Consider the following 111,256-nt stretch of genomic DNA (forward strand, 5'->3'; position numbering starts at 1 on the left):
TGGCGGACACTTCGCGGCGGATGGCCTGTCCCACGCTGAGGATGGATTCCTTGGCCATGCTTTCCGGCTCTGCGAGGCGCAGGGCAACCTCGGTCATGCCGCGGGCGACGATGCGCATTTCCTGCGCGCGCCAGATCATCATGGCCATGACGAAGAAGAAGATGACCGGGACGACGATGCCGATGCCGGCCAGAATCAGTGCAGGCGAATTCGCAATGGAGCCGAAGTCGGTGATCGTGGAGAGCTGGTCGCCGAAGGAAGACGCGAACAGGCTGCTGCCGACGCCGATCCACAGCACGCTAAGGGCGAGCGCACCCCAGAATGGTGTCGAGGACGGGCGGCGCTGAAGCGCGAAAATAAGGTTGCCGATATTGCGGCGGTCATCGTTGGCTGCAGGCGGGCGGCTGCCCGCGGCCGCCGCGCCGGCGCGATGCGCGCGCTTCGTCGCGGGAGGTCTTGGCGTCCTGTCCCTCGGGTGTTTCGGGGGCGGAGCGGGCCGCTGCGTCATCGCTTGCCGAAGCGCTGGCTGTTTCTGCCGCCACCTCGTCCGCGAATTCCGGTCCGCCAAAATCGAGCTTTAGGGGCCTCTTCGACAGCAGACAGAGCTGCTTCCGCCGGGTCTTTAACCTTCGGGGGATTTGCCATATTTGGATCGCCTCACGTCCGTACTCAATACACTTCGGTATTCTCGGCTGCCCGAGAGGTCTACCGAACGCTTTGACCCCGGAATCGACAGGAGGAAGCGACAGGCGCTTTCCTCAATCGATGCTTCCGTGGCCTGGCTCGTTGGGGGGCCGCCGCTGACCGCTGAGAGCATATTATGCCGAACAGCCTTTTCCCCACCTTGCCGCATCGCTTTACCTAATGGCACACTCTCTCCTAATGAACAAGAAACAGCAATGCTGTTAATGACCTAGGAACGGCTGACAATGTCGATTAAGAGCACTGAAGAAGGTCCTGGAAAAGCTGAAAAAGGGGCTGCGAAAGGACGGTCGAAAACGGTTGTGCCGACATCCGCGCAAAAACGCTGGTTGTCCAAAGGGCTGAATCAGCCGGGTGGAAAGCTGCCCCCTTTTCGATGACGCAGGACGCGAAGTTCCAGCCCGCACAATTCGCGCCTGTATTGCCGCAGGCTGGGCAGAGCCTTGGTTTTCCAACCCAATCAAGCCTGACTGGCTCGTCTGCAAGCTGACGACAAGTGGTGCAGCGGCGCTCGGAGCAACCGGAAAATCGAAAAAGAGTTAACGCCATTTCCTGCTCGCGCATGCCGATCGGGAAGGCAAAAGCCGCGCCGGCAAAGGAGTTTTGACCGGGGCTCCCCAAAAGCCGCCTAAATATGCGTTAACCAATTTTTCAGTTTTTTGGGGATGTTGCCGCCCGGCGACCCGTTCGCCACGGTCTTAACGAGTTGTTCGGCCATCGAGGGCCATGATGATTTTGTCATAACCGGCAAGTCCAGGGAGGAGGGCTGCTGGAACGAACGCTTTAAGCGAGGGCAACTCAATGGCCATGACTTCCACATCCCGGCAGCAGAGCCGGCTTCACTTCCAGGCTCCGATCGATCTCGTCCGGCTTGCCGCCAACACGTTGGGCAACCGGGATCTCGAAATCCAGGTTCTGCGCCTGTTCGTGACCCAAAGTACCGCGGCGATGAAGAGACTTTCGGAAGAAACGGACACCGGTGTTGTGCACGATCTGGTGCACACGCTGAAGGGCTCGGCCCGCGCCGTGGGCGCGAGCGCCGTTGCGGAGCGGTGCGAAGAACTTGAGCAGAGGCTGGATGCGGCCGGGGCGCCTGATTTGTCAGACTTGGTCCAGGCGGTGGACGAGGCGAATGGCTATATCGCCAACCTGCTGACGGACTGAGACGGAAACCGCGCTGCCGGACATAGACCGCATAGGCGTCGTTCCGGGCGCCGTTTCCGATGCCATTTTAGGCATTCGGCGGCTGGTATTTGTGCGGTTTCAATAATCAGAAACCTTGACGTTTGCCTGCGAACGTATATGTCGGGGCTGAGTTATCGTCTAACCCCTCCTGTAATTACCTGATCAGACGCGGATCATGCCGAAAATCACTTATATTGCTGCCGATGGCGCACAGACCGAGGTCGAAGCCGCCGAAGGCTCTACCGTCATGGAAAATGCCATCAAGAACATGGTTCAGGGCATCGAGGCCGAATGCGGCGGTGCCTGTGCCTGCGCGACCTGTCATGTCTATGTGGACGACGCCTGGACGGACAAGGTCGGCAAGCCGGAGCCGATGGAAGAGGACATGCTGGACTTTGCCTATGACGTGAAGCCGAATTCGCGCCTGTCCTGCCAGATCAAGGTGACCGGCGATCTGGATGGCCTGGTCGTCCACGTTCCCGAGCGCCAAGCCTGATCGGACGACATGAACCGGCCGGCGTTCCACCGGCGGCCGGTCGGATCTCATATTATAAAGCTAGCAGATCTTCCCGAGCCCGAATTGATGTCGGGTTACATGTAGATCGGCTTTTGAACCTCATTATGAATCGATAGCTGCATTCCGGGGCAATCACCTGATTGCTTTGCGAAGGCGCGTTGCCAGTCGCCGCGATCCGGCTGACGGCTGCAAATCCTGGCGTGCGTCTCTCGGCTGGACAGGTGCACCAAATCCCGGGTGCATGTTGCCCACCTGGCAGGACCCACATCTTCAGACCATCCGCGGCGTTTTTCGACGGCGCGTTGTGGACACCGGTCTCCCTTCCCGATCGGAGTTGACGGTCACCGTGTTCAATACGGTGATGGTCGCCTGCGCCTCCTCTAGTTCAACAGTCAGTGCTCCGGTCAGGGCGGCCGGTTCCTCCTGCCTTACAGTCAACAAACGTGGCGTTGGTAATCCTTTGTCTTTTGGTGTATTATTTAAAAAGACAACTTTCAGTATAAAATTTTTATTTATTTAGAATCATACATTTAAGCGAGTGGAGGGATAATCATGTACCTTTCCGACGAGACTATCGAAGCCGCACTGCTTTCCGGCTCTCATGAAAGCGAACTGCGCAAAGAGCTTGGGGGACGCGACCTATGAGGAACTGCGCGGTCTCGGTGCCGAGTTAGGTGCCGGCACTCCCGTCCCGGCCGCTCCCGCCGGTGTTTCACCGCAGGAAGTGTTCGGTTTGGGAAAGCCGCGGAAGGCAATTTATATCCTGCCAGGCATCATGGGATCGAAGCTCTCGGTCAAATCCGATCTTCGCGACAATCTCATCTGGTTCGATCCGGCTAGTATCGTCCTCGGTCAGGTCGACAAACTCAAATTCAGGCCCGGCAAGGACAATGTCTTTGCATCGGGCGTGTTCTGGGCGGCCTATGGCTGGCTGCGGCTGAAGTTGAGCGTTGCCGGATACAAGACCCGTTTCCTGCCTTTTGACTGGCGGTACCCCACCGTTGAACTCGGCGACGCCCTCTACAAGCAGATCGTGGCGGATGGCGACAGCGACGTCACGTTGATCGCCCATTCCATGGGGGGGCTCGTGGCCCGGCAGATCGCCAAGCTGGACGCGAGCACCAAAAAGATCAGCCGGGTCATAACGCTCGGCACGCCCAACAACGGTTCCTACTCGCCCGTGCAGGTGTTCCGGAACGTGCATTCGATGGTCACGAAGCTCGACAGGCTCGATCCTATCCACTCCGCTGAGGACATCATTCAGGACGTCCTGCGCGATTTCCCGGGGCTGGTGGAAATGATGGCCGGACCCGAAGCTGCGACCGGCGGAGAATTTTTTCGATCACGCGAACTGGCCCAACTCCGGAACGCGGCCGGTGCAGAAGGTGCGCTGGACGCCGCCCTTGAGGCGCATAACGACTTACCGCTTCCGGACGAACGTTTTCACCAGATCATCGGCATCGGCGAGGAAAACGATCGTCGCGGCTGAAAAGACGGGCAACGAATTGCAGTTCCGCTATTCGCTCGACGGCGATGGAACAGTGCCGCGCGATCTGGCGGAAATGGACGGCCTGCCGAAGACCTTCGTGGAGGAAAGCCATGGGGGACTGGTAAAGAACCGGTCGGTGCTGTCCACCCTGGAAAGGCTTCTGGAAGGCAAACCCCCCCGTACGCTCGCCGAGCGGGACAGGCATGTATCCAGTGTGCTCTTTGAAACCGTCGCCGTGGAGGTGGTGTCGGAGGAAAAACTGCGTGCGCGCCCCATGCCGCAGGTCGACGAAACGGCGGGCGTCCAGGATCTCGCCGAAGAGTTCCTCGGCGCGCCGAGCAGGCCTGCACCTGCAGCGGGTCGGGTCCTTTCAGTGGCTGCTGCCCCCGAAATTCGTATGATCGGCGGTTATCCGGCCAACCTCATCCTGCAAGCGACCGAGAACTGGGAAAAGGCCGCTCCGTTGCGCGAGAAGGGCCAAGCGGCGGTCGAAGACGGCAAAGCCTTCCAGGCGGAGAGCGATGTGCGCCGGCCGATTTACGCCAAGCGCAAGGTCAGTCAGCTGATCCAGATCGCAGCGGAAACAGCCGGGGTGGTTTCGATGCCTGCCTCGCTTGAACGCGTCGTGGCCATGGCGGAGCGCAACCCGGCCGAGGCGATCGACGCGCTGCTCAACGAACGCGTCCTCAACGAAGCCGAGGAATTCCTCTCCGTGCTGTTTGTGAAGCGCGCGGCGATCGTCAACAAGTCGGTCGGGCGTATCGTGGCGCGCGGAACGCGTCAGGGCTTCGGCACGGGTTTTCCTCGTCGCGCCGGGTGTGCTGATCACCAACCATCATGTCCTGGGCACAGCTTCGGATGCGCGGAACGCGGCGGTGCAATTCGACTACGAGCTGAACGCCCGCTACAGGCAGCTGAGTTCGGAGACGTTCGAGTTCCGGCCGGATGATCTCTTCTTCTCCGATCGGTCGCTCGATTTCGCGCTGGTCGCCGTTGCGGAAACCGGCCTGGACCAGGGTTATTCTCTGAACGACTACGGCTATCTGCCGCTCGATGAAAAGGTCGGCAAGATCCGGGCGGAAGCGCCGGTGAACATCATCCAGCATCCGCAGGCCGGCCTGAAGCAGGTGGTGTTCCGCAGCAGCAAGATCTTCCCGCTTCCGTCCGAACTGGATCCCGGCAATTCCTATTCCGGCAAGTCCATCGACATCGCCGCACATTACTCCGGAGACACCAAGCCCGGCTCCTCCGGCAGCCCCGTCTTCAACGACACCTGGGAAGTCGTTGCCCTGCATCACAGCGCCGTCGCCGAGATGGATGCGCAGGGAAAGATGCGTATGAAGGACGGCGACTTGAAGCTGCCTGCGGACATCCTCGACGGCGACGACATCAAATGGGTCGCAAACGAGGGCATTCGCGTTTCGAGGATCATGAGACACTTGCGCGGACTGGAAAAGGACGGCGTGTTCCGGGGACGCGAGCGGGAACTCGTTCAGCGGGTCTTAGCGGTCGGCGACAAGGCCACCTCGAATGGCGCGTTCAACAGGCCGATGCCGCGCCGGATATTCTCCGTCATCGCAGATCTCGACGCGCCCGAAGTTCAAGAGGAAGCGGTGCCGGTCGTCGAACCCGAGCGGGACACCCAGAGTTCTCGAGGTGAGCAAACCCCTGCACCAGGTTTTTCGGTGGTGCAGACGCCGGGCGGTGTCGCGATCACCGTGCCACTCACTGTCCAGTTGTCGCTTGGTCAGGCCGGTTTGCCGACGCTCTCAGCTGGGACCGGGGGAACGCCATCGCCTTCTTTATTCCTCGGTGGTCAGGGTGCCGTCAGTCCTGCAACTGAAGGCGAATTCGCCGAGGAACGGCGCTATGCCGTCTCCGATCTGGCCGACCGGACAGGATATGACGCGGATTTCCTAGGTGTCACGGTTCCTTTCCCCAGCCTTCGCGATACCGCCCCGGGACATCCGGCGCAGAGGCTCGACAATGGCAAGACCCTGCTTGACTACGATCACTACAGCGTCGTGATGAACGCTGACCGGCGCATGGCCTATGTCTCCGCCGGGAACCACGATCCCGCCGCGCCTTTCAAGCCCGCGCGCGGCAAGGAGCCCTGGAGCTTCGATCCAAGGCTTTCAGAAAGCGAGCAAGCGGGAGGTGAACTCTACAAGAACAACGATCTGGACCGGGGGCATTTGCTGCGCAGGGTCGACGGGTCCTGGGGGTTCGACAAACAGGCGGCCGTTCGCGCCGATCACGACACCTATTTCTGGACCAATATCACGCCACAGCACAAGGCCTTCAATCAGTCGAAACTCAAAGGGGTTTGGGGCGAGTTGGAAAACTCGGTCATGCGGCAGGCAACCGCAACGCAGACCCGGTTTTCCGTCTTCAACGGTCCGATTTTCGGCAAAAACGACAGATCTCATCGCGGAGTAAAGATCCCGGCCGGCTTCTGGAAACTCATCGCCTTCACGATAGACGGCCAGCTCCATGCGTTGGCGTTCCGTCTGGGGCAGGAAGAACTGCTCGTGGACATTCCGCTGGAAAGGATCCTGCCGGAGGAATTCGGCGTCTTCCAGATCCCGATCTCGGAGCTGGGCGTTCTCGTTCATATGGATTTCGGTCCGCTGGAGGCCGCGGACACGCTCTTGAAACGCCAGACCTCGCTGGAAAGCCTTGCGCCGGGACACCGTCAGATAGAGATCCGCCAACCCGGCAACATCGTCGTCTGAAGCCATCCGGGGTCGAGACTCTCGTCTCCCTCCGGAACGCTATTCCGCGGCCTGGGGCGCGGGCTGGCGGAACCAGAAGGCGACTTCATTGCCCGCGGATGGATTGTTCGGGATGATGCTGGCCAGGAACAGGCTGGCGCCGGCCATGGCCGCACCCGCCAGGAACACGGCGGCAGGCGAGTAAAGCCAGATGAAGCCGAAGACGACGGGAATGAAGACCGCGGCGATGTGGTTGATCGTGAAGGCGACGCCCGAGGTCGGTGCAATGTCGCCCGGATCGGCGATTTTCTGGAAGTAGGTCTTGATCGCGATCGCAATGGCAAAGAAGGCGTGGTCGACCACATAGAGCCCGGCCGCGACATTCTCATTGGTAACGAAGGCATAGCTCAGGAACACCACGATCAGGCCGACATATTCCAGCATCAAGGCCTTGCGCTCGCCGAAACGGACGATCAACTGGCCGATCTTGGGTGCCAGCGCCATGTTGAACAGGCCGTTCAGCAGGAATAGCCCTGCGACTTCGTGAACGTCATAGCCGAAGCGCTCGACCATGAGAAAGCCGGCGAACACCGTGAAGATCTGCCGGCGGGCGCCGGCCATGAAGGTCAGCGCATAAAACAGCCAGTAGCGCTTGCGCAGGATCAGTTTCTTGCGCTGGGGGAAGCCTTCCTTGAATTTCGGAAAGGCGACCAGCAGAAAAACCAGGACGACAAGTGTCAGGCTGCCGGAGACCAGGAAGACGCTGGTGAAGGACAGATCGAACATTTTCCAGCCGATGAAGATCAGGCCATAGGCGACAAGCTGGGCAAAGGCGCCAACGGCGATGATCTTGCCCATGCTGGCCGCCGCCGTGGCCTTGGGAAGCCATTGCAGGGACAGGGACTGGGCCATGGTCTCGTAGTAGTGGAACCCGAGCGACATGATCAGCGTGGTCGCATAGAACCCGATCTCGGTCGGAAAATAACCGGTGGCCGCAACGCCGAGGCCCAGGAACGCCAGCGAGATGTAGGCGACCGTCTGCTCGCGCATGATCAACAATAGGAAGATCGCGGCGAAGCTCAGGAAGCCGGGAATTTCCCGGATCGATTGCTGGATGCCGATTTCACGGCCGGTAAAGGCGAGTTCCTGAACGGCGAAATTGTTCATCAGGTTCCACCAGCCGGCAAAGGACAGCTGCATGGCACCTGCCATGATCATCAGGAGAACGGCCGGGGAGCGCCACCCGGTGAGGGCGGTGGGAGCGGCGCTGCGGGTGAAATAACTCATCTTCGCGGACCCAAATATATTACGTCAGGTTTGTTGACGTTTTAGGGTGTTCCGCTCTTGCGTGTTAGCGCTGTTTTGTCATCATATATCTTCAATTCGCCAAATAACGGTTTTCGGAGAGCCTCGTGCCGATACATCCTGAGCTTTCGCATTTCCCGAAGGAAAGGATCGCCGCAAAGATTATCGGGTTTGCCTCCTCGCAGCCGCGCGGTTCGGTGACCGAGTGGCATTCGCACGAAACGGCTCAGCTGTTTCATGTAGTCAAGGGATCGCTTGCGATCCGTACGGAACGCGGCACCTTTTTCGCACCACCGGAACGGGCGGTCTGGCTGCCGTCCCGGTTGCCCCATGAGACCCGGTACCTGTCCGACACCGAGATCCGCTATCTCTACATACAAAACGACGTGGCGATGGATCTGCCGCAGGAGCCTCAGGTGCTGCAGGTCACAAGGCTGCTGCGGGAGCTGATCCTGGAATTCATGTCCTATCCGCGTCGGGAAACGGCAGACGGGCCGGCGGCGCGGATCGGCGAGGTGATCCTGGATCAACTCAAGATGCTTCCGGTTTCGCCCCTGCAGCTGCCGATGCCGCAGGATGCGAAACTGCGGGCGCTGTGCGAGGGAATCGTGCGCTGCCCGGCCGATGTTCCAGCCCTTGCTGCCGCCGCAGCGGCTTGCGCCATGTCGGTGCGTTCGTTCGAACGGCGGATCCGGGACGAAACCAACATGAACTACCGGACCTGGTGCCGGCAGGTGAAGCTGTTCCGCGCGCTTGAGCTGCTGTCGGCCGGCCGGCCGGTTTCGGATGTGTCCCACAAGCTGGGCTATGAAGGGCCGAGTGCCTTTGTTTCGACGTTCAGGAAAGCTTTCGGGGTAACACCGGGCCGTTATTTTTCCGACAAGCTTCAAGATTGATCTGGCTCATGGCGCGCCGATAGGCAAAAATCCGAATATCAACGCATTCAAAACCTTGGGGTGGAATATGTTCAAGAAAATACTCCTGCCGATCGATCCGGCCGAAACCAGCTTTGCCGATGATGCATTGGCCAAAGCGGCACAGTTTGCCAAGGATTACGGCGCAAAGGTCCATTTGCTTGCCGTCTGTCCGGAAGTGCAGAGCTTCGTGGCAAGCCAGCTGCCGGAGGACTTTCAGGCGAAGGAAGTCGCTGAAACCCAGGCGATCCTCGATGGTGTCGTCGGCAAACTGGGACTGCCGAAAGAGGACGTCACTTCGGAAATCCGAGTCGGCACGGTCTATCACGAGGTGATCGAAGCGGCGAACGACAGCGGCTCCGACCTCGTCCTGCTGCACTCGCACAAGCCCGGTTTCGCGACCTATTTCATCGGCTCCAACGCTGCGCATATCGTGCGTCATGCGCCGTGTTCGGTGATGGTATTGCGGGACTGACAGCAAGCCGTGCTGCGTATAACGTGACTGCTATCCGTTTCGGGACATGAGGGCGGCGATCGCCACATAGCGGAACGGATAGTGCTCCGGTTTCTCCCGGAGCCTTTCTTTCGCACGGGTGTAGATCTGCGCAACAAGCCTGTCCAGATCCGGATGCTCGCTGAGAGCCATGCGAAGCACGGCCTCCGTAAAGGCGCGAAAAAAGTCGACATAGGACTGTGCGTACCGGTCCAGGTCGCCGTCCCGCTTGTAGGCTTCGACAAAGGCGACCGGCACTTCGTAGCTTTCCGCCCTGTTCAGCGTGAAGAGGTCCGAAATAGGCCCGGGCCGCCGCAGGGGCGCGACAAGTTCGTCGAGGTTGCGGAAATAGACCGGTTGATAATACCGGACATAGGTTTCCTGGTCGATGTCGCCGCTATCGACATGATCGAGTACCGCGTCGTTAAGCAGGTCGTAAATCCCGTCACAGGTGCGGGCCTCGTCGTTGCCGCCGAAAACCTGCAGCAAAACCTTGCCACCGGGGCGGAGTTCGGCGGCCCGGGCTTCCAGAAACGAGGCGACATCTGCCTCGGCGAGGGCAGAGAAGGTGCTCCGGTCCGCCGTGCTGACTGATCCTCGCGACCGGACGGGCCCCGGTCCGTTCGGCAGAATATAGTCCGGCAGGTTTTCAAGCGGTCGCTTAGACAGGAAACCGATTGCATTAAATGTGGTGGCAAGATCGAGCGACCCCGGCAGTAGAAGCTGATCGAACATGGACCCGGGCACGACCGAGGAATAGGCGGACGGATCGGCGTAGATCGACTGTCCGCCGGCGCGCAGGGTTCTCAAGAGGGTTGAAAAGTCGTTGGTCGGAAGGTCGCTGTGCACAGTTTGGACTGCGCAGTCGGTAACCTTGCGGAGGGAACTGATGGCGTGCCGCATCACCTGGATGGAATTGCCGCCTTCCGAACAGCCGAAATCCGCAAAAGCGACATTGGATGCATCCAGCAGTCCGGGGATCGTCGTTACTGCTTCGTCTAGCCAGGGAAGGATTGCGGCAATCGCCGCCATCTGGGGTTCGGAATTGGCGTTGTAGAAGCCGCCGCCGATCATTCCGGTGGTTGAACTGTGCGCAGCCATATTGCTGTCAGGTTTGCCGCCGCCGTCAATCATCGTGTCAGGTCCTCCGGTATTCGTCGCTTTTCGCCAGGTCGGAATACAGGGCGTGCCGGCTTATCTGGCGAGCTCCTTCATGGCCTCCGTGAGGCCTTCCACGGTCAGCGGATACATCCGGCTTTCCATCAGCTCATGCAGCATCTTGATGGAATGGGTATAGCCCCAATGCTCCTCGCGCACGGGATTGAGCCAGACGGCGCTCTTGTAAAGGTCGGTGACCCGCTTGATCCAGTCGCAGCCCGGTTCCTCGTTCCAGTGTTCCACCGAACCGCCGGCATAGGCGATCTCGTAGGGGCTCATGGACGCGTCGCCGACGAAGATTACCTTGTAGTCCGACGGGTATTTGTGGAGCACGTCCATGGTGTCGATGCGCTCGGCATGGCGGCGCTTGTTTTCCTTCCACACGTATTCGTAAAGGCAGTTGTGGAAGTAGAAATGCTCCATGACCTTGAATTCGGACCGTGCGGCGGAGAACAGCTCCTCGCAGACGCGGATATGATCGTCCATGGACCCGCCGATGTCGAAAAACAGGAGCACCTTGACCGCGTTGCGCCGTTCCGGGCGCATCCTCACGTCCAGAAGACCTTTATGGGCGGTTGAGCGGATGGTGTTGTCGAGATCCAGTTCTTCGGCTGCCCCGGTGCGGGCGAAATTGCGCAGGCGCTTGAGGGCGACCTGAATGTTGCGGGTGCCAAGCGCCAGGGTGTCGTCCAGGTCCTTGAACTCGCGCTTGTCCCAGACCTTGACCGCCCGCCGATGCCGGCTTTCCTTCTGGCCGATGCGCACGCCTTCGGGGTTGTAGCCATAGGCGCCGAAGGGAGAGGTGCCGGCGGTGCCGATCCATTTGCTGCCACCCTGGTGGCGCTTTTCCTGTTCCTTTAGCCGCTCGCGCAGGGTTTCCATCAGCTTCTCGAAGCCGCCGAGCGCTTCGATCTGCGCCTTCTCTTCTTCGGTAAGGTGCTTTTCGGCGAGCTTCTTCAGCCACTCTTCAGGGATTTCCCCGGCAGGGGCCTCGCTCAAGAGGTCGAGCCCCTTGAAGACATGACCGAAGACCCGATCGAAGCGATCCAGATTGCTTTCGTCCTTCACCAGGGCCGTGCGGGCGAGATAGTAGAAATCCTCGACCTTGCGTTCGGCAAGATCCAGTTCAAGGGCTTCCATCAGCGACAGATATTCGCGCAAGGAAACCGGAACGCCGGCGGATTTCAGCTCTGTGAAAAAGGTAATGAACATGAGGAGACGTTAGCGGGAAAGGGCGAAGCGGGGAAGAGGCCGGTTCGCCCTGCCGAGTCATTTTCCTTCGGATTTGAAAATCCCGACGATGACTCGAAACGGTGCGGTCAGACGCCAAGACATGGAAGACCGCATGGACTTCAACTCCAAAATCCTGGCTTCGAGTTGCCGTGCCTGGGCCTTTTTCTTGTCGTTCGTCTCCTGCAGTTTCGCTTCCAGCCTTCGGGCATTCTTTTTCAACGCACGAATGTCTTCGCATCTGAGAGCGTATTTTTTCTGCTGCCTTGAGAGTTCCTTGGCCAGCTTTTCCGCATCTTTTTCCCTGCGGCTAAGATCGTTCCGGTACTCACTCAAAGCCCTGTCGCGCTCGGTATCGAGGATCTGATTGAAGCACCTTGTCTGGAAATCCTGTCGTGCCTGGGGAGAAGCATACTTCTCCACCAGGCTTCTCGTCTCTTCAAGTCTCTCCTCAAGCGTCATCTTCCGGCGGATGGAATCGGGAAGCTTGATGCATTGGACCGAATACCGCGTATCGGCGGTGAGCCCTTCACGGCTGAGAAACTTCCGCCACATGTGAAGATCCGTCCAGATATCTTCCGGCGCCGGGCTCCAGCCCACGGGGAGCGCCCGATAGGCATCGAGCCTGTAGCCGGCGGAGGAGGGGCCGAAGAAATTCCACTTTTCCTTGAGCATCCTGTCCCGGATCGCCGGATCGCCAAGGGATCCGACATGGACCTTGACCCGACCGTCCGGACGAACATCCGCATGCAGGAGATTGCCGAAATCGCAGGTCTTCAAGAGCAGTTCGAGCTCTGACAGATGATTGGGCAGCCAGATGTCGTCATCTGCCAGATGTGCGACATAGGTCGACCGGGCGTCCTTCAGAGCCGTGTCCCTGTGGGCTTCCCCGTGCCGTTGTCCCTTCGGAAAAGGGTAGACCCGTATCCGGTCATCCCCGGCGGAATAGGTTTCCGCAAGCTTGACGGTTTCTTCCGGTGCACCGTCGCAGACGATGAACAGTTCGAAGTTCTGAACGGTTTGCCTCAAGGCGCTGTCAATGGCGAAGGGCAGCAGCAGGGGTGGACGGTTAACCGCCAGAATGATTGTGAACAGCGGCGCGGTCATGCCCAGCCGGCCATGGCGCGGGCTTCGGCGACGCGTTGGACCGTGACGGCGCCTTCCCGTGCCGATGATTTGGGGGGAGGACCGCCCTTTACGTGAGCGATGAATGCCTCCAGTTCAGCAAGGAGGGGCATCCTGGTGTCGACCTTGATTTCCTGCGGACCCGCGTCATCGCCGATTTTCGCAACAAGAACCCGGTCGTCATAGGAATCGGCAAGCTGTGCGACCGCGGTGCTGCCGATGACGACCACCGAGCGTTTGTTGCCCGGATGCAGGGCCGAAATTTCGCAGGTCACGGAGACGCCGGTCGTTTTGTCTTTCAAACGGACCGTCAGGTCCTCGCCTTCCAGATCCTTGTGCTGGACGAGAACCGTATCCAGTTCGGGAAGATAGCCCAGGATGTCCTGGGCGATTGAAAAATCGTGAGGAAGCAGGATCCAGGCGGCATCCACATCCTTGTGGGGATTGCCCCAACCGAGCCGGTAGGACCGCACAGCCCGGATATCGCCAAGAGCGCCCGATCCGGCCAGCTCCGACAGTTTCAAAATGCCCGGATGATACCGCCATTTGTCCATGACGAAGATCCGGTCCGGGATCTCCTCCGCAATCATCTGGGCCGAAACCGGATCGCAGGTGAGAGGCTTTTCGACAAAAATGGGTTTCCCGCGTCCCGTCAGGGGGGTGATGCATTGCGCATGGAGAATGGTCGGGGCAGCGACGACATAGCCGTCAATATCGGGCAAGCCGGACGCCTGCGTGCAGACACTTGCGGCACCTGCCTCCATGGCCGCCGCCCGGCTCTGTTCGCTCGGCACTGCGACGTGAACACGGGCGCCCAAGGCGCGAAGATCGCGAAAGATGAGCTTGCCCCAGCGTCCGAAGCCGACCAGACCTATTTCGAGCATATCATTCCCTATATCTGACAAATCATTCGCTCAGAACAAGTGCGTAAGGCTGGTTCGCGGGTCTTGTGTCAGCCGACGCTCTTGTGTCCTGAGAGGAATTTCTCGCACATCGTCGTGTAATTATCGGCGGTTTGATCTCGTTGGGAAAGCAGGGGAGACGTTGCCGGCCAGTCGAGATTGAGTTCCGGGCAGTCGAAACGACAACCGAGTTCGTCCGCAGGATTGAAATACTGAGAGACCGCGTAAAGGTGGATGGACGGCTGAAGATAATAAAAGCCGTGGCAGACGCCCGGAGGGATCAAGATTGCCCGCGACGGCTCGGTGCTCAGTTCAATCGTGCTCGACCTGCCATAGGTCGGGCTCTCGGGTCGGATATCATGAAGACCCAGAAGCATTACGCCGGAGAGCACGGTCAGATAGTCGTGATGGTCGACGTGCACATGGACGCCCCGAAGCGTATTCGCGCTGCTGTGGACGACATTCCATTGAATGGGCTGTGTTTCGTCTATCCATTCGTTGCGGTAAACTTCAACAAATATACCGCGATCATCTTTATGTTGGGTAAAATCTATTGATTTTACACCATCTATTACTATTTCTGGATGACACATAGCCGTTCTTTAGAATTATTCTGAATAATAAATTTCTCGAAAGCTTATTCCGAAGCTATAACAGGTATTTTTGAATTCACAACGCCTATCTTGAGACTTTTTACATTGGAATACTGTTTTATATATTCGGATTTCTTAAAGTAATAAATTGTTGAATCACTTGCAGGCAGACCCGAGAAATTGCCGGGAAGTCCGCTATTTTGAAAGTGAACTCATCAAGAATGGCGCGCCGAACACTGCCCGTTATATCTGGGCAGATCGGAAGCGCCTTTGGACCTGTGCCGCGCAGGGCGGTGCGTCACGTGTCGAAACACCGCCCCGGGGCAAAATGCTGTGTCGGCCTAAGCTTGGCCATCTCCATTGCGTCCGCCCTTGATGTCCGGATGGAGCGTCTTTCCCAGAATATGCGCATCCCGGTCGATTACGTGCTGGCTGGAGCCGACGATCAGGGGGTCGGCAACATTGACCACCCGACGGTCCTTGTCCGGATAGGGCAGGCAGCTCAGGAAATGCTCCATGCAGTTAAGGCGTGCGCGCTTCTTGTCATCCGACTTCACGATGGTCCAGGGGGCATCGGCCGTATCGGTGTAAAAGAACATGGCTTCCTTGGCTTCTGTGTAGTCGTCCCATTTGTCGAGGGAGGCCACGTCGATCGGCGACAGCTTCCACTGTTTCAGGGGGTCGGTCTTGCGTTGCTTGAAACGGCGCTTCTGCTCCTCGCGGGTAACCGAAAACCAGTATTTGAACATCAGGACGCCATCGCGGACCAGCATGCGCTCGAAATCCGGGCACTGGCGCATGAATTCCAGGTAGTCGTTCGGCTTGCAAAAGCCCATCACGCGTTCGACACCGGCCCGATTGTACCAGGAACGGTCGAACAGCACCATTTCTCCGGCAGACGGCAGATGTTCGATGTAGCGCTGGAAATACCATTGGTAGCGTTCGCGCTCGGTCGGTTTCTGCAATGCGACGACGCTCGCACCACGCGGGTTGAGATGCTCCATGAACCGCTTGATGGTTCCGCCCTTGCCGGCGGCATCCCGGCCCTCGAACAGGATGACGACCCGCTGCCCGGTTTCCTGGATCCACTTCTGGGCCTTCAAGAGTTCCGCCTGCAGCTTCGCCTTTTGCTTTTCATAGGCGGCGCGGCGCATCTTCGTCGAATAGGGATATTCTCCGGTTTCGAAGACATGGCGAATGGCTGCGGGATCATGGCGCATTTCCGCCAGATGGTGTCGAACCAAACCCGCGGTCGTAGAGGCTTCCGCATTTACATCTGTTTCGGCAGCCGCTTCGGTAGCCGGGACAGCTTTCACTGTCTTGCGTCTGGCCCTGGCCGGGGAAGCCTTGGCTTCTGTTGCGGTTTCCTTTGCGGTATTTGCGTCAAGTTGCTCAGATGCCATGTATCATGCTCCCCAATATGTCCGGAGAAGCCTTTAGCAAAAGAACGAAACCAAATCATTTACATGGATCAATGTTTGCTCCGATTTGGCGAAATATTTCACGTGTGAATAAGCCTACCGGTCTTCTTTCTCGGTAGTTTTGACTATTTCGCTCAGAAATTCCGTTACTGTCGGCCCGTTGGTATCGATGAACGGGGCTGGACGGCAGACGGCTATGGCGGCAATGCCGATGCGGGATGTCAAAAGGCCGTTGATGACACCTTCGCCCAGCCGCGCCGACAGGCGGGCAGCAAGACCGTGGCCGAGAACCTGCGAGGCAAGGCTGTCACCTGCCGCCATGCCGCCGGTGAGCGCCAGATGGGTGGCGATGTGCCGGGCCAGCCGCAGGAAGCCGAGCGTGCCGGGGCGGCCGCCGTAAAGGGCCGCGACCCGGCGGATGGTGCGCATGTTCTCGATCAGGACGGCAAGCAGGTCGATAACGGCGCGCGGGCTGACGGCTGTGACCAGAGAGACCCGCTTGGCACTGTTCATGACGATGCGTTTGGCTTCCAGATCGAGCGGACCCAGAAGATCGCGTTCGGCGAGCACGACCAGGTCGCGGCCGTCGATGATTTCGCGCATATGTCCGGTCAGCTCCTTGCGGCCGCGGGCCGTCTCCGGACGGTCCTGATAAAGCGCGATCAGCTCCTTCAGGTGATGACCGGCCGCGCGGGCATCATCCTCCTCCGCGGCCTTTGCGAGCGCGGCGCGCAGGTGGTCGATCTTGCCCAGGCGCAGGAGGCCGAGGAACTCTCGCAGGAGGAAACCGAGGAGGCCGAGGATTGCCAGGGCTGCGAGCCCGACACCCGTCCAGCCGAGCCACTCGGTCTTTGAAAACAGGTCCCGGATCAGCGCATCGACCGCGAGCCCGACAGCCAGGCTGACCAGGCCGCCGAAACCGATAGCGATCCATTTACCGAAGCCGAAAGTCGATTTCGGCGCGCTTGCGGTGGCCGGCAGGCGCGGGGTCTCGGTTTCCTCCTCGAGTGCGGCGATCAGCGCTTCGTCGTTGTCAGGCTGGTCGGCGGGATCTTCTGTCAGCCTGACGTTCCTGTCGTCCAGGCGAAAAGCGGTCGGCTTGCGCCCGGGACGCGGCGAGCCGGAGGATGTCGATGAATTGTCGGTCACGCGAGACGGTCTCCGAGAAGGAACTCAAGGGCCCGGTCGAGGCGGATGTGCGGCAGGGACAAGGTCAGGCCTTCTGCCGTGGTGTCGAGTTTGGGCGGCCGGAAACGCAGATACTGAAGGGTTGAATCAATCCCTTCATGTACTGGTTCAAAGAGAACCTGCCTTTGTGCATCAGGACCTTGAGAGCCTGATTCAGCTTTCGCAAAAACCGAGTCAGGATCTTCCGGCAAGTCCCCGGGAAACATGGCGATTTCCGTGTTGCCGTCGTAGCTTTCGCCGCTCACCGTTTCGCCGGGCAGGGGCGTACCCAGGATGGCGGGCAGTTCCTCGCCCCTGTGTTTGACCGTGGCTTCACGCGTTGCGCGAACCGCGGCCATGGCCAGTACCTCGACCTCCGCACCCTTGAAGCGGGCGTGTTCGATGCCACGCGCCACCAGCCGTTCCAGGATCGCCTCGAGCCGGTCGTGGTCCTCCCGGTGCAAATGATCGGCCTTGGTAGCGGCAAACAGGATCCGGTCGATGCGCCGGCTGAGGATAGACGCCAGCCAGCTTCTGCGGCCCGGCCGGAACGCCTTCAGGACCTCGCCGAGGGCGACTTCCAGATCGTTCATCGCCGACGGGCCGGCATTCAGTGCATGAAGGACATCAACCAGCACGATCTGTCGGTCCAAGCGCGCGAAATGCTCGCGGAAGAAGGGGCGGACGACATGGGATTTATAGGCCTCATACCGCCGCTCCATCATGGCGCGGAAGGTGCCGTTGCGGGCAGGCGGCGAGTCGGCGGGCATGTCGAGCGGCGCAAAGGTCAGCGCAGGCGATCCGTCCAGATCGCCGGGCATGAGAAATCGACCGGGCGGCAGCATGGACAAGGCATGGGCATCGTTCCGGCAGTCGGCAAGATAGCGCTTGAACGCCTCCGACAGCTTCTGCGCATCGGTTTCCCTTTCGGCTCCGTCCGGGTCCGTTTCGCCAAGCATCGAAAGCCATGGCCCGGCGATTTTTGCCCGGCCCGGTGCGCGGGCCAGGCGTAGCGCTTCGGCGGAAAATTCCGCATAGGACTTGGACAGGAGAGGCAGGTCCAGCAGCCATTCGCCGGGGTAGTCGATCAGGTCGAGATGCAGCTTGCCCCGGCCGAACTTGCGCGCGAAAAAAGACGCGCTTTCGAATTCGAGGGTCAGGCGCAATTCGGAAACCTGCCGGGTCGACTGGGGCCAGAGCCGCTGGTTGACGAGGGCTGCGACGTGGCTTTCGTAGTCGAACCTGGGAACCGCATCGTCCGGCTGGGGCTGAAGCGTCGCCCTGGAAAGGCGTCCTCCCGCCGCGGCCCGGAAGACGGGCAGCCGGCCCCCATGAATAAGGTTATGCACCAGCGCGGTGATGAAGACGGTCTTGCCGGAACGGGCGAGGCCCGTCACGCCGAGACGCAGGCTCGGAACGGCCAGGTCCCCCGCGGTGTCGGCGAGATTGGCCAGCGTCAGGCGGGCTTCTTCTGTGAGCGACTGAAGTCGTGTCAATGCAATATCTCCGCCGCAGATGTAGGCGTGCCCATGGCCGTTCGCAATCAGGCGAACGCGCAAATGCCCTTATTCGTCAGGAATTTCGAGGTCGCGGGGTTTGACAAAACGGTCGAGATGCCCGCTTTCCGGGCTCAGCTTCGCCCAGGTTTCGAGTTCGAAATCAAGAATGGCCAGGGCGCCGGTCGGAAATTTCATGCCCATGTCCTCAATCGCATCCTCCGGCCCGGAGCCGGCCAGGGACAGGGCGGTTTCTTCAGTCGCTGGATTGTGACCGATCAGCAAAAGCGTGCGGGCGGTGCCACCTTCCTTCCGCAGGATGGGAACGTAGGTGTTCTCGTTCTGATAATAGAGATCGGCCTGGACCCGGATCTCATACTCGCCGTCCAGAAAAGGCAGGAGATGAGCCAGTGTTTCGCGGGTTCTCTGCGCACTCGAACACAGGATCAGATCCGGCAGGAGGTCCTGGGCGGCGAAATAGGCGGCCATGGTATGGGCCGCTGCGCGACCGCGGGCATTTAACGGCCTGTCGATGTCGTCCTGGGAGGGATCCCCCCAATCCGACTTGGCATGTCTGAGCAGCATGAGGCGAAGCACGTGTGTCCTCCCATTGTCTGAGAGGAGAGTATGGGAAGCGCTTCAAAAGGGCCAGCGGGCCGGATCAAATTCAGTTCTGGCGGTTGAGTGTCTTGGTGAAGGCCGCCACCGCCGGGCCGACGACGGTTTCCTGGCCGGGCAGGGAATAGGTGAGCCACAAGGTGTAGTCGGCTTTCTTGCCCGAAAAGTGCCAGAGAGTTTCGCACTGGGTCGCCTGCGTCCAGTCCCGGGTCACGAACGAGATGCCGCTCTGGGCCACACCGGTCAGGGCAATCTCCCGAAAGCCGGCGGCCTTGTAGTTCTTCATGTATTTCCGTGCCTCGGTGGATCCGGTTCCCAAAAGATGCTGGCGAAGGACGGCCGTCATGCCGTCCTCGCCCGAATAGATGCATCCGGCCATCCGGTCGGAATCGGCTCCCAAGGCCTTGGACCGGAGGAAGCCGCCCACGACGTCGGGGCACCGCATGCCTGAAAAATGCCTCAGGCCCTCGAAGTCGCTGACCCAGCCGTCTTCGTCGTCCTGGGCTTTGACCGGGCCGGAGACGGCCGTCAGGACCATGCAGAGCGTCATTGCGGCGGCGGCAGCTGAAACCCGTGCCCGGAAAAACGGATTTCCCAACATGGCGGCCGCCTCTTCGTCAGGTGCGTTCCCGCCGCGCCATGAAGGCCAGGCGTTCGAACAGATGCACGTCCTGTTCGTTCTTCAATAGAGCGCCGTGAAGCGGGGGAATGAGCTTGCCGGTATCGCCCTGGCGCAGGGTCTCGGGGTCCACATCCTCGTTTAGCAGGAGCTTGATCCAGTCGATCAGTTCCGAGGTCGACGGTTTCTTTTTCAGCCCCGGCACATCGCGCACGTCGTAAAAGAGGGTCAAGGCCTCGCGCAGCAGGCGCTGCTTCAGACCGGGGAAATGCACCTCGACGATTTCCGTCATGGTTTCCCGGTCGGGGAACTTGATGAAGTGGAAGAAGCAACGGCGCAGAAAGGCGTCCGGCAGGTCTTTTTCGTTGTTGGAGGTGATGATCACGATCGGGCGCTGGCTGGCCTTCACGATCTCGCCGGTCTCGTAAACGAAGAACTCCATCCGATCGAGTTCCAAAAGCAGGTCGTTCGGAAACTCGATGTCGGCCTTGTCGATCTCGTCGATCAAAAGGACCGGGCGAACAGGCGCCGTGAAGGCCTCCCAGAGCTTGCCCTTGCGGATGTAATTGTTGATGTCCTTGACGCGCTCGTCGCCGAGTTGGCTGTCGCGCAGGCGGGAGACGGCGTCATATTCATAAAGGCCCTGCTGCGCCTTGGTGGTCGATTTCACATGCCACTCGATCAACGGCGCGCCAAGCGCCTGGGCGACCTGCTGGGCGAGCACGGTCTTTCCCGTTCCCGGCTCGCCCTTCACAAGCAGGGGGCGTTGAAGCGCGACGGCCGCATTCACGGCAACGCGCAGGTCTTCGGTGGCTATGTAGCTGTCGGTACCTTCAAAACGCATCAGCATGTCCATCATTGATTTGGTGTGGGAACAGTATGCGCCGGATGAAACCCGCGCAAGCAGGCCTTTTCAACAGGGGCGGAAGGTTCGTCGCATGGCCGGAATTGCCGCATCTGCCGGGAAGAAATTGCCGATTTTGCCATTTGTGCCGGGCCGGGAGGTTTCCGGGTGTGTCGGCTGCATTTCTGCAAATGTCTGAAAAATAATGTGTATTTCCGTCGGAAGGCATTGTGGCACGCTGTTTGCGGATGATCTGCCGAACAACTGGGCGCATGCCCTATAGCTTGATGAGGAAGTAAAATGGGTATCTACGGGGCTATCAATTCGGCGGTCTCTGGCCTCACGGCACAGGCGCAGGCCTTGGAAAATATTTCCGGTAACGTCTCGAACTCGCAAACGACGGGTTACAAGCGCCTGGACACGAGCTTTTCCGATCTCGTGGCTGGTGGCGGTACCCGGCAGGCGGACCAGGTGTCCGGCACCACCTATGCGACCTCGCGCGCAACCAATACGGTGCAGGGCGATATCTCGGCTTCGGACGTCGATACTTATATGGCCATCAGTGGTGAGGGCTATTTCGTCGTGACCTCCGCGGCCGATGTCGTCGACGGTCAGACGACGTTTCAGGATGCGTCCTATTATACCCGCGCCGGCGACTTCGAGTTGAACGACAGCAACTATATGGTCAACGCCTCGGGTTACTTCCTGAAGGGGTTCGAGCTGGATGCGACGACCGGTAACGTGAAGGGCAATTCTCCGACCGTTATCCAGATCAGCGATCAGCCGCTGGCAGCGCAGGCAACGACCCAGATCGATTACCAGGCGAACCTGCCGCGTGTCCCCGATACGACGGACTATGACGATTCCGACGAAGATACCGCGCTCCTGGGAGCTGCGCTCGCCGGTGCGAACATTTCATCGGCCAACGAAAGCACCTTCCTGGATCAGTCCATCACCGGTGGCTCGACCACGGTCTATAACCAGAACGGTACCGCGATGAACGTGGAAGTCCGCTGGGCCAAGACGCTGAATGCAGATGCGGGTGTGCCGCAGGACGATACGTGGGCTCTGTACATCAGCAGTGGCGGCAACGACCCGGCATGGCTGGAAGTCGGCACGGTCAACTTCACCAGTTCGGGTGTCATGCAGACCCTCACCGCCGGCGCCAACGGCACGGTGAACGGCACCAGCAACGGTTTCGATATCGCCACCCTGACCGTCGGCGACGTGACCGCGACCAACATCGAGTTTTCACTCTCCGGCGGGTCTCTGACCCAGTTCTCCGATCCGACGGGTGTCGCGACCTCCGTCGCCGTGGATCAGGACGGCTATGCAGCCGGTGAACTGGAGGGCATTTCGATCGATGAATCGGGCCGGATCAACGCAAGCTACTCGAACAACCAGACCCGGAGCCTTTACCGGATCCCGCTTGCCACATTCGATGCGGAGCAGAACCTGAAGCGTGTTGACGGTTCCGCCTTCGCGGCCACTCCGGACTCCGGCGAGGCGGACCTGACCGGTGGCGGCACGATCAGCGCGAAGTCGCTTGAGCTGTCCAACGCAGATATCGCTTCGGAGTTTTCCAAGCTCATCGTCACGCAGCAGGCCTATTCGGCGAACTCGCGGGTCGTCACCTCCGCCCAGGGCATGCTCGACGATGCCCTGAACATGATCCGTTAATGCCAACAAGCGCTTCGGCGGAGCCTGAGGGCTCCGCCGGGAAGTTCCCGAGTATCGATTTTTAAAGGGGCGTAGCCATGGGTCTTACATCCGCCTTGAATACGGCGCGGTTCGGTATCGACTACAATCAGAAGCAGATTGAGGTCACCGCCGCGAATATCGCGAATGCGGACCAGGTCGGCTACACGGCCAAGAAGGTCTCCGTCGATGTGTTCTTCGACGGCCAGGGCAACGTTTCCGGCATTCAGTCGACCCAGGTTACCCGGATCATCGATGAGCGGATCCAGGCTGCCTATTTCGGCTCCCTCGCCGAAACCAACTATTCCTACCAGATCGCGGATTACACCGGCCGGCTCGACGAAATCATCGGGACCATCGAAGATGGATCCAGCATGACGTCGCTTGCGACCGAAATGTCGAACACGCTGTCGTCGCTGGTCAACGATCCGAGCAGCTATGCGGCCCAGCAGGAAGTCATCTCGGCTGCGCAGGGTTTTGCCCGGGAACTCAATTCCTCCTATGCCGAAATCAACGAAATGCGTCAGCAGGCCGATGATGCGCTGGCACAACAGGCGGACAAATTGGGCGACCTGCTGCAAAGCATGGAAGACATTGACGAATCGCTCGACGAAGCCCGCGCGGCCGGCCTTTCGACCGCGGATCTGCTCGACGAGCGTGACCGCTATATCGAGCAGCTTTCCGGTTTGCTCGAAATCAAGATCACCGACCAGGGGGAAGGCAATCTCCTGATCCGGACCGCGAACGGCCAGCAGCTTTACGCCAACGGCAAGGCCTCTACCGTAGCCTTTAATTCAACTGCCGCGTTGCAGCCCGGGAAAGCAGGCGGGACGATCGCCGTTACCACCCCCGGCGGAACGACTTTCGACCTTCTGCAGAACATCGAATCCGGCAGCATCGGCGCCTTGGCGGAACTTCGCGACGAAATCCTCGTCGAGGCCCAGACCCAGCTGGACACGATCGCGGCGGAGATGTCGCTTGCGTTTTCAAACGTCACCGTGGACAGCACGGCAACGACAGTGGGGCTGGAGAGCGGATATACGCTCGACCTCTCGGCCCTGCAGGCCGGCAACACGGTTTCCCTGACCTATCAGGACACAGCCGGCGATACCCATGAAGTCACTTTTGTCGCGGTAGAAGACGCGACTTTGCTGCCGCTTGCCAATTCCGCTACCGCCCGTGCGGACGACACCGTCTACGGGATCGATATCTCGAGCGGGAATACCGCCAACTACGTGACCCAGATTATCGCCGCGCTGGGCGGAACCAACCTGAATGTCAGCGATGACGGTTCCGGCAATCTGCAGGTCCTCGGCGACACCGGCACGAACACGATCGTCGACAGTCTGACGGCAGATGTCACAGTGAGCAGTTCGACGGATCAGGGACTCGGACTGGCGCTCTTCGTCGATAAGACCGAAGGGGTCAATGATTTTACGGATGCGTTGGAGGACGGCGGTCAAAGACTGGGTTATGCTTGGGGTATCGCGGTCAATCCGGCTCTGGTGGCGGATAGTTCTCAACTGGTGAACTATCAGACCACGCCATCCGTGAATTCACCCAACGACCCGGCGCGGGCCCAGTATCTGTTGAATGCCCTGACAAATGACACCGTCGCCTTCGATTCCGGTGCCGGGATCGGGAATGCGGCAAGTCCCTACCAGGGCACCGTCATGCAATACATCAACCAGGTGACGGCTTATCAGGGCAACCAGGCAGAAGATGCCGAGACCTATAGCAATGCCCGGGATACGGTCACGACCAATTTCGCGGCACGCTACGAGGAAAGCTATTCGGTCGATGTCGATGCCGAGTTGGCCTTTCTGATCGAGCTGCAAAACGCCTACGCCGCCAGTGCGCGGGTGATGCAGACGGTCAACGAGCTTTATGAAACCCTGCTGAACAGCATATAGGTGCGTTATGCCTGTTGGTTCCCTAGTAACATCGCGGTCTTATCTGTCTAAACAGCTGACGAGCATTCACAAGGCGCTCACCGAAAAGTCGACCCAATTGTCGACCGGCAAGGTGTCAACGACCTATGGTGGGGTCGGGGACAATCGTCTTCTCGATCTGCAGCTGACACAGAAGATCGGCCAGATCGATTCCTACCAGGAAACGATCACCCGGGCGAACCTGCATCTCAAAACCATGAACCTGACCCTCGATCGGATGGAAGGCCTGCGGTTGGATGCTAAATCGGCCTATGATCCCAATGACTTCGAGCTGGAAGCCGACGGCCAGACCCAGACGCAGTCGACTGCCGAACTGCTGCTTCACGAAACTGCCAACCTGCTGAATACCGAGGTTGCCGGATATTATCTTTTCGGCGGCACCGACACGACCAACAATCCGGTGGCGGATATCGACACGATCATGAACGGATCCGGATCGCTGGCCGGGTTCCGCACGATTTCGGATGAATATGTCCAGGCCAACCTCGGCGCGAACAACAATGGCCGGTTGGATATTTCAGCGCTGACAACCAACTATCTGGGCCTCATCCCGACGGATTCCACGTTCACGATCGCCGAAGACGGTGCTCATGATTTCGGGTTCGATATCTCGTCGGTCACCAACGGCCTGAGCAACACGACCATCACAGGTCCTGGCGGCGGTGATCCGGACAGTTTTGACGTGACTCTGACTGGCCAGCCGGTCCAGGGTGAAACCATCTCGATCGAGTTCACCCTGCCGCCGAATCACACCGACACCTATACCCTGGAATTGACAGCCGCCGACAGCCAGGCTGGCGAGAACCAGTTCCTGATCGGGGCGGATCTTGAGGAAACGACCCAGAACCTGCGCGATGCGATCTCGTCGGCCCTGGAGGAAGAGGCGCAGACCAACCTGAAAGCCATCGCCAATCAGTGGGCCGCGGACGAGTTTTTCGACACCTACAACGGCGGGACCACGATGCGCGTCGATGGTCCGCCCTATGACACGGCAACCGGCGTGGTCGACGGCAGCGCGACAACGGTTGCCTGGTACACCGGTGAAAACTCCGTCACCACCAATCCGCGCGAAGACAAAAGAGCTGTCATCGATACCAACCTGACGCTCAACTACGGCGCGCGGGCCAACGAGCAGGGCATCACGGATCTGATGAAGTCGCTGGCCACCTTTGTGGCGGCAGATTTCTCCGGCGGAACCACGACCGACGAGAAGTATTACAATACGCTCTCGCAGAACATGCGGACCGTCGTTTCCCCGGTGGGGGAGAGCCAGTCGGGCATTTCTAACATTGCAACGGATATCGCCATAGCCTACCGGACCCTGGAGATGACGGACGACCGGCATACGCAGATGAAGTCCAGTTACCTGACGACCGTCGGTGAAATCGAGGGGGTAGACAACGACACCCTTGCGATGGAAATCCTGCAGCTTCAGACCAATCTGGAGACGTCCTACAGGGCGTCTTCGATCGTGTTCCAGTTGAGCCTGGTCAACTATATCTAACATCCCCGCAGCGGGATCTGAGCGCTACGCAATAAAAAACCGGGGCATCGGATGCCCCGGTTTTTTTATCGGTCCTGGCGGATGATTTATTCGGGCCGGGCCCGCAGCCCTTCAGCGATGCTGCGGTTGATCGAAATCATCACGTTGAGTTTTTCAGGCTCGGGATTGGCGAGAACATTCATGGTCTGCTTGAAGATGAAAACCGCAAGCGAAGCGAGATTGTTCTTGATGTCCTGGGGAAGTTCGCTTTCCGCACTCGTTGCCGAGGTGACCAGGACGGTCCAGAGCTTGCGATTATAGGCGAGGGCTTCGTCCTTTTCCGCAAACGACGACTCGTCCCATTCGTCCTTAATCAGTTGAAGCCGGGCGGCCGCCTTCATCAGAAGGTTCGCTTCCAGCTCCCTCGGCGACACTGCCACCTGACTCGTCTTCTGGTAAGCCTGCGCTGCCTGTTTGTACATGGCCTATCAGCGTCCTCTCGTACTCAATAAGCTTACGTGCTTCTTTCAGTGCTTTATAGAAGGCGCCGGTTAGGATTGAATTACTGATCCTGGTTATATAGGGGATCGTACTCGGTGCGGCCTTCACAATGTCATTCACGAGCGTGAAGTAATTCTCCTGAATCTTCTCCACTGCATTGGACAGATACATGAGCTGAACCGCCAGATAGACGCGTTTAGCCGGAGTATCTGCGGTGGCCGGCGTGAGAATGTCCTTTTCCCTGAGAATTGGCGCCTGGCCTTCGATAAAAAGACGGGTCCGCTGGTTATCATTGGTAATCACGCTGTCACCAATAATAATGCGTTCGCCCGGTTTCAGCTCGACCTTGAGCGCCATTCCGTGACCTCCAACCAAAAGTATGGCGTTGAAACGTTAACCAAAAGGTAAATTGCTGCCAGCAAAACCTTAACGTTATTAACCTTGTTGATCAGCCGAAGAGGCTAAGAACGCTCTGCTGGGCCTGGTTGGCGAGCGAGAGAGCTGTCGAGGACAGCTGCTGGCGGGTCTGGAGTGCCAGCATGTTCGCGCCTTCCTCGTTCATGTCCGCGATCGTCAGGTTTCCTGCCCCGACCTCAAGCGTGTTGATCAACTCTTCCGTGAAATCGGTTCTGATCTGAACCGTCGACAGGCTCGCTCCGAAGGAGCTTGCCGATGATCGAAGCTCGTCGAGCGCGGCATTGATTGCCTGCAGCGTTCGTTCGATATCCGTGTCGTCCTTGAAGCCGGAGTCCGTCGCGGTCAGATTGACCGTCCCGTCGGTCGTTGCAAAGGCCCCGATATTGAAGTCCGAATTGGTGCTCGTGATCTTGAAGGAGACCTCGCCGATCAGGCTGATGCTGCCGGCAGAAAACGATCCGTCCAGGCCCTTGACCGTGTTGATCAGTTTCATGAGATCGTCGACGGTCGTATTCGCATCGATTTCGATCGATGCGGCCTCGAAGCCGTTTCCGTCCGCGAGGTAAAGAATGTCGCCGGCCTCGAAATTGCCAGAGCTGATGAGGGTCGCGGTCGAGCTCATTGCGGTCGTGGTCAGGGTCGTCGGCGTCGGAGTCGCCGTCACACCGCCGTCGGTTACCGCACCGCCGCCGGTGGCATCCTTCGCAATGCTCAGGGTAACGCCGGTGCCGAGACCGGAAATGACGCTGATCTGGTCGGTGGCCTCGTCGAAGGAGGCTTTCAGCCCGCCCATGTCATCGATCGCGTTGACATAGTCCTGAACCGTCGTGATCGTGACGCCGACCGTGTAGGTCTTGGTCGTCGTGCCGTCGGAGATGGAGATGATGTTGCCGTTGGCCCAGTTGGCCATGTCGGTCAGATTGGAAGAGGCCTGCAGACCTGTCAGGTCGAGGACCGTCGAGCCCGAGGCGACGGCAAAGGAGGACGTTGCTCCGGCCCCTTCCGCAAGGTCCTGAAGGTTCAGCCCGGTTTCCAGGGTGGTATCGGTGAAATCCACGGGTTCGACGGTCAGGTTCGAAGAACTGTTCTCGTTGAAGATGACTTCCAGAGCGTTGCCGATGCCGGCCAGAAGGTTCTTGCCCTTATAGTCAGAGTCCCGTGCGAGGTCTTCGATCTGCTCCAGCACGTTGTTGTACTGCTTGGCGAAGACCTTGCGCTGGTATTCGCTCTGGTTCTGAAGCGCCTGGTTTGCGATCGCCTTTGCGGATTCAACGAGCTTGGTGACACCGTTGATACCGTCTTCCGCGGCCCTAATCGTCTGCACCGCCTGGCCCATGTTGTCCAGGAGATTGCTCAGATCGCTGGCCCGGGAGTTCAGGGAGGCTGCGGTGAAGTAGGAATTCGGGTTGTCGAGCGCCGAATTGACCTTCAGCCCCGTTGCGAGCCGGTTCTGGGTGGTGGACTGCAGCTTGGCAGTGCTTTTCAGCGACAGAAGATTATCCCGAACAGCACTGGAAAGGACAATATCGCTCATGTGGGCTCACCGCGTTCATTCAAGACACTTCTGGAGTTACCTTCACGGGGAAGGTAGTTTGGTCAGAGTGTAAATGGAAAGTTAACGGGCGATGCACCTGTTAATGTTTTGGAAACAGAAGTTACCAAAAGCTTTCTTTTAAGTGATTGAAAAAGCGGACTAATTTTTGAAGGCCGAAAATCGTCCTCAGACCGGAAAACGTAAAAACGGCGGGATTTCTCCCGCCGTTCCTGATTGTCAGCTTGTGAGTCGTGCGTCTGACTGATTCTACGCCGCTTAGAAGAGCGACAGCACTGTCTGGTCCGCCTGCGACGCGAAGGACAGTGATGTGGAGGCGAGCTGCTGGCGGGTCTGAAGGGCCAGAAGGTTCGCGCCTTCCTCGTTGGTATCAGCCAGGGTCAGCTTGCCGGCGCCTTCCTGGAGCGTGTTGATCAGGGACTTTGTATAGTCCTGCCTGATTTCGACGGTGGACAGGTTGGTACCGAATTCGGAGGCCTGGGATCTGAGGTTCGACAAGGCGTTGTTGAGCCTGTCGACAACCTTGTTGATCGCATTATCCGTCGCGAAGCCGGAGTCCGACAAGGCGGCGATCGTGACCCCGTCGGAATCGGCCGTGAAGTCTACCGCGTTGAAGTCGGTGTTGGTACTGGTCAACCCGAGGTCGGTTTCACTTGTGAGTGCGAGCTTGCCGGTGGTGGTGTTGAAGCTTGCCGTCACGCCGTTGAAATCGTTCAGGAAGTCCTTGAGATCTTCAATGGTGGTGTCATCTTCGATTTCCAGCGAACCGAGTTCGTAGTTGTTGCCGTCTGTCAGGGTGATGACGTCGCCCACGGCGTAGGAGCCGGAGCCGGACAGGGTGGTCGTGAGCGTTGTGAAGGCGGTTGCATTGACCGCCGTCAGCTGGCCGGTCGTTGAAGCACTGCTGGAAATATACAGATCGTCATTCGAGATGACCGTAAGCTCGCCTGTTGCTTCATCGAATTCGGCCCGTACCCCTGCGATGCCGTCGATATGATCAATCAGATCCTGAACGGTAGCGCCAGCCGTAACTGCAAAGTCATACGCGCCAATCTGGGATGTCGTGGAATAGCCGGCCGTATCGAAGAAGGTAATGGTGTTCGTTGTCGACAGGCCCATGTTATCGGCCAAGAGCGAACTGGAGTTCAGGGTCGGGCCGTTGGTCGACTCCTTGAGCACGAACGAGTTTTTCCCGCCTTCGAGCTGGAAGGAAGTGGCGCCGCCCTGGCCTTCGGCAAGGTCCGAAAGGTTGAGGCCGGTGGAAAGCGCTGCGTCGGTGTAGTCGACCGCAGAAATCTTCAGCTTGGACGTGGCGTCTTCGTTGAAGATCGTGGTCAGGTCGTTACCGTCGCCGCCGAGCAGGTTCTTGCCCTTGTAGGAGGAGTCCTTGGCGACGTCCTCGATCTGCTTCAGCAGGTTGTTGTACTGAGCCGTGTAGGTCTTGCGTTCGTACTGGCTCTGGGTCTGCAGCGCCTGGTTGGCTTTCGCCTTGGCGGTTTCGACCAGATCCGTAATCGTCTGAATGCCTTCGTCGGCCGCTTTCAGGGTCTGGAGCGACTGACCCATGTCATCGAGCAGGGTCGAAAGGTCGTTCGCACGGCTGCTGAGGCCGGAAGCGGTAAAGAAGGAATTCGGATTATCGAGGGCCGAATTCACCTTCAGCCCGGTCGCCAGCTTGTTCTGGACGCCTGACATCAGGTCAGCTGTTGTTTGGAGCGTAAGGAGATTCTGCCTGACGGCAGCCGACAGGGTAATGTTGTCAGCCATCTGTGTGTCCCTTTCCTGGGTCCCATGTTCTGCTGCTCTTCCTGAGCAGGTTGCTTAGGATCATGGTTTGTTAACCCTAATCAATGGTTAACTCGTCGCAATTTACGGTTAACGGACGGTTAACGCGTTGAATCTCAAGCAGGTTCTGAAAAGGGGGCAAGATGGGGGCGCGAAGGCGGATGCCGCGGAAATTGGCGGAAAAAAGCGGATAAAAGCGGACAAAAAAACGGCGGGCAAAAGCCCGCCGTTTCTGTTTTTCGTCGACTGTCTTAAGTGGCTTAGAAGAGCCGCAGGACGTTCTGGTCGGCCTGGGCTGCCAGGGACAGCGAGGTCGAGGCGAGGGACTGCTGGGTCTGCAGAGCCAGCAGGTTCGCGCCTTCCTCGTTGGTGTCGGCCAGGGTCAGCTTGCCCGCACCTTCTTCCAGAGTGTTGATCATCTGGGTGGTGAAGTCCTGGCGGTTCTGCACGATCGACAGGTTGGTACCGAAGGTCGATGCCTGAGACCGCAGCGTGTCCTGAGCCTTTTTCAGCTTGGTCAGGGCCGCGTCGATGTTGGCGTCGGTGGCAAAGCCGGAGTCGGTGCCGTTGGTGGTGAAATCGGCCGGCGTGGAGTTGCTGGACGATGTGGTCAGCTTGAACTCGGACGTCACCGTCAGCGTGTTGGTGGCGAAGGCGGCACTTGCACCGTCGACGTCATCGTACAATGCTTCCAGATCGGCAATGGTCGTGGTCGCATCGATGGTGAGCGAACCGACTTCCGAACCGTTGGCATCGGTCAGGGTGATGACATCACCGCTGCTGAAGTTGGCCGTAGAGTCCAGCGTGGTTCCTGCCGAGCCGGTAACGGCAAGCGTTGCCGTGCCGGTCGTGGCGGTTGCCAGGTCGGACAGGTTCAGACCGGTGGTGCTGGTGGTGTCGGTAAAGTCGACTGCGGTGATTGCCAGCGAAGACGTGCCGTCTTCGTTGAAGGTCACCGAGAGGTCGTTACCGGTGCCGCCGAGCAGGTTCTTGCCCTTGTATCCGGAATCCTTGGCGAGATCCTCGATCTGCGTCAGGAGCTCGTTATACTCCTTGGCATATTGAGACCGTTCGGCCTGGCTGGACGTCTGGGAAGCCTGATTGGCCTTCGCCTTGGCGGCGTCGACCAGATCGGAAATCGCGGTGATCCCCTTGTCGGCTGCTTTCAGGGTCTGGACCGACTGGCCCATGTCGTCGAGCAGGGTGGAAAGGTCGCTTGCGCGGTTTTCCAGGCCCTTTGCCGTGAAGAAGGAGTTCGGATTGTCCAGAGCGGAGTTGACCTTCTTGCCGGTCGACAGCTTTTCCTGGACAGAGCTCATCAGAGTGGAGGTGGCCTGCAGTGCGTTCAGGTTGGAACGAACGGCACTGGAAATCGTAATGTCACCCATTTTTACTTCCTTTCTAGGAGTACGCAAAACTAAAGACCCGTCCTGGGTCTCAGGTGAGATCAAAGCTTTATTCAGGAAAACAACTTGTAAAAATATATGGTTAGCGGTGGTTAACCTTAACGAAGTGTTGCAAATAAAAAAGTGGCGGAACTGGGTCCGCCACTTCTTGTCTTGTCGGTCTGACGGTGTCTTAGAAGAGCCGCAGGACGTTCTGGTCGGCCTGGGCTGCCAGGGACAGCGAGGTGGAGGCGAGGGACTGCTGGGTCTGCAGAGCCAGCAGGTTCGCGCCTTCCTCGTTGGTGTCGGCCAGGGTCAGCTTGCCAGCACCTTCTTCCAGCGTGTTGATCATGCTGTTGGTGAAGTCCTGACGGTTCTGAACGATCGACAGGTTGGTACCGAAGGTCGATGCCTGAGACCGCAGTGTGTCCTGAGCCTTCTTCAGCTTGGTCAGGGCGGCGTCGATGTTGGCGTCTGTGGCGAAGCCGGAATCGGTGCCGTTGGTGGTGAAGTCGGCCGGCGTGGAGTTGCTGGACGACGTGGTCAGCTTGAACTCGGACGTCACCGTCAGCGTGTTGGTGGCGAAGGCGGCACTCGCGCCGTCGACGCCATCGTACAATGCTTCCAGATCAGCGATCGTCGTGGAGGCGTCGATGGTGAGTGAACCGACTTCCGAGCCGTTGGCATCGGTCAGGGTGATGACATCACCGCTGCTGAAGTTGGCCGTAGAGTCCAGCGTGGTTCCTGCCGAGCCGGTAACGGCAAGCGTTGCCGTGCCGGTCGAGGCGGTTGCCAGGTCAGACAGGTTCAGGCCGGTCGAGCTGGTGGTGTCGGTAAAGTCGACTGCAGAGATTGCCAGCGAAGACGTGCCGTCTTCGTTGAAGGTCACCGAGAGGTCGTTACCGGTACCGCCGAGCAGGTTCTTGCCCTTGTAGCCGGAATCCTTGGCGAGATCCTCGATCTGCGTCAGGAGCTCATTATACTCCTCAGCATACTGGGCCCGTTCGGTCTGGCTGGACGTCTGGGAAGCCTGGTTGGCCTTCGCCTTGGCGGCGTCGACCAGATCGGAAATCGCGGTGATCCCCTTGTCGGCTGCTTTCAGAGTCTGGACCGACTGGCCCATGTCGTCGAGCAGGGTGGAAAGATCGCTTGCGCGGTTTTCCAGGCCCTTTGCCGTGAAGAAGGAGTTCGGATTGTCCAGAGCCGAGTTGACCTTCTTGCCGGTTGCAAGTTTTTCCTGCACCGAGGTCATGAGCTTGGAGGTGGACTGAAGAGCATTCAGGTTCGAACGCACAGCGCTCGAAATCGTGACGTTAGTCGCCATGGTGCTTCCTTTCTAGGAGTACGCAATACAGACCCTTCCTGGGTCGGACGAAGCGAAGACTGCACGGCGAAAAGTAAACAAACGTAAAGAAATATGATTACGAAGTTTATAACCTTAAGGCAAATTGAAAGTGAATATATAAATGGCGGGGTATTCCCCGCCATCTACTTGATTTTATTGGCGGTGACTTAGAAGAGCCGCAGGACGTTCTGATCGGCCTGAGCTGCCAGAGACAGCGAGGTCGAGGCGAGGGTCTGCTGGGTCTGCAGGGCCAGCAGGTTCGCGCCTTCCTCGTTGGTGTCGGCCAGGGTCAGCTTGCCGGCGCCTTCTTCCAGGGTGTTGATCATCGCCTTGGTGAAGTCCTGACGACCTTCGACGATCGACAGGTTGGTACCGAAGGTCGATGCCTGAGACCGCAGCGTGTCCTGAGCGCTTTTCAGCTTGGTCAGGGCCGCGTCGATGTTGGCGTCGGTGGCAAAGCCGGAATCGGTGCCGTTGGTGGTGAAATCGGCCGGCGTGGAGTTGCTGGACGACGTGGTCAGCTTGAACTCGGACGTCACCGTCAGCGTATTGGTGGCAAAAGCGGCACTCGCGCCGTCGACGCCATCGTACAATGCTTCCAGATCGGCAATGGTCGTCGAGGAGTCGATGGTGAGCGACCCGACTTCCGAGCCGTTGGCATCGGTCAGGGTGATGACATCACCGCTGCTGAAGTTGGCCGTGGAGTCCAGCGTGGTTCCTGCCGAGCCGGTAACGGCAAGCGTTGCCGTGCCGGTCGAAGCGGTTGCCAGGTCGGACAGGTTCAGACCGGTCGAGCTGGTGGTGTCGGTAAAGTCGACAGAGGAGATCGACAGAGAAGACGTGCCGTCTTCGTTGAAGGTCACCGAGAGGTCGTTACCGGTACCGCCGAGCAGGTTCTTGCCCTTGTATCCGGAATCCTTGGCGAGATCTTCGATCTGCGTCAGGAGTTCATTGTACTCCTTGGCGTACTGACTACGCTCGGACTGGCTGGAGGTCTGCAGGGCCTGGTTGGCCTTTGCCTTGGCGGAGTCGACCAGATCGGAAATCGCGGTGATCCCCTTGTCGGCTGCTTTCAGGGTCTGGACCGACTGGCCCATGTCATCGAGCAGGGTGGAAAGGTCGCTTGCGCGGTTTTCCAGGCCCTTTGCCGTGAAGAAGGAGTTCGGATTGTCCAGAGCGGAGTTGACCTTCTTGCCGGTCGACAGCTTTTCCTGGACAGAGCTCATCAGGGACGACGTTGCCTGAAGAGAGTTGAGGTTCGTGCGCACCGCACTTGAAATAGTAATGCTACCCATAACAGAGTTCCTTCTGATTTATTCGCCATTCTTCCTGAGTGGCAAGCAAACCCTGTCAGTAAAATTTGTATCGAATCCTAATTAACTTGGTTATCGGATTTTAAGTTTAAAGCTCTTTGAATAATTATGCTTAATAGTATTGGTTAATTGTTTTGTATCTCGATATAATATTTGTTAATCAAGAAATTTTGCTTTTTGTTAGTCATGGGAAAATGCTTGGGGGAAGCAATAAAAAACCCGCTTCAACGGATTGAAGCGGGTCATATGGGTCGATGATCCAGGCTGCGGGCAAAGGCGCGCGCAGGGGGGGTTAGACGGTGCGTTCCACGCCTTGGTTCGCCGTCTCGTTCGATTGGTCCGAGACCGTTTTGGCATAGGCGCGCAGTTTGAGCAGTGTCTCGCTTGGAACCTGCCGAACGACCTCGCCGGAGTTGCTGTCGGTCGCGACATAAATAAGGCTGTCGCTTTCCGGGTCGACGATATTCTTGCGCTCGATCTGCGGCCGGACCGCGTCAAGGCGGGTCTCGCCACGCCTCTCATTCTCGGCTGTGGGGCGGCCCTGATCGCCTTCCGTGGAAGGCGTGACCGTGTTCGACGCCGGCAAATCCGTCTTGGTGGCCGGTTCTGTTCGCTCCGGAGCGCGTGTTGCCGGCGTTATCGCCGTATATGACGGCAATGGCGGCCGTACTAATGCCGTTTCCATCGTCCTATCCTTCCGGGTTGCTCGCTACTAATACCCGTTAGCATTGGCACCTTAACGTAAGGGAATGAATCTTGCGTTAACGGAAAGGTTAGATTTGGACAGATCGCCAGATCCGCTGATTCTGATGGTGATTCGATTAGGTGCCGGGCGGATGGCTCTTCGCAAATTCTAAAATTACGAATATACGAAACTATACTTACCAAGCTTCTTGTGGAGCCTATTATCTCCTTAATACTGGCAAGAATGAAGGGCTTTTTGCCGAAAAGACAGGATGTCCTTAAAGGCCTGTAAAGGAAGTATATCTATCCAATTACGTTAAATATTCAGACATAATAAATTGGGCATGCATCCATGAAATCGATCAGAGCGCAGTTGAGTCTTGTGATTGTCGGTCTCGCCCTGTTGGGATCGGTTCTCGCAGTCGTCATTTCCGAATGGGTATCCTCCGACCTCATCGGTGTTGCCTTGAACCGGGAAGTCGCCGCCGCCAAGGAACAGCTCAGGGCCAGGATCGCAAGCGACAGCGGACAGGCTCTGGTTCTTGCGAACCTGGTTGCCGGGCAGACCGGGGTTCAGGAAAAATTTGCCGCGAAGGACCGCGAGGGTCTTGCCCAAGAGTTCGTTCCCGAGTTTGCCGCCCTGAAATCCGGTTTCGGCATTCGCCAGTTCCAGTTCCATCTGCCGCCTGCGGAGAGCTTCCTGCGCGTCCACAAGCCGGAGAAATTCGGCGATGATCTCTCAGGCTTCCGCAAGACCGTGGTGGATACCAACACCGGCAAGAACTCGATCTCCGGTTTGGAGAAAGGCGTCGCCGGTATCGGCAACCGCGGCGTGGTCCCGGTCTTCCACAAGGGAGAACATGTCGGGTCCGTGGAATTCGGTCTCGGCTTTCATGAGCTCTTTGTCGCGGATTTCACGAAACAGACCGGCTATCCGCTGGCCATTCTTCGTGAGGGTGCAAAGGGGCCTGAGGTGATCGGCAATCAGCTGCCAGACGGTATGGATCCGGTTGCCCTGCAGTCTGAAACCGCTGGCGGAGGCATCACGGATGGATCCGGCACCTATTATCTGGAACAGGTCGCGGTAAATGATTTCTCCGGCGATCCGATCGCTACGGCAATCATTGCCGTCGACCAGCGCGCCTATCAGTCGATCGCCACGTTCGCGCGGATGGTAGGTATGGGCGCCGGGGTGCTGATGCTGCTCATAGCCGGAGGCATTCTTTATTATGCCAAATGCTGCATCTTCGTGCCGCTGAACGGGGTCACCTCCCAGATCATGGAACTGGCTGAGGGCAACCCTGACCAGTTGATCAAGGGCGTCGGCCGCAAGGATGAATTAGGCGATATTGCGCGCGCCGTTGCCGTGTGCTGCGACAACCGGAAGGACCAGATGCGACTGGAGCAGGAGCAGGGCGAGGAGCAGATTGCCCGTCATCAGCGCGCGGAACGCGTTTCTTCCCTGATCGACGGGTTCCGGGCCATGTCCGCGGAACTCCTGACTAAAATGACGGATGCAAACCGGAGCCTGCTCGATACGGCCGGAGTCCTGGAAAATGTAGCGTCCACAAGCGCGGAACAGGCCAGCGGTGCGGCGTCTTCCTCGCGGGCGGCATCGGACAATGCGCAATCGGTTGCGAGCGCGACCGAGGAACTGACGTCATCGACCCACGAGATCTCCGAACAGGTCAACCGGACCTCGACCATCGTTGCTGAAGCTACGGAAGGCGTTCAGGCCACGAATGCGAAGGTGGCCGGTCTGGCCTCCGCTGCCTCGAAAATCGGTGAGGTGATCACGCTTATTCAGGCGATTGCCGAACAGACCAACCTGTTAGCGCTCAATGCGACCATCGAGGCCGCCCGGGCCGGTGAAGCCGGCAAGGGGTTCGCGGTCGTGGCGGCCGAGGTCAAGGAACTCGCCACCCAAACCTCCAAGGCGACGGAAGAGATTTCCAGCCAGATCGCGGAAATCCAGGCATCGACGGATGAGGCGGTCACGGCGATCGGGAAGATCGCCGGGACGATGGAGCAAGTGAATGAGTATACCGGTGCGATTGCAACCGCCGTCGTCCAGCAGGGGGCTGCGACATCGGAGATAAGCGCCAATATTCAAAGCACGGCAAGCCGAACCAGATCGGTTGTCGAAAACATCAGCCAGCTCGACGCTGCCGTTGTGGAAACGAAGCACTCCGCGGAGGAACTGTTCAGCAAAACCACCGAAGCATCCGAGACCGCGGGCCGGTTCCAGGAAGAGATCCGGAAATTCCTGGAAGATGTTGCCGCGGCCTGATCGGGCGGATCGATTTCCACCTCAAATGACGAAAAGGCGCCTCGGGCGCCTTCTCTGTTTACCGAAGAATTCTGCCGGCATTGCACAACCGGTATCGGACCGCGTCAGAGCGAGCGGTTGATTGCGATGCCATGGGCCGTTTGCGGTCCGGTCGGAGAGTTGCCGGTCGGACCATATGTGGTCGTCCGATTCGGCTGTTGGGCGCCAACGGCCTTTGCCACCGTCGAAACGATATCGCTTGCCACTTCGCGCGCCGTGGACAGGACGGCCAGGTTGATGCGCAGCACCGGCTGGAATTCGGCATGCTTGCGGCGCAGGGTCTGTGTGGCCGCAGGAGCCAGATTGCCGAGCGCAACCGCATGATCCTTGGCCGACATCATTCCGCGTGTGTATTCGTGGATGAGACGCGCCTTTTCCGGCTGAAGGGTGCTGGCATCCCTCAGTTTGCCGCCTCTGACCAGCTCCGTCTCGGTTTCGATCAGATTCAGGAGTTCGTCCATGGCGCGGGTGAGGGCATTGCAGAACTGCTCCGCCTCGACCGGGCTGGTGGGGCGTTCTACCGAAAAGGGCAGTTTTGCCGGTTCAGTCTGGGCATTCATTGGCTGACCTCCTGAAGTGCCAAAAGTTCGCGTTCCACGGCGTCGGCAATCCCAATGCCTCCGCTTTTGGAAATCGACTGCGCGTATTCGTTGATCAGCATGCCGCGCCAGGCTTCGGCGCCATCGCCGCTGCCCCAGGTGCCGCCTTCTTCCATGCCGGTGAACATGGACTGCAGCATGTTGTTGAGAAACGTCGCCTCGAAGCCTTCTGCGGTGTCGCGGATCCTGGACTTGTCCGAGGTATCCACACCGGACAGGACAGACAGCGGATTGACGGGGGTCGTCAGGCTCTTTGCCGGATCAAGCATCATCACAGCACCTCGATTTCTGCCTGGAGCGCGCCGGACGCCTTGATCGCCTGAAGGATGGAGATCATGTCCCGCGGACCGATACCCAGAGCGTTCAGTCCGTCGACCAGCTGCTTAAGCGTGACCGTTTCGGAGACGATCGCGAGCTTGGCATCGGCGTCGGTGTTGACCTCGACCTGGGAGCGCGGCACCACCACGGTCGCGCCGTCGGAGAAGGGTTGGGGTTGCGAGACCTGCGGCGTTTCGGAAATCGTGACCGTCAGATTGCCCTGGGCCACGGCCACGGTCGAAACCTTGACGTCCTGCCCCATGACAATGATGCCTGAGTTTTCGTCGATCACGACACGTGCGGCGAGGTCGGGCTCGACGAGCAACTGCTCTATGTCGGTCAGGAGATCGACGATATTGCCGTCGTAATCCCTGGGCAAGTCGACGCGAACCGTACCTGGGTCGAGCGGCTCGGCTGTCGGCAGGCCAATCAATTCGTTTATGGAAAGAGCCACGCGCCGGGCCGTGGTCAGGTCCGGATTGCGCAGCGCAAGCCGCAGGGTGGTCAGGGAGGCCAGCTTGAATTCGAGCTCGCGCTCAACGAGACCGCCGTTGGCAATCCGTCCGGACGTCGGCACGCCGCGCACAACGGATGCGGCATCCGCCTGCGCGGAGAAGCCACCGATCGCTACCGATCCTTGCGCGATCGCATAGACTTCTCCGTCTGCGCCGACCAGCGGGGTGACAAGGAGGGTTCCGCCCTGAAGGGATTCAGAGTTGCCCAGCGCGCTGACACTGACGTCGATGCGCGTACCCTGGGTGGAGAACGGGGGCAGGTTTGCGGTGACCATGACGGCGGCAACCGTATTGGTATTGAGGTCCACATCGCGGGTGTTGACGCCGAGGCGCTCGAGCATGGCCTGCAGACTTTGCCGGGTGAACGGTGCATTGCGAAGCGAATCCCCGGTGCCGTTGAGACCGACGACAAGACCGTACCCGATCAGCTGGTTCTCGCGGATGCCTTCGAAATCGGCGATGTCCTTGATACGCGATGCAGCCATAGCCTGAGCGGAAAAGACCGCAAGGCCAAAGAGCAGAAAGCAGAGTCTCGTAAACAGTTTCATCGTTTGTCGTTCGCTCATTCGCATCGCTGGACGGCGTCTTTTTGCTTCCGTCCGTCTGACCTTTCGGCTGTCTCCGGATGATTTTCCGCAGGGCCGTTGGCTGATTTCAAAACTGTTATTGCGAATGCCGTGCCAGTTTTCGGTGGCAGGCGAAATCGATTTGATCTGCGGTCAGAGTGGGCGGATTCCCTTAAGTTTTGGTGGCGGAGAGCAAGCGAATTGTATTTGTGCTAAAATGAATGGTGTGAAGTTGCGGGCAAATATTGCCGAGTGCGCCCGGACTCAATTACCCTGTGTCGGCAAATTCCCACGAACCCTTTGGTAACGGGGGGACGCAGTCGGCTGAGAGCTGAGTTGGAAAGATGCGCATAACAGGAAGCAAGCCATTATCCGGAGTACAGGGGCGCGGCGCCAAAAAGGGAACGTCGTCGAACAGCAGCGCCTTTACGCCTGAGCTTGGCGACGAGGCTCCGCAGACGAGCGCACTGTCGGGCGGTTCAACGATCCAGGGAATGGATGCCTTGCTGGCGTTGCAGGAGGTGGGCGAGAAGCCTGACCGCAAATCCAGGGCGACGCGGCGCGGGCATGCGCTCCTGGACGGGCTTGAACTGATCAGGGCGGATCTGCTTGCCGGGCATGTTTCCGAAGAGCGCCTGGAAGGGCTCGCGAAAGAGGTTTCAGAGCGCGAGACGAGCGGCGATCCGGAGGTCGATTCGGTCCTCGATGAGATCGAACTCAGGGTCAAAGTCGAGCTTGCGAAGCTCGGCCGATTCCCCGACTGAGTGCAGGCAGCGGTGACGCTGGGTTAGCCTGCAAAAAGCTCCAATTTTCCTAAATATTTGACCGAACAATGTTTTTTGCGTTGTTATTTTTGAAAAATGCACCGTTGTCGGTTTACAAGCTCGAGGATATATTGCCCGCGACCTAACGGTAATCCGGAGCTATCGATGACGGTTGAACTAGAGTCTGAATATCGACCCTCGGAAAACGAGCCGTTCATGAATGACAGGCAGCGGGAATATTTCAAGAACAAGCTGCTTGCATGGAAAGACGACATCCTGAAAGAGAGCAAGGAAACGCTCACCAATCTTCAGGAGGAAAGCCAGAACCATCCCGATTTTGCCGACCGTGCCTCTTCCGAGACCGATCGTTCGATCGAGCTGCGGGCCCGGGATCGCCAGCGCAAGCTGATTTCTAAAATCGACGCAGCGCTGGAACGAATTGCGGACGGGAGCTACGGCTATTGCGAAGAGACGGGGGAGCCGATCAGCTTGCGGCGCCTGGAAGCCCGGCCGATCGCAACCCTGTCGATTGAAGCGCAGGAAGCCCATGAGCGGCGCGAGAAAGTTTACCGGGACGACTGAGCGACCTCGGTAACTGGCCCGTCGGCTAGTCGAAACAAATGAAGGCTCTCCCGGATCCGGGGGAGCCTTTCTTGTTTCTGGGGTGTCGGGTCCGGCCCGCCGGCGGCTGAAAAGAAAACGGGCACGGTGCTCGGGGAGCGAGGCACCGTGCCCGTTGTCGGCGGTCAGGTCAGGCTTCTAGAACACCTGTCCCGACCGCCGGGGGAGCTTGTTTCCGTGTTAGGCGGATGATGTCCGGAGGGATCAGAACGGCAGCAGCACATCCATGACCTGGCTGCCGTAGCGGGGCTGCTGGACATCGGTGATCTGGCCGCGGCCACCGTAGCCGATCCGTGCTTCGGCGATTTTCTCGCTGACGATCGTATTTTCCGAAGAGATGTCCTCCGGGCGTACGATACCGGCCACGACGAGTTCGCGAACCTCGAAATTCACACGAACCTCCTGGCGTCCCTCGATCACGAGATTGCCGTTGGGCAGGACCTGGAGAACCACGGCGGCGACGGCTGTTTCCAGCGTTTCCTCGCGGTCGACCTTGCCTTTTCCGGTGAAGTCGGAGGAGCTGTCGACGCTTGCCAGGTCGGACGCGGAGTCGCCTGCGGGCAGGAAGATCGTATCGATTGCGTTGCCGAGTGCGCCGCCGGCTCCGGTGGAGCTGGAGTCCTCGCGCGAGCGCTCGGTGGTGTTGTCGAACTGGGCCTTGTCCTTGATCGTCACAACGACGGTCAGAATGTCGCCAACCTGTTTCGCCCGCTGATCCTCGAAGAAGGCCCGGTTCCCGGATCGCCACAGCGAGTTCGGATTGTAGTGGGCCTGCTGGGGTTCCGGCATCGGCATCTGCACCGGACGATAGCCGGCCGTTGTCGTCGGATCCTGGATGGCGTTCAGTGCGGGTGGCTGGCCGACCTGGGACAGCCTGTCAGCTGCTCCGCAGCCGCCGACCGCGGCCGCGAGCGCACAGCTGGCGAGAAGCGCGAACCTCGATTTCGAAATCATTGCTGCGCCCTTTCATTGAGGCTGGCGACCGGGACGGACGGCTCGACCCGTACCTGCCCGCGGGAGATCACCGTGGCGGAGATTTTCCGCCGGGATTGAAGGTTCATGATGTCGATCACGTCTCCGGCGGCACCATCTTCCAGAGCCTGCCCGCGGGTCGTGAGTTTCATGCCCGGGAGCTGGTAGGTGATGGTCACCTTTTCGCCGCGGGGGATGATCGTCGGACGTTCGAAATCGTTCCGCGTCAGCGGGGAATTGGCGCGCAGGTTCGAACGGGCGGCCAATCCCAGGATTTCATCCGCGTCGATGAGAGCCCGTGCCGGAACACTGCCACGGGCCAGCCGGACGGTCGTGAGATCTTCCGGCTTTACGATAGCGCCGCGGCTGAGCGGCTGGATCAGGGCCGACACTTCCACCATTTCGCGGGCCACGCCGGTCAGGTTCAGCGGGTGGACGCCGCCGAGACCCGAGATGTTCAAACGCAGGCTGAATTGTCCGCCGGTCCGGGACCATAGAACCTGATCCACTGTGACGGGATTTTCCACACTCGGATCGGCATGGACCGCTGAGGGTGCCTGAAACAGGGTGATGTCGAGATCTTCGACGGACAGCGAGGCGTCCCGTTCGACCAGAGCCTTTGCCACGATGGTTTTCAGTTCCCTCTGGCCGAGGGTTTCCGCCCGGCGGTAAACGACGACCTTGGTCAGCCCGTTGGTGCCGGCCGCGATCAGTCCGGCAGCCTGAGCCCGCTTGGCAACTTGTTCGGCCGGCACGTCGCCAGAGGTTCCCATATCCGGTGAGCGAAACAGGGGGATCCCGGCATAGTCTCCGGCATTGCGGTAGAAATCGCCGATCGTGACGATGTCCGAAAGTGTGTGGACCTCCGGCTGCAGGATCGGCGCGTCGGCGGCAAAGGCCTGCTGGGACCAGAACAGGCTTCCGATTGCGAGCCCGGCGAGGGCGAGAGAGCGGATCATTGTCGTTACTCCCTACCGGAGGTTCGAGGTGGTGGAGTACATCTCGTCGGCCGCCTGGATAATGCGCGAGTTCATTTCGTAGGCGCGCTGGGCAGCGATCAGGTCGGCGATTTCGGTCACCGCGTCCACGTTGGCCATTTCCAGGAAGTTCTGCTGCAGGTCGCCAAACCCGTCGTTGCCGGGTGTGTCGGTCTGCGGCTGTCCACTGGCTTCGGTTTCGAGGAACAGGTTGTCGCCGATGGCTTCAAGCCCCGACTTGTTCACGAAGCGGGCAAGTTCGATCTGGCCCAGGTTGACGGTGGCGCCGGCGCCGTCGATCACCTGGACATTACCATCCGCGGAAATGGTGATGTCCCGGGAATCGTCGGGAATGGTGATCCCAGGCTGGACGCTGTAGCCGTCGACGGTCACCAGCGTTCCATCCGCATCGCGCTCAAACGAGCCGTCGCGGGTATAGGCGGTGGTCCCGTCCGGCAGCAGGATCTGGAAAAATCCCTCGCCGCGGATCGCGACGTCCAGCTCCTTGTTGGTCTCCTCCAGGGAGCCTTGCGACATGATCCGGGCGGTCGCCGCTGTTTTCACACCGGAACCGACCTGAACGCCGGTCGGGACGATCGTGCCGGCGTCCGACGTTTCCGCACCCATGCGGCGCAGGTTCTGGTAAAGCAGATCCTGGAAATCCGCACGCTGGCGCTTGTAGCCGGTCGTGCGCATGTTGGCCACGTTGTTCGATATGACTTCGACATTCAGCTCCTGAGCCTTCATGCCGGTGGCCGCGATATGCAGTGCCTTCATCTGGTAGGTCCTCCGGCGTTATCAGGCTTCAAGTCGGCCCAGGGTGGAGATTGCGTTCTGACGCAGATCGTCCGTGTCTTTCATCAGCTTGGTAATGGTCTCATAGGCGCGCGTGATCTCGATCACCCGGCTGATTTCCTCGACGCCCTGTACGTTCGATTGCTCTATGGCACCCTGGACGACTTTTCCGTTGGTCATCTGCAGTGGGGCTTCGCCTGTGAACAGCGAATCTCCGACCTGGACGAGTTCCTGCGGATTTTCGAAATTGACCAGGCGGATGGCACCCCCGGTTCCCCTGTTCGGTGGAAATCGTGCCGTCCCCGGCAATTTCGATCTTGCCGTCCTGCTGAGTGAAGGTGACAGGCCCCCCTTCGGTCAGAACCGGGCGGCCTTCGGACGTGACGAGACGCCCGGTGTTGTCCAGATGGAATGCGCCGTTGCGCGTGTAGGCTTCGGTCCCGTCGGCCAATTGAACGACGAAAAAGCCTTCCCCCTTGATGGCCACGTCAAGGTCGTTGCCGGTTACCTTGATGCTGCCGTCTTCAAAGTTGGTCAGCGTGCCATAGTCGTGAACGTAAGAAAGATCGCGGTCCGGGCGCTGAAACTCCGTCGCCTCGGCGACGGGCATAATAAACTCCTCGAACAGCATTCTTTGCGACTTGAAGCCCGTCGTATTGATGTTCGCCATGTTGTTGGCGACCACGTCGAGCTGATTCCGCAAGGCGGACTGGCGCGACAGGGCAATAAGCTGCGCATTCTCCATATTAACAGTTCCCTTTGCTCCCCGGTGGGCGTTCGAACTCCCCAGAACGTCGGCCCGCCTAACTGATTGCAGGGAACGTGCCAAAATCTAAGACTTTGAAAAACCTGGGTAATTGCAGGAACTGACAAGTGCGGTCGGTAAAGGTTTCCGGCAGAAATTAACCAATTGGCAATTTTTGCCGGGTTGCGGTCGTTAACCATTTGGTAACCACTCGTTAACCATTAACACTTTAGAAACTTATTACGCGCGTGAGCGTGTGGAGGACTCGGGGAGCTGAATGGCAGACGAAAATGCCCAGGTCGACGATGACGAGGGAGCCGAAGAGGGATCCGGTGGCGGCAAGAAAAAGCTGATCCTGTTCGGTGGTATCGGTCTCGTCGTGCTTCTGGCTGCAGGGGCAGGCGGATACTTCTTCTTCATGTCGGGTGGCAGTGCGCCCGCGCCGGATGCGTCCGGCCGGCCGCAAGGCGAACAGGAAGCTCAGAAGCCGGTGGTGTTTTACGACCTGCCGGAGATGACCGTGAACCTGGCGACCGAGGGGCGGACCACGTATCTGAAGGTGCGTATCGCCCTGGAGGTGGAAAACCGGGCGATGATCGATCAGATCTCACCCTATCTCCCTCGTATTCTCGATGCTTTCCAGATTTATCTGCGAGAGCTCCGTCCCGCGGATCTAGAAGGATCCGCCGGTTTGTTCCGTCTGAAGGAAGAATTGCTCAGGCGCATCAATCTGTCCGTATATCCGGCTCATGTCGACGGGGTCCTGTTCAAGGAAATCCTCGTCCAGTGATGGTGCGAAATGGCTGACGAAGACGATGATCTGTCCGAAGAGGACATGGCTGATGCCTGGGGGGCGGCACTTGCCGAACAGGGCGCAGGCAGCGATGACGATGACGACCTAGCTGCCGCCTGGGGGGCGGCGCTCGAGGAGCAGGGGGCGGGAAGCTCCGACGACATGGCTGCGCAATGGGCGGCCATGATCGACGACAGCGAGCCTGACCTGGAAAATGCCACGCGCGGCGCCGACCGTGTCCTCAACCAGGAAGAAATCGACAACCTCCTCGGCTTCAATATCGAGGATACGATTGCCGGCGATCAGAGCGGTATTCGCGCCCTGATCAACTCGGCGATGGTCTCCTACGAACGTCTGCCGATGCTCGAAATCGTGTTCGACAGGCTCGTTCGCCTGACGACCACTTCGTTGAGAAACTTCACGTCCGACAACGTCGAAGTGTCGCTGGATTCCATCAGCTCAGTGCGTTTCGGCGATTACCTGAATTCCATCCCGCTTCCCGCCATTCTCGGTGTCTTCAAGGCCGAGGAATGGGACGGTTTCGGGATGGTCACGGTGGAATCGAGCCTCATCTACTCGATTATCGACGTGCTTCTTGGCGGGGGACGGGGCACGAGTGCCGTGCGCGTCGAGGGCCGGCCTTATACGACAATCGAAACCAATCTCGTGCAGCAGATGGTGGCGCTGATCCTGCAGGATGCGGAGCAGGCGTTCGCGCCGCTGTCGCCGGTTCACTTCAACCTCGAGCGGCTGGAAACCAACCCGAGGTTCGCGGCGATTTCGCGTCCGGCGAACGCCGCCATCCTGGTCGAACTTCGCATCGACATGGAAGATCGCGGCGGCACCGTCGAGATCATGATGCCCTATGCAACGCTGGAGCCGATTCGCGATCTGCTGCTCCAGATGTTCATGGGCGAGAAGTTCGGCCGCGATCCGATCTGGGAAGGACACCTGGCAACGGAGATTCACTCAGCGGAAGTTGAGGTGGATGCGGTGCTTTACGAGACATATCTGCCTCTCGGGCGCGTTCTCAGCCTGGATGTTGGGCAAACATTGGTTTTCGACATCGACCCGACGGATCCGGTCACGATAAAATGCGGCAACGTTCCCCTGACCGAGGGAACGCTCGGAAAAGTCGACGATTCGATCGCGATTCGCGTCGGCAAGAACCTGCGCAGACCCAAAATGACCCTGGCCGCCTTCGAGCGGGCCATGCAAAACGAAATGGAGACATCATGAGCACCCCGCCGGTCGGAATGATAATAGAAGGCCTGGTTGCGATTCTGCTTTTGGTAACCATTGCGTATTGCTGGATCTTGAACTCGCGGCTGCAGAGATTACGTGCCGATGAAGAAACCTTGAGGGCGACAATCTCCGAGTTGATGACGGCAACCGAAATTGCCGAGCGTGCCATCCTCGGACTGAAGGCGACGGCGAGCGAAGCCGACAAGTCCCTCGGGAACCGTTTGAGCCAGGCTGAGAAAATGTCAAACGCACTTGCGGCTCAGGTCGTGAAGGGTGAGGAAGTCTTTACCCGTATCAGTCAGATCGCCGAGGCGGCCAGCAGGTCGTCCGTGCAGCGGGAGACCTATGCGCCTGCACCGCAGCCGGCGCCCATGCCTGCACATATGCCGCAGATGGCCGCTCCGCCCATGCACGAGCCCGCTCATCGGGTCCGCGCGCCGCGTGCGGACGATATCCGCAGCGCTGCAGCGGAGGCAACGGCCCGGCTTGAGCAGTTTCGCAGGCGGTCCGGGGGTTCTGCCGCATGAACATCCGCCTGCTCCCTTTGGTTGGAATCTCTGCTAGCGCCCTGCTGGCGCTGAAGGTGCTTGGCCTGGTGATTGGCCCGGTCGCCAATGTGATTCCGATCGAGGGGGCGGTCGCTCAGGAAACGACGCCCGGCCAGGCAGCCGCACCGGAAACGCCACAGGAAACGCCGCCTGGCGGTGAAGCCACGGTGGCCATGCCGGCCGGTGGTGCAGGTGACAAGGACGGGGAAATGAAGTCGGATGGCGATGCGCCGGCCGAAGACCCGCCGGTGTTGCCTGAATCGCTCGAAATCGGCGGATCGGCCGCGGAGCGCGCCGTCCTGGAAAGTCTCGGAAAACGCCGGCAGGACCTGGAAACGCAACGGGGACAGCTCGATCTCAGGGAAAAGCTCCTGCAAGCGACGGAGGAGCGGATCCAGAAGCGTGTGGAAGAGCTGAAAAAGCTTGAAAAGCAGATCGAGGGCGCTGTCGAGGAGAAGCGCAAGCAGGACGAAAGCGAGATCGCGGGTCTCGTGACCATGTATGAGAGCATGAAGCCCAAGGACGCCGCGCGTATCTTCGACCGCTTGAGCATGCCGGTGTTGCTGAAGGTGGTGCGTCAGATGAAGCCGCGCAAAATGGCGGATATTCTGGGCAAGATGTCCGCAGAAGCGGCGGAGCGCCTGACCGTCGCTATCGCGAGTAGTACGGATGACCCGGTCTCGGAACCGAAGCAGATGCAGGCCGAATTGCCTAAAATCCGCTCGAACTAGTCGAATCCGGCGCTTTTCGGCAGTCCGCGTAAGGCCGCGTTAATCCGGTCAAAATAACGTTAAGAACAGGTGGCATCCGAAGGAAAGGCTCCGTGCTGAAGCACATATGGAAACGCGGTAAGACGCGGGGGAAACCCCAGCGCCCGAGACGTCTGGCAATCTGCCTGATGTCCGCGTTGCTGTGTGCATTTTCGATGCCGGTTCAGCTCGCCGTTTCCCCGGTCGCCCGGGCGCAGTCCCTGGAGCCGGTGGATCTCCAGGTCCAGCCCAAGGAAGGCTACGGCCGGATGGTCCTGACCTTCAAGGACCGAACCCTTTTGCCGGTCTACGATGCCGTCATCACGGGCGGTGTGTTGAGGATTTCCTTTGAAGACCCGATCGACATCAATGTCGACGACGTGCCGCTCGACCTCAGCGATTACATAACGATCGCCCGCCGGGACCCGGATGGCAGCGCGATCCGCTTTGCTCTGAAGGGCCAGTTCCAGATCAATACGCTGGAAGCAGGTGAGAAGCTGTTCGTCGACATTCTGCCATCCAACTGGCAGGGCCTTCCGCCGGGACTTCCCGATGACGTGGTGCGTGAACTCGCCAAGCGCGCGGAAGAGGCCATGCGCAAGGTCCGCGCGCTGGAGCAGGCGCGGCTGAAAGTGAAGGAGGGGCCTCAAGTCACTCTTCACATCGGTGAGCATCCGACCTTCACCCGACTGGTGTTCGACTGGACGGTGCGTTTTGATACCGCCTTCGTGCGCGAGGACGATATCGTCAAGGTTACGTTCAATCATCCTGCCCAGCTTGATGTGTCGGACCTGCGCGCGCATCTGCCTCAAGGGGTCGTGGATGCCACGTCTTTCCTGGACAAGGGCAAGCTGAAGTTCCTGATGCGGATCGATCCGTCGGTGGATATCCGCGCCTTCCGGGAAGATCAGACCTATGTCATCGACGTTACGCCGGAACGGATGGAGCCGCGCGATCCGGCCAATGAGCAGATCAATGCGGAATTGAACTCGGGCACCGGCGGTACGGGACAGCAAATGATTACTGCGCCCGGCGTCCGCAATAGGAACGCAGATTCCGGGCCGGAAACGTCCGCGGAAGTCACGGCGCCACCGGACGCACAGACCGACGCGCAGACTGACACGCAGACTGGGCCGGTGCAGGATGAAACCGCGCTGGCGATGGTCCCTTTCAATGCTGAGCCGGGAGAGCCCGGCGCCGGGCCAGCCGCACCGTCTCCGCCGGTGGAGAATGTTCCATCGACGCCGGTCCCGCCGAAAAGCGAGACGACCGGCAACGTTCCGGCGGACCCCGCTCCGGTTCAAGCTGCGCAGGACGCGGCCGGACCGAAGACCGATGAAGCCGCGGTAAAACCTGCGTCGGAAGCGGCTGCGGAGCCTGCCCCTGCGACGCCGAAGCCGAAGCCTGCCAGGGCCGAGGACACGGCAATGGCGGAGACCACTCCGCCAAACGCGGCGGTTGACGCCCCGCAAACAGAACCGGCCGCTCCACAGGCCGAGGTTATGCCGACTTCGCAATCTGCCGACAACGCACCGACCGATACCCCGGCCGGGAGAACGGACGAGCCGGCGCCCGCCGTTGCGGACGCAAACCCGGTCCCGCCTGCGGCCGCCGAGCCGGAAGCTGCTCCCCAGCCTGCACCGGGCGCTGAAACCGCGCGCCGGCCGGAGGGGGCGGAGCAACTGGAAATGGCTGCGCCGCAACCGGTCGAGGTCGTCCCTGCGGAGCCCAATGCAAATGCAGATGGGGCCGTTCCGCCTGCCGTGGTGCTCAACGACAGGCCGGGCAGCGCAAGTGTCTGGCGGGCGAACGGCGGCGCGGAGATTCCCAACTCCCCCGAAACCCCGCCCGATGATTTCGCAGAAGAAGTGCGCAATTTCGTTTCCGCCGAAGCGCGGCGCATCGGCAAGACGGTTCGGGTCGTGTTCCCGTTCGTGGAGCCGGTGTCCAGCGCTGTCTTCCGGCGCAACAACAGCATCTGGATGATTTTCGATACGGACGCGACCATCGATATCCGGGGCATGGTCTCGGCCTTGTCCGACACGGCCTCCAACATCGATGTGGAGCAGCGCGAGGGCTATCAGATCCTGCGCATGGACATGAACGATCCCGTGCTGGCTACGGTCGGACTGGATGGCAATGCCTGGAGCCTGGTCATCGGAGACATGATCCTGGAGCCGTCCATTCCGCTGAAGATGGAGCGCAACGTCCGCGGCGATGGCGGGTCGGTCCTGCGGGTTCTTTACAAGGATCCGCAGAATATCCGAGAGATCGAGGATCCGTTCGTCGGCGACAAGATCTCCATCGTGACCGGCTTCGGGCCGCCGCGGGGCCTGCTCAAGCCGCAGAAATTTGTCGATCTGAACGTTTTGAGCTCGGCGCAGGGCGTTGCCATCGTGTCGCATTCCGACGGTGTCAGCATGAAACTGCTCGGCGATGACGTGATCATCGAGAAGACGGGCGGTCTCTCCCTGTCCAATCGCCATCTGCGCGGCGGCACGGGGGCGTTCAACTCCATCGTCGATCCGAACGAACCGGGGTATGTGGAATTCGTGTCGCTGACGACGGAAGGTCCGGCGACCTATGCGGAACGTCTCTATACCCTTCAGGACAATTTGAGCAAGACGCCGAAAGGGCAGCGGCGGAAGGCGCTGATGGATCTTGCCCGGTTCTATCTGGCGCACCAGTTCGCCCAGGAGGCGCTTGGCCTCATGCGTCTGGCGATCGAAGAGGATCCGGCGCTGGCCCAGGACAGCTCCTACAACCTCATGATGGGCGCGGCCCAAACCATGGCGCATCACTTCAAGGATGCCTATGAACATCTGAACCGGCCGGACCTGAAAAACAGTCCGGACGCCGCCGTGTGGCAGACCATTGTCGCGGTCGCACTGAACGAATGGACCGAAGCGCGGATTGCCATGCCGCGCGGGCGGGCCGTTGTCGGCAACTATCCCAAGACCATCCAGGCGGAATTCAATCTCTCGGCGGCGCAAGCCATGGTCGAGGCGAATGACTTCGGTGTCGCGAACTCGGTGCTGGCGGAAATCGAGCCCAGCGAGGTGACCAGTTCGCAGGCCGCGCGGTACGATATTCTGCGCGGCCGTGTCGCGGATGCCTCAGGCCGGTCCCAGGAAGCGCTCTCGGCCTTCGATTTCGTCGCGAAATCGGAAGACCGGCCGCGGGCGGCTGAGGCCGAATACCGGGCCCTGCGGATCCGCTACCGGGACGGGGAGATCGATATCGACCAGGCGATCGATCAGCTCGCCAGCCTTGCGACCTCCTGGCGCGGGGATGAAATCGAACTCAAGACCCTCCGTTTCCTGTCGCAGCTTTATGCGGAAAAAGGGCACTACCGGGAGGCCTTCGAGGCCATGAAGTCCGCAGTCCAGGCAAATCCGGATTCCGATACGACCCGGCTGCTGCAGGAAGAAATGAACGGGTTGTTCGCATCGCTGTTCCTGGACGGAAAGGCGGACGAGATGGAACCGGTCAGGGCGCTGGCGCTGTTCTATGATTTCCGCGAAATGACCCCGATCGGGCGCCAGGGAGACGAAATGGTCCGCCTGCTGGCCAAGCGGCTGGTCGAGGTGGATCTCCTGGATCAGGCCATCGGCCTTCTGCGTCATCAGGTGGACAATCGCCTGAAAGGCGCGGCACGCGCGCAAATCGCAGCGGACCTTTCTGCGCTTTACCTGGCCGATCGCAAGCCGGACGAAGCGCTGCGGGTTCTTAACGTGACGCGACAGGCCAGTCTGCCATCTACGCTGGAGCGCCAGAGGAACATCGTCGAGGCGCGGGCGCTTACGGCCAGCGGACGCCCGGATCTGGCTCTGGAGCTGGTGCGCAACATGCGCGGCAGCGATGTTGACCGTTTGCGGGCCGACACTTTCTGGGCGGCGCAGAGCTGGCGCGAAGCCGGTGAACAGCTGGAAGCCATGCACGGGTCACGCTGGTCCGACACGATCCCACTCGACGGGACCGAGCGGCGCGACATCCTGCGGGCAGGCATTGCCTACTCCCTGGCCAGTGACCAGCTCAGCCTCAACCGCCTGCAGACCAAATATATTGCCAAGATGGCCGACAGCCCGGAGGCGGCGGCCTTCGAAGTGGTGACCCGTCCGATCGACGCACAGGGTGTCGAATTCCTGGAAGTCGCCAACAAGCTGGCCGATACCGACACGCTTGAAACCTTCCTGGAGGAATACCGGCGCCAGTACATGACGCCGCAGAAGAGCACCGGCGACAAGGTCGCCGCGACAGCGCCGACCGGCTAGTCCGTGAGGGAGGGAAACGCGGGGTTTTCGTCTATCCCGCGCCGAAACTCTTGACGAGAGATCCGGCCACCAGGTTCCAGCCGTCCACCAGTACGAAGAAGATCAGCTTGAACGGTAGCGAGATCACTACCGGCGGCAGCATCATCATGCCCATGGACATGAGGACCGACGCGATCACCAGATCGATGATCAGGAACGGCAGATAGAGCAGGAAACCAATTTCGAAGGCCCGACGCAATTCGCTGATCATGAAGGCCGGTATGAGCGTGCTCATGGCCAGGTCGTCCGGCGTCTGCGGGGCGGGTTGGCCGGAGAGCTCCTGGAACAGGCTCAGGTCCTGTTCGCGCACCTGGGACAGCATGAACGTCCTGAAAGGGGCCGAGCCGCGTTCGAAGGCCTGGTTGAATTCGATGTCGCCATTGACGAGCGGCTCAACGCCTTCGTTGTAGGCCGTTTGCAGGGTCGGAGCCATGATGAAGGCGCTGAGAAACAGCGCGAGGCTGACCATGACCATGTTCGGCGGCGCCGTCTGCAGGCCTATCGCGGAACGCAAAAGCGAGAGGACGACCACGATCCGGGTAAAACTCGTCACCATGACGAGGATCGACGGCGCGAGCGAAAGAACGGTCAGCAGGGCGACAAGCTGGACGGCTCGCTCCGTCAGGCTGGAATCGGCGCCGAACCCAACCGTAATGTCCTGCGCCACCGCCGGACCGGCGAGCAGCGCGAGAACCGGCAACCCCAGAAGGAGCAATAAAAGCGTCAGCCGTCGGGACGGACGGCCGATACGGGGGATCATGCTTTCTGATTTCCGTGGATTTCATCCAGAAGCTTTGCCATTTCATCCTCGATCGGATTGGCCTCGGCGTCCGGACCTGGTTGCCCATTTTCCGGTTTCTTGTCTTCCGATTTGGTGTCCTGATCAGCGGCCTTTGTCTCGGTCTCAGCCGCTTGGGCCTTAGCAGTTTGGGCCTCAACCGACTGGGCTTCTGCCGGGGGGGGCTGGGCGCCGTCTTCCGTGGCCTTGCCGTCGTCAGCGGCCGTGCCGGTGTCCGAAGCAGGCTCTCCGCCCGCCCCGTCTTCCGATTTGGTTTCCGATGACACGGTTTTTTCCGCAGTAGAGCCTTGTTCGGAGGGCGGGGCCTCTGCGGCAGCCGTCGCTTCGGTCTTCGTCTGCTCGGCTGCGGCTGTCTCCGTTGCGGCGTCTTCCGGCGTGTTCACGGCCGGAGCCGGCTTCGGCGTGTCTGTCTTCTCCGGAGCCGCCGGCTGTTCCATCGCCGGCGTTTCCGCAGATACTTCATCGGTTGAGGCCGGAGATGACGCAGGTTCTGCTTTTGCCTCTGCCGGTTGAGTCGGAGCGGCCGGTGTTTCGACCACAGGCGTTTCGACCACAGGTGCTTCGACCGCTGGTGCTTCCGCCTTTACGGTCGGGTCGGCGGGCTTTGTATCCGCACTCGGCGGCGGAGAGGCCTTGGCCTCGGAAACGTTTTCTACGGCGGGTGCCGGTTCGGCTTCCATCACCGGTTCCTTACGTTCCTCCAAAGGACCTTTCGGAAAGGCGGTCAAGGCCTTGGCGGCGGGACCGGAGGAGGGGGGGGAAACCGTTCTGGTTGGCCCGACGGGCCTCGGCGCAGCCGGTCGGCTCTGCAGCGGTTTGGCCAGGGTGCGGGCAAAAGCGGCCGTCTGGGGTTCACCCGAGGAGGCCGGTGCCGTCGGCCGATCCGCGGCGCGGGGCGGTTGAGGGGTCTGGGGAGCGGGGGGCGTTTTCGCCGCGGAGGCCTGGGGAACCTGAGGTTCCCGGCGCTCCGGTTGTGCGGGCGTGTCTCCCTCTTCCTTCTTTCCTGCTTCCTGCGGCTTGATGGCGGCCAGGGTCCTGGAGAATGCGGAGACCGCGGCGCCAGTTCTTGACGGTTGTTCTCTTGAGGGCGGCGTTTGGGGCTTTTCGGCTGAGGGGCTCGCGGATCTGGTCAGGTCGCCGAGCCTTGAGCGCAGGGAGGAAACGGTGGCGCTGCCACTGCTTGCTGCCGCTCTCGCCGCCGATACCTGGGGTGCTGCTTCCGCAGCGTGCGATGCCGGAGCCTGTGAAGGTGCAGGCTGAGGTGGCGTTAGGACGGGTGCGCTGGGGGGCGGGGCACTGGAGGCCCGGGCACTGGGAATCGAGGCACTGGGGATCGGGGTGCTGCGCTGCGGACCTTCGACAGGACCGGCTGCGGCGGCTGGTGGGGACACGGGGGCTGCCGGTTCCGGATAAGGTGCGCTGGTCGGCGCTGCGACGGGTGCGGGAACGGAGGCTGCCATACCGTCCATGTTGTTCGACATCTGGGGATTGCCGTTGGTCAGGGTCGGCTGCTGGCGGGGATGCCCGGCTGCAAGCGGCGTTCCCCGGATAATTCCCTGTTCCACGACCACATCGCTCGGCCCGCCGATCAGGATCAGGTGCTCGATATTGTCGCGGCGGACCAGGACGAGGCGGCGCCTGGTATCGACACTGGCACTGTCCATGATGGCCAGTCGTGGCTGTCTGCTTCTGACCGAAGGATTGCGTGCCCCGGCCAGCCACTTGATGATGAAGACAAAGAGGGCAAACAGGGCCAGGACGACCGCGAGTGCCATCGCGAAGACCAGACCACGCGCCAACCCGTCGCTGAGGCCAAAAGTAGTTTCAATCCAAGTGTACATACTTCCCTCGAATTAAGGCTCGCCAAGCGGGCCTTTGACACCGGCCGCACTTCCCTATGCAGTCTTGTTATTGCCGACCGTCGCGTTGATCCACCGCGTTTCCGCCCTCCGCGGCAGCGCTCGCTATCGAATCCTTCATGTTTTTAAAGTTAACAGAAGTGGGCAAATTCTGCCCGTCATCAGGGACTTAAATCTTGCAAATTGCAAAGGTCGGCGCTGATCTTCCACGGTTTTCTGCTGTTGCGGGGTGGGGTGCGGGTGATGCGTTAACTTTTCGTTAACCTTCTGATCGGCAATGTTTGCCTAATTCGTTAACAATGGTGACTCGCATGGCCATAACCGACCTGCCCCTGTTTCAGGCTTTGAAATCGAAAATGCAATGGCACCAGGTCCGTCAGTCGGTGCTGGCAGAGAACGTCGCGAACGCGGATACTCCGGAATATCAGGCCAAGGAACTTAGGGATTACGAGTTCGCCGATCATCTCGGTCGGGAGAATTTCGGTCTGCAAACCGTCAGGACCAAGGCGGGGCATCTGTCCGGTGGGATGAGTTCTCCTGCTTCCGGCAAGGTCGAGGAGAAGGACATGTTCGAGGTCACTCCCAGTGGCAACAACGTCGTCCTTGAAGAGCAGATGATGAAGGTTGCGGAGAACCAGATGGATTTCCAGGCGGCCTCCGCCATTTACACGCGCAGCCTCGGGCTGCTCCGCACCGCGCTTTCCAAGAATGCATGACCCGAGTGAACGTATAGGAGCACCCAAATGGATCTGATCAAATCACTGTTCATTTCGGCGTCGGGCCTCAAGGCGCAGAACAACCGGATGCAGGTCATCGCCGAAAACATCGCGAACGCCGATTCGACCGGGCGGACGCCCGACGAGGAGCCATACCGGCGCAAGATCCCGACCTTCAAGAGTCATTTCGACAAGGAGATCGGCGCCGAGATGGTCGAAATGGGCCGGATCGCGGAGGACCAGACGGATTTCGTCGAGCGTTACGAACCGGGCCATCCGGCGGCCAATGAGCAAGGTTTCGTGCGCCGGCCGAACGTGAGTACGCTCGTGGAGACGGTGGACATGCGTCAGGCGCAACGGTCCTACGAGGCGAATCTCAACGTCATCCAGGCGACCCGCCGGATGGTGCAGAGGACGATCGATATTCTGCGCGCGTAGGCCCGGGGGAACCTCCGTGCCATCAGCGACTCAACAAAAGGATTGAAACGCAATGTCCACACCAACCATTGCAAGTAATGCCTATCAGATGGCTGCGCGGCTGGCGCAGGCCACGGCGGGGACGGAAGATCTCAACCCGAACCGCGACAGCCCGAATTTCGGGCAAATGGTTCAAAACGTGGTGGAAACCGTCGTCGACAAGGGGCGGGACGCGGATCAGAAGTCCATCGGACTTGTGGAAGGCAAGACCGACGTTGTTGACGTGGTCACGGCAATCTCGGAAACCGAATTAGCTCTTGAAACGATGGTGACGGTCCGGGACCGGGTGATTTCGGCCTATGAGGAAATCATGCGGATGCCGATCTGACCGGTCCATTGACCTTTGACGAAGGGGGAATGGCCACATGACCGGCGGAGAGGTGCTCGATATCGCCCGCGAAGGCGTCTGGACCATGATCCTGGTGGCCGGCCCGGTGATGGTCGTCGGTCTCGTCGTGGGTGTGATCATCGCCCTGTTTCAGGCGCTCACGCAAATCCAGGAAATGACGCTGGTTTTCGTTCCGAAAATTCTCGCGATCTTCGTCACCCTCCTGATCACCTTGCCGTTCATGGGTCAGATACTCGCCGCGTTCATGGCGCGGATCGGTGAGCTGATCCTGACAACGTCTTAGGCCGGGCGAATGACGCTGCAGCTGTCCTTTCTGCCTGAGATTGCAGCGGTGTTCATGCTCATGTTCGCGCGACTCGGCACCATGATCATGATCATGCCGGCGCTGGGCGAATCCTCCATTCCGTCGCGGATCCGGCTGAGCATCGCGCTGGCACTCACGCTCGTCCTTTATCCGACCGGGTCTCCGACCTATCCGGACAATCTGACCGGCAACCTGATGCAGTTGCTGATTCTGTTCGGCGGAGAGTTGGCGGTCGGTTTCGCGGTCGGACTGTGTGCGAAACTGGTAACCTTCACTTTGCAAACGGCGGGCGTCATCATCGCTAGTCAGTCCGGAATGGCCTTCGCGCTTGGCACGGACATCAGCAACGCCGGCCAGCAGGGTGCCTTGTTCGGCAACTACCTTTCCATCCTTGGCGTAACTCTGGTGTTCGTCACCAACAGCCACTACCTGGTGATTGCGGCGTTGCATGACAGCTTCACGATGTTCCCGCCGGGGCAATGGTTGCCACTGGGGGATTTCGCCGCCATGGCGACCCAGACGGTCGCCGATGTGTTTTCCATCGCGGTGCGCATGTCCGCACCGTTCATCGTGGTCGGCATCGTGTTTTATTTCGGCCTCGGCTTGCTCAACAAGCTGATGCCGCAGATGCAGATCTTCTTTATCGCCATGCCCGTGAACATCGCCGTCGGGCTGGCCCTTCTTCTGGTTCTGCTCGGTGCGCTGATGACCTTCTACATGGATCATTTCCAGTCGGCGCTCGGCATGTACACGGCAGGGTAAAGGCAGATTATGGCCGACGATACCGACGATTCGGAGAAAACCGAGGACCCCACGCAAAAGCGCTTGAAGGATGCGCATGACAAGGGGGACGTTCCCAAATCGCAGGAAGTCAGTACCTGGTTCGCCCTGGCCGGAACCACGATGATGATCGGCATTTTTTCGCCCGACATCGTGTCTTCCCTGGGCAATCTGATGAAAGGCTATATGGAGCACGCCTACCAGATACCGGTCGACGGCCTTGCCCTGAAATCGCTGTGGCGGGACACGGGCCAGTCGGTCGCTCTGATCATCGGCCTGCCCCTGCTTGCCCTGGTGCTGATGGCGGTTGCCGGCAACCTGGTCCAGCATCAGCTGGTGTTTACGGCGGAGACGATCAAGCCGAAGCTGTCGAAGATCTCACCGTTGTCCGGTTTCAAGCGGCTGTTTTCGGCAGACAGCCTGGTCAACTTCGCCAAGGGCATGGCGAAAATCTCGATTGTCGGCGCGCTGATGGGGGCGGTCCTGTGGCCTCACAAGGAAGAAGCCGAGGTCATGATCTTTTCCGACCCCACAGTGATGCTGGAAGAGGCGCGGACACTGGTGCTGCAGTTGCTGGCGGCCGTTCTGGCGGTGATGACCGTGGTGGCCGGCGCGGATTTCCTCTATCAGCGCAACAAGTGGTTCAAGAAACAGCGCATGTCGCTGCGCGAGGTCAAGGAAGAATACAAGCAGACGGAAGGCGACCCGCAGATCAAGGGCAAGATCCGTCAGTTGCGCATGGAACGCAGCCGCAAACGCATGATGGCGGCCGTTCCTCAGGCCACGGTCGTGGTCACCAACCCGACGCACTATGCCGTCGCCCTGAAATACGAGGACGGCATGGGCGCGCCGCTTTGCCTGGCCAAGGGAACGGATGCGGTCGCCCTGAGGATCCGGGAAGTGGCCAAGGAAAACGATATCCCGATTGTCGAAAACCCGCCGCTCGCGCGCGCCCTTTATGCCACCGTCGACATCGACCAGATGGTTCCGGAAGACCATTACAAGGCCGTCGCGGAGGTCATCGGCTTCGTCTTCCGGATGCGCAAGAAGGCCAGCTGGCGGGCGAAATAATGTCGGTAAGTCCCCGCGGACAGGGGATTGATGGGCTTTGGTTGGGTTCCGGAGCCCGAGAGTGGTTGAAATTGGCTGAAATGCGCAGAATGCTGAACTGGGCTCGGCAGGACGATTCGGGCCAGGGAGTAACAGAATGAATGACGTGGACGGCACGCCGCGCGAGCCGATGATCGACAGGCCGGAACGTTCCGGCAACATTTGGCTGCTGATCGTGCTGGCGCTTGTGCTGGTCGGTGCCGCGGTCGGCTTTGCCGTCATGGACAAGGCGCAGGCACAGCCGTTCGTCCTCGGTCTCCTCGGCATTCTGGCCGTTGTTGGCGTCTTCTGTCTTTTTGCCGGTGCGATCGGCTTTCTGAAACTGTCTTCCCGGCAGAGCGGCAATCCGATTGCCTCTGCCTTTCTCAACACGCTCGGCGATGGCGCGCTGATCACCGACACCGAAGGCCGGTTGATCTATGCCAACCAGGCCTATGCGGATCTGACCGGCGCGGCAACGGCGGCAGACGTGCGGGCGCTGGAGCGGGTCTTTTCCAGCGATCCGGATGCGGCAGATGCCATTTTCCGTCTGTCCCAGGCCATGCGTGACGGACGACGGGCCCAGGAAGAAATCCGCATGCCGTTTCCGCTCGGTCGCAGCGAAGGCGGGGCGCGCTGGTACCGGGTCACCATCAGGCCCTTGTCGGTCAGCCCGAAAGAGGGCGGCAGCGGCCGGCGTCTGACCGTCTGGCAACTGTCGGACATCACCCGCGACAGGGCGGAACAGGAGAACTCCTTCCAGGAACTTCAACGGGTCATCAATTTTCTGGATCATGCGCCGGCGGGCTTCTTTTCCAGCGACGGCCGCGGTCGGCTCGTTTATCTCAACGCGACACTGGCCGACTGGCTAGGCTACGATCTGGCGCAGTTCGAAGTCGGTGAACTGGATCTCGACGCCATCGTCAGCGGCGACGGCGCTCAACTGATCCGGTCGATCAAGGGACAGGCCGGCGAGGTCAAGAGCGAGACCTTCGATCTCGATTTCATGACCCGGCAGGGGCGGGGCTTGCCGGTCCGCCTGCTGCACCGTGTGCCGTTCGGCGAGAACGGCCAGCCTGGCGACAGCCGGACGCTGGTCCTCAACCGCTCGCGCGGGGAAGAAGCGTCGGAAGCGCTCCGGGCGGCGGAAGTGCGTTTCGCCCGCTTCTTCAACAACACGCCGATCGCGATTGCCTCGCTCGACAAGGAAGGCCGGGTGTTGCGCACCAACGCGCCATTCCTGCGCCTGTTCGGCGCCATCGATCTCAACGAGGAATCGCCGAAGCTCGAAGCCTATGTGGCGGAAAGCGGCCGGGAGGAACTGTCCAAGGCGCTCAAGGCGGCTGCGAACGGCATCGGGGAAATCTCGCCGATCGATATTCCGTTGTCGGCCGGCAACGATCCGAGATCGGCGACCTTTTATGTCTCGGCGGTTCAGGAAGGCGAGGGCGACGGCGAGGCGGCCATCGTCTATGCGCTGGAAACCACGCAGCAGCGGGCGCTGGAAGCCCAGTTCGCCCAGAGCCAGAAGATGCAGGCGATCGGGCAGCTCGCAGGTGGTGTGGCCCATGACTTCAACAACGTCCTGACTGCCATCATCGGCTTCTCCGACCTGTTGCTGGCAAGTCACCGGCCGACCGATCCGTCGTTCCAGGACATCATGAACATCAAGCAGAACGCGAACCGGGCCGCCGGCCTGGTGCGCCAGCTGCTGGCGTTCTCGCGACGCCAGACGCTGCGGCCGCAGAGGCTGGAGTTGAACGATGTGCTGGCCGACCTCTCGATCCTGCTCGACCGGCTTCTGGGCGAGAAGGTGGAGCTGAAGGTCATTCACGGCCGGGACCTGTGGCCGGTCATGGCCGACCTCAACCAGCTCGAACAGGTGATCGTCAACCTGGCGGTCAATGCGGGCGATGCCATGCCGGACGGCGGGCGCCTGACCATTACCACCAAGAATGTTTCGGACGCCGAATCCACCCAGTTCGAGAACACCCGCGGCATGCCGCCGGGCGAATACACGCTGGTCGAGGTGGAAGACACCGGGACAGGCATGCCGCCGGAAGTCATGGAGAAGATCTTCGATCCGTTCTTCTCCACCAAGGAAGTGGGCAAGGGAACGGGCCTTGGCCTTTCCACCGTCTATGGGATCGTCAAGCAGACCGGCGGCTTCATCTTCTGCACCAGTGAGGTCGGGTCGGGCACGACCTTCCGCCTGTTCCTGCCAAGATATATTCCCGCGATCGAAGAAGAAACCAAGCCGGAACCGCAGGCAGAGCCGGAAAAGGTGGCGGATCTCACCGGTTCGGCGTCGATCCTGCTTGTGGAGGACGAGGAGGCGGTTCGCGCCTTTGCCGCCCGGGCGCTCGCCTCGCGCGGCTATACCGTCCACGAGGCCAGCTCAGGCACGGAAGCGCTGGAAGTGATGGAGGAGACGGGCGGCGAGGTCGATCTCGTAGTCTCCGACGTGGTCATGCCGGAAATGGACGGGCCGACGCTGCTTGTGGAATTGCGCAAGACGCGGCCCGACCTGAAGATCATCTTCGTGTCCGGCTATGCGGAAGACGCCTTTGAGGAAAACCTGCCGGAGAACGAGAAGTTCTTCTTCCTGCCGAAGCCGTTCACGCTGAAGCAGCTCGCCACCACGGTGAAGGAAGTCCTGTCGAGCTAAGTCGGGGATCCCGACCTATTGATTCAATAGGTCGGCGGGCAGGAGCTGTTCTGTTCCGCACGGGCTTTCAGACCCTGCAGGCTTTCCATCGTATTCGGATTGCCGGGTAGCACGAAACTCTGTTCCAGGGCCGTATGGGTGTTGTTGATCACCGCCAGATCCTGGACAGCGACCGTCTTGCAGGCGCCACCGGTAAAGCGCACCCGGATGCGCACGACACGCTGGCCGTTGTCGGAGGGACCGAATTCCGCATCAAGGGCGGGGTTTTCGCCGGTCATCTGACGTTCCATGACCACCATGTTGGGCTGGTCCTGAACGATGGGCGTTCCTTTTTCCGCGGCACTCGCCACCAGGGCGGCATGGACAGCGGTCGGATCGGCGGCAATCGTCACGCTCTGCGCGCCGTCCGGAACGTCGAGCGTCGGCTGGGGCTCAGACGGGCCCCGTTGCGGCGACGATTGACAGGCAGAAAGAGCCATCAGGATGGCGGGGATGAGCAGCTTACGCATTACGCTGTCCTTCGTTTCCAATTAAAGGCGGCTCGCTCCAAGCTAACCACAAACATGGTTGAAATTTTGTTACGCCAGCAGTTGTGGGAAGGCATCGGTCAGGCCCTGGGCCGATGGCTGTTGAACCCCGGATATGGTCAGAATGTATCACCGGTCTTGAAACCGCCGCCGCCGAAGCTGCCGCCTGACCTGAAACCGCCACCGCCGAAGCCGCCCGAACTGCCGCCGGAGCCGGTGTCGGAACCGTCCAGCCCCCGGCCGGAAAAGCCGCCGCCCATGGACCGGGGCAGGCCCGTGCCGTGCCGGAATCCGATCCGGCCTCCGCGCGGCTTGCGGCGCTTGTGGCTTTTCTTCGCCCGGGCCCAGTACTCGGCACCGCTAATCGCTCCCTTGACGAGTTCGCCCAACAAAATCGTGGTCAGGGAATTGTCGGAGAAGGTCGAATCCCAGTCGTCGTAGCCGCTGCGGCGGAATTTCTGCGTGACCTCGATCATCTCCGCCCGCCGCCGGGAAATGTCGCGCTGCAATTCACGGTCCTGGCGCATCTCACGGGAGATCTGCTCCATGCGCTCAAGCAGGTCTTCGATCCGGCGCACGATTTTTTCGTCTTCCGGGGAAGGGGTGTCGAGCGCGTGCCGCCACAAGTCCTCCAGTTCATCCGTCCTCAGGGATGTGGATAGCTCGTCCGCGGCTTTCTTGTAATGCTCGTCTTCGCCTTCTGCATATTCCTGAAGCGCCGTGGACAGGGTGTCGATGGACTGGTCCGCCGCCTGCAGGTCCTTGTCGAGTTCGGCGATCTTGTCGGACAGATGATCGATCATGCCGGCCAGGTCCTCACCAGCTTCGTCCGACATGGCCTGCCGGCTGAGGGAGGCGAGTTTTTCCTCTTCCTGCCGGGCCGTTTCGGCGCACCGTTCGGCATGTTTTGCCATCCGCTCCGGTATGCCGGTCAGCATGGCATAATTGGCCCTGGCGTCATGGAAACGGATCAGGCCCGCGACCCAGCCGTCGAGCGAGCGGATGATGCCGCGCCGGTCATAGTCCGGGGTACCGTATCCGCGTTGCCACAAATACATGAACAGGGTGTCGGCCTCATAGGCCTTGCTCTTTTCCAGCCGGTCCTGTTCCGAGGTCTTCGCCTTGGCGGCGGCGGCCTCGGCCGTGCGTGCGGCCTGCTCCGCAATCTGTTTCTGTTTCAGAAAATCCGCGTCGGTCTCCAGCCGCGTGTCGACGGTTTCCATCAGCTCGTCCATGCGCGAGGCCGCTTCTTCGCGTTCCTGTGCCAGAGCCTCACGGGCTTTCTGCTTTTCGGAGCGCGCGGTCTCCTTCTCACGCAGCTGATCGGACAGAACCTTGTGGTCCGTGGCCCGCTTTTCCAGAAGGCGTTTTGCCTCCCGGGCGGCCTTGTCCAGCCGGATGTCGAGCGTGTCGGCCGCCTGATTGTCCAGGCGAAAGCGGGCCAGTTCCCGATAGGCGTCGCCCTGCCGGGTCTGCAGGTCAGTCAGGGAACGGGTTGCCCGGTCGATGCGGCTGACCAGCTCGGCCTCCTCGCGCCTCAGATCGGCGAGGGCCTGCTCAATCGACCCGAGAGCCTGGCGTCCGGTCAACGGCATGTCGCGAAGCTCCTCGTGATGTCAGCGCGGAAAAACCCTACCATGTCGTGATGGCCCCCGTTTCAACCGCGTCCTTCCAATCGATCCCGAGTTTGCCACGGACCTTGGTGCCGAGCAGACTGTCCTGGACGATCCCGTCCCGTTCCTTGTCCTTGCGCACCTTTTCGAACGTCGATTCAGGAACCCGCTGAGCCCAGATGGTAACGCTCTTTTCCTTGCCGTCTTCTTCCGACTTGACCGTGCGTTCCACGACCTTGCCGTCCGGCCCGATGGCTTCCACGACGAGATAGTAGTTCTTCGCGTTTGGGTTAGCGTCCGGTATCCGGGTCACGCCGGTGGGTGTGCCAGGCCTCGACACGATGCGCACGTCATAGACGGCGGCAAGCTCGCTTGCGAGTGTGCGCAGATCGCTCACTGCCTTACGTGCGGCCTCGATATTCCTGTCTTCGGCGGCCGTCCGTCCGGCTTCCAAAAGCCTTTGGGCTTCGTCCAGGGCGGGGTTTTCCGGGTTGAGGCCGGCAATCCGGTTCGATAGCGAACCCAGGGTCTCGGGAATTTCCTGGGTCAGTTCAACCTGAAGGGCCGCAGCCGCCCGCTCCCGCGGGGCGACGACCAGGAATTGCCATCCAACGATCAGAATGACACAGGCCAGGACCAGGCCGCCCAACCACTTGGACCAGGTCATGCGGGTGACATAGATCCGGGCGAGCAGACGCATGGCGCCGGCAGATGGCGGCGCATAGACGAAACGGTCTTCCTTCAGCCCTTCCACGCCGGCCTGCAGGATATGATCGGGGACCTCGATGCCCTGGGAGGCGTAGACCTCGCGCAGGCGCGCAATCATCCGCTCATCCCGGTTGTCCGCGCCCAGCTCCTTGGCAACGAGCTGCTCATCGTGGCGCAGGGTGTCCACGACATCCATCGCCATCATCAGATCGTCGAGCTGTGCGTCGGTCTTATCCGCCATTCAGCCATTTTCTCCGTTGGGCGGCTGCCGGAACCTCAGCTCCGGCAAGCCGTTCAATCAGTGCTTCAGGGCGTTTCCTTCAGCCGCAAGCTTTGCAAGCCGGCGCTTTCCATCTTCGACGGCGGTCCGGATCTCTTCGGAATTCTTCGTCGACATGTCACGCATCTCGTTGATGATCTCGCGCGACTGAACCTGGAAATTGATAACGGAATCAACGAGTTTCTTCACCGATGCCGCCTGTACCGTCGGGCCGTAACCCGCCTTCAGGGCTTCCTTTTGAACCGTATCGCCGATTTCGGCAAGGGTCTCCAGGCTCTTGTTGACCCCTTCCTTCATGGCATTCAGGGTTTCGGTGGATTCATGCAGGCCCTTGAGGCCGGTGAAGGAGGCGTTCAGCGCCGTCAGCACCGATTCATTGGTGGAGAAGAAGCTGACCGACTGGGCATAGACCCGCTCCTTGGCGTTGGTCGTCTGCATCAGACGCGCCATGATGATTTCGGACGTGTTGTAGCCGATGGTCAAGTTGTCGGAGAGATCCTTGGCGACCTGATAGCGCTTTTCCTCATCCTGCATCTCGCGCAGCTTTTCATCCCGGGCGAGTTCCAGCTTCGCCTTGGCGGCCGCATCGTCGCCGGTGAACACGGCGACCGCGTTTGAGGCGGCCTCCAGGGAGGCTTTCGCGTTGTCCAGTTGCCCTGTGGCAACCTTCAGAACTTCCAGCGCGTAGACCTCGGCCTGCTTCAAGGCTCCGCGGAAATCCTGATAGGCTTCCAGGATTGTCTGTTCGCGTTCGATCTGGTCCTTGGTGGCGCGGGCGACCTCCTTGTAGGTGTCGCGGATGTCGTCGAAGCGGTCGGAAATCGTGCCGCGGCGCATGTCACGCCATTTGTTGGCCAGGTTTTCGGTGAAGGAAATCCTGCCGTCGGCCAGCTGGTCGACCAGGGCCTTGGCGTCATCGCGGATGGAATTGAAACTTTCAGTGATTTCCTCGTAGCGCTCGCCAATATCCATCTGCTGGACCTGGGTGCGGACCACTTCGTTGAAATGGGAGGCCTGACCGAGGGTGCGCGTGATGATCAGGATCTTGTCCGGCGACAGATCCGAGATCTGTTCCAGAAGCGCGTTGATCGGCGCGTCGGTTTCCGTTTCCGGCGTGATGCCGAGGTCGCGCAGGGATGCCAATGCGCGATCGAGATACTGGAGCGGGGTGATCGCCCGCGAGGTCGTTTCCGGTGTGGTGCTTGAGTCCGTCGTCGGCGTGTCAACCATATGCAAGCCTCCTTCGCTGGCTGCAAGGCAATGGCCCATAATCCCGCATCAATGAAAGCGATACCATGCCGCAGCGCGTCAAATAGGGCAGGCTTGGTGGGGAGTGTCAACGACTTAACCGGCCGAACACCCCCTTCCGCGCGGGCCTGTTACCCGGTTGCGACAGTCGGGCAGAGAAGACTGCTAAAGAGCGGCGGCAATTTGAGCAGCAAGCCGCGCGTTGTTGCGGACAAGTCCGATGTTGGTCTGCAGGCTGCGGCCGCCGGTCAGTTCCAGGATCGCCGACAGAACATAGGGCGTTACCGCCTTGCCCCGGATGTTGTCCTTGTCCGCCCGGGCGATGGCCTCATCAATATAAGCTGCCATTTCCGCCCGCGGAATCTCATTTTCGGCAGGCACCGGATTTGCGATCAGGACCCCGCCATGGTTGCCGAAGAGCTGTCTTGTGTTCAACAAATCGGCGATTTCTTCAGGGGTATCCATCCGGTAGGGGGCGGCGAGACCGCTTTCCCGTGACCAGAAGGCGGGCAATTCGTCGGTCCGGTAACCGATCACCGGTACGCCCCGGGTTTCCAGTACTTCCATGGTTTTGGGGCAGGTCGAGCAGGGCCTTGGCACCGGCGGCGACGACGCAGACCGGGGTGCGGTTCAGTTCGTCGAGGTCGGCAGAAATATCGAAGCTTTCCTCCGCGCCCTTGTGCACGCCGCCGATCCCGCCAGTGGCAAAGACGCGAATTCCCTCCGCGTGAGCCGCCATCATGGTCGCCGCCACGGTGGTCGATCCCATCCGGCCCTGGGACATTGCAATGGCCAGGTCCGCGCGCGAGCACTTCATGACGTCGTCGGCGTTGGCCAGGCGGTCGAGATCCGTATCGCTCAGTCCGATCCTTATGCGGCCGTCCATGACGGCGATCGTCGCCGGGGTCGCTCCGGCCGAGCGGACATCGTCCTCCACTTGCCGGGCTGTCTCGATATTCGCCGGATAGGGCATGCCATGGGTGATTATGGTGGATTCCAGCGCCACGACGGGACGGTCCTCGGCAAGAGCCGTCTGGACTTCCTCGGCAATGGTGATCATCTCGAAACGGTTCACGGGGGACCTCCTTTTATGCGGTCGGACCGGTTGACGGGGTATGATCGATCGGGGTGCTCATAATCAAGCCTGATTGACATCAGGTTTGTGTGAAAGGCGCGGCCAAGCCAATTCATTCGAAACGGCTCCGGCGGATTGAACGGTCAGGTGCGCGGCCGCCAACCCCAGGGGAACAGCGTCGAAAAGGCCGTATCCCCGGGCGAGGGCGGCCAATGTTCCGGCAATCAGGGCGTCGCCGGCTCCGGTCACGTCGCGGATGGTCGCCGGTTCCGGCGCATATTCCCTGACAGCGGTGCCATCGGAAGCCAGAACCGGCCGGGTTCCGTCGGTGATGATCACCTCAGACACGTCCCGGTCGTGCAGACGGGCTGCGATTTCCTTCAAGGGGGCCGAGCCCGGACAATCAGCCAGTTCTGCGGCCTCCGCCCGATTTGCGAACAGGAGCCGCAGCCTGCCCAGGATCCCTGTGAGACGGCCTGCCTTGGCGACGGAAACCGCATCGGCAGCAAGGTGGCCTTCCGGAACCTCGTCGGCAACGGCTTTCAAGATGTCAGGCGGCAAATTGGCATCGGCAAACCAGAGGGCATGGGCAGGCATTTCGGCGGCCAGTAAAGCCAACTCGCTCCGGAAGGTTTCCGGAGGCGCTTCCGCCAGGATGGCATCGTCGACACAGGCCGCGACCAGACTGCCGTCCGGGTCATGGAGCGCAAGGTACTGGCCCGTGGCCTTTCCCTTCCGTTCCAACAGGCGAAGGGCGAGGCCTTCCCGGTTCAACTGTTCTCTCAAGGCCCGGCCTGCGACATCGTCGCCGACGACACCGCACAAGGTTGCGGGGACGTCGAGACGGACAAGGGCCCGCGCGACATTGGTTGCGACGCCGCCGGGGGCCTGGCCGATGTCCGACGGCGTGGAAGTGTCCGGGGTGATCGGGCGGCGGGCCCGGGCGAGACTGTCCCAGTGAACCGCGCCGATGCACAGGACTGAGTTGGCAGAACGGGGAGGGGGAACAGGCATTTCATCTCCGGAGATCATGAGGACGGCTGCAAGGGCGGCGGCGATCGTCGCCCGACCTGGCTACATTGGGTGCCAGCCGCAATGTGAGCGATTCTCCATATAACGGAAATTGATTCAAAACTGACGTAACGTTATCTATTTTTATAAGAATGCGGAACATCTGGCGAACATATTGAAGTTTCATTATTATTTTCAGACATTTCCGCACGCTTGCAAAAGGAGAACAAAACTGGTACAAAGGCAAAGTTTGAAACGGCGGGTCCATCGTGGAATAAGGAGCTGGAGCCATGTCACAAAGTTCACTTCGTCTCGTAGAAAGCAACCAGATGGATAAGACCAAGGCGCTCGATGCGGCGCTATCGCAAATTGAACGGGCCTTCGGCAAAGGGTCCATCATGCGGATGGGTCAGGGCCAGGCCGTGGAGATCCAGTCTGTTTCGACCGGATCTCTCGGGCTCGATATCGCCCTTGGCATCGGCGGGCTTCCCCGTGGCCGTATCGTGGAGATTTACGGTCCGGAATCGTCTGGCAAGACCACCCTGGCGCTGCATACGGTGGCCGAGGCGCAAAAAGAAGGCGGGATCTGCGCCTTCATCGATGCCGAACACGCACTCGACCCGATCTATGCCCGCAAGCTCGGCGTCAATATCGACGACCTTCTGATTTCCCAGCCGGATGCGGGTGAGCAGGCGCTTGAAATCGCCGACACGCTGGTCCGCTCCGGTGCCATCGATGTGCTTGTGATCGACTCCGTGGCGGCCCTGACGCCGAAGGCGGAACTTGAAGGCGAGATGGGCGACAGCCTGCCGGGCATGCAGGCGCGGCTGATGAGCCAGGCGCTGCGCAAGCTGACCGCATCGATCTCCAAGTCGAAGTGCATGGTGATCTTCATCAACCAGATCCGCATGAAGATCGGTGTGATGTTCGGATCGCCGGAAACGACGACGGGCGGCAACGCGCTGAAATTCTACGCTTCGGTTCGTCTCGATATTCGCCGGATCGGCTCCATCAAGGACCGCGACGAGGTCGTCGGCAACCAGACGCGGGTGAAGGTGGTCAAGAACAAGCTGGCGCCTCCTTTCCGTCAGGTGGAATTCGACATCATCTACGGCGAAGGCGTGTCCAAGATGGGCGAACTGATCGACCTTGGCGTCAAGGGCGGCATCGTCGAGAAATCCGGCGCCTGGTTCTCCTACAACAGCCAGCGGCTCGGTCAGGGGCGGGAAAACTCCAAACAGTTCCTGCGTGAAAACCCGGAACTGGCAGCGGAAATCGAATTGGCCATCCGCCAGAACGCCGGGCTGATCGCCGATGCGATCATCGATCCGGACGGTGGCGCGGACGATGACAGCGGCGCCGGCGCGGATCAGGAATAAGCTCCCCACCCGACCGACGTCGGTTTATCGAAGACTTCAAACCTCCGGAGCGTGCTCCGGGGGTTTTCTGTTTGCCATAAGAAATTCATCGTGAATGGCCTTTCAATCGCTGGCTTTTCTGGACAGCCGTTGAGCCGAAAGCTAAAAGGCTGCTTCGACCCGGCGATCAAGCATCATGCCAGGGAAAAGAATATCTAAGGGCCGCTCCGCCAGAACCGAGCTACGATCGAGGCAAGACACCGAATGACCGGCGTAAACGAAATCAGATCAGCATTTTTGGACTATTTCGAGAAAAACGATCACACGATTGTCGAATCCGGTCCGCTGGTGCCGCGCAACGACCCGACGCTGATGTTCGCCAATGCCGGCATGAACCAGTTCAAGAACGTCTTTACCGGCCTGGAAAAGCGTGACTACCAGCGCGCTGCGACCGCCCAGAAGGTGGTTCGCGCCGGCGGCAAGCACAATGACCTGGACAACGTCGGCTATACGGCACGCCATCACACCTTCTTCGAAATGCTGGGGAACTTCTCCTTCGGCGATTATTTCAAGGACAGGGCCATCGAACTCGCCTGGAACCTGATCACGAAGGAATACGGCCTGCCGAAGGACCGGCTCCTGGTGACAGTCTATTCGGAAGATCAGCAGGCCTTCGATCTTTGGAAAAAGATTGCCGGTTTGTCGGAAGACAAGATCATCAAGATCCCGACGTCGGACAACTTCTGGACCATGGGCGACACCGGCCCTTGCGGACCGTGCTCTGAAATCTTCTACGATCATGGGGATCACATCTGGGGCGGCCCTCCGGGATCGCCGGAAGAAGACGGCGACCGGTTCATCGAGATCTGGAACCTCGTCTTCATGCAGTACGAGCAGACTGCGGAAGCCCGTCATGACCTGCCTCGGCCGTCGATCGATACCGGCATGGGCATCGAACGTATTGCTGCGGTTCTGCAGGGCGTGCACGACAACTACGACATCGACCTGTTCCGGGCCCTGATCGCCGCATCGGAGAACGCCACCGGCGTCGACGCAGAAGGCGCTGCCGCAAACAGCCATCGGGTCATTGCCGACCACCTGCGCTCCACCAGCTTCCTGATCGCCGATGGCGTGCTGCCGTCCAATGAAGGCCGCGGCTACGTCCTGCGCCGGATCATGCGTCGCGGCATGCGTCATGCCCATCTGCTTGGTGCCCGTGATCCGTTGATGTGGAAGCTGGTGCCGGCACTGATCCGCGAGATGGGCCGGGCTTATCCGGAACTGGTCCGCGCGGAAGCGCTGATTACCGAAACCCTGCGGCTGGAGGAAGCCCGGTTCCGCAAAACGCTGGAACGCGGCCTGGGTCTCCTGGACAGCGCAACCGCAGATCTCGGCGAGGGTGGCGAACTGGACGGCGAAACAGCGTTCAAGCTTTACGACACCTATGGCTTTCCGCTCGATCTGACCCAGGATGCCTTGCGTGCCCGCGGCATTACCGTTGATACCGATGCCTTCGACGTGGCAATGGAACGGCAGAAGGCGGAGGCCCGCGCCGCCTGGTCCGGATCCGGAGGCGCTGCCGAGGAAACCGTCTGGTTCGCGTTGAAGGACAAGTTGGGCGCCACGGAATTTCTCGGCTACGAGACCGAGAAGGCGGAAGGTGTCGTGACCGGTCTTGTCGCCGACGGGGCCGAGACGCAGGAAATTGCCACCGGCCAGTCCGGTTTCGTGATCCTGAACCAGACGCCGTTCTACGGAGAATCGGGCGGCCAGGTCGGCGATGCCGGCCTGATGACAGCCTCCGGCCTCAAGGTCCGGGTGAGCGATGTGCAGAAAAAGGCCGACGGGCTGTTCATCCATGCGGTGACCGTCGAGGAAGGCAAGCTCACGGTCGGGCTCGCTCTCGAGCTTATGGTCGATCACGCGCGCCGCGGCGCTGTCCGGTCCAACCACTCGGCGACCCACCTTGTCCATGAAGCCTTGCGCGAGGTTTTGGGGACCCATGTGGCTCAGAAGGGCTCGCTGGTGTCTCCGGAACGCCTGCGGTTCGACTTCTCCCATCCCAAGCCCATGTCGGATGAGGAACTCGCTGTCGTCGAAGGCTACGCCAATGAGATCGTGCTGCAGAATGCGCCGGTGGAAACCCGCCTGATGGCAGTCGACGATGCAATCGAGAGCGGCGCCATGGCGCTGTTCGGCGAAAAATACGGGGAAGAGGTCCGCGTGGTCACCATGGGGACGGCGCTTCACGGCGAGAAAGCCGGCAAGGCCTATTCGGTCGAACTGTGCGGCGGGACCCACGTCAGCCGGACCGGCGATATCGGTCTGGTGACACTCGTCTCCGAAAGCGCGGTGGCTGCCGGCGTGCGCCGGATCGAGGCCCTGACTGGTGCCGAGGCCCGGGCCTATCTTGACGAGCAGGACAAGCGGGTCCGCGAACTGGCTTCGCTGTTGAAGGTCGGCGCCGGCGATGTGACCGCCCGTGTCGCACAGCTGGTGGAAGACCGCAGGCGGCTGGAGAAGGAACTGGCGGACGCCAAGAAGAAACTCGCCATGGGTGGCGGCGGATCGGGCGAGGCCGGTGCCGCTGTCAAGCAAGCCGGTGCGTTCAAGCTGATGGCACGCGTGGTGGAAGGCATCAATCCGAAGGATCTGAAGGGTCTCGCTGACGATGCCAAAGCTCAGCTCGGCTCCGGTGTGGTGGTGTTGATCAATGTCGCGGACGACGGCAAGGCCGCGATCGTCACCGCCGTCACCAACGACCTGACCGACAAGGTCAGCGCAGTCGATCTGGTGAAGCTGGGCTCCGAAGCGCTCGGCGGCCGGGGCGGCGGCGGACGACCCGACATGGCCCAGGCCGGTGGACCGGAAGGCGCCAAGGCGGATGCCGCGATTGCCGCAATCGAAGCCTATCTTTCGGGGCTCTGAGCGGCCAGGCTCCTGACCCTCGGCAATAATGACAGAAAAGGCGGGCTTTGCGGCCCGCCTTTTCCATTTTGATTAAGAGTCACTTTGCAAACCTTAGGGTATTCTTGGATCAAGAATTGTTTTGCGGCGGGCAGCAACTTTGAAATCCGCAAAAACGACTGGCCTGAGAAAGACCGACAAGCGTGAAAAGAGCAGAATTCAAACAAACGCTTTACAATATCTTCGAGGATACGGGAAAGGAACGCGCGGCGGCCCGTGCGGTCCGGCAGTTCCTGGTGTTTCTCATTGTCATGAACGTGGCCCTGTCGGTGGTCGAGACGGTTCCCAAAATCCAGGAATCCTTCAATGGGCCCTTGAAGGCGTTCCAGCTCATTTCCGGGCAGATATTCCTGATTGAGTATGTGCTCCGACTCTATGTGGCCGATCTGCATCCCCCGCTGCGCCGCTACGGACCGGTTTTCGCACGGCTGCGTTACGCGATTCACGTCGATGCCATTGTCGACCTGATTGCCGTTCTGCCTTTGCTGCTTCTTTTGTTCGAAACGAACACAGCCGTCACCACCCTGGTTATTCTCCGCCTGCTGCGGTTCCTGAAGCTGGCGCGCTATTCGCCCGCGCTTCGGTCCCTGCTTTCGGCTGTCGCTTCCGAGCGGCAGGCGCTGATGGGCTCGACCGTTATCATCTTCGGTGTGGTGCTGCTTGCTGCCACCATGCTTTATCTGGTCGAACATGACATTCAGCCCGAGAAACTGAGCAGCATCCCCGAGGCAATGTGGTGGGCGTTGGCGACGGTGACGACCGTCGGTTATGGCGATGTCGTTCCGGTCACGGATCTCGGCAAGGTCATAGGCGGTGTCGTCATGCTCATGGGCTACGGCCTGATCGCCCTGCCGGTTGGCATCATTGCTTCCGCATTTGCCCGTGAGATCCACAGCCGGGATTTCGTCGTCACCTGGTCAATGGTGGCGCGGGTGCCGTTGTTTGAGGATCTGAAGGCGACACAGATCGCGGAAGTGGCAAAGCTTCTCAAGGCGCAGAAGGTTCGGGCCGGCACGGTCATTGCCCAAAGGGGGGATGTGGCGGACAAGATGTACTTCATCTCCGATGGTGATGTGGAAATCCAGCTGGAAACCAAAACGGTTTATCTCGGAGAGGGCGAATTTTTCGGCGAACTTGCCCTGATCCATCAGCGCCAGAGGGAATCGACGGTTACCGCCTATCACGATTGCGACCTGCTGGTTCTCGAGGCCTTTGCCTTGCAGCAACTGATGGACCGGCATCCGTCGCTTGCTGCGAAGATACTTGAGGAAGCAGAACGGCGGGCGAAGGAAGGCCGCCGTGTCGTCGGTGATCTGGCGGAGGAAGAACTGGAGATGGCGGACGTCTATCCGACCGACGAAGAGGAAGCCGCCAGCGAGCCGGAGCTTTTCCCGGACGAGAAAAAGGCGAGCGAAGACGAGCGCTGACCCTTTACGCCCAAAAAAGCGAAAAAAGGCGGTCCTGGTGGCCGCCTTTTTGCTTTTTAATTCCCGTTGTTATCAGAAGTCAGGATGCCATCACCCGCTGCAGGTTCTCGTCGATCTTGTCGAGGAACCCGTTGGTGGTCAGCCAGCCCTGATCGGGGCCGACCAAAAGCGCCAGGTCCTTGGTCATGTAGCCGCTTTCGACGGTGTCGATGCAGACCGTTTCCAGGGTCTTGGCAAACCGCGCCAGCTTGTCGTTGCCGTCGAGCTTGGCCCGGTGCGCCAGGGCGCGGGTCCAGGCGAAGATCGAGGCAATCGGGTTGGTCGAGGTCTGTTCGCCCTTCTGGTGCATGCGGTAGTGGCGGGTCACGGTGCCATGGGCGGCTTCCGCCTCGACCGTCTTGCCGTCCGGGCTCATCAGGACAGAGGTCATCAGGCCGAGGGAGCCGAAGCCCTGGGCCACCGTGTCGGACTGGACGTCACCGTCGTAGTTCTTGCAGGCCCAGACATAGCCGCCGGACCATTTGAGTGAGGAAGCCACCATGTCGTCGATCAGGCGGTGCTCGTACCAGATCCCGGCCTCGGCAAACTTGGCCTTGAATTCCGCGTCGTAGATTTCCTGGAACAGGTCCTTGAAGCGGCCGTCATAGGTTTTCAGGATGGTGTTCTTGGTGGAGAGATAGCAGGGCACCTTGCGCTGAAGCGCGTAGTTGAACGACGCATGGGCGAAATCGCGGATGGATTCATCCAGGTTGTACATGGCCATGGCGACACCGGCCGAAGGTGCGTCGAACACGTCGTGCTCGATTTCGGTGCCGTCGTCGCCGACGAACTTGATGGTCAGCTTGCCCTTGCCGGGGAAGTGGAAATCGGTGGCCTTGTACTGATCGCCGAAGGCGTGGCGGCCGACGATGATCGGCTGGGTCCAGCCGGGCACCAGGCGCGGTACGTTGCGCATGATGATCGGCTCGCGGAAGATGACGCCGCCCAGAATGTTGCGGATCGTGCCGTTGGGCGAGCGGTACATGCGCTTCAGGCCGAATTCCTCGACCCGGGCCTCGTCCGGTGTGATGGTGGCGCATTTCACGCCGACGCCGTGTTCCTTGATGGCATTTGCCGCGTCGACGGTGATCTGGTCGTCGGTGCGGTCGCGTTCCTGGATAGAGAGGTCGTAGTATTTCAGATCGATGTCGAGATAGGGATGGATCAGCTTGTCCTTGATGAACTGCCACATGATCCGGGTCATCTCGTCGCCGTCGAGTTCGACGACCGGGTTGTCTACCTTGATCTTCGCCATGATTTGCTGAGACCTCGTGCTTTGCGATGGGAGAAATCGGGCCTTGGGAGGCAAGCTTCAGCGTTTGTATACCGATGTACGCAATCAAACACCACCCCTGCGAAGGGAGGATTTGCACAAAGGCTAACAAAGCCTGTCGCATTGGCAATCGTCAGTTCGGGCAGGGGACCGGAAAAAGGTCTCCTGCCGGGCTCGATTCAATCCGTTGCCGGGCGTTCCCGGCCTGCCGCTCAGGAGGATTTCATCGCCTTGGCGGCAAGGGCGATCGCGATGTAGCTCCAGCCGTTGAGCATGACAGAAATGCCGGCAATCAGTCCCAGCGCCCATGCCGCGGAAGAGGGCAGTTCGGACCAGATCATGAAGCCGGCCAGAATGGCGATCACGCCGGCAAAGGCGACCCATCCCCAGCCGGAATGCGGTTTGATCTTGAAGGCCAGCAGCAACTGGCTGACGCCCTGGGCGATGAAGACTGCCGCGATCACGAGGGTGAGCGCGAATGTGCCCGCCATGGGATTGGTGTAGATCACAATGCCGCCGATCACCGCGATAACGCCGACGATCAGGCTCCAGAGAAAGCCGGACCAGTTCTGGGTCCGGAACGCCTGGATGATCTGGAATACGCCACCGACCACGAGAACGGCTGCTATCAGCAGCGTGACAGCGATCGAGGAGGCAAGCGGGGGCGGCGATCAGAACAAGTCCGCCGAGAACCAGAAGAATGCCGAGGGCGAGAATCCAGCCCCAATTGTGTTCGATTTTCTGCTTCAGGTTCTGAAGATCCTGGGACATTTCGGTCATGGAGGCCTCCGCGGTCATGATGAGCAAGGGCAGATTGTGAAAACTACCAAGCGGGTGCCACTATAGCGGACGGGAGGGGGAATGACACGTTTGTTCCGGCTCCTCCACCGGTGGTTTGCGGTTGAGGGCAGGCAGGCTCTTGACCGGACTGTGTATATGCACAGATAAAGAGAGGCATGATCAAGGATGATTTTTCTCTCTGCATGCTGGCCAATGTCCGCCGTGCGGCGCGAGCGGTCAGCAGGCGGTATGACAGGGAAGCCCGAAAGCTGGGTATGACGGCGGCGCAGTTTTCCGCCCTGACCCATATTCGGGAAGGAAAAGGCAGGACGACGGGCGAGCTGGCCGAACTCGGATCGATGGATCGGACAACGCTGGTGCGCAATATCGCGCTGCTACAGAAAAAAGGGCTGGTCCGTGTGCTGGAGGCGGACCGGGGTAACGGCAAGGTTTATGAACTCACCGATAAAGGCGAGGCGCTTGTCGAGGAAGCCCTGCCATTCTGGCGCAAGGCGCAGGCCGATCTCGCAGAAGAAATGGGTGTCGAGGCTTTTCACGACACCATCAAATCCCTGAAGGTGCTGTCGAAGGTTTAGAGCCGGCAACACCCAGGGCATTGCCGCTGGCGGGCAAACGCCTATTTGAAATGTGTATCTACACAGTCTGGAGGACTTATGAGAAAGATCGTTGTGACGGGAATGGGTGTGGTCTCGCCGCTTGGGGTGGGACTCGAGGCCTTCTGGCGGCGGGTCTGCGACGGGGCGAACGGGATCCGGCAGATTACCCGTTTCGATGCGACTGAGCTTGCCTGCAAGATCGCCGGTGAAGTCCCGACCGCTGCGGAAGACCCGGACGGTTTCGATGTCGATAAATATCTGGAGCCGCGCGAACAGAAGCGCATGGACCGGTTCATTCATTATGCCATCGCCGCAGCCGACGAGGCCCTGGCGCAGGCCGGCTGGTTTCCGAAAAAGGCAGAGGACCAGGAAGTCACCGGAACCATCATCGCCACCGGTGTCGGCGGCTTTCCGGCGATGACGGCAGCAGCCCGGCTGGTGGCCGAGCGCGGACCGCGCCGGGTGTCGCCGTTCCTGGTGCCGTCGTTTCTCGCCAATCTGGCAAGCGGTCAGGTGTCCATCCGCCATGGCCTGAAAGGGCCGCTCGGTGCACCGGTGACCGCCTGTGCCGCCAGTCTGCAGGCCATTGGCGATGCGGTGCGCATGATCCGCAGCGGCGAGGCGGAAGTGATGGTTGCCGGCGGAACCGAAGCTTGTATCGACCCGGTCTCCATGGCGGGGTTTTCCGCAGCCAAGGCGATGTCGACCAAGCGCAACGACGATCCCGCCCACGCTTCTCGCCCCTTCGATCAGGACCGGGACGGATTCGTCATGGGCGAAGGGGCCGGCATCCTGGTGCTGGAAAGCGAGGAGCACGCCCGGGCGCGGGGTGCCACGCCGCTGGCGGAGGTCGCCGGCTACGGCACGTCGGCGGATGCCTATCACGTGACGGCGTCACCGCCGGACGGGGAGGGGGAACTGCGGGCCATGCGCAAGGCCTTGCAGATGGCAAAGCTTGAGCCGAAGGATATCGGCTACGTCAACGCCCACTCGACCTCGACGCCGGTGGGCGATGCCGCGGAGATCACGGCGCTGACCACGCTGTTTGCCGGCCGGGCCAAGGATCTGGCGGTTTCCTCCAGCAAATCCATGTTCGGTCATCTGCTCGGGGCTGCCGGTGGCGTCGAGGCGATCGCCTGCGTCAAGGCGCTGACCTCCGGGATGCTGCCGCCGTCGCGCAATCTCGAGACGCCGGATGAGGCGCTCTCCCGGTTCGAGCTGATCCACGGAAAGGCGATTGCGCGCAAGGTCGACCACATCCTCACCAACGGCTTTGGCTTCGGCGGGGTAAATGCCAGTGCGGTCTTCTCCCGCATCTGACCTCGACCCGCGCGGACGCATAATCGGACTTGCAATATTCTCATATTCGGGATTTATTCCTGAATATGAGAAATGAGAATGACAAACCGCTTCCCCCTGATGCGGCGCTGGCGGTGCGCTTGACCCGCCTGCGCCAGGCGCGGGGCTGGTCACTTGAAAAACTCGCCGACAAGAGCGGTATCAGCCGGGCAAGCCTGTCGCGTATCGAGCGCGGCGAAACCAGTCCGACCGCCCATGTGCTCGGCCAGCTTGCAGCCGCGTATCAGATGCCGATGGCCGCCCTGTTTTCGGGGCTGGAGGATCTGGGCGGGGACCGCGTGTCCCGCTCCGATCAACAGGAATGGTCCGATCCCCAGACCGGCTTTCGCCGGCGCAACGTTTCGCCGGCCAGGACCGGCTACAAGGGCTCTGTCATCGAAGGCACGCTTCCGGCGGGCCGCGAGGTGACCTATTCCGACACGCCGATCCCGGGCCTGGAACACCATCTCCTGCTGCGCTCGGGTCGTCTGGAGGTGGTGCTTGGCGAGACCTCCCATGTGCTGGAGGCCGGGGATTGCCTCCGTTTCAAGCTGACAACCGGCAACAGCTACCGTGCTCCTGGCCCGGAGGATGCCCGCTATATTCTGTGTGTGATCGCGCCATGACCAAATCAGACTTTCCCGTTCTCCCCCCGATCGAAATTCTGACGGCTGACAAAGCGGAATCGGAACTGGCCGCGTTGGGCGAAGTCTTGTGGGCCTGTGTCCAGGGCGGCGCCGGGATCGGCTTCGTGCTGCCATTCGAGAGGGAAGAGGCAGAAGCTTTTTGGCAGAGCCGGCTGGCCGGCCTCCGCGCTGGAGAGCGGTATCTTCTGGTCGCCCGGCTCGACGGCAGGATTGTCGGAACGGTGATGTTGGAACTGGCGCCCCAGGATAACGGCCGCCATAGGGCTGAGGTCGCCAAGCTGATGGTGCACCCGCAAGCAAGACGGAAGGGCCTGTCGCGCAAGCTGCTGGCTGCAGTCGAGGATCTGGCGCTCTCACTGGAGCGAACGCTGCTGGTGCTCGACACGGTGACCGGTGATACGGCGGAAAGCATCTATCCGAAGGCGGGCTACAGCCGCGTCGGTGTCATACCCGGCTATGCGCAAGCTACCCGAGGCGGACTGGACGCGACCACGGTGTTCTACAAACAACTTGGTTCTTGAACCGGAGGAGGTGAGGGGCTGGCATTTGTCGTGCCCCCTTCCCATTCCGGCAGCCTTCGGCTACATGCCCCTTCCATGAGCAGAAACGCAAATATCCGGGACGAGGCGCGGCAGGTGGACGTGAAGCCGCCCGCCGTCATCCTGTGCGAGCCGCAGCTTGGCGAGAACATCGGCACGGCTGCGCGCGCCATGGCGAATTTCGGCCTGACCGATCTTCGGATCGTCAATCCGCGCGACGGCTGGCCGAGTGAAAAGGCGCGGGCCGCCGCCAGCCGGGCGGACCATGTGATCGATCATGTTCAGGTGTTCGACAGCGTCGAGGCCGCCATTGCCGACCTGAGTTTCGTCTATGCGACCACCGCTCGTTCGCGTGAGGTGGCCAAGCCCGTGCGCGGGCCGGACGAGGCGGCGGCAAAGGTGGTCGGGCTCGGCGCCGACGGTCTTGCGACCGGCTATCTGTTCGGCCGGGAGCGCTGGGGGCTCAACAATGACGAGGTTGCGCTTGCCGACGAGATCGTGACCCTGCCGGTCGATCCGGAGTTCGCCTCGCTCAACATCGCTCAGGCCGTTCTGGTCTGCGCCTATGAGTGGCGCAAGACGGCGACCTCGGGCGCGCTGCCCTTCCGCCTGAGCGAAGAGGAAAACCCGCCGGCATCCAAGGACGACCTGTTCCGCTTTTTCGAACACCTGGAAGGGGCGCTCGATGGCGTAACTTTCTTCAGACCGCCCGAAAGACGCCCTCATATGGTCAGAACCTTGCGCAATATCTTTCAGAAGGCGCAGCTTTCCGATCAGGAAGTCCGCGCCTTGCGCGGGGTCGTGGCCGCTCTGGAAAAACGCCAGACGCGCCCGCGGCCCGAAGAAACGGACGACCAACAGGAAGACTAACCAGATGACCCAGGCAGACCGGCCGGTTCTCGTTTTCGATTCAGGGATCGGAGGGCTGACCGTTTTGCGGGAAGTTCGTCTGGCACTTCCCTATGAACGGCTTCTTTATGTGGCCGACGATGGCGGCTTTCCCTATGGTGCCTGGGACGAGGAGCCGCTGAAGGCGCGGCTTCTGGAACTGTTCGGACGCTTGATTGGCGAACACGATCCGAAGGCGATCGTCATTGCCTGTAATACCGCGTTCACGCTCGCCGGTGCAGCCCTTCGAGCCGCCTATCCGGACACCCGCTTCGTCGGCACGGTGCCGGCGATCAAGCCGGCGGCGGAGCAGACGCGCTCCGGGCTCATTTCGGTGTTGGCGACGCCCGGAACCGTCAAGCGGGCTTATACACGATCGCTGATCGATACCTTTGCTAGCCAATGCCACGTCCGCCTGGTCGGCTCCAACCGGCTGGCGGAACTGGCGGAACGGCATGTGCGCCGGCAGACCGTCAACGATGAGGACCTGCTCGCTGAAATCGGGGACTGTTTTCTGGAACAGGAAGACAGGCGGACCGATATCGTCGTGCTTGCCTGTACCCACTATCCGTTTCTGGCCAACCGGTTTCGCCGCATTGCGCCCTGGCCGGTCGACTGGCTCGATCCGGCGGAGGCGATCGCCCGTCAGGTCTACCGGGTGCTGGACGGGGACATGAACGCTGCGCCGTCCCGAAATCCGGACAGGGCGATCTTTACGTCCGGGACAAGCACGCCCGAACTCAGCCGTTTTCTCGCGGGATTTGGGTTAGAGCATCGGGCGACAACTTTGAACCATTTGATGTCTGAAAGCAGTTCACTCGGCTAGGCGCGTCGCGAAGTGCGATGCGGTGCATCGTGCAAGCGGCGCAACGCAGCCGATGGGCTGCTTTCAGACACCCGAAGGGCCGGGCTCTTTTGCCCGCTGACTGCGTTGGCTCGCGCTTGTGGTGGGAAACACCACGGCACGCGACCCGCCTTGTCAGCAAACAAAAGCGCGCCGGTCAAATGTTTTAAAGTTATCGCCCGATGCTCTAGTTCTTTGAAACGTCGACGGTTTCGTAGGCGTCGAGCGTCCTGACCGCGAGCCCGTCATCGGACCGCTTGGCCTCCCGCTTCAACGCCGCCATGGCATCGTTGAGCTGGTCGGGATGCATCGTCGTGTTCGGCGGCAGGGAGATGATCGAAATCGAACAGTCCAGAAGGGAAAACAGGCGGTTGGAGCCGAAGCGGTCGACGGCCTCGATATAACCCTGTTCGCGGTGTTCGGGCTCGTAGAAGCTTTCCACGTCCGACTTGAAGGCCCGCTTCAGCGAGAGCATGCGCGCGGCGATCTCGGTCTGGTCGCCGGAGAGGAAGCCGGCAAAGAAATCATCGCCGCCGATATGGCCGCGGAAGGTGCCAGATCCGCTCACATGGCGTTGCAAAAGCTCGCCGAACAGGATGATCGCCCGGTCGCCCTGGCGATAGCCGTAGGTGTCGTTGAAGGGTTTGAAGTTGTCGAAGTCGAAATAGCATAGATGGCGCTGGGTGCTGCGCGGCCGGGCGGCATCGATGATGAAGCGGTTGACGGCGCCGTTGCCCGGAAGGCGGGTCAGCGGGTTCTGATCCTGGGCTTCCTCCAAACGCTTCTCGTGGATGATCTTCAGAAGCGACGTGGCGGAGAGAAAGCCGACATAGCGGAAGTTCTGGGTGATCAGAATGCCGTCGGAATTCAACGACGAGGCAAAGGTGACCAGCAGCATGTCTGCATTGGAATCGATGTCGGCGATCGGGCAGGAGCGTACGAAGCTCCGGAGCGGCAGATCCAGCGCGGCATCATAATCTTCCTCGTCCGAGCCTCCTGCGTATAAATAGGCCTTGAGATCTCGTTCGTGGATCAGGCCGCGCGGTTCGTTGCTGGAATCGACCACCGGGATGACGCTGATGTCCTGACCGCTGACGAACAGATCGAGCAGATCGCGCATGGAGGCGTCGAAGGGAACAGTCGGAAGTTCCAGAAGCTCGTTCTTGATCCGGGTGTCCTCTTCCTGACGTTTCCCGCCGAAAACCGGGCCTCGGATATGATCGTAAAACAGCTTGGCTTCGGTCTTTTCGATAAAGGGCCTGGCGACATAAAAGCCCTGGATCATGTCGCAGCCGGCGTCCCGGCAGGCCTTGTATTCCCGCTCGGTTTCGACACCTTCAGCAACCACGCGCGCACCGAGCACATGGGCGAGGTTGGCGACGGTGGTCACGAACATCTTCCGCCTCGGATCGGCATCGATACTGCTGAGGAAGAAACGGTCGATCTTGACGTGGTCCGGTGAGACGTCGTGCAGCAGGCGCAGGTCGGAGAAACCGCGGCCAAAATCGTCAAGGGCGAGGAGAAATCCTCTCTGGCGCAGGTTGCTCAGCGCATGATCGGTGATGTCGCTGTAGGCGTCCTTGTGGCGTTCGGAGAGTTCAAGGCAGATCTGGCTGGGCGACAGGTCGAAGCGGGAGAGGGTCTCGTCCAGGCTCATCCTGGGATCGTCGCGGTGACCCAGATCCCGGCCGTCGATATTGAAAAAGAGCTTGGTGCCGCGGGCCATGGGCAGTCGGCAGAAGTCCTCCAGGGCCTTTTCAAAGAGGCGGCATTCCAGTTCGGGCAGGACGCCGGCGTTAAAGGCGAAATCGAACAGCTGTTCCGGATATTTGAGACCGAGTTCGTCGAGATTGCGGACAAGGGCTTCGTAGCCATAGACAACGCCGCTGCCCAGATCGACGATGGGCTGGTACGCGTATATTACGCTGCCGATAATATGGTCCACCGCCAAGCCACGGGCAGCTATTTCGCGAAGTTGCTCAAAATTATACAGCGTACGTTCAACGGCGGGGCTCAATGTGGTGCCTCCGGACGAAATCCGCGAAGAATTCAGTCACAATCTATGCGACCGTCACCCTCCCGAATTTTGACAGTGTGATAATTGTGGCGATACTGCGGATATGCACTTAAAAATTTCTAAATGAATGCATTAATTCTACCGCTGGTAGTTGATTTCTGAATGGCTGTTTCGCAGATTTCTGCGCATTCGCTCCACCGCGCAGTGCAATAAGCGCACTGCGTGCACGAATCTTCGGTTGTGCGTAGGTTGAACTCCGTTTCTTAATGGCGGGGATGTAAAAAAGCGGCGGGATTGCCCTGTCAATCCGTAGCGGTGATTGACATTCAGGCCTGCTTTGGGTAACACGCCGCGGTCCGCGGGCGTAATGCTTTCGGATTATACGCACCCGTGGGCATTCGGCCGGCGCAGTCTAGCCGGATCCCTGTCGGTCTCGTTTCCGGGCTTTTCCCGGGAGCAAGACAAAGGAGGGCGCGTTTCCTTGATGTAAAAACAACGCGATAAAAAAGGAAACCGCGATGTCCAAGCGCCATAGTGTGAAGTACAAAATCGACCGCCGGATGGGCGAAAACATCTGGGGTCGTCCGAAGAGCCCGGCCAACAAGCGCGAATACGGCCCCGGCCAGCACGGCCAGCGCCGCAAGGGCAAGCTGTCCGACTTCGGTGTTCAGCTGCGCGCCAAGCAGAAGCTGAAGGGCTATTACGGCAACATCTCCGAAAAGCAGTTCCGCAAGGTTTATGACGAAGCATCCCGTATGCGCGGCGATACGTCGGAAAACCTGATCGGTCTCCTGGAGCGCCGTCTGGATGCTATTATCTACCGTGCCAAGTTCGTGCCGACCGTCTTCGCGTCGCGCCAGTTCATCAACCACGGCCACGTGAAGGTGAACGGCAAGCGGGTCAACATCCCGTCCTACCGCGTTCGTCCGGGCGATGTGATCGAAGTCCGCGACCGTTCCAAGCAGATGGCTCTGGTTCTGGAAGCCGTGCAGTCCGCAGAGCGTGACGTGCCGGATTACATCGATGTCGATCACAGCAAGATGACTGCGACCTACAGCCGCGTTCCGGCTTTCTCCGATGTGCCGTATCCGGTGCAGATGGAACCGAACCTGGTGGTCGAGTTCTACTCGCGCTGATCAGGCGAGAGAAACGGGCTACCGTTTCGAAAAAGCCTTTATCGAATCGAAAACCCCGCCGATCTCTGGCGGGGTTTTTGTTTGTCCGGACGTTGCCGTAACGGAACCGTTACTGCCGTCGGGAGCTTAGGCCCTTTATGCCCGCCGGCGCCAAGCCTATGTTTTTCCTGTTTGACGTGCCGCGTGACCGCAATGGTCGGGTACATCGAAAAATGGAGGGACGACAGATGCAGAAGATATTCCGGTTTGCCGTGGCTTTGGTTCTCGCGGGCGGTGCGGGGCTTTCCGCCTTCGGCGCACAGGCCGAAGTGCAGACGAAGACGATCGAATACAAGGACGGCGATACGGTGCTGAAGGGTGTTCTCGCCTGGGACGATGCGATGTCCGGCAAGCAGCCCGGTGTCCTGGTCGTTCACGAATGGTGGGGACTGAACGACTATGCCAAGTCGCGCGCCGAGGCGCTGGCGAAGGAAGGCTATGTGGCCTTCGCCCTCGATATGTACGGCGACGACAAGGTCACCGCGCACGGAAAGGAAGCCGGCGAATGGATGAAGCAGATCACCGCCAACATCGAGGCCTGGCAGGCCCGCGCGCAGGCAGGTCTCGACGTGTTGAAGGCACAGGACAACGTGGACGACGCCAAGGTGGCCGCGATCGGCTATTGCTTCGGCGGGGCGACCGTCATGCAGATGGCCTATGCGGGGGCTGATGTGAAGACGGTTGTCAGCTTTCACGGTTCGCTGCCGCCGGCGCCCGAAACGGTGACGGAGATCAAGCCGCAGGTTCTCGTTGCCCACGGGCGGGACGATGCCTTTATTCCCGCTGACCGGATCGATGCTTTCCAGAAGGGGCTCGACCGGGCCAAGGCCAATTGGGAAATGATGATCTTTTCCGGGGCGCGCCACGCCTTCACCAATCCGAATGCGGGCGACTACGGCATGGAGAATATCCAGTACAACGAAACCGCGGACAAACGGTCCTGGGCGGCGATGCTGGACGTCTTCGGCGAAACGCTGAAATAAGCACGACTGCCGGGCAGGGTGGCCGTGCTTCATTCCAAAGCTGTTCCTCCTCCGGCTTGACGGAGTGAGGGCGGTCTCTGTGGGTCGGTCCCTGGCCTGAAACGGAGTTGATGGCTGCAGCTCGCGCTATCGGAGGCCCAGACAATCACACGTGGCCGGAGCAAAAGAAAATTTGCCCCGGTTCCGCCATTCCGATATTCAGCGGCGAAGACGGATTCCGACGCCCGAGACAAGATATGGAAAAGCAGACGTCCTTGCCCGAAGCTGAGATCGACGACAGTCCGCGCGCGGAGCAGGTCGCAACGGGTACGGACATTCCGGCCCTGTTCCGGAATGCGCCTGCAAGCGTCGAGTTCAAGAAACTGCGCAAGCGGCTGTTGCGTCAGGCCCGCCAGGCGATCGACGATTTTGCCATGCTTCCGAAGGACACAGGAAACAAACCTGCCAAATGGCTGGTCTGCCTGTCGGGCGGCAAGGACAGCTACACGCTGCTGGCGGTGCTGATGGAGCTGAAGTGGCGGGGCCTTTTGCCGGTCGACCTGATCGCCTGCAATCTGGACCAGGCGCAGCCCGGCTTTCCGGCTCATATCCTGCCGCAGTTCTTCGAGGACAACGGCATCGAGCACATCATCGTGCGCGAGGATACCTATTCGATCGTAACGGACAAGATCCCGGCCCACCGCACGTACTGTTCGTTGTGTTCCCGTCTTCGGCGCGGCATTCTCTACCGGATCGCGCGCGAACAGGGCTGCGAGGCCATCGTACTCGGCCACCACCGGGAGGACATCCTGGAAACCTTCTTCATGAACCTGTTCCACGGCGGGCGACTTGCCTCCATGCCGCCGAAGCTGGTGAATGACGAAGGCGACCTGCTGGTTCTACGTCCGCTGGCCTATTCGGCGGAAAGCGATATCGAGAAATTCGCCAAGGGAATGGCATTCCCGATCATCCCGTGCAATCTGTGCGGCTCGCAGGACGGGCTGCAGCGGGAAGAAGTCAAGCAGATGCTGCAGGGCTGGGAAAAGCAGTCGCCGGGCCGCCTCGGGGTCATGGCACGTGCGCTCGCCCACACGCGGCCGTCGCACCTGCTGGACCGGTCGCTTTATGACTTCATCAATCTGCGGCCGGCCGATGGAACAAAAGCCCCTGAAGAGGGGGAGGCGGAAGAGCCTTGCGGGGCAAGCCTGGCAATGACGGCCAAGCTGTTCGCTGCTGAATGAATGAGGTTTGCGGCGTTTAGCGTGCGGGCCGTTTATCGCGCGCTCGCCTATCGTACGGTGGTCTGGCCGTCAAAGCCGCCCATGGGCTGATTGCGGACGAGGATGACCAGGCCATCCTCGGAGGGTGTCGCGCCGATTTGAGCCACGCCGCCATAGCTGCGGCACAGGTCGTCTGCGGAAATTCCGCCCTTGGGCGCAAACACCGTCATGCGCGAACAGTCGATACGTCTCAGGTCTGTGTCTTTCTGCTGGCCGGAGGCCGAGCCGTAGACCGCTCCGGCCAGAGCGGCCGCCGCCACTGCAACTGTGACAATCCTCATAGTCCCCGTTCCCCTGTCTTTGGCGATCTGCCGCTAACCCGGCAATCGACCTCTACGTCATGAACGGAGAATGGCGGTACACGACTGAACTGACCCTGAATCCGGCATTCACCTAGGGTTCATCATAGACGATTCGAGGTAATCGGCAAAAATTGCCGAGCGATTTTCGCGAAAGTGGAAAATGACGGGGATAGTCTGATGAGCAGGTCGCGTAAATGACTTTGCGCACTCTGTTGTTATACACGTATAAGTGTGCATGGAATAATGTGGGATTTTGAAGGCGGGGCAGGCATGAGTGATAATTTGAGAGGCAGTGGGTTTATTTTTCTTATATTGGTCATGCCTTTTTTAGCGAGCTGTGTCGGTTCAGACGGGGATGGTTTAAGTTCGCATCGAATTAATACAGCATCGGCTGAGTTAGCGTCGAATGATGATATAAATTTTATTAGGCAGGTATCCGCACTTGGAATAAACCCATATCTTCAAACTTTTACTTGTTTGATTTTTGATGGGAGCAATCAGAAGAGATACAGTTTTATCGGATACAATTTCATGAAGGATGACAGTAGCTATAAAATTTATCGATCTGAGTTTCCTGAATTCGCTTTTGAAAATGATGCTGAGTATATTTCGATGATTTCTTCTAAAGGTCAGAAATATTTTGATATACAAAGAGATTTAGATAAGGAATGCGTGCGAAGAATCACGAAATTTGGCGACCTGTATAAAGCTTATATGTTAGATATAAGGTCCGGTTCTAAAACTTCCTATCTATTCCGACCGCAAAGTGCTTCGAAGGAAAAGCGAGATGCTGAAAAACTTAAAGCATCTCTCCCCAGTTTGTTAAATGTTATTGACAATGGTTACAACTTGCTCGGTGCCACGATTAAATTCCGGAAAATTCCATCGGCTTCCAAGAATAGCAAGCTTGCCCGCAATCGATCAGCGGATAACGACATACCATCCGACTCGACTTCGAACGTTAAGCCAGCGGGGGATAGTTTTTATAAGGAAGGCGTAGAGCCTTCAGTTGAAAAAGATGAAATTGAACGAATAAGAAGAGCCAAGAAACTGGGATATTTCTAATGTATTCTCGTGTATTTGACTGGCTAATGGGTGGAGTAGTTGGCGCAATATTCGGGGTGGGTGGATCGCTTTTCTATGATTTATATGGAGGTGATTTGAAGAATAGCTACTACGAATATAAGTGTGATTACTCAAAAGGGGAGGGCGAAATTATTTCTTTGCTGGGTCGGATGGAAAAACTTAAGAGTTCCGGCGACATTGTTTCAAATGAATCTGTTTATTCCGAATTTAATTTAGTCGTTGAACGTCTTGCCAGATGTGGTGTGAAGAAAGTTAGGTATTATAAAGGCATTTCTTATTGTCTTGGTCTTGGTGTTGAGAGGGATATTAGGAAGGGTAGAAAAATTCTTTACGAAGTTCTTGGCGACGATGATCGCGTTCGAACATTTATTTTTGAGGGTAACTGTTCTTAAGAGAACGTTCTGGCTACCTACAGGTGGTATCTGCAGGCAACCAGAACGCACCAATTATCAGGCGCTCTGCTGAACCTCGATACCCTTTTCGGTGAAGGCTGCCTGAAGTTCCTGGTTCTGGAACATCTCGCGAATGATGTCGCAGCCGCCGACGAATTCGCCCTTGATGTAGAGCTGCGGAATGGTCGGCCAGCTCGCGAATTCCTTGATGCCCTGGCGCAGATCGGCGTCTTCGAGAACGTTGATGCCCTTGTAAGGCACACCGACATAATCGAGGATCTGCACGACTTGTCCGGAGAACCCGCACTGCGGGAAATTAGGCGTGCCCTTCATGAAGAGCACAACATCGTTGGTTTCGACTTCGTTCTTGATCCAGTCCTGGATGCTCATGATGTTCCGTCCTTTTGGCTTCGGGCTGTCTGCCCGGAATTTCCATGGCTGTTACCACAGTTAGTAATCGTCGGAGCTTTTAGCCAGTCCTGGCACCGACAACTCCCTGTCGGGGAGCGCACTCAGTCCATGTCGCTGTCTTGCCGCCATTCAGTCCATTGCCCGAATGTAAAGTCGTTTGGCTGACCGCCACGCTCGGCTTCCATGGTACGAACGTCAGCACACTCCATCAACACTGACGGACACTGGCGTCTGGCCTCGGTAAACTCGACTTCGGTCCGGATTGTACCGTTCCGTTGTTCTGTCTCGTACAGCCAGGCAAAAAGTGAAGGTATGAAGAACACTTCAAAACCGGTCGGGACGCCTTGATCCTCCAACTCTCCGCACGGTCCGCCTCGGTGCACGATAGTCTCCCTTTATGCGAACTAACCGAAAGCTCAATCTGGCGCTGATGTCTGCAGGGCGAGCGCATGAAGTTCGCCACCCATATTGCCTTTCAGGGCCTTGTAGACAAGCTGGTGCTGCTGCACGCGGCTGATGCCCCGGAAACTTTCCGAGATGACGTTGGCCGCGTAGTGGTCGCCGTCGCCGGCCAGATCGCGGATCTCGATCTTTGCGTCAGGCAAAGCCGCCTTGATCAGGGCTTCGATCTCATTCGCGTCCATGGGCATCTGTTATTTTCCTTCCCGCACTCTCTTCCCGTTCATGGCCGTTACGAAGCGGCCATGTAATTCGGGAACCAATTCTCGTGCGCTTCCTTCAGCTTTGCAATGGATATGGTGAGGGTGCCCTCAACAGTCAAACCCTCACCGCCTGTTGTGCCGATGCGGTCTGCCGGGATCTCCTGTTCAGCGGCGTCTGCCAGCAGGTCGTCGAGCTTGCCGGCCGCCACGGTGACGACGTAGCGTCCCTGGTCCTCGCCGAAAAGCGCGGCGTGGGCCGGGCCTTCCAGCTTGACGGTTGCGCCGATGCCGCCGGTCATGGCCATTTCGGCCAGAGCGACGCCGAGACCACCCGACGAGATGTCGTGCACGCCGGTGACACGGGCGCCGCCGATCAACTGACGGACGAGGTCGCCGTTGCGCTTTTCGGCTGCCAGATCGACCGGGGGGGGGGCACCGTCTTCGCGGCCGAGAACGTCGGCCAGGTACAGAGAGGCGCCAAGATGGGTTCCCTTGCCACCGATCACGACGATGGCGTCACCCTCGTTCGCGAAGGCCGCGCCTGCGCGCACCGAAACGTCGGGCAGCAGGCCGACGCCGCCGATGGCAGGCGTGGGCAGGATCGCCTCGCCGTGGGTTTCGTTGTAGAGCGATACGTTGCCGGAGACGATCGGGAAGTGGAGTTCCCGGCAGGCTTCGCCGATGCCTTTGATGCAGCCGACGAACTGGCCCATGATCTCCGGCTTTTCCGGATTGCCGAAGTTCAGGTTGTCGGTGGCAGCCAGAGGCTCGGAGCCGACGGCGGTCAGGTTGCGCCAGACTTCCGCGACCGCCTGCTTGCCGCCCTCGAACGGGTCGGCCTCGCAATAGCGGGGCGTGACATCGACGGAGAAGGCCAGACCCTTGCGGGTGCCGTCCACGCGGATGACGCCGGCGTCGCCGCCCGGTGTGGCTGCGCTGTTGCCCTGGATCAGCGTGTCATACTGCTCATAGACCCAGCGGCGGGAAGCGCCGTTTGCGCCGCCGACGAGCTTCAAGAGCGCGTCCTCGTAGCTGTCCGGTTCGGGAATGTCAACAGCTGCTAGAACCGGACGCTTCTGCCACTCCACCCAGGGGCGGTCATATTCGGGTGCCTCGTCGCCGAGTTCCTTGATCGGCAGATCGGCGACCACGTCACCCTGGTGCTTGACGATGAAGCGCAACGTGTCGGTGGTCTGGCCGACGATGGCGAAGTCGAGGCCCCATTTCTTGAAGATCGCTTCGGCTTCCGCTTCCTTTTCCGGGCGCAGCACCATGAGCATGCGCTCCTGGCTTTCCGACAGCATCATCTCGTAAGGCGACATCTGTTCTTCGCGCACCGGAACCTTGTCCAGGTCCAGTTCGATGCCGAGGTCGCCGCTGGCGCCCATTTCGACCGCCGAACAGGTTAGGCCGGCCGCGCCCATGTCCTGAATGGCGATAACCGCGCCGGTGCCCATCAGTTCAAGGCAGGCTTCCAGCAGGCATTTTTCGGTGAACGGATCGCCGACCTGAACGGTGGGGCGCTTTTCCTCGATGGTGTCGTCGAATTCGGCCGAGGCCATCGTGGCGCCGCCGACGCCGTCCCGGCCGGTCTTGGCGCCGAGATAGACGACCGGCAGGCCGACGCCTTCCGCCTTGGCCAGGAAGATCGCATCGGACCTGGCAAGACCCGCGGCAAAGGCGTTGACCAGGCAGTTGCCGTTGTAGCGGGCGTGGAATTCCACTTCGCCCCCGACTGTCGGCACACCGAAGGAATTGCCGTAGCCGCCGACGCCGGAGACGACACCGGACACCAGATGACGGGTACGCGGGTGGTCGGGCGCGCCGAAGCGCAGGGCGTTCATGGCCGCCACGGGCCGTGCGCCCATGGTGAAGACGTCGCGCAGGATGCCGCCGACGCCGGTCGCCGCCCCCTGATAGGGCTCGATATAGGACGGGTGGTTGTGGCTCTCCATCTTGAAGACCACCGCCTGACCGTCGCCGATATCCACGACGCCGGCGTTCTCGCCCGGTCCGACCAGAACGCGCGGTCCGGTGGTGGGCAGGGTCTTCAGCCACTTCTTGGAAGACTTGTAGGAACAGTGTTCGTTCCACATGGCGGAGAAGATGCCGAGTTCGGTGAAGGTCGGCTCGCGTCCGATCAGCTCAAGGATGCGATCGTATTCATCGGGCTTCAGGCCATGGGAGGCGACGAGTTCGGGCGTGATCTTGATGTCGTTGGGGATCATGTCGGTCCGGATCTTTGCGGCGGTTATCGCCCGATGCTCTAACGCCGGGGCGGTTTTGCCGAGGGTTTAGCAGATCAGACCGGGGAAGGGGAGGGGCAAATCAGGCCAATACGCAGACAATTGGCCGCTTTTAGCTGTCAGACGACAGAGATAAGGCGACTTTATTCAAAGCTGTCGTAGCAGGCGCCGGAGTCCTCCAGAAGCTGGCGGATGATTCCCAGCGCCTGGCCGGTTTCCTCGCCGGAATGCGCGTTGCTGAAGCCGATGCGCACGCGGTGATGAATGTTCCCTGTTCGGGCGGGTTTGAACTCGTCTTCGTCGTCGATGAGGACATGGGCGGACGCGGCCGCGGCCTTGAAATTGCTTGCCAGCCAGGGGGAGGGCAATTTCAACCAGATAAACGGGGCATCCGGGGCGGAGTTCATTTCATAGCCCTGCAGGTATTTGCACACCAGTTCATGGCGCGCCGCGATCTCCGAAAGGGCTCTTCGGCGGAACATGTCCGCAGCGCCTGATAGCACAAGCCGGGCGGAGACTTCCGCCAGCAGGAAGGAAATGCCTCCCGACAGCATCTTGTGGGTCGTGTGAACGCGCTGGGCGTGGGACGGCGGACAGGAGACCCAGGCGCCGCGAATGCCCGCGGTGACGGACTTCGACAATGAGCCCACGTGAAAGGTGCGTTCCGGCGCGAGGGCCGCGAATGGCGTCAAGGCCGTTTCGCGCAGGGAGCCGAACACCTCATCCTCGATCAGCCACAGGTTATGTTGGTGGGCCAATGCGAGGATCTTCTCGCGCCGGCCCTCCGACATGGTTCCCAGCGTCGGATTGTGCATGGTCGGGGTCAGAAACAGGACCTTGGGGTGCTTCTGCGCGCAGATCTTGGCCAATTCGTCCGGAAGAGGACCTTCGTCGTCGCGCGGAACCTGAACCACATGGCGCCCTGAGAGGGCTGCGCCACGGGCGATGGCGGAATAAGTCAGTTCCTCGAACACGACCCGATCGCCGGGGGTGGTGGTCGCAGCGATAATGGCAAGTGCCGCGGCATGTGCACCGGTGGTCGGCACAATCGTCGCCTCGGGCGGTTGCCAGTTAGATCGTGTCAGCCATTGGCGACCGGCCGCGCGCCAGGTGTCGGGAACCGTTCGGGAATAGCTTGCGATCTCGTAGGGAGAATCGGACATGATCTGCGCCGTGAGGTCTTTGATCACATCGGCTTGCCCGAGTTCCGGAGCGGAAGTGGAATCGAACCGGATCGCGTCCGGGGCGGGAATGGCAACCCGGGTGCCGGCAAATCCGGAGTCCGTGGTGGACGTCGCCGTTTGCGTCCAGGCGGCGGCATTCCCGACGGGGGCTGCTGTGCCCGGCATGGCCGGCTGGATCTCGGTTACGTCTGTGTCCGGAGTGCTGCCCAGAACATAGGTGCCCCTGCCGACTTCACCGCTGACGAGGCCCTGTTCGCGCACCAGCGCATAGGCGCGCCCGACGGTGCCGACCGTAATCCCGAGATCGTAAGCCAAATCACGCTGCGGCGGCAGTTTTGCGCCGACCGGCAGGGCACCGGTGACAATGTCGTCGGCGATCCGGCTTGCCAGGCGGGCATACATCGGCCCCTTGCCGGCCGGGATATCTGGAACCCAATTTGTCATGGTGACAATTTAGTATCTTGCATCAATTTCAGAGTCAATTCATACGATTGAATCGAGACAATAAGTCCAATCTTGAAAATTGTAGCAAAAATAGGTGCAATATGAGTTCGATCGATATTATTTGGAGGGGCAATTCCTCCAGATATGCGGTTCTGACCGCTCTTGCCACATATTTCTTCCGGAAGGCGATCATGTGGCGTCATGCGGCGCGGACCCGGAAGCAGTTGGCTGAATTGCCGGATAACGCGCTGGCCGATATCGGGTTGACCCGCGACATGGCATTGCGGGAAGCGGAACGGCCGTTCTGGGACAGCCATACCATGCCGTGGAAACACCTCCGTTGACCGTTGCGATACGAAGCGTGGTTCACAGGCTCGACCGGTCGCGCTGGTCCTGGATTTCAAGGATGTCCACCTCAGGCACCGGCCCTGTGTTCACGTGAACGGGCCGGTGCCCGTTTCAGGTTTGATTCTATTTTCCCAAACCTGATAACTGTATATTCTAAATAGACTATTTTCCTTCTGATTGTTCTTTCTCTGGGGAAGCTCAACCCCTGATCCGTAAAATCTGACAATCGGTATTCTACTTAAATATTGGTTTACCATGCGCTTCCTAGTGTGCCTCCGAATTCTGCTGGGGAGGTCACATGTTTCGTAGAAAAGTGAATGTTCAATCCGCTCATGTGGACCCTGAACGGTCTGCGGACGACTATTGTTCGAGTGCCGATCTCCTTGAGGCGCTGCGCGCCCTGCGGGAATGCCGGGACCTGGACATGCTGGATGCCTTGCCGGGCGAGGTTGCCGGTGCCCTGCGGGACTTACGGGACAACCTGTGCGGCAGAAACGAGACTGCCCTTCGTCAGACCGTCGACTTTTCCGTGCAGGCCAGCCGTGCCATGGCGGCGACTGCGCGGATTACCGGAGAAATCCGCGAAACCGATATTCGCGCGAATGCCATGGCCGCCGGTGTCGATGAACTGAACGCCTCAATCGAGCAGATATCCGAAACAGCGCACAATGTGGCGAACGCCATGGAGGGCGTTCACGGCGCCCTGCAGTCCGGTGAGCAGGCAACCCAGGAAACCGCGGCTTCCAACCGGAAGATCGGCGTTTCCATGGAGCAGATGAACGAAGGCGCACTGCAACTGGCCGAAGCGGCCGAGCAGATCGGTGCGTTCGTGGCCACGATCGATGGCCTGGCCCAGCAGACGAACCTGCTCGCCCTGAATGCGACCATCGAGGCGGCCCGCGCAGGCGAAGCCGGGAAGGGCTTTGCGGTTGTCGCTTCGGAGGTCAAAGTCCTCTCCGGCCAGACCCAGAAGGCGACGGACGACATTCGCGATCGGATCGAACGGCTCCAGGCCTATGTGAAGGACGTCGTCTCGTCGGTGGAGGATGTGCACAGTCTCGTGACGGTGAGTGCCGAACATTCCGAACAGGCGGCCCGGGAAATTTCCGAAGTCCTTGGCGATATCGGAACCAGCTCCGGGCATATGTCGGAAATCGCCGGGCTTCTGGAAGGTCAAAGCGCTGCGGTTCAGGAGATCGCGGCGGGCATGCATGCGATTGCCGCTCATTCGAAGACCGCCAATGCCAATACGGAGGAAGTCATTTCGGCCGTTGGTGGCTCCGAAGCGATCATAGCCGAACAGTTCGCCCATCTGGAAAAGCTTGAAATTCCCAATTACGTGCTGCACCGGGCAAAGTCCGACCACCTTCTTTGGAAGAAGCATCTTTCAGAAATGCTGGTCGGGATCAACGCACTCAAGGCCGATGAACTGTCGGATCACCATCAGTGCCGACTTGGCAAATGGTACAATTCGGTTAAGGATACTGCGATTGCCAAAAACCCGGCTTTCGCTGATCTTTTGCCGGTTCACAAGGAAGTCCATACGCTCGGCAAACTGGCCGCGCAATTGTATGCGCAGGGCGACCGGGAGGGAGCGATCGATGCGGCCCGCCAAATGGAGGAAGCCTCGGAGGATGTTCTCCTGAAGCTGGATGCGTTGATCGGCTGATCGCGTTTCGGAATCCCCATGTATCGGTGTGTCCCGTTGATCCGGATCAACGGGATATCGCAATAAGCGGTGTAGCTTCTAATTCAGAGTTTTCTGAAAGGGAGCGATCCATGAAGCGCGTATTGAGACAACTGACCGCGGCCGCTGTTCTCGCGGCAGGTCTGGCCGGAGCATCGCTGTCGGGTGCGCAGGCCCAAGGGCCGCTTCTTGAAACCTACGTCGCATTTCTTGGGACGGCCGACCACTACAATTCCCGCGGCGCGCGGCTGAGCGAGCCGTGGCAGATCATCCGGCAGGACCGGGCGAATTTCCACAAGTTCGGAATTCGCGACCAGGGCGACGAGAGCGACCGGTTTTTTTCCTCGGTCGCAAACCGGGGGCGCATGGAACGGATGATCCTGAACGGCTACATCGATCCGAATGCCGCCTGGCGCATCGTCAATGACAATGTCTGGATCCGGGTCGACGTCTACGAGAATTCGGTGAATGTGACGGTCAATTGATCCGCTTTTTTCTGATAGCACTCCTGGCGCTGGGTCAGACGGCACTGCGGTCCGACGCTGTTCGGTCCGGGGAGATCGGCTTGAGCGAGCGGCTGGATATGCTGGTTGCCAGTTATCCGGGCGTGCTGTCGCGTGTGGATGGCAATCGGCTGATCCTGAAGGATGGCGGTCCTGCGATCACGATCGACGACGGCAAGGCGAAGAGCCATGCGGACGCCTTGGTTGATGCGGATGTGGAGGACATGCTTCGTCAGGTCTATCCGAATGGGCCGTGCGATACACGTCCGGCTGTCGATTTCGATCCCGGTCGGGTGCGCTCGCAGGACCTGATGATGCGCCTTTACGGCGGAACCCGCCGGCAAGTGGCGGACAGGCTGACGACGATCGACTGGTTCGGCACCCGCCTGCAGGTCACGACGGCCTTTGGCGTGGACAAGGCGCTGATCGCGGTGCGGGACGAGTTGAAGGCCTTGCCGGAAAACCTGCGCCGCCCGGCGCTGAAGAGCGCGGGCACCTTCAACTGGCGCAATATTGCCGGAACGGACCGCCTGTCGGTCCACAGTTTCGGCGCGGCCATCGATCTCGATACCTCTTATGCGGACTACTGGCGCTGGGCGGGCGGCAAGCCCGGCAATGTGCCGGTCTACAAGAACCGGATGCCCCTGGAGATCGTCGAGATCTTCGAGCGTCATGGCTTCATCTGGGGTGGGCGCTGGTATCATTACGACACCATGCATTTCGAATACCGTCCCGAGCTGATCGCCATTTCCCGCGCGGCCGGTGCCGATGCCTGCAAGGCGGGTGGGCAATAAGCCAGCGCGTCCCTTTCGGTGTCGTCTCTGCGTAGGCAGGGACCTAGTAATCCGCGAGGCTTGTTGTTTGAATCGAAAGCTCACGGCGTACTGTTGGGGTGGACGGCCCCTACGGCATCGATGTGCCAGAATGAGGTTGTTAAAGATCTCAAACGATGGAGCCGTCCATGAAGAATATTAGCCGCGTTGGAATGGATACGTCCAAGTCTGTTTTTCAATTGCATGGTGTGGATGCTGGGGACCATCCGGTGTTGAGCAAGAAGCTTCGCCGTCGTCAGGTTCTCGACTTTTTTGCCGGGTTGCCTCCGGCGCAGGTGGGCCTTGAGGCCTGTGGAGCCTCGCATTATTGGGCTCGGGAGTTACGGAAGTTGGGGCATGAGGTCGCGCTGATCCCGCCGCAATACGTCAAGCCCTATGTGCAGCGGAGCAAATCGGACGCGGCGGACGCGGAAGCGATCTGCGAGGCGATGAGCCGTCCGAAGCTGGCCCGGACCTTCGTGCCGGTGAAAAGTCCAGAGCAGCAAGCTGCGCAGATGCTGGCGAAGCTGCGAGGGCAATTCCTTGGCCGGCGTACGCAGCTTTCCAATTCGATCCGCGGCTTTGCGGCAGAGTTCGGTCTGGTTGCCCCGAAGGGCCTGTTCCAGCTTGACCGGCTTGTCGAGCGGATCCGCGCGGACGAGACGCTGCCGGAGATGGCACGGGATATGTTCGAAACGCTGGTCCGTGACTACGCGCGAGTGGACAAGGAGATAGCCGATCTCAACGCAAAACTGCGAGAGCTTCACCGTGCCGATGAACTCAGCCAGCGGCTGGCCGGCATCCCGGGCATTGGTCCGGTTGGTGCGACCCTGCTGGCGATCAAGGTGAGCAACGCGCATGCCTTCAAATCGGGGCGCGATTTTTCTGCCTGGCTCGGCCTGACGCCGAAAAACCATTCCACGGCAGGCAAGAACCGGCTCGGTGTGATCACCCGCGCCGGGGACGAGATGCTGCGCGCCACCCTGGTTGCCGGCGCAAGCGCCGTTCTGCTGCAGTGCCGGCAGGGGAGGATCAAAACGCCCTGGCCCTGGTTGGAGAAACTGTGTCGTCACAAGCCGCACAAGCTGGCTGCCGTCGCGCTCGCCAACAAGCTGGCGCGCATCGCCTGGAAGCTGATGGTCAGCGGCGAAACCTATCACCCGCAGTCACCGCAAGAGCAACCGGGACTCGCCTGACGATCGACAAAACACTTGCCCCGGCCAAAGACAGGCTGGCGCGACAGAGGAACTTGCAAGGGAAGATGAGAAGGTGTGTTCGGTCGAACCGAGGCGGATGGGAAATACCGTGGGATCCAGTGGCGGCTTCAAGGCCGATATCGCTGTACTGTTTGGATCCCATCCGCTGCGGAACCCATCTTGGCCAGCGGCAAAACGGCCGCAAAGCAGGCCGTACATATGACCGCAAGCGATCCGGAACACCTGCCAACTTCAACCTTGCAACCACGGGGCCGTCCACATATGGATCCCGGCCCTCCGCTTCGCTCCAGCCGGGATGACAACCCGGGTGTAGAGGTGACCGCGTTTCAGGTTCGGACGTATTTTCGATCAGTCTTCATGATTTCAATTGACAGTCATCCTGTCATATGTATTTTGACAGTTAGACTGTCAAATTGAAGCATGCCCTGCGGATAACGGAAAGAGGACCGGAATGGGAGCAAGTCCTGCCACGCTGAAAACGATTATCGACGAGGTCCGCGGGTGTTTCTGGGTCCTGAAAACCGTTTCCGACGAGGCGATTGCCGATCTCGGATTGACCGCCTCGACGCGGGCGATCCTGCAATATCTGCGGGAAAACGGGGCGCAGGCGGTGCCGAAGATCGCTGCCGATAAATCGGTCAAACGGCAATCGATTCAAGCGCTTGTCGATCAGCTTCTCAACGACGGTCGGGTGGAGACCCGGCCCAACCCCGCCCATCAGCGGTCGCAGCTGATCGCGTTGACCCCGGCCGGAGAGGCCGTGTTTCAAGAGGTTCTGCGCCGGGAGCAGGAGATCTTGTCGGGCCTCGGCGAAAAACTGGACCGGAGTGGAATGGAGGCGATTGCCGAACACCTCGCGTTGTTCCGGCAGGCGCTTCTCAACATCAGGGAGAAAGACGATGACTGATATGCTTGATACCGCCGCTGTCCCGCAGGAGCCTCAGGGTGGCCGCAAATGGCATGGCTTCGCGAAACTGGCGCTTGCCGTCCTGATCGCCAGCCTTGCGATGAAATGGAGTTGGGCGACGGTGGTCGTGGACCTCTTCGGTGCGCCGGACCTCCGGTATTCCGATGCGTTTTCCATCGTGCTGGCGCTGGCTTTGGTCGCGCTCGTCCTGGGGGCGGCCTTTCGCATAGGCACGTCCAGGTTCGACCGCTGACGGCGGTTATTGCGCGGAGGGTGCGATGAGCATTCAAGAAACGATCGTCGGACAGTTCCGGAAGCCGCACGGCCTGCTCGGCCGGCTGGCCGGGCGTATCATGGCCAACCGCCCCTCGAACCTGGAACGCAATGCCTGGACGATCGAACAACTTCATCTGGGTAGAGGTGCGCGGGTTCTGGAAATCGGTTGCGGACCGGGCGTGGCGATCGAGAAACTGCTTTCGGCTTATCCGGACGCTGAAGTCACCGCGATCGATCATTCGGCCTTGATGTTGCGGCAGGCGGCAGCCCGCAATCAGCAGGCCCTCAAACGGGACCGCCTGCATTTGTACGAAGGGTCGGTCGAGTTGCTCGATGCGATCGGAGAAACCTATACCGCTGCCTTCAGTTGCAACGTGATGCAGTTCGTCGAGGACAAACTGGACGCGGTGCAGACGGTCAGGCGCCAACTTTTGCCGGGTGCTGTCTTTGCGACGACGTTCCAGCCCAGAAGCGGAGATGTCAGCGCCGAGGCGGGCAGGGCCTGGATCGGGCAGATGGCGGAAATCTGCTGCCAGGCCGGCTTTTGTGACGTGGAGATCCGCGAACTTGACCTGCGACCGGTTCCTGCCTTCTGCGTCGTCTGCCAGCAACCGGAGCTGCAAGCCTGAGAAATCAGCCACCCGCGGTCCGGCTGCCGGACCGCGGGTGGCGCGTAACCTTTGCAACGATAATCAGACGGCGCCGGTGTACTCGCCCCGAGCCGGGTAGTCGTTCTTCTGCACGAAATCCAGTGCCCCCACCATTTCCTGAAAATGCGGCCGGCTGAACGGCATGGTCTGGATCGAGGAGAAATAGAGCGTGTTGTCCGGACGAACGAGGAAGATGCCGGGCTCGGAAAACAAGGTGGGCTCATCAATGCCGATGGACGTGGTTCCCCGGCTGGTGGAGATATAAAGCCCCCAGTCCTTCGCCTTGGACAGGGTGAGGCCGTAGCCGAAGCGCAAGGCCTTGGCACCGACCTTTTCGGCCATCTGTCGGGCCCTGTCTTCGCTGTCGGAGGATAGGGCGACGGTCTTGACGCCACGCTGTTCGAACTCAGGCGTCAGGCGTTCCAGTTCCTTCAGGTAGGTGGCGCAAATCGGGCAGTGAAGGCCGCGGTAGAAGACGACGAGCGTGGCGAATTCCGGGTTGTCTGCGGCCAGATCGAACGTATCGCCGGCAACGGTTTCAACAACCAGTTCAGGGACAGTTTGACGGGGAATGAGCATGTCTCAACTCCTGTTGTGGACCAATCGGTCAAAATAAGCTTCAATGGGCTCGAAAAAGAGAATACTGAACGAACAGGGATCGTTTGTTCGTATTTGTTGATTTGGAGTACGGAATGGGAAGCGTTGCGCGTGCGCGATTTGACGGTGGCCTTGATCGGTTGTCGTCCTTGATTGAACGGTTCCGCGTCACCGCCGTGATTGCGCCCGGCGGAATATCCCAGGTGCCGACGGCGAATTTTTTCGTCTTCCGGAACGGCGCCGAAATCCGGCGCCTGGTCTTTGTTCCCAAACGAAGCGAAACGGATCCCTGTTGCCGTGCCGAAATGCGTGGCGAGGGCGAGGTGGCCGATGTTTCCGCCTATATCGGGATCAGTGGAGCGGGAGACCATCTGGTCGCAGCGCTGCCGAACTGCATTTCCGTGCCGCTTGCAGACGCCCCCTATCTGGAGGCGGTGGTCGTGCCGCTCATCGAGGAAGTCACCGATCCGCGTTGCGGCGGGCAGGCGGTGTTTCACCGCCTGTGCGAGGTGGTGGTGATCCGTCTCCTGCGCCATGCCCTTGAAACCGGAGCGGCCAATGTGGGCCTGCTGGCAGGCCTTGCCCATCCCCGTCTTGCCCCCGTGCTGGTCGCGCTTCACGAGGAACCGGACGGACAATGGACCCTGGAAAAAATGGCGGAGATCGGGGGGATGTCACGGACGCAGTTCGCGCTGACATTCAAGGATGTCGTGGGGGCGACACCGGGCGGTTACCTGTCCAACTGGCGGCTGGAAATCGCCCGGGCCGAGCTGGAGGCGGGCAGTCCGGTCAAGATCGTCGCCCGCATGTGCGGTTTTTCAAGCGCGGCTGCCTTTTCCAGAGCCTTCTCGCGCCGCTTCGGCCATGCCCCCAAGATGGAGCGCCGCAAGGTGGCGTGAGGCAAGAGGACGTCGATCAGGCGGCGGCGACTTTGCGCAGGAAGGCGTCGATGCGTGATTTTACCTGGCCGTTGATGTCGTCGATGCCTTCCGAGGCGTCGCGGATCTGACCGGCGGAGGTTTTGGCGGCGGCAGCGGTTGCCTGCAGGCTGGAGATGGTGTCCGCCACCAGGCGGGTACGTTCCGCCGCTTCACCGACATTGCGGCTGATCTCGCTGGTTGCGGTCGTCTGTTCCTCGATCGCCCCGGCAATGGCGACGGTGTTGTTCTGAACTTCGCCGATAATGCCGGCGATATCGGTCATGGCGGAGACTGTGGAGCGGCTCGACTGCTGGATCGCCTTGATCTGGTTGGAAATTTCCTCCGTCGCGCTGGCGGTCTGGTTGGCGAGCGACTTCACTTCGCTAGCCACGATGGAAAAGCCCTTGCCGTGTTCGCCTGCCCGGGCCGCCTCGATCGTGGCGTTGAGAGCGAGAAGATTGGTCTGCTCGGCGATCGCCTGGATCAGGAGGAGGATCTCGTCGATCTTTGTCGCCGCCCGGGCCAGTTCATCCACATCCCGGTTGGTGTCCTGGGCGCTCGCGCTGACCTTGTCCACCTGGGCGGAGGTGGCCGCAATCTGGGCGGAAATTTCCTGAATGGACGAGGTCAGCTGCTGGCTTGCGGAGGCCACGGTTTCCACGTTGGTCGAGGCTTGCTGGGAGGCTTCGTTGGCAGCGCCTGCCTGTTCGTCGTTGCGGTCGTTGGCTTCCAGGAGGTCGTTGGCCGTGCGGCGTGCGCCAGAGACGGTTTCGCTGGCGGTGGACAGAAGCTGCAGGATGTCGCTCTTGAAGTCCGCGATCGAGGCTTCGATTTCCTGCTGGCGGGCGGCTTTCGCGGCGTCTTCCGCGTCTGCCTCGCTCTCCAGGCGCATCCGCTGCCGCGCGTTTTCCTGAAACACCGTCAAGGCCCTGGCCAGGGCGCCGATCTCCGTCTTGTGCTTGGTATAGGGAATGGCGCAGTCGACGTTGCCATCGGCCAGGTCGGCAGTCGCACCGGTGATATCGGAGAGGTTCCGGCTCACGCTGCGCACAATCAGAACGCTGGCGGCAATCACGGCCACAAGGGTCAGGATGACAACGGCGAAGATCAGGCCGGACAGAAAGGCGCGTTCGCCATTCATGGCTGTGCGAATGCGGTTCGCCTGTTCGTTGATATCGGCAAGCACCTTCGACAGGTCCTGGTTGAGTATGTCATAGCTGGTGTTGATCGTGTCGCCGGCATCCGCGAGCGAAAGCTCCGCCTTGGCCAGATTGTCGAGATGGGTTTGAAGGGCGTCGATCAGGCTGTTGGAGGTTTCGGCGAAATCGGGATCGAGATCCTCATTCTCGAGCAGGTCCCGCATCTCGGCGAACTTCTGTTCGATCAGGGTGACGTAGGAACTTTCCGCCTGGTTCACGAGCATCAGGATATCGCGGCGGATCCCGTCAAAGGCCGCGTTGACTTGAAAGACCGCGGCCTGGTCGTCGAATTCCAGTTCTTCGGCAATGCGGGTTGCGAGTTTGGCGACCGCGTTGCTCAGGTCGACGGAAAAGCCGGTCGGGCTGTCGATCCCGGCCTGCCCTTCTTCCGTGACCTGGACACTTTGCCGGTCGCGGTAGCCAAGCTGCGCCAGGATGCCGGAATAGTCCTCAAGGGCACCGAGATAGGTTTTCAGGCTCGATGCGAGTTCGGGTTCGATGGCGCTCAGGGTCGGATCTTCCTGAACCCTGGCGAGCTGCCGGGTCACGCTTTCCTCGGCGGACGTAACCGCCGGAAGGGCTTCCGCATACCGTTCGGCGCGCAGGTTCTGTTCTGCAACCCTGAGCGTGAGAAGAAGGCGTTCAAGCTGGTTCAGCTTCTCATAGGCCGCATCGGTGGCCGCATAGTCGGAAGATGTCTGTTCGATTTTTCGATCGGACCAGAACTGGACCACACCGATTGTGACGAAGCCGAATATCGCGCACGCCGCGAGTGCTGTTACCCGTTTGCGGAGAGTGAAACGGTCGAAAAGATTCAAGGCAAGCATCCGGTGACGTCTCCCGCACTCGAGAGTAAATTTGCATTGATTTCAAGTATTTTTCACAATGCTGAATATTCGTTTAATAATTGATTGTTTCTCCTTAAGTGCTGATTTTCACTCTTGTTATTTCAGTAAAATGAAAATGACGTAGTAGTTTCACCAATGCAATTTGGTGCGGCGCAAAAATTTCTTGAGGCCGGTCTTTCGGCTCCGGACAAAGCAGACCTGATCGCATCGGGCGAACGCCTACCGTCGGGATGGCGGCAGCTTTTCCATGGCTGACAGTTCGTCGGTGACGTCTTCCAGCTTGCGGCTCAGCAGGACCTGGGCGTCGCGCAGACCCTGATTGTAAAAGACGGGGCCGGCTGTTTCGGCGAAAAAATCGATCAGAAAGCCGGCATCCATGTTGCCGATGTCCTGGTCCAGTTCAGTGCTGAAATAGCTCTGGATGCGTTCGGCGAGCCAGGCGTGCTCTTCCTTGGACAGCTTGATGTCGGACATGGGCACTCCGGGTTTCGGTTTGTCGGGAGACGGAAGGCAAGGCCGAGCAACCGCGTCTACTCGCCTTCCACGGGGGCGCCGAATACGACGATGATCGCACAGACGACCGACAGAACAAGAAAACCGGCGGCATGCTTCGTCTGTTTCAGCCGGTAGGCGCTGATCGCGGCAACGAGGCACTGGAGGGCATAGTAGAAGGCAAAGCAGCGGGAGGCGAGGGTGATCAGGGCGTAGATATCGGTTTCCCAGGTCACCAGTGCGGCGATAACGGCCGTCAGCAGATAGGCATGACGAATGTTAATCCGTTTGGCGCTGACATCGCGCACGAGGCCGCCGGCGCCAAGCCTATCGGCGATGGCCGCGCTCGACTGACTGGCGAGGGCGCCGATAATGATCATGATCGGCAGGACGGCTGCGACGGGTGCCAGCATGTCGACAATGGCCGCGACCCCGTCCAGGCTGGTGTCGATGGCGAACAGGGGCGTCATTGCCAGGAAGAAGGCCAGATAAATCGCCCCGGAAAGAAGCTGGGCCTGTTTCATGGTCCTGACGCGAAGCTCCGCCGGATAGGCGTCGCCGAGAAAGCGGGACGTCTCGAAGCCCTGTACAACGATCAGCAGGCCGAGGAGAACGGGCAAGTTCTTGGCCTCGAAATGGCCCGGAACGGTCGAAACCCCACCGTTGAAGACATGATAGAGGGCATAGACCACCAGCGCGGCGAGCAGGCCGCCGATGACCGCAAGCTTGATCGACACGGCATAGATTTCCAGCTTCTCCTCCGCGCCGAAGCCTCGCAACAAACCGACGACGGCAATCAGTGCCAGGCAGACGGAGACGATCAGCTTGATGTCCGTGCCGTTTGCGATGCCGAGCGGCTTTAACAGGAAGGTCGAAAACAGCACCAGGTAATAGGCGACCGAAACGAAATAGGCGAAGGCAAGGGCTGCGTGGGACATCCGCTCAAGCGACAGGATCGGTCGTCCGGCCTGGCCGTCGTTGAGCAGGGGTTCCACATGCAGGATGTTGTGCCGGACCGCGGCACCGACGAAATAGGCCATCAGGAGAAGCCCCGCCATCAAGGCGGTGGCCCAGGAGCCGGACAGGTCGCGCAGAATCGGGACGGACACGAGAAAGCCGCTGCCGATGATCGAAGCGAGCGGGGTGGAGATGGCGCGCCACTGCGGGGAGCCGACCAGACGGGGGTGAAGCAGAACGGCGGCGGCGATCAGGGTAACCGCGATGGCGAGAACGCCGATCATCCTTACCGGCTCACGCGGTCTCGAGCGCCGAAATCAGGCTTTCGAACAACGCGCGTCCGTCGGTTCCGCCCTGAAGCGGTTCGACCAGGTTTTCCGGGTGCGGCATCATGCCGAGCACATTGCCTTTTTCACTGATAATGCCGGCAATGTCGTTGATGGAGCCGTTCGGATTGGTGCCGTTGGCGTAGCGGAAGACCACCTGTCCGTTGTCTTCGATGGCCTTCAGCGTCTCGGCATCTGCGAAGTAGTTGCCGTCGTGATGGGCCACCGGGCAACGCCACACCTGGCATTTGTCGAAGGCGTTGGAGAAGCGGGTCGTGTTGTTGACCGTCTCCAACAGGACTTCCTTGCAGACGAAATTCAGACCGGCATTGCGCATCAGGGCACCCGGCAGCAGGCCGGCTTCCGTCAGGATCTGGAACCCGTTGCAGACGCCCAGGATGGAGACGCCGGCGTTAGCTCTGGCGACCATGTCCTTGAGGATTGGCGAACGGGCGGCAATCGCGCCGGAGCGCAGGTAATCGCCATAGGAAAAGCCGCCCGGGACGATGACGAGGTCGGCATCGGGAAGGGTCGTTTCCGTATGCCAGACGGACTGGGGCCGGGTGCCGGTGATCAGTTCCAGAGCATGGAACATGTCACGGTCGCGGTTGGATCCCGGAAAGACGATAACGGCGGTTTTCATCAGACTTTCAGTCCCGGTTGGATTTCAGAGCATCAGGTAGACGGCGAGTGCGGACAGCGCCATCGGCAAAACGATGAAGATTCCCGCCTTGATGGCGACGAAGCGCACGATCCTGACCGTATCGTCGTTCGCGGGACGCTGTCTGACTGTCATTCAACGATCTCGATCGCGTAGTTTTCGATCACCGTGTTGGCGAGCAGCTTCTCGCACATCTGCGCAAGGTCGTCCCGTGCGGCGTCCTTGTCGGAGCCGGTCAGTTCGATGTCGAACACCTTGCCCTGGCGCACCGAGCCGATGCCGCCGAAGCCGAGGCCGCCGAGGGCGCCTTCGATGGCCTTTCCCTGAGGATCGAGAACGCCGTTCTTCAAGGTGACGGTCACGCGTGCTTTCATCTGGATCTACTCTCTTGCGCAAGCCGGGGAATGACCCCGCGTTGTCTTTCGGGCCGCTCATTACACCAGCCCAGGCCGGGGGGAAAGGGCCGTCGCGGCAGGAAGGTATGCGCTCCGGCGCTTTTGACGCCGGAGCCGGGAATTACTTCACCAGAGTCGGACCGGAAGGGGCCGGGCGTTCCTCGTTTCCGTTCAGGATACCGAGGCGCTTGGCGACTTCCTGGTAGGCTTCCAGCATGCCGCCCATGTCGCGGCGGAACCGGTCCTTGTCCATCTTGTCGTTGGTCGCAGTGTCCCACAGCCGGCAGCTGTCGGGCGAGATCTCGTCGGCGACGACGATGCGCATCATGTCGCCTTCGAACAGGCGGCCGCACTCGATCTTGAAGTCGACCAGACGGATGCCGACGCCCAGGAACAGGCCGCACAGAAAGTCGTTGACGCGGATGGCGAGCGCCATGATGTCGTCAAGCTCCTGCGGGGTGGCCCAGCCGAAGGCGGTAATGTGTTCTTCGGACACCATCGGGTCGTCGAGTTCATCGTTCTTGTAATAGAATTCGATGATCGACCGGGGCAACTGGGTGCCTTCTTCAAGCCCGAGGCGCTTGGAGATGGAGCCTGCGGCAACATTGCGCACGACGACTTCCAGCGGAATGATTTCCACTTCGCGGATCAGCTGCTCGCGCATGTTCATGCGGCGGATGAAGTGTGTCGGAATGCCGATTGCATTCAGGTTGTTGAAGATGAACTCGGAAATCCGGTTGTTCAACACGCCCTTGCCATCGACAATTTCGTGCTTCTTGGCGTTGAAGGCGGTGGCATCGTCCTTGAAATGCTGAATCAGCGTTCCGGGCTCCGGGCCTTCGTAAAGGATCTTGGCCTTGCCTTCATAGATTCGACGGCGGCGGTTCATTGGCAGGTACCGTGTGTTTTGAAAATCCATTGAACGGGGTCTTGCTCGCGTTTGTGTTTTTCCCCCCAGCCTCAGCGATAGATCAGTGCCGAGTGGAAACGACCCGCATTAGCGGCGCGGAACTTACCCGAATGGCGGCGAAAGTACAATCGAAGACAGCGAAGCTTTTCGCCGCTTCCCTCATCCATTTGGGGCAGAGGCTCGATCTTGCGTTGATTTGGGCCGCTTGCGAGGATATGGAAAAGGCCAGTTCGATCCTATATTCAGGTCGTAGAGGCGATCCGCAGTTCAGGAGACACCAGGATGAGCACATTCGACAAGCGCGAAGAAGGTTTTGAAAGCAAGTTCGCGCATGACGAGGAACTGAGGTTCAAGGCAAATGCCCGGCGCAACAAGCTGCTTGGCCTTTGGGCTGCCGAAGCCCTCGGTTTGGAAGGAGATGCGGCGCAGGAATACGCCAAGGAAGTGGTCCGGGCCGACTTCGAGGAGCCGGGGGATGAGGACGTCTTCCGCAAGATCCGCGCGGATTTCGACGCGGCCAGCGTCGACCAGTCCGACCATCAGATTCGCCGCACCATGGACGAATTGATGCAAAAGGCTGTCGAGCAGATCAGAACCCAGGGCTGATTTCGGCCTTATCAACGGTTTTCAGGAAGCCCCCGCCACTTCGGCGGGGGTTTTCTTTTTTGAGAGGACGCCTTTCGGCACTTTCGGTCCGGGAGACGACGATTTTCCCGAAATTCGGTCTTGCGCGAAAGCGGGGCCGGGGATTTCATGTGGCCTGATTTCAGAACGTAAAAGGATCGTCCGATGACATCTCCCAAGAGCCTTGCCGCCAAACTTCGCGCCGATGAAAGCATCGTGACCGCATGGGCGTCGCTCGCCGCGCCGATCCTGGGTGAATTGCTCGGCCGCAGCGGCTTCCCGGCCGTGACTTTCGATATGCAGCACGGCCAGCAGGATTTTGGCGAGGTCCGCGAAGGGATGTCGTTCCTCTCCCTGACCGATGCCCACAAGATCGTGCGCATCCCCGTAGGTGAAATGGCGACTGCGAGCCGGGCGCTGGATATCGGGGCGGAATGCGTGATCGCGCCGATGATCAACTCCGTGGAGGACGCAAGGGCCTTCGCAGAGGCGATGAAGTATCCGCCGGTCGGCAAGCGCAGCTGGGGGCCGCACCGTGCGGCCATGCTGAAAGGCCAGAGCCTGCCCGATTACCTGGCAACGGCCAATGACGAGACGGTCGCGCTTGCGATGATCGAAACCCCGGAGGCGATTGCGGCCCTCGACGATATCCTGGATGTGCCGGGCATCGATGGCATCTTCGTCGGACCGAGCGACATGTCCCTGACCCTGTCGAACGGGGCGAAGCTGGATCCGAACGGGGAAAAGACCATCGAGGTCTGCGCGGAGCTGGCCGAACGCACGCGGGCCAAGGGCAAGATCGCAGGTATTTTCTGCATGAGCCCGGAGCGGGTGCACGAATCGCGCAAGCAGGGTTACCGGCTGATGGCCTACGGTTTCGACGTCTCCCTGTTCATGGGGGCCGCGACGGCGGCAATCGACGCCTGCCGTTGATTTCGGTCAAAGCCGGACGCAACGTTATTTGCAAGTATCCGCACACACTGCGGCAAAGAACGGGCTGGGGCGCCTGAACGGGTTACGGAGCCGCTGATTTCCATTCGAGAAGCAAATGGAGAGAGCTTCATGTGGAAACTTGGCATTATCCTTTTCATCATCGTCGGACCGACCCTCGCCGGCATCGGGGCTCTGATCCCGCTGGCAATGGGCGGCGTGAACCAGATCAACCCGATGTTCCTGGCCGGAGCCGCGGTCGTCGGCGCGGTCATCGCCATTCCCGTCAGCCTGTTCCTCGGCAAGAAGATCAATGATCTGATGTCGTCGAAGGGCGGCGTGACCGCCTGAGACGGGATTCCGGCATTCTGACAAGAAATGCGGTCGTGCGGATGGTAATCCGTGCGGCCTTTTTTATGTGACGCCGGTCATTCCCGAAAAATCGAGGATTGGAGCTGCTTTTTAGGAGGGGGCGGAATTACTTCCGATTGTGCTCAACGCAGTTATTGGTTGGAACGTACGTCCGTCTGAATTAAATCGAACTCCCGATCGTGATGTGCGATGGCTTCGCCAATATCGTCGAACCAGTCGCATCGTTCTGATGCGGGGTCTTCGATCAGCAATTCCACAAAGAGGTTTTCGAGATACATATGGTGCTGTTCGTTGTCTCCGACCCGAAAACCGTCGGCATTGCTCACTGCGTATTTGTCGCTTTCCAAATCGTGAAGACATCTGTACCGGATGGCCGTCTGATCGTTGAGACGTCGCCAGACCATGATTTCCTTATATAAATTCATTCGTAGTAACGGGCCTACCCGTTTCGGTCGTTATTGTGTCTGTTACCCCAGCCGCTTCATGAAATAAGCAAACGACATCATGCCTTCCGGCCAGGGGCCGCGGCCGCTTTCAAGGTTGATGTGGCCGGCTTCGCCCGCGTCCTGGAAGGTGGCGCCCCAGGTCTTTGCCATTTCTTCGGCCCGCTCGTAAGCGCAGTGGGGGTCGGTGCGGCTTGCGACCACGTGGGCCGGAATCGGCAGGGGGCTGCGAGGCAGGGGCACGAAGTCGCCGGTGTCGAAGGCCGGTTTCGGGGCCTCCCGCTCCAGATCGGTCGGGGCGACCAGAAAGGCGCCGCGGACCTTGTCCTTCGGCAGGTTGTGCGCCGCATGGGCGATCAGGATGCAGCCGAGGGAATGGCCGACAAGGACGACCGGCCTAGAGGTCTTCTCGAGGCGCTTTTCCAATGCCTCCTGCCAGACCTTGCGCACCGGCTGGAACCAGTTCTTTTGTTCCACGACCCAGGCATTGGCCATCTTCGCCTGCCAGCGCATCATCCAGTGTCCGGACGGCGTATCGCCATAGCCTGGAACGAGCAGGATATCGGTATCGGAAATTTTCAAGGGACGGGCCGCTCCGTTTGTTTCTCTTGCTGTCTTTGCGCAAGTGGAAAAGGCGTGTCAACCGCAACGGGCGGGGTTGTCGGCCGCCAAAAAAAGAATGGCGGCTTAGAAGCCGCCATCCGGGATAAATTCCTTTAGGGCCAGTACGGCGACCGGCAGGCCCGTCGGGGTCCGTTGTAGGGCTGGAACGTGTTGTCGTAGGCCCGATAGGACCGGTACTTGCGATAGCACCAGTTGTAATGCGCCTGGCTCAGGCCACGGGACCGGTAATATGGGTAAGACGGGTAATTGTAAGTCGGGCCGAATGTGAACGCGCCATACGGGAACCACCAGCCGTTATACTGGCGATATCCGCGCCTCGGATGGCGGTAGCCGCGGTGGCCGTTGTAGTAGGTGTGGCCGTTATGCCGGTAAAATCCCCTGTTCGAGCGGTAATGCTTTTGGGAACGATCAACCCTTTGGGCACGGTTTGCTTTGCTGGGGAGGATTGTTTCTCTGGTACCTTTTGCTCCCGCGCGGATTGCCGTACGGATCCGTCGCCCCCCGGCCCCCGGTCTGGCCGGAACGAGGGCCTTGCGGATAAACCGGATTGCCGAAAGCGTCCGTTGGGCCTCGCTGGATCTTGATGATGTTGCCGCCGAAAGCATCGGTCACCGGCGGTTTCGCCTGTACGAGCGGCAGGGCCTGCGCCGGGCCGGCGAACCCGGTGCACGCGGTCGCAGCGGCGAGACAGCCGGCAAAACCGGCTTTCAGGATTTTTCGTAACATAGCTGTCCTCCTGTCATGGGCCCCACAGACCGAAGATTTAGAGAACATTATTGCGGGAAATGAGGCGGATCTGTCTTTGACCTGGAGCAAAAGCCCTGATCAGGACAGCGGACCGTAAAAGCCGGTGCGCAGAGGCCGGGCCCAATTGGGCTTCCCGTTCCGTTCCACCTCAAGGGCGGCCTTTTCCCAGTCATAGGGGACGATCTTGGCTTCGAACCGCCAACCGGACGCCGTCTTCGTCATCGTGGCGTAGCGGGCGTGGGGGCTGCCGGCCTCTGACTTGTGCCTGACCGGCTCCACGTCGCAATAGGCCGCCAGACCGACGCTACCCGGGTTGAGAATGGTCTGGCCGGTGCCCGCAAGATGGATGAGCCGCGGGATATGGGTGTGGCCACAACAGATGATGGGAGCGGTCTCGCCGGAAAGACGTGCCGTTATGTCACTTTCGTCCGCCATGCGGAGGCCGTCGCCTTCGATCCGCTCGGTCAGGTAGGTGTTGTCGTCGTTCGGCGTGCCGTGGCAAAGCAGGATCTCGTCGGTGAGACGGATGACCGGGGGCAGACCTTCGAGCCATGCCAGGCTTTCCGGGGACATGTGTGCATAGGTGAAACTGTCCGTGCGGTTATCCGGCGGGATATTTCCCGCCGCCACCACCCGGTCGTGGTTGCCGCGTACGGTCACCCAGCCGGTTTCGCGCAGGATCACCGCCGTTTCCTCCGGCCACAGCGGGCCGGAGACGCAATCGCCGAGGTTTACGACCTGATCGGGCGCTTCGTGCCTGAGGTCGGCGATAACCGCCTCAAGCGCGAGGGCATTACCGTGGATGTCGGCAATCACGGCGATCTTCATGCGTTCAGCTTTCTCCGAAGACGCGCTTGAAGATTACATCGACGTTCTTGGTGTGATAGCCGAGGTCGAAACGGTCGCGGATGTCGTCTTCAGACAGGTACTTGCGCACGTCCTGATCGTTCAGAAGCTCGGTCAGAAAGTCGACACCGGCGGAGCCGGAAACCTGGTAGCTTTCCCAGACCTTCATGGCGTTGCGCTGGACGAGACGGTAGGCATCCTCGCGGGAGCAACCGGCCTGGGTCAGCGCCAGCAGGATGCGTTGGGAATGCACAAGGCCGCCGAGACGGTCCATGTTGCCCATCATGCGCTCCGGATACACCAGCAGCTTGTCGATGACACCGGTGAGGCGGGCGAGCGCGAAGTCGAGGGTCACGGTCGTGTCCGGGCCGATCATGCGTTCCACGGAGGAGTGCGAGATATCGCGCTCGTGCCACAGCGCCACGTTTTCCATGGCCGGGGTTACCGACATGCGCACCAGACGGGACAGACCGGTCAGGTTTTCGGTCAGGACCGGATTGCGCTTGTGCGGCATGGCCGAGGAGCCCTTCTGGCCCGGAGAGAAATACTCTTCGGCTTCCAGAACCTCGGTGCGCTGCAGATGGCGGATTTCGGTTGCGACGCGCTCGATCGACGAAGCGATGACACCGAGGGTCGCGAAATACATGGCATGGCGGTCACGCGGGATGACCTGGGTCGAGACCGGTTCCGCCGTCAGGCCCATTGCCTTGGCGACATGTTCTTCCACGCGCGGGTCGATGTTGGCGAAGGTGCCCACGGCGCCGGAAATGGCGCAGGTGGCGATTTCTTCGCGGGCGTTCTGCAGCCGCGTGCGGCAGCGGTCGAATTCGGCATAGGCTTCCGCCATCTTCAGGCCGAAGGTGACCGGCTCGGCGTGAATGCCGTGGGAGCGGCCGATGGTGACCGTGTCCTTGTGTTCGAAAGCGCGGCGCTTGATGGCGGCAAGCAGCGCGTCCATGTCGGCAAGCAGAATGTCGGTCGCTCTGACGAGCTGGACGTTGAAACAGGTGTCCAGAACGTCCGAGGAAGTCATGCCCTGGTGGACGAAGCGGGCGTCCGGGCCGACGATTTCCGCCAGATGGGTGAGGAAGGCGATGACGTCGTGCTTGGTTTCGCGCTCGATCTCGT

The 111,256-nt window shown here is 60.0% G+C and carries 109 protein-coding genes and 2 pseudogenes; 52 read left to right on the top strand and 59 right to left on the bottom strand.

The window, feature by feature from the left end; genetic code table 11:
• A pseudogene (locus ABIN98_RS25125) lies at positions 1 to 508 on the bottom strand (hypothetical protein); the annotation flags it as partial.
• 1,001 nt (positions 509 to 1,509) lie between these two features.
• Here ABIN98_RS25125 and ABIN98_RS25130 point away from each other — a divergent pair.
• The 5 genes from ABIN98_RS25130 (at position 1,510) to ABIN98_RS25150 (ending at position 6,628) form a co-directional block, all read left to right on the top strand.
• On the top strand, positions 1,510 to 1,866 hold the full coding sequence (locus ABIN98_RS25130) for an Hpt domain-containing protein (RefSeq protein ID WP_346914331.1): 357 nt from the start codon (positions 1,510 to 1,512) through the stop codon (positions 1,864 to 1,866).
• A gap of 196 nt (positions 1,867 to 2,062) precedes the next feature.
• Positions 2,063 to 2,383 (top strand): 2Fe-2S iron-sulfur cluster-binding protein, encoded by a 321-nt coding sequence (locus tag ABIN98_RS25135; protein ID WP_346914333.1) that lies wholly within the window; start codon positions 2,063 to 2,065, stop codon positions 2,381 to 2,383.
• 622 nt (positions 2,384 to 3,005) lie between these two features.
• Entirely contained in the window at positions 3,006 to 3,893 is an 888-nt protein-coding gene (locus ABIN98_RS25140) for an alpha/beta fold hydrolase (RefSeq protein WP_346914335.1), read from the top strand.
• Positions 3,781 to 4,842, top strand: coding sequence for a hypothetical protein (locus ABIN98_RS25145; RefSeq protein ID WP_346914337.1), 1,062 nt, complete (start codon positions 3,781 to 3,783; stop codon positions 4,840 to 4,842). The genes ABIN98_RS25140 and ABIN98_RS25145 overlap by 113 nt, the downstream gene beginning before the upstream one ends.
• The gene (locus ABIN98_RS25150; protein ID WP_346914527.1) at positions 4,736 to 6,628 is read left to right on the top strand and encodes a DNA/RNA non-specific endonuclease; all 1,893 of its coding nucleotides are present in this window, start codon (positions 4,736 to 4,738) and stop codon (positions 6,626 to 6,628) included. The genes ABIN98_RS25145 and ABIN98_RS25150 overlap by 107 nt, the downstream gene beginning before the upstream one ends.
• Before the next feature lie 39 nt (positions 6,629 to 6,667).
• On the opposite strand, the gene ABIN98_RS25155 is transcribed toward ABIN98_RS25150, so the two are convergent.
• On the bottom strand, positions 6,668 to 7,894 hold the full coding sequence (locus ABIN98_RS25155) for an MFS transporter (RefSeq protein WP_346914339.1): 1,227 nt from the start codon (positions 7,892 to 7,894) through the stop codon (positions 6,668 to 6,670).
• 125 nt (positions 7,895 to 8,019) lie between these two features.
• Here ABIN98_RS25155 and ABIN98_RS25160 point away from each other — a divergent pair, with 125 nt between their 5' ends.
• Both ABIN98_RS25160 and ABIN98_RS25165 read left to right on the top strand, forming a co-directional pair.
• Complete coding sequence (locus ABIN98_RS25160; RefSeq protein ID WP_346914341.1) at positions 8,020 to 8,808, top strand: helix-turn-helix transcriptional regulator; 789 nt, start codon at positions 8,020 to 8,022, stop codon at positions 8,806 to 8,808.
• 67 nt (positions 8,809 to 8,875) lie between these two features.
• Positions 8,876 to 9,301 (top strand): universal stress protein, encoded by a 426-nt coding sequence (locus ABIN98_RS25165; protein ID WP_346914343.1) that lies wholly within the window; start codon positions 8,876 to 8,878, stop codon positions 9,299 to 9,301.
• Between the two features lie 30 nt (positions 9,302 to 9,331).
• Here ABIN98_RS25165 and ABIN98_RS25170 read toward each other — a convergent pair whose 3' ends face one another.
• The 11 genes from ABIN98_RS25170 to ABIN98_RS25220 form a co-directional block, all read right to left on the bottom strand.
• On the bottom strand, positions 9,332 to 10,453 hold the full coding sequence (locus tag ABIN98_RS25170) for a hypothetical protein (protein ID WP_346914345.1): 1,122 nt from the start codon (positions 10,451 to 10,453) through the stop codon (positions 9,332 to 9,334).
• Between the two features lie 60 nt (positions 10,454 to 10,513).
• Entirely contained in the window at positions 10,514 to 11,689 is a 1,176-nt protein-coding gene (locus ABIN98_RS25175) for a VWA domain-containing protein (protein WP_346914346.1), read from the bottom strand.
• Between the two features lie 57 nt (positions 11,690 to 11,746).
• Positions 11,747 to 12,814: a glycosyltransferase gene (locus ABIN98_RS25180; protein ID WP_346914348.1), complete on the bottom strand. Its 1,068-nt coding sequence runs from the start codon at positions 12,812 to 12,814 to the stop codon at positions 11,747 to 11,749.
• A complete protein-coding gene (locus ABIN98_RS25185) occupies positions 12,811 to 13,716 on the bottom strand; it encodes a Gfo/Idh/MocA family oxidoreductase (RefSeq protein WP_346914350.1) in 906 nt (301 codons plus the stop codon). The genes ABIN98_RS25180 and ABIN98_RS25185 overlap by 4 nt, the downstream gene beginning before the upstream one ends.
• 68 nt (positions 13,717 to 13,784) lie before the next feature.
• Positions 13,785 to 14,327 carry a dTDP-4-dehydrorhamnose 3,5-epimerase gene (locus ABIN98_RS25190; RefSeq protein WP_346914352.1) on the bottom strand — a complete coding sequence of 181 codons (543 nt, stop codon included), beginning with the start codon at positions 14,325 to 14,327 and terminating at the stop codon, positions 13,785 to 13,787.
• 341 nt (positions 14,328 to 14,668) lie between these two features.
• Complete coding sequence (gene ppk2, locus ABIN98_RS25195) at positions 14,669 to 15,730, bottom strand: polyphosphate kinase 2 (protein WP_346914354.1); 1,062 nt, start codon at positions 15,728 to 15,730, stop codon at positions 14,669 to 14,671.
• Between the two features lie 114 nt (positions 15,731 to 15,844).
• Positions 15,845 to 16,897 (bottom strand): TIGR01620 family protein, encoded by a 1,053-nt coding sequence (locus ABIN98_RS25200; protein WP_346914356.1) that lies wholly within the window; start codon positions 16,895 to 16,897, stop codon positions 15,845 to 15,847.
• Entirely contained in the window at positions 16,894 to 18,411 is a 1,518-nt protein-coding gene (locus ABIN98_RS25205; protein WP_346914358.1) for a YcjX family protein, read from the bottom strand. Before ABIN98_RS25205 ends, ABIN98_RS25200 begins: the two co-directional genes overlap by 4 nt.
• A gap of 69 nt (positions 18,412 to 18,480) precedes the next feature.
• Entirely contained in the window at positions 18,481 to 19,008 is a 528-nt protein-coding gene (locus ABIN98_RS25210) for a histidine phosphatase family protein (protein ID WP_346914360.1), read from the bottom strand.
• Between the two features lie 70 nt (positions 19,009 to 19,078).
• Positions 19,079 to 19,630 carry a hypothetical protein gene (locus tag ABIN98_RS25215; protein WP_346914362.1) on the bottom strand — a complete coding sequence of 184 codons (552 nt, stop codon included), beginning with the start codon at positions 19,628 to 19,630 and terminating at the stop codon, positions 19,079 to 19,081.
• A 16-nt stretch (positions 19,631 to 19,646) separates the two neighbouring features.
• Positions 19,647 to 20,492, bottom strand: coding sequence for a MoxR family ATPase (locus tag ABIN98_RS25220; protein ID WP_346914364.1), 846 nt, complete (start codon positions 20,490 to 20,492; stop codon positions 19,647 to 19,649).
• A 300-nt stretch (positions 20,493 to 20,792) separates the two neighbouring features.
• Between ABIN98_RS25220 and ABIN98_RS25225 the strand changes: the two genes are divergently transcribed.
• The 3 genes from ABIN98_RS25225 to ABIN98_RS25235 all read left to right on the top strand — a co-directional run bounded on the left by ABIN98_RS25225 (position 20,793) and on the right by ABIN98_RS25235 (position 25,646).
• On the top strand, positions 20,793 to 22,172 hold the full coding sequence (locus ABIN98_RS25225) for a flagellar hook-basal body complex protein (protein ID WP_346914368.1): 1,380 nt from the start codon (positions 20,793 to 20,795) through the stop codon (positions 22,170 to 22,172).
• 77 nt (positions 22,173 to 22,249) lie between these two features.
• Complete coding sequence (locus ABIN98_RS25230; protein ID WP_346914370.1) at positions 22,250 to 24,103, top strand: flagellar basal body rod C-terminal domain-containing protein; 1,854 nt, start codon at positions 22,250 to 22,252, stop codon at positions 24,101 to 24,103.
• Between the two features lie 112 nt (positions 24,104 to 24,215).
• Complete coding sequence (locus ABIN98_RS25235; protein WP_346914372.1) at positions 24,216 to 25,646, top strand: flagellar protein; 1,431 nt, start codon at positions 24,216 to 24,218, stop codon at positions 25,644 to 25,646.
• A gap of 86 nt (positions 25,647 to 25,732) precedes the next feature.
• On the opposite strand, the gene flaF is transcribed toward ABIN98_RS25235, so the two are convergent.
• The 8 genes from flaF to ABIN98_RS25275 form a co-directional block, all read right to left on the bottom strand.
• Positions 25,733 to 26,107: a flagellar biosynthesis regulator FlaF gene (flaF, locus tag ABIN98_RS25240; protein WP_346894548.1), complete on the bottom strand. Its 375-nt coding sequence runs from the start codon at positions 26,105 to 26,107 to the stop codon at positions 25,733 to 25,735.
• The gene (gene flbT / locus ABIN98_RS25245; protein WP_346914374.1) at positions 25,995 to 26,483 is read right to left on the bottom strand and encodes a flagellar biosynthesis repressor FlbT; all 489 of its coding nucleotides are present in this window, start codon (positions 26,481 to 26,483) and stop codon (positions 25,995 to 25,997) included. Before flbT ends, flaF begins: the two co-directional genes overlap by 113 nt.
• A 91-nt stretch (positions 26,484 to 26,574) precedes the next feature.
• Complete coding sequence (locus ABIN98_RS25250) at positions 26,575 to 28,077, bottom strand: flagellin (RefSeq protein WP_346914376.1); 1,503 nt, start codon at positions 28,075 to 28,077, stop codon at positions 26,575 to 26,577.
• A gap of 276 nt (positions 28,078 to 28,353) precedes the next feature.
• Positions 28,354 to 29,862, bottom strand: coding sequence for a flagellin (locus ABIN98_RS25255; RefSeq protein WP_346914379.1), 1,509 nt, complete (start codon positions 29,860 to 29,862; stop codon positions 28,354 to 28,356).
• A gap of 278 nt (positions 29,863 to 30,140) precedes the next feature.
• Positions 30,141 to 31,268, bottom strand: coding sequence for a flagellin (locus ABIN98_RS25260; protein ID WP_346914381.1), 1,128 nt, complete (start codon positions 31,266 to 31,268; stop codon positions 30,141 to 30,143).
• Positions 31,269 to 31,458: 190 nt separating this feature from the next.
• Positions 31,459 to 32,589, bottom strand: coding sequence for a flagellin (locus tag ABIN98_RS25265; protein ID WP_346914383.1), 1,131 nt, complete (start codon positions 32,587 to 32,589; stop codon positions 31,459 to 31,461).
• Between the two features lie 188 nt (positions 32,590 to 32,777).
• On the bottom strand, positions 32,778 to 33,905 hold the full coding sequence (locus ABIN98_RS25270) for a flagellin (RefSeq protein ID WP_346914385.1): 1,128 nt from the start codon (positions 33,903 to 33,905) through the stop codon (positions 32,778 to 32,780).
• Positions 33,906 to 34,215: 310 nt separating this feature from the next.
• The gene (locus tag ABIN98_RS25275) at positions 34,216 to 34,608 is read right to left on the bottom strand and encodes a hypothetical protein (protein WP_346914387.1); all 393 of its coding nucleotides are present in this window, start codon (positions 34,606 to 34,608) and stop codon (positions 34,216 to 34,218) included.
• Positions 34,609 to 34,959: 351 nt separating this feature from the next.
• Between ABIN98_RS25275 and ABIN98_RS25280 the strand changes: the two genes are divergently transcribed.
• The gene (locus tag ABIN98_RS25280) at positions 34,960 to 36,897 is read left to right on the top strand and encodes a cache domain-containing protein (protein ID WP_346914389.1); all 1,938 of its coding nucleotides are present in this window, start codon (positions 34,960 to 34,962) and stop codon (positions 36,895 to 36,897) included.
• A 104-nt stretch (positions 36,898 to 37,001) separates the two neighbouring features.
• On the opposite strand, the gene ABIN98_RS25285 is transcribed toward ABIN98_RS25280, so the two are convergent.
• From ABIN98_RS25285 to ABIN98_RS25295, 3 genes are read right to left on the bottom strand one after another with little or no spacing between them, the layout of a single operon-like run.
• The gene (locus tag ABIN98_RS25285; protein WP_346914391.1) at positions 37,002 to 37,496 is read right to left on the bottom strand and encodes a flagellar protein FlgN; all 495 of its coding nucleotides are present in this window, start codon (positions 37,494 to 37,496) and stop codon (positions 37,002 to 37,004) included.
• Positions 37,493 to 37,807: a rod-binding protein gene (locus ABIN98_RS25290; RefSeq protein ID WP_346914393.1), complete on the bottom strand. Its 315-nt coding sequence runs from the start codon at positions 37,805 to 37,807 to the stop codon at positions 37,493 to 37,495. Before ABIN98_RS25290 ends, ABIN98_RS25285 begins: the two co-directional genes overlap by 4 nt.
• The gene (locus ABIN98_RS25295) at positions 37,807 to 38,916 is read right to left on the bottom strand and encodes a flagellar basal body P-ring protein FlgI (protein ID WP_394701611.1); all 1,110 of its coding nucleotides are present in this window, start codon (positions 38,914 to 38,916) and stop codon (positions 37,807 to 37,809) included. Before ABIN98_RS25295 ends, ABIN98_RS25290 begins: the two co-directional genes overlap by 1 nt.
• Before the next feature lie 362 nt (positions 38,917 to 39,278).
• Here ABIN98_RS25295 and ABIN98_RS25300 point away from each other — a divergent pair, with 362 nt between their 5' ends.
• Positions 39,279 to 39,698: a flagellar assembly protein FliX gene (locus tag ABIN98_RS25300; RefSeq protein WP_346914395.1), complete on the top strand. Its 420-nt coding sequence runs from the start codon at positions 39,279 to 39,281 to the stop codon at positions 39,696 to 39,698.
• Between the two features lie 165 nt (positions 39,699 to 39,863).
• The gene (gene dksA, locus ABIN98_RS25305) at positions 39,864 to 40,280 is read left to right on the top strand and encodes an RNA polymerase-binding protein DksA (protein ID WP_190292809.1); all 417 of its coding nucleotides are present in this window, start codon (positions 39,864 to 39,866) and stop codon (positions 40,278 to 40,280) included.
• 243 nt (positions 40,281 to 40,523) lie between these two features.
• Here dksA and flgH read toward each other — a convergent pair whose 3' ends face one another.
• Genes flgH through ABIN98_RS25330 form a run of 5 tightly spaced genes read right to left on the bottom strand, consistent with a single transcriptional unit; the run spans position 40,524 to position 43,808 of the window.
• The gene (gene flgH / locus ABIN98_RS25310; RefSeq protein ID WP_346914398.1) at positions 40,524 to 41,273 is read right to left on the bottom strand and encodes a flagellar basal body L-ring protein FlgH; all 750 of its coding nucleotides are present in this window, start codon (positions 41,271 to 41,273) and stop codon (positions 40,524 to 40,526) included.
• A complete protein-coding gene (gene flgA, locus ABIN98_RS25315; RefSeq protein WP_346914400.1) occupies positions 41,270 to 42,250 on the bottom strand; it encodes a flagellar basal body P-ring formation chaperone FlgA in 981 nt (326 codons plus the stop codon). Before flgA ends, flgH begins: the two co-directional genes overlap by 4 nt.
• Positions 42,251 to 42,262: 12 nt before the next feature.
• Positions 42,263 to 43,045 carry a flagellar basal-body rod protein FlgG gene (gene flgG, locus ABIN98_RS25320; protein ID WP_346914402.1) on the bottom strand — a complete coding sequence of 261 codons (783 nt, stop codon included), beginning with the start codon at positions 43,043 to 43,045 and terminating at the stop codon, positions 42,263 to 42,265.
• Between the two features lie 21 nt (positions 43,046 to 43,066).
• Complete coding sequence (locus ABIN98_RS25325; protein WP_394701612.1) at positions 43,067 to 43,171, bottom strand: flagellar basal body rod C-terminal domain-containing protein; 105 nt, start codon at positions 43,169 to 43,171, stop codon at positions 43,067 to 43,069.
• Complete coding sequence (locus tag ABIN98_RS25330) at positions 43,146 to 43,808, bottom strand: flagellar hook-basal body complex protein (protein ID WP_394701613.1); 663 nt, start codon at positions 43,806 to 43,808, stop codon at positions 43,146 to 43,148. Before ABIN98_RS25330 ends, ABIN98_RS25325 begins: the two co-directional genes overlap by 26 nt.
• Before the next feature lie 277 nt (positions 43,809 to 44,085).
• On the opposite strand from ABIN98_RS25330, the gene ABIN98_RS25335 reads away from it, so the two are divergent.
• From ABIN98_RS25335 to ABIN98_RS25355, 5 genes are all read left to right on the top strand, one after another.
• Positions 44,086 to 44,598 carry a flagellar basal body-associated FliL family protein gene (locus ABIN98_RS25335; protein ID WP_346914406.1) on the top strand — a complete coding sequence of 171 codons (513 nt, stop codon included), beginning with the start codon at positions 44,086 to 44,088 and terminating at the stop codon, positions 44,596 to 44,598.
• 9 nt (positions 44,599 to 44,607) lie between these two features.
• A complete protein-coding gene (gene fliM / locus ABIN98_RS25340; RefSeq protein WP_394701614.1) occupies positions 44,608 to 45,840 on the top strand; it encodes a flagellar motor switch protein FliM in 1,233 nt (410 codons plus the stop codon).
• Positions 45,837 to 46,373, top strand: a complete 537-nt coding sequence (locus ABIN98_RS25345) for a DUF6468 domain-containing protein (protein ID WP_346914408.1) — start codon at positions 45,837 to 45,839, stop codon at positions 46,371 to 46,373. Before fliM ends, ABIN98_RS25345 begins: the two co-directional genes overlap by 4 nt.
• Entirely contained in the window at positions 46,370 to 47,125 is a 756-nt protein-coding gene (locus tag ABIN98_RS25350) for a hypothetical protein (RefSeq protein WP_346914409.1), read from the top strand. Before ABIN98_RS25345 ends, ABIN98_RS25350 begins: the two co-directional genes overlap by 4 nt.
• 194 nt (positions 47,126 to 47,319) lie before the next feature.
• A complete protein-coding gene (locus ABIN98_RS25355) occupies positions 47,320 to 51,417 on the top strand; it encodes a hypothetical protein (protein WP_394701616.1) in 4,098 nt (1,365 codons plus the stop codon).
• Between the two features lie 31 nt (positions 51,418 to 51,448).
• Here the strand turns inward: ABIN98_RS25355 and fliP are convergent, their stop codons facing one another.
• Together fliP and ABIN98_RS25365 are read right to left on the bottom strand one after the other, a co-directional pair.
• Entirely contained in the window at positions 51,449 to 52,216 is a 768-nt protein-coding gene (gene fliP / locus ABIN98_RS25360; protein ID WP_346914413.1) for a flagellar type III secretion system pore protein FliP, read from the bottom strand.
• Positions 52,213 to 54,096 (bottom strand): hypothetical protein, encoded by a 1,884-nt coding sequence (locus ABIN98_RS25365; RefSeq protein ID WP_346914415.1) that lies wholly within the window; start codon positions 54,094 to 54,096, stop codon positions 52,213 to 52,215. Before ABIN98_RS25365 ends, fliP begins: the two co-directional genes overlap by 4 nt.
• Positions 54,097 to 54,425: 329 nt before the next feature.
• On the opposite strand from ABIN98_RS25365, the gene flgB reads away from it, so the two are divergent.
• From flgB to cckA, 7 genes are all read left to right on the top strand, one after another.
• Positions 54,426 to 54,830 (top strand): flagellar basal body rod protein FlgB, encoded by a 405-nt coding sequence (flgB, locus tag ABIN98_RS25370; protein ID WP_346914417.1) that lies wholly within the window; start codon positions 54,426 to 54,428, stop codon positions 54,828 to 54,830.
• Positions 54,831 to 54,857: 27 nt separating this feature from the next.
• Positions 54,858 to 55,268, top strand: coding sequence for a flagellar basal body rod protein FlgC (gene flgC / locus ABIN98_RS25375; RefSeq protein ID WP_346914419.1), 411 nt, complete (start codon positions 54,858 to 54,860; stop codon positions 55,266 to 55,268).
• A 52-nt stretch (positions 55,269 to 55,320) separates the two neighbouring features.
• Positions 55,321 to 55,635: a flagellar hook-basal body complex protein FliE gene (locus ABIN98_RS25380; RefSeq protein WP_346914421.1), complete on the top strand. Its 315-nt coding sequence runs from the start codon at positions 55,321 to 55,323 to the stop codon at positions 55,633 to 55,635.
• Positions 55,636 to 55,672: 37 nt separating this feature from the next.
• The gene (gene fliQ, locus ABIN98_RS25385; protein ID WP_346914423.1) at positions 55,673 to 55,939 is read left to right on the top strand and encodes a flagellar biosynthesis protein FliQ; all 267 of its coding nucleotides are present in this window, start codon (positions 55,673 to 55,675) and stop codon (positions 55,937 to 55,939) included.
• A gap of 9 nt (positions 55,940 to 55,948) precedes the next feature.
• Complete coding sequence (fliR, locus tag ABIN98_RS25390; protein ID WP_346914425.1) at positions 55,949 to 56,722, top strand: flagellar biosynthetic protein FliR; 774 nt, start codon at positions 55,949 to 55,951, stop codon at positions 56,720 to 56,722.
• Positions 56,723 to 56,731: 9 nt separating this feature from the next.
• On the top strand, positions 56,732 to 57,811 hold the full coding sequence (flhB, locus tag ABIN98_RS25395) for a flagellar biosynthesis protein FlhB (protein WP_346914427.1): 1,080 nt from the start codon (positions 56,732 to 56,734) through the stop codon (positions 57,809 to 57,811).
• Between the two features lie 136 nt (positions 57,812 to 57,947).
• Positions 57,948 to 60,497: a cell cycle histidine kinase CckA gene (gene cckA, locus ABIN98_RS25400; RefSeq protein WP_346914429.1), complete on the top strand. Its 2,550-nt coding sequence runs from the start codon at positions 57,948 to 57,950 to the stop codon at positions 60,495 to 60,497.
• A 23-nt stretch (positions 60,498 to 60,520) separates the two neighbouring features.
• On the opposite strand, the gene ABIN98_RS25405 is transcribed toward cckA, so the two are convergent.
• From ABIN98_RS25405 to ABIN98_RS25430, 6 genes and pseudogenes are all read right to left on the bottom strand, one after another.
• Positions 60,521 to 61,006 carry a hypothetical protein gene (locus ABIN98_RS25405; RefSeq protein ID WP_346914431.1) on the bottom strand — a complete coding sequence of 162 codons (486 nt, stop codon included), beginning with the start codon at positions 61,004 to 61,006 and terminating at the stop codon, positions 60,521 to 60,523.
• Between the two features lie 137 nt (positions 61,007 to 61,143).
• On the bottom strand, positions 61,144 to 62,619 hold the full coding sequence (locus ABIN98_RS25410; RefSeq protein WP_346914433.1) for a hypothetical protein: 1,476 nt from the start codon (positions 62,617 to 62,619) through the stop codon (positions 61,144 to 61,146).
• Between the two features lie 37 nt (positions 62,620 to 62,656).
• On the bottom strand, positions 62,657 to 63,586 hold the full coding sequence (locus tag ABIN98_RS25415; protein WP_346914435.1) for a DUF6384 family protein: 930 nt from the start codon (positions 63,584 to 63,586) through the stop codon (positions 62,657 to 62,659).
• Positions 63,587 to 63,643: 57 nt separating this feature from the next.
• On the bottom strand, positions 63,644 to 64,855 hold the full coding sequence (locus ABIN98_RS25420; RefSeq protein WP_346914437.1) for a cell surface protein: 1,212 nt from the start codon (positions 64,853 to 64,855) through the stop codon (positions 63,644 to 63,646).
• Between the two features lie 183 nt (positions 64,856 to 65,038).
• Positions 65,039 to 65,933: pseudogene (locus ABIN98_RS25425) on the bottom strand (pseudouridine-5'-phosphate glycosidase).
• A gap of 78 nt (positions 65,934 to 66,011) precedes the next feature.
• On the bottom strand, positions 66,012 to 66,962 hold the full coding sequence (locus ABIN98_RS25430; protein ID WP_346914439.1) for a PfkB family carbohydrate kinase: 951 nt from the start codon (positions 66,960 to 66,962) through the stop codon (positions 66,012 to 66,014).
• Positions 66,963 to 67,249: 287 nt separating this feature from the next.
• On the opposite strand from ABIN98_RS25430, the gene recA reads away from it, so the two are divergent.
• The 3 genes from recA to ABIN98_RS25445 all read left to right on the top strand — a co-directional run bounded on the left by recA (position 67,250) and on the right by ABIN98_RS25445 (position 72,711).
• Positions 67,250 to 68,338: a recombinase RecA gene (gene recA / locus ABIN98_RS25435; RefSeq protein ID WP_346914441.1), complete on the top strand. Its 1,089-nt coding sequence runs from the start codon at positions 67,250 to 67,252 to the stop codon at positions 68,336 to 68,338.
• A 243-nt stretch (positions 68,339 to 68,581) separates the two neighbouring features.
• Positions 68,582 to 71,245: an alanine--tRNA ligase gene (gene alaS / locus ABIN98_RS25440; protein WP_346914443.1), complete on the top strand. Its 2,664-nt coding sequence runs from the start codon at positions 68,582 to 68,584 to the stop codon at positions 71,243 to 71,245.
• Positions 71,246 to 71,427: 182 nt separating this feature from the next.
• Entirely contained in the window at positions 71,428 to 72,711 is a 1,284-nt protein-coding gene (locus ABIN98_RS25445; RefSeq protein ID WP_346914445.1) for a cyclic nucleotide-gated ion channel, read from the top strand.
• Positions 72,712 to 72,790: 79 nt separating this feature from the next.
• Here the strand turns inward: ABIN98_RS25445 and ABIN98_RS25450 are convergent, their stop codons facing one another.
• Both ABIN98_RS25450 and ABIN98_RS25455 read right to left on the bottom strand, forming a co-directional pair.
• On the bottom strand, positions 72,791 to 74,005 hold the full coding sequence (locus ABIN98_RS25450) for an NADP-dependent isocitrate dehydrogenase (RefSeq protein ID WP_346914447.1): 1,215 nt from the start codon (positions 74,003 to 74,005) through the stop codon (positions 72,791 to 72,793).
• A 230-nt stretch (positions 74,006 to 74,235) separates the two neighbouring features.
• Positions 74,236 to 74,637: a DUF308 domain-containing protein gene (locus ABIN98_RS25455; RefSeq protein WP_346914449.1), complete on the bottom strand. Its 402-nt coding sequence runs from the start codon at positions 74,635 to 74,637 to the stop codon at positions 74,236 to 74,238.
• Between ABIN98_RS25455 and ABIN98_RS25460 the strand changes: the two genes are divergently transcribed.
• From ABIN98_RS25460 to murI, 7 genes are all read left to right on the top strand, one after another.
• The gene (locus ABIN98_RS25460; RefSeq protein ID WP_346914451.1) at positions 74,612 to 74,869 is read left to right on the top strand and encodes a hypothetical protein; all 258 of its coding nucleotides are present in this window, start codon (positions 74,612 to 74,614) and stop codon (positions 74,867 to 74,869) included. The two genes, ABIN98_RS25455 and ABIN98_RS25460, sit on opposite strands and share 26 nt — an antisense overlap.
• A 110-nt stretch (positions 74,870 to 74,979) precedes the next feature.
• Entirely contained in the window at positions 74,980 to 75,399 is a 420-nt protein-coding gene (locus ABIN98_RS25465; RefSeq protein WP_346914453.1) for a MarR family transcriptional regulator, read from the top strand.
• A gap of 78 nt (positions 75,400 to 75,477) precedes the next feature.
• Positions 75,478 to 76,740: a beta-ketoacyl-ACP synthase II gene (fabF, locus tag ABIN98_RS25470; RefSeq protein ID WP_346914455.1), complete on the top strand. Its 1,263-nt coding sequence runs from the start codon at positions 75,478 to 75,480 to the stop codon at positions 76,738 to 76,740.
• Between the two features lie 65 nt (positions 76,741 to 76,805).
• Positions 76,806 to 77,384, top strand: coding sequence for an XRE family transcriptional regulator (locus ABIN98_RS25475; RefSeq protein WP_346914457.1), 579 nt, complete (start codon positions 76,806 to 76,808; stop codon positions 77,382 to 77,384).
• The gene (locus tag ABIN98_RS25480; RefSeq protein ID WP_346914459.1) at positions 77,381 to 77,926 is read left to right on the top strand and encodes a GNAT family N-acetyltransferase; all 546 of its coding nucleotides are present in this window, start codon (positions 77,381 to 77,383) and stop codon (positions 77,924 to 77,926) included. The genes ABIN98_RS25475 and ABIN98_RS25480 overlap by 4 nt, the downstream gene beginning before the upstream one ends.
• A 75-nt stretch (positions 77,927 to 78,001) precedes the next feature.
• A complete protein-coding gene (locus ABIN98_RS25485) occupies positions 78,002 to 78,814 on the top strand; it encodes an RNA methyltransferase (RefSeq protein WP_346914461.1) in 813 nt (270 codons plus the stop codon).
• A gap of 4 nt (positions 78,815 to 78,818) precedes the next feature.
• Positions 78,819 to 79,658 (top strand): glutamate racemase, encoded by an 840-nt coding sequence (gene murI / locus ABIN98_RS25490; protein ID WP_346914463.1) that lies wholly within the window; start codon positions 78,819 to 78,821, stop codon positions 79,656 to 79,658.
• Positions 79,659 to 79,863: 205 nt separating this feature from the next.
• Here murI and ABIN98_RS25495 read toward each other — a convergent pair whose 3' ends face one another.
• On the bottom strand, positions 79,864 to 81,621 hold the full coding sequence (locus ABIN98_RS25495; RefSeq protein WP_346914465.1) for an EAL domain-containing protein: 1,758 nt from the start codon (positions 81,619 to 81,621) through the stop codon (positions 79,864 to 79,866).
• A 590-nt stretch (positions 81,622 to 82,211) separates the two neighbouring features.
• On the opposite strand from ABIN98_RS25495, the gene rpsD reads away from it, so the two are divergent.
• The 3 genes from rpsD to ttcA all read left to right on the top strand — a co-directional run bounded on the left by rpsD (position 82,212) and on the right by ttcA (position 85,071).
• Positions 82,212 to 82,829 carry a 30S ribosomal protein S4 gene (gene rpsD / locus ABIN98_RS25500; protein ID WP_346894662.1) on the top strand — a complete coding sequence of 206 codons (618 nt, stop codon included), beginning with the start codon at positions 82,212 to 82,214 and terminating at the stop codon, positions 82,827 to 82,829.
• Positions 82,830 to 83,056: 227 nt separating this feature from the next.
• The gene (locus tag ABIN98_RS25505) at positions 83,057 to 83,851 is read left to right on the top strand and encodes a dienelactone hydrolase family protein (RefSeq protein ID WP_346914467.1); all 795 of its coding nucleotides are present in this window, start codon (positions 83,057 to 83,059) and stop codon (positions 83,849 to 83,851) included.
• A 236-nt stretch (positions 83,852 to 84,087) separates the two neighbouring features.
• Positions 84,088 to 85,071 carry a tRNA 2-thiocytidine(32) synthetase TtcA gene (gene ttcA, locus ABIN98_RS25510; RefSeq protein ID WP_346914469.1) on the top strand — a complete coding sequence of 328 codons (984 nt, stop codon included), beginning with the start codon at positions 84,088 to 84,090 and terminating at the stop codon, positions 85,069 to 85,071.
• Positions 85,072 to 85,118: 47 nt separating this feature from the next.
• Here ttcA and ABIN98_RS25515 read toward each other — a convergent pair whose 3' ends face one another.
• Entirely contained in the window at positions 85,119 to 85,391 is a 273-nt protein-coding gene (locus tag ABIN98_RS25515) for an antitermination protein (protein ID WP_346914471.1), read from the bottom strand.
• Between the two features lie 291 nt (positions 85,392 to 85,682).
• On the opposite strand from ABIN98_RS25515, the gene ABIN98_RS25520 reads away from it, so the two are divergent.
• Together ABIN98_RS25520 and ABIN98_RS25525 are read left to right on the top strand one after the other, a co-directional pair.
• Positions 85,683 to 86,477 carry a hypothetical protein gene (locus tag ABIN98_RS25520; protein ID WP_346914473.1) on the top strand — a complete coding sequence of 265 codons (795 nt, stop codon included), beginning with the start codon at positions 85,683 to 85,685 and terminating at the stop codon, positions 86,475 to 86,477.
• A complete protein-coding gene (locus ABIN98_RS25525) occupies positions 86,477 to 86,890 on the top strand; it encodes a hypothetical protein (protein WP_346914475.1) in 414 nt (137 codons plus the stop codon). Before ABIN98_RS25520 ends, ABIN98_RS25525 begins: the two co-directional genes overlap by 1 nt.
• Before the next feature lie 57 nt (positions 86,891 to 86,947).
• On the opposite strand, the gene grxD is transcribed toward ABIN98_RS25525, so the two are convergent.
• The 4 genes from grxD to ABIN98_RS25545 all read right to left on the bottom strand — a co-directional run bounded on the left by grxD (position 86,948) and on the right by ABIN98_RS25545 (position 91,837).
• Entirely contained in the window at positions 86,948 to 87,280 is a 333-nt protein-coding gene (gene grxD, locus ABIN98_RS25530; protein ID WP_394701615.1) for a Grx4 family monothiol glutaredoxin, read from the bottom strand.
• Positions 87,281 to 87,717: 437 nt separating this feature from the next.
• Positions 87,718 to 87,951: a BolA family transcriptional regulator gene (locus tag ABIN98_RS25535; protein ID WP_346894668.1), complete on the bottom strand. Its 234-nt coding sequence runs from the start codon at positions 87,949 to 87,951 to the stop codon at positions 87,718 to 87,720.
• 41 nt (positions 87,952 to 87,992) lie between these two features.
• Complete coding sequence (gene purL / locus ABIN98_RS25540) at positions 87,993 to 90,191, bottom strand: phosphoribosylformylglycinamidine synthase subunit PurL (protein WP_346914477.1); 2,199 nt, start codon at positions 90,189 to 90,191, stop codon at positions 87,993 to 87,995.
• Between the two features lie 161 nt (positions 90,192 to 90,352).
• Positions 90,353 to 91,837: a PLP-dependent aminotransferase family protein gene (locus ABIN98_RS25545; protein WP_346914479.1), complete on the bottom strand. Its 1,485-nt coding sequence runs from the start codon at positions 91,835 to 91,837 to the stop codon at positions 90,353 to 90,355.
• 191 nt (positions 91,838 to 92,028) lie between these two features.
• Between ABIN98_RS25545 and ABIN98_RS25550 the strand changes: the two genes are divergently transcribed.
• The 8 genes from ABIN98_RS25550 (at position 92,029) to ABIN98_RS25585 (ending at position 98,216) form a co-directional block, all read left to right on the top strand.
• A complete protein-coding gene (locus ABIN98_RS25550) occupies positions 92,029 to 92,181 on the top strand; it encodes a DUF1127 domain-containing protein (protein WP_346914481.1) in 153 nt (50 codons plus the stop codon).
• A gap of 302 nt (positions 92,182 to 92,483) precedes the next feature.
• Positions 92,484 to 93,854, top strand: a complete 1,371-nt coding sequence (locus tag ABIN98_RS25555) for a methyl-accepting chemotaxis protein (RefSeq protein WP_346914483.1) — start codon at positions 92,484 to 92,486, stop codon at positions 93,852 to 93,854.
• A 110-nt stretch (positions 93,855 to 93,964) separates the two neighbouring features.
• The gene (locus ABIN98_RS25560) at positions 93,965 to 94,357 is read left to right on the top strand and encodes a hypothetical protein (RefSeq protein WP_346914485.1); all 393 of its coding nucleotides are present in this window, start codon (positions 93,965 to 93,967) and stop codon (positions 94,355 to 94,357) included.
• Between the two features lie 80 nt (positions 94,358 to 94,437).
• The gene (locus tag ABIN98_RS25565; protein WP_346914487.1) at positions 94,438 to 95,169 is read left to right on the top strand and encodes a M15 family metallopeptidase; all 732 of its coding nucleotides are present in this window, start codon (positions 94,438 to 94,440) and stop codon (positions 95,167 to 95,169) included.
• Between the two features lie 167 nt (positions 95,170 to 95,336).
• Positions 95,337 to 96,383, top strand: coding sequence for an IS110 family transposase (locus ABIN98_RS25570; RefSeq protein ID WP_346908921.1), 1,047 nt, complete (start codon positions 95,337 to 95,339; stop codon positions 96,381 to 96,383).
• A 472-nt stretch (positions 96,384 to 96,855) separates the two neighbouring features.
• A complete protein-coding gene (locus ABIN98_RS25575) occupies positions 96,856 to 97,311 on the top strand; it encodes a hypothetical protein (protein WP_346914489.1) in 456 nt (151 codons plus the stop codon).
• Complete coding sequence (locus tag ABIN98_RS25580; protein ID WP_346914491.1) at positions 97,304 to 97,564, top strand: hypothetical protein; 261 nt, start codon at positions 97,304 to 97,306, stop codon at positions 97,562 to 97,564. The genes ABIN98_RS25575 and ABIN98_RS25580 overlap by 8 nt, the downstream gene beginning before the upstream one ends.
• A 25-nt stretch (positions 97,565 to 97,589) precedes the next feature.
• Positions 97,590 to 98,216, top strand: coding sequence for a class I SAM-dependent methyltransferase (locus ABIN98_RS25585; protein WP_346914493.1), 627 nt, complete (start codon positions 97,590 to 97,592; stop codon positions 98,214 to 98,216).
• 63 nt (positions 98,217 to 98,279) lie between these two features.
• Here the strand turns inward: ABIN98_RS25585 and ABIN98_RS25590 are convergent, their stop codons facing one another.
• The gene (locus ABIN98_RS25590; RefSeq protein ID WP_346914495.1) at positions 98,280 to 98,816 is read right to left on the bottom strand and encodes a peroxiredoxin-like family protein; all 537 of its coding nucleotides are present in this window, start codon (positions 98,814 to 98,816) and stop codon (positions 98,280 to 98,282) included.
• A gap of 113 nt (positions 98,817 to 98,929) precedes the next feature.
• Here ABIN98_RS25590 and ABIN98_RS25595 point away from each other — a divergent pair, with 113 nt between their 5' ends.
• Entirely contained in the window at positions 98,930 to 99,733 is an 804-nt protein-coding gene (locus ABIN98_RS25595; protein WP_346914497.1) for an AraC family transcriptional regulator, read from the top strand.
• A 16-nt stretch (positions 99,734 to 99,749) separates the two neighbouring features.
• On the opposite strand, the gene ABIN98_RS25600 is transcribed toward ABIN98_RS25595, so the two are convergent.
• The 7 genes from ABIN98_RS25600 to purC all read right to left on the bottom strand — a co-directional run bounded on the left by ABIN98_RS25600 (position 99,750) and on the right by purC (position 105,551).
• Positions 99,750 to 101,780: a methyl-accepting chemotaxis protein gene (locus ABIN98_RS25600; protein WP_346914499.1), complete on the bottom strand. Its 2,031-nt coding sequence runs from the start codon at positions 101,778 to 101,780 to the stop codon at positions 99,750 to 99,752.
• 240 nt (positions 101,781 to 102,020) lie between these two features.
• A complete protein-coding gene (locus ABIN98_RS25605) occupies positions 102,021 to 102,275 on the bottom strand; it encodes a DUF2164 domain-containing protein (RefSeq protein ID WP_346914501.1) in 255 nt (84 codons plus the stop codon).
• A 56-nt stretch (positions 102,276 to 102,331) separates the two neighbouring features.
• Positions 102,332 to 103,534, bottom strand: a complete 1,203-nt coding sequence (locus tag ABIN98_RS25610) for a hypothetical protein (protein WP_346914503.1) — start codon at positions 103,532 to 103,534, stop codon at positions 102,332 to 102,334.
• 10 nt (positions 103,535 to 103,544) lie between these two features.
• Positions 103,545 to 104,219, bottom strand: coding sequence for a phosphoribosylformylglycinamidine synthase subunit PurQ (gene purQ, locus ABIN98_RS25615; protein WP_346914505.1), 675 nt, complete (start codon positions 104,217 to 104,219; stop codon positions 103,545 to 103,547).
• A 24-nt stretch (positions 104,220 to 104,243) separates the two neighbouring features.
• A complete protein-coding gene (locus ABIN98_RS25620) occupies positions 104,244 to 104,372 on the bottom strand; it encodes a phosphoribosylformylglycinamidine synthase-associated small membrane protein (protein WP_346914507.1) in 129 nt (42 codons plus the stop codon).
• Positions 104,369 to 104,611, bottom strand: a complete 243-nt coding sequence (gene purS / locus ABIN98_RS25625) for a phosphoribosylformylglycinamidine synthase subunit PurS (RefSeq protein WP_346914509.1) — start codon at positions 104,609 to 104,611, stop codon at positions 104,369 to 104,371. Before purS ends, ABIN98_RS25620 begins: the two co-directional genes overlap by 4 nt.
• A gap of 142 nt (positions 104,612 to 104,753) precedes the next feature.
• Complete coding sequence (gene purC / locus ABIN98_RS25630) at positions 104,754 to 105,551, bottom strand: phosphoribosylaminoimidazolesuccinocarboxamide synthase (protein ID WP_346914511.1); 798 nt, start codon at positions 105,549 to 105,551, stop codon at positions 104,754 to 104,756.
• 273 nt (positions 105,552 to 105,824) lie between these two features.
• On the opposite strand from purC, the gene ABIN98_RS25635 reads away from it, so the two are divergent.
• The 3 genes from ABIN98_RS25635 (at position 105,825) to ABIN98_RS25645 (ending at position 107,447) form a co-directional block, all read left to right on the top strand.
• Positions 105,825 to 106,148 (top strand): DUF1476 domain-containing protein, encoded by a 324-nt coding sequence (locus ABIN98_RS25635; RefSeq protein WP_346914513.1) that lies wholly within the window; start codon positions 105,825 to 105,827, stop codon positions 106,146 to 106,148.
• 183 nt (positions 106,149 to 106,331) lie between these two features.
• Positions 106,332 to 107,099, top strand: coding sequence for an aldolase/citrate lyase family protein (locus ABIN98_RS25640; RefSeq protein WP_346914515.1), 768 nt, complete (start codon positions 106,332 to 106,334; stop codon positions 107,097 to 107,099).
• 129 nt (positions 107,100 to 107,228) lie between these two features.
• The gene (locus ABIN98_RS25645) at positions 107,229 to 107,447 is read left to right on the top strand and encodes a hypothetical protein (RefSeq protein WP_346914517.1); all 219 of its coding nucleotides are present in this window, start codon (positions 107,229 to 107,231) and stop codon (positions 107,445 to 107,447) included.
• Positions 107,448 to 107,599: 152 nt separating this feature from the next.
• Here ABIN98_RS25645 and ABIN98_RS25650 read toward each other — a convergent pair whose 3' ends face one another.
• The 6 genes from ABIN98_RS25650 to purB all read right to left on the bottom strand — a co-directional run.
• The gene (locus ABIN98_RS25650) at positions 107,600 to 107,872 is read right to left on the bottom strand and encodes a hypothetical protein (RefSeq protein ID WP_346914519.1); all 273 of its coding nucleotides are present in this window, start codon (positions 107,870 to 107,872) and stop codon (positions 107,600 to 107,602) included.
• Between the two features lie 63 nt (positions 107,873 to 107,935).
• Positions 107,936 to 108,493 (bottom strand): alpha/beta hydrolase, encoded by a 558-nt coding sequence (locus ABIN98_RS25655; protein ID WP_346914521.1) that lies wholly within the window; start codon positions 108,491 to 108,493, stop codon positions 107,936 to 107,938.
• Positions 108,494 to 108,627: 134 nt separating this feature from the next.
• Positions 108,628 to 108,981 carry a BA14K family protein gene (locus ABIN98_RS25660; protein WP_394701617.1) on the bottom strand — a complete coding sequence of 118 codons (354 nt, stop codon included), beginning with the start codon at positions 108,979 to 108,981 and terminating at the stop codon, positions 108,628 to 108,630.
• The gene (locus ABIN98_RS25665) at positions 108,944 to 109,261 is read right to left on the bottom strand and encodes a hypothetical protein (protein ID WP_346914535.1); all 318 of its coding nucleotides are present in this window, start codon (positions 109,259 to 109,261) and stop codon (positions 108,944 to 108,946) included. The genes ABIN98_RS25660 and ABIN98_RS25665 overlap by 38 nt, the downstream gene beginning before the upstream one ends.
• A gap of 99 nt (positions 109,262 to 109,360) precedes the next feature.
• The gene (locus tag ABIN98_RS25670; protein WP_346914523.1) at positions 109,361 to 110,110 is read right to left on the bottom strand and encodes a metallophosphoesterase family protein; all 750 of its coding nucleotides are present in this window, start codon (positions 110,108 to 110,110) and stop codon (positions 109,361 to 109,363) included.
• Positions 110,111 to 110,114: 4 nt separating this feature from the next.
• The coding region (gene purB, locus ABIN98_RS25675; RefSeq protein ID WP_346914525.1) for an adenylosuccinate lyase at positions 110,115 to 111,256 on the bottom strand (1,142 nt) is incomplete at its 5' end.

It is taken from the genome of uncultured Roseibium sp. (assembly GCF_963675095.2).
In the GTDB taxonomy this organism is placed as follows: Bacteria; Pseudomonadota; Alphaproteobacteria; order Rhizobiales; family Stappiaceae; genus Roseibium.

Bases quoted from the DNA above. Each gene is read 5' to 3' on its own strand.
- ABIN98_RS25480 (WP_346914459.1), top strand. From the start codon at position 77,381: ATGACCAAATCAGACTTTCCCGTTCTCCCCCCGATCGAAATTCTGACG.
- ABIN98_RS25515 (WP_346914471.1), bottom strand. From the start codon at position 85,391: ATGAGGATTGTCACAGTTGCAGTGGCGGCGGCCGCTCTGGCCGGAGCG.
- ABIN98_RS25170 (WP_346914345.1), bottom strand. From the start codon at position 10,453: ATGATTGACGGCGGCGGCAAACCTGACAGCAATATGGCTGCGCACAGT.
- ABIN98_RS25300 (WP_346914395.1), top strand. From the start codon at position 39,279: ATGCGCATAACAGGAAGCAAGCCATTATCCGGAGTACAGGGGCGCGGC.
- ABIN98_RS25140 (WP_346914335.1), top strand. From the start codon at position 3,006: ATGAAAGCGAACTGCGCAAAGAGCTTGGGGGACGCGACCTATGAGGAA.
- ABIN98_RS25460 (WP_346914451.1), top strand. From the start codon at position 74,612: ATGATCTGGAATACGCCACCGACCACGAGAACGGCTGCTATCAGCAGC.
- ABIN98_RS25620 (WP_346914507.1), bottom strand. From the start codon at position 104,372: ATGACAGTCAGACAGCGTCCCGCGAACGACGATACGGTCAGGATCGTG.
- ABIN98_RS25635 (WP_346914513.1), top strand. From the start codon at position 105,825: ATGAGCACATTCGACAAGCGCGAAGAAGGTTTTGAAAGCAAGTTCGCG.
- ABIN98_RS25280 (WP_346914389.1), top strand. From the start codon at position 34,960: ATGAAATCGATCAGAGCGCAGTTGAGTCTTGTGATTGTCGGTCTCGCC.
- ABIN98_RS25595 (WP_346914497.1), top strand. From the start codon at position 98,930: ATGGGAAGCGTTGCGCGTGCGCGATTTGACGGTGGCCTTGATCGGTTG.
- ABIN98_RS25295 (WP_394701611.1), bottom strand. From the start codon at position 38,916: ATGAAACTGTTTACGAGACTCTGCTTTCTGCTCTTTGGCCTTGCGGTC.
- ABIN98_RS25465 (WP_346914453.1), top strand. From the start codon at position 74,980: ATGATCAAGGATGATTTTTCTCTCTGCATGCTGGCCAATGTCCGCCGT.
- ABIN98_RS25285 (WP_346914391.1), bottom strand. From the start codon at position 37,496: ATGAATGCCCAGACTGAACCGGCAAAACTGCCCTTTTCGGTAGAACGC.
- fliR (WP_346914425.1), top strand. From the start codon at position 55,949: ATGACGCTGCAGCTGTCCTTTCTGCCTGAGATTGCAGCGGTGTTCATG.
- ppk2 (WP_346914354.1), bottom strand. From the start codon at position 15,730: ATGGCATCTGAGCAACTTGACGCAAATACCGCAAAGGAAACCGCAACA.
- ABIN98_RS25570 (WP_346908921.1), top strand. From the start codon at position 95,337: ATGAAGAATATTAGCCGCGTTGGAATGGATACGTCCAAGTCTGTTTTT.
- fabF (WP_346914455.1), top strand. From the start codon at position 75,478: ATGAGAAAGATCGTTGTGACGGGAATGGGTGTGGTCTCGCCGCTTGGG.
- ABIN98_RS25345 (WP_346914408.1), top strand. From the start codon at position 45,837: ATGAGCACCCCGCCGGTCGGAATGATAATAGAAGGCCTGGTTGCGATT.
- ABIN98_RS25605 (WP_346914501.1), bottom strand. From the start codon at position 102,275: ATGTCCGACATCAAGCTGTCCAAGGAAGAGCACGCCTGGCTCGCCGAA.
- ABIN98_RS25640 (WP_346914515.1), top strand. From the start codon at position 106,332: ATGACATCTCCCAAGAGCCTTGCCGCCAAACTTCGCGCCGATGAAAGC.
- ABIN98_RS25130 (WP_346914331.1), top strand. From the start codon at position 1,510: ATGACTTCCACATCCCGGCAGCAGAGCCGGCTTCACTTCCAGGCTCCG.
- ABIN98_RS25420 (WP_346914437.1), bottom strand. From the start codon at position 64,855: ATGGTTGACACGCCGACGACGGACTCAAGCACCACACCGGAAACGACC.
- ABIN98_RS25220 (WP_346914364.1), bottom strand. From the start codon at position 20,492: ATGCGTTTTGAAGGTACCGACAGCTACATAGCCACCGAAGACCTGCGC.
- flgC (WP_346914419.1), top strand. From the start codon at position 54,858: ATGGATCTGATCAAATCACTGTTCATTTCGGCGTCGGGCCTCAAGGCG.
- ABIN98_RS25290 (WP_346914393.1), bottom strand. From the start codon at position 37,807: ATGATGCTTGATCCGGCAAAGAGCCTGACGACCCCCGTCAATCCGCTG.
- fliP (WP_346914413.1), bottom strand. From the start codon at position 52,216: ATGATCCCCCGTATCGGCCGTCCGTCCCGACGGCTGACGCTTTTATTG.
- purC (WP_346914511.1), bottom strand. From the start codon at position 105,551: ATGGATTTTCAAAACACACGGTACCTGCCAATGAACCGCCGCCGTCGA.
- cckA (WP_346914429.1), top strand. From the start codon at position 57,948: ATGAATGACGTGGACGGCACGCCGCGCGAGCCGATGATCGACAGGCCG.
- ABIN98_RS25190 (WP_346914352.1), bottom strand. From the start codon at position 14,327: ATGTGTCATCCAGAAATAGTAATAGATGGTGTAAAATCAATAGATTTT.
- ABIN98_RS25665 (WP_346914535.1), bottom strand. From the start codon at position 109,261: ATGTTACGAAAAATCCTGAAAGCCGGTTTTGCCGGCTGTCTCGCCGCT.
- ABIN98_RS25330 (WP_394701613.1), bottom strand. From the start codon at position 43,808: ATGGAGAATGCGCAGCTTATTGCCCTGTCGCGCCAGTCCGCCTTGCGG.
- ABIN98_RS25230 (WP_346914370.1), top strand. From the start codon at position 22,250: ATGGGTCTTACATCCGCCTTGAATACGGCGCGGTTCGGTATCGACTAC.
- fliM (WP_394701614.1), top strand. From the start codon at position 44,608: ATGGCTGACGAAGACGATGATCTGTCCGAAGAGGACATGGCTGATGCC.
- ABIN98_RS25225 (WP_346914368.1), top strand. From the start codon at position 20,793: ATGGGTATCTACGGGGCTATCAATTCGGCGGTCTCTGGCCTCACGGCA.
- flhB (WP_346914427.1), top strand. From the start codon at position 56,732: ATGGCCGACGATACCGACGATTCGGAGAAAACCGAGGACCCCACGCAA.
- ABIN98_RS25505 (WP_346914467.1), top strand. From the start codon at position 83,057: ATGCAGAAGATATTCCGGTTTGCCGTGGCTTTGGTTCTCGCGGGCGGT.
- dksA (WP_190292809.1), top strand. From the start codon at position 39,864: ATGACGGTTGAACTAGAGTCTGAATATCGACCCTCGGAAAACGAGCCG.
- ABIN98_RS25600 (WP_346914499.1), bottom strand. From the start codon at position 101,780: ATGCTTGCCTTGAATCTTTTCGACCGTTTCACTCTCCGCAAACGGGTA.
- ABIN98_RS25155 (WP_346914339.1), bottom strand. From the start codon at position 7,894: ATGAGTTATTTCACCCGCAGCGCCGCTCCCACCGCCCTCACCGGGTGG.
- flgG (WP_346914402.1), bottom strand. From the start codon at position 43,045: ATGAAGGCACTGCATATCGCGGCCACCGGCATGAAGGCTCAGGAGCTG.
- ABIN98_RS25545 (WP_346914479.1), bottom strand. From the start codon at position 91,837: ATGACAAATTGGGTTCCAGATATCCCGGCCGGCAAGGGGCCGATGTAT.
- ABIN98_RS25335 (WP_346914406.1), top strand. From the start codon at position 44,086: ATGGCAGACGAAAATGCCCAGGTCGACGATGACGAGGGAGCCGAAGAG.
- flaF (WP_346894548.1), bottom strand. From the start codon at position 26,107: ATGTACAAACAGGCAGCGCAGGCTTACCAGAAGACGAGTCAGGTGGCA.
- ABIN98_RS25670 (WP_346914523.1), bottom strand. From the start codon at position 110,110: ATGAAGATCGCCGTGATTGCCGACATCCACGGTAATGCCCTCGCGCTT.
- alaS (WP_346914443.1), top strand. From the start codon at position 68,582: ATGACCGGCGTAAACGAAATCAGATCAGCATTTTTGGACTATTTCGAG.
- ABIN98_RS25255 (WP_346914379.1), bottom strand. From the start codon at position 29,862: ATGGCTGACAACATTACCCTGTCGGCTGCCGTCAGGCAGAATCTCCTT.
- murI (WP_346914463.1), top strand. From the start codon at position 78,819: ATGACCCAGGCAGACCGGCCGGTTCTCGTTTTCGATTCAGGGATCGGA.
- flgA (WP_346914400.1), bottom strand. From the start codon at position 42,250: ATGATCCGCTCTCTCGCCCTCGCCGGGCTCGCAATCGGAAGCCTGTTC.
- ABIN98_RS25430 (WP_346914439.1), bottom strand. From the start codon at position 66,962: ATGCCTGTTCCCCCTCCCCGTTCTGCCAACTCAGTCCTGTGCATCGGC.
- ABIN98_RS25525 (WP_346914475.1), top strand. From the start codon at position 86,477: ATGTATTCTCGTGTATTTGACTGGCTAATGGGTGGAGTAGTTGGCGCA.
- ABIN98_RS25650 (WP_346914519.1), bottom strand. From the start codon at position 107,872: ATGGTCTGGCGACGTCTCAACGATCAGACGGCCATCCGGTACAGATGT.
- ABIN98_RS25265 (WP_346914383.1), bottom strand. From the start codon at position 32,589: ATGGCGACTAACGTCACGATTTCGAGCGCTGTGCGTTCGAACCTGAAT.
- ABIN98_RS25575 (WP_346914489.1), top strand. From the start codon at position 96,856: ATGGGAGCAAGTCCTGCCACGCTGAAAACGATTATCGACGAGGTCCGC.
- ABIN98_RS25355 (WP_394701616.1), top strand. From the start codon at position 47,320: ATGCCGGTTCAGCTCGCCGTTTCCCCGGTCGCCCGGGCGCAGTCCCTG.
- purL (WP_346914477.1), bottom strand. From the start codon at position 90,191: ATGATCCCCAACGACATCAAGATCACGCCCGAACTCGTCGCCTCCCAT.
- ABIN98_RS25415 (WP_346914435.1), bottom strand. From the start codon at position 63,586: ATGGCGGATAAGACCGACGCACAGCTCGACGATCTGATGATGGCGATG.
- ABIN98_RS25590 (WP_346914495.1), bottom strand. From the start codon at position 98,816: ATGCTCATTCCCCGTCAAACTGTCCCTGAACTGGTTGTTGAAACCGTT.
- ABIN98_RS25350 (WP_346914409.1), top strand. From the start codon at position 46,370: ATGAACATCCGCCTGCTCCCTTTGGTTGGAATCTCTGCTAGCGCCCTG.
- ABIN98_RS25555 (WP_346914483.1), top strand. From the start codon at position 92,484: ATGTTTCGTAGAAAAGTGAATGTTCAATCCGCTCATGTGGACCCTGAA.
- grxD (WP_394701615.1), bottom strand. From the start codon at position 87,280: ATGAGCATCCAGGACTGGATCAAGAACGAAGTCGAAACCAACGATGTT.
- flgB (WP_346914417.1), top strand. From the start codon at position 54,426: ATGGCCATAACCGACCTGCCCCTGTTTCAGGCTTTGAAATCGAAAATG.
- flgH (WP_346914398.1), bottom strand. From the start codon at position 41,273: ATGATTTCGAAATCGAGGTTCGCGCTTCTCGCCAGCTGTGCGCTCGCG.
- ABIN98_RS25520 (WP_346914473.1), top strand. From the start codon at position 85,683: ATGAGTGATAATTTGAGAGGCAGTGGGTTTATTTTTCTTATATTGGTC.
- purS (WP_346914509.1), bottom strand. From the start codon at position 104,611: ATGAAAGCACGCGTGACCGTCACCTTGAAGAACGGCGTTCTCGATCCT.
- fliQ (WP_346914423.1), top strand. From the start codon at position 55,673: ATGACCGGCGGAGAGGTGCTCGATATCGCCCGCGAAGGCGTCTGGACC.
- ABIN98_RS25165 (WP_346914343.1), top strand. From the start codon at position 8,876: ATGTTCAAGAAAATACTCCTGCCGATCGATCCGGCCGAAACCAGCTTT.
- ABIN98_RS25270 (WP_346914385.1), bottom strand. From the start codon at position 33,905: ATGGGTAGCATTACTATTTCAAGTGCGGTGCGCACGAACCTCAACTCT.
- ABIN98_RS25560 (WP_346914485.1), top strand. From the start codon at position 93,965: ATGAAGCGCGTATTGAGACAACTGACCGCGGCCGCTGTTCTCGCGGCA.
- purQ (WP_346914505.1), bottom strand. From the start codon at position 104,219: ATGAAAACCGCCGTTATCGTCTTTCCGGGATCCAACCGCGACCGTGAC.
- ABIN98_RS25260 (WP_346914381.1), bottom strand. From the start codon at position 31,268: ATGGGTGACATTACGATTTCCAGTGCCGTTCGTTCCAACCTGAACGCA.
- ABIN98_RS25410 (WP_346914433.1), bottom strand. From the start codon at position 62,619: ATGCCGTTGACCGGACGCCAGGCTCTCGGGTCGATTGAGCAGGCCCTC.
- ABIN98_RS25450 (WP_346914447.1), bottom strand. From the start codon at position 74,005: ATGGCGAAGATCAAGGTAGACAACCCGGTCGTCGAACTCGACGGCGAC.
- ABIN98_RS25180 (WP_346914348.1), bottom strand. From the start codon at position 12,814: ATGACCGCGCCGCTGTTCACAATCATTCTGGCGGTTAACCGTCCACCC.
- ABIN98_RS25185 (WP_346914350.1), bottom strand. From the start codon at position 13,716: ATGCTCGAAATAGGTCTGGTCGGCTTCGGACGCTGGGGCAAGCTCATC.
- ttcA (WP_346914469.1), top strand. From the start codon at position 84,088: ATGGAAAAGCAGACGTCCTTGCCCGAAGCTGAGATCGACGACAGTCCG.
- ABIN98_RS25645 (WP_346914517.1), top strand. From the start codon at position 107,229: ATGTGGAAACTTGGCATTATCCTTTTCATCATCGTCGGACCGACCCTC.
- ABIN98_RS25215 (WP_346914362.1), bottom strand. From the start codon at position 19,630: ATGTTGGGAAATCCGTTTTTCCGGGCACGGGTTTCAGCTGCCGCCGCC.
- ABIN98_RS25610 (WP_346914503.1), bottom strand. From the start codon at position 103,534: ATGATCGGCGTTCTCGCCATCGCGGTTACCCTGATCGCCGCCGCCGTT.
- ABIN98_RS25175 (WP_346914346.1), bottom strand. From the start codon at position 11,689: ATGTTCATTACCTTTTTCACAGAGCTGAAATCCGCCGGCGTTCCGGTT.
- ABIN98_RS25485 (WP_346914461.1), top strand. From the start codon at position 78,002: ATGAGCAGAAACGCAAATATCCGGGACGAGGCGCGGCAGGTGGACGTG.
- ABIN98_RS25380 (WP_346914421.1), top strand. From the start codon at position 55,321: ATGTCCACACCAACCATTGCAAGTAATGCCTATCAGATGGCTGCGCGG.
- ABIN98_RS25550 (WP_346914481.1), top strand. From the start codon at position 92,029: ATGTGGCGTCATGCGGCGCGGACCCGGAAGCAGTTGGCTGAATTGCCG.
- ABIN98_RS25250 (WP_346914376.1), bottom strand. From the start codon at position 28,077: ATGAGCGATATTGTCCTTTCCAGTGCTGTTCGGGATAATCTTCTGTCG.
- ABIN98_RS25475 (WP_346914457.1), top strand. From the start codon at position 76,806: ATGAGAAATGAGAATGACAAACCGCTTCCCCCTGATGCGGCGCTGGCG.
- ABIN98_RS25135 (WP_346914333.1), top strand. From the start codon at position 2,063: ATGCCGAAAATCACTTATATTGCTGCCGATGGCGCACAGACCGAGGTC.
- ABIN98_RS25275 (WP_346914387.1), bottom strand. From the start codon at position 34,608: ATGGAAACGGCATTAGTACGGCCGCCATTGCCGTCATATACGGCGATA.
- ABIN98_RS25405 (WP_346914431.1), bottom strand. From the start codon at position 61,006: ATGCGTAAGCTGCTCATCCCCGCCATCCTGATGGCTCTTTCTGCCTGT.
- rpsD (WP_346894662.1), top strand. From the start codon at position 82,212: ATGTCCAAGCGCCATAGTGTGAAGTACAAAATCGACCGCCGGATGGGC.
- ABIN98_RS25580 (WP_346914491.1), top strand. From the start codon at position 97,304: ATGACTGATATGCTTGATACCGCCGCTGTCCCGCAGGAGCCTCAGGGT.
- recA (WP_346914441.1), top strand. From the start codon at position 67,250: ATGTCACAAAGTTCACTTCGTCTCGTAGAAAGCAACCAGATGGATAAG.
- ABIN98_RS25535 (WP_346894668.1), bottom strand. From the start codon at position 87,951: ATGCCCATGGACGCGAATGAGATCGAAGCCCTGATCAAGGCGGCTTTG.
- ABIN98_RS25365 (WP_346914415.1), bottom strand. From the start codon at position 54,096: ATGTACACTTGGATTGAAACTACTTTTGGCCTCAGCGACGGGTTGGCG.
- ABIN98_RS25585 (WP_346914493.1), top strand. From the start codon at position 97,590: ATGAGCATTCAAGAAACGATCGTCGGACAGTTCCGGAAGCCGCACGGC.
- flbT (WP_346914374.1), bottom strand. From the start codon at position 26,483: ATGGCGCTCAAGGTCGAGCTGAAACCGGGCGAACGCATTATTATTGGT.